This window comes from Ruegeria sp. CG3 (assembly GCF_056537205.1).
Genome location: NZ_JBQFRC010000004.1, coordinates 1 through 113,848 on the forward strand (window position 1 = coordinate 1; position 113,848 = coordinate 113,848).

110 protein-coding genes and 1 tRNA gene (1 of these 111 cut by a window edge) are annotated in these 113,848 nt (G+C 62.4%); 52 read left to right on the forward strand and 59 right to left on the reverse strand.

Annotated elements, in window-relative coordinates; all coding sequences use genetic code 11:
* From ACR0NB_RS15655 to nqrF, 3 genes are all read left to right on the forward strand, one after another.
* On the forward strand, positions 1-565 hold a 565-nt coding region (locus ACR0NB_RS15655; RefSeq protein ID WP_480776172.1), incomplete at its 5' end, for an NADH:ubiquinone reductase (Na(+)-transporting) subunit D.
* Complete coding sequence (gene nqrE / locus ACR0NB_RS15660) at positions 565-1,173, forward strand: NADH:ubiquinone reductase (Na(+)-transporting) subunit E (RefSeq protein ID WP_050603817.1); 609 nt, start codon at positions 565-567, stop codon at positions 1,171-1,173. The genes ACR0NB_RS15655 and nqrE, both read left to right, overlap by 1 nt.
* Before the next feature lie 12 nt (positions 1,174-1,185).
* Positions 1,186-2,406: an NADH:ubiquinone reductase (Na(+)-transporting) subunit F gene (nqrF, locus tag ACR0NB_RS15665; RefSeq protein WP_093963365.1), complete on the forward strand. Its 1,221-nt coding sequence runs from the start codon at positions 1,186-1,188 to the stop codon at positions 2,404-2,406.
* Between the two features lie 465 nt (positions 2,407-2,871).
* Here the strand turns inward: nqrF and tviB are convergent, their stop codons facing one another.
* The 4 genes from tviB to ACR0NB_RS15685 form a co-directional block, all read right to left on the reverse strand.
* Entirely contained in the window at positions 2,872-4,155 is a 1,284-nt protein-coding gene (tviB, locus tag ACR0NB_RS15670; RefSeq protein ID WP_480776173.1) for a Vi polysaccharide biosynthesis UDP-N-acetylglucosamine C-6 dehydrogenase TviB, read from the reverse strand.
* A 22-nt stretch (positions 4,156-4,177) separates the two neighbouring features.
* Entirely contained in the window at positions 4,178-5,191 is a 1,014-nt protein-coding gene (locus ACR0NB_RS15675; protein ID WP_170341487.1) for a GDP-mannose 4,6-dehydratase, read from the reverse strand.
* An 87-nt stretch (positions 5,192-5,278) separates the two neighbouring features.
* The gene (locus ACR0NB_RS15680; RefSeq protein WP_480776174.1) at positions 5,279-5,776 is read right to left on the reverse strand and encodes a hypothetical protein; all 498 of its coding nucleotides are present in this window, start codon (positions 5,774-5,776) and stop codon (positions 5,279-5,281) included.
* 217 nt (positions 5,777-5,993) lie between these two features.
* A complete protein-coding gene (locus ACR0NB_RS15685; RefSeq protein ID WP_480776175.1) occupies positions 5,994-6,413 on the reverse strand; it encodes a YjbF family lipoprotein in 420 nt (139 codons plus the stop codon).
* Between the two features lie 439 nt (positions 6,414-6,852).
* Between ACR0NB_RS15685 and ACR0NB_RS15690 the strand changes: the two genes are divergently transcribed.
* A complete protein-coding gene (locus tag ACR0NB_RS15690; protein ID WP_480776176.1) occupies positions 6,853-7,680 on the forward strand; it encodes a metallophosphoesterase family protein in 828 nt (275 codons plus the stop codon).
* Positions 7,681-8,873: 1,193 nt separating this feature from the next.
* Here ACR0NB_RS15690 and ACR0NB_RS15695 read toward each other — a convergent pair.
* Positions 8,874-9,143, reverse strand: coding sequence for a hypothetical protein (locus ACR0NB_RS15695; protein WP_480776177.1), 270 nt, complete (start codon positions 9,141-9,143; stop codon positions 8,874-8,876).
* Between the two features lie 105 nt (positions 9,144-9,248).
* Here ACR0NB_RS15695 and ACR0NB_RS15700 point away from each other — a divergent pair, with 105 nt between their 5' ends.
* Both ACR0NB_RS15700 and ACR0NB_RS15705 read left to right on the forward strand, forming a co-directional pair.
* On the forward strand, positions 9,249-9,986 hold the full coding sequence (locus tag ACR0NB_RS15700; RefSeq protein ID WP_480776178.1) for a GNVR domain-containing protein: 738 nt from the start codon (positions 9,249-9,251) through the stop codon (positions 9,984-9,986).
* Between the two features lie 13 nt (positions 9,987-9,999).
* Complete coding sequence (locus ACR0NB_RS15705) at positions 10,000-10,272, forward strand: hypothetical protein (RefSeq protein WP_480776179.1); 273 nt, start codon at positions 10,000-10,002, stop codon at positions 10,270-10,272.
* Positions 10,273-10,276: 4 nt separating this feature from the next.
* Here the strand turns inward: ACR0NB_RS15705 and ACR0NB_RS15710 are convergent, their stop codons facing one another.
* Positions 10,277-10,801: a CBS domain-containing protein gene (locus ACR0NB_RS15710; RefSeq protein WP_170439634.1), complete on the reverse strand. Its 525-nt coding sequence runs from the start codon at positions 10,799-10,801 to the stop codon at positions 10,277-10,279.
* A gap of 125 nt (positions 10,802-10,926) precedes the next feature.
* Between ACR0NB_RS15710 and ACR0NB_RS15715 the strand changes: the two genes are divergently transcribed.
* The 7 genes from ACR0NB_RS15715 (at position 10,927) to ACR0NB_RS15745 (ending at position 18,226) form a co-directional block, all read left to right on the forward strand.
* Positions 10,927-11,112 (forward strand): hypothetical protein, encoded by a 186-nt coding sequence (locus tag ACR0NB_RS15715; protein ID WP_170439636.1) that lies wholly within the window; start codon positions 10,927-10,929, stop codon positions 11,110-11,112.
* Positions 11,113-11,178: 66 nt separating this feature from the next.
* Positions 11,179-12,204, forward strand: coding sequence for an FAD:protein FMN transferase (locus ACR0NB_RS15720; RefSeq protein ID WP_480776180.1), 1,026 nt, complete (start codon positions 11,179-11,181; stop codon positions 12,202-12,204).
* Positions 12,205-12,219: 15 nt separating this feature from the next.
* Positions 12,220-12,465, forward strand: a complete 246-nt coding sequence (nqrM, locus tag ACR0NB_RS15725; RefSeq protein ID WP_222458353.1) for a (Na+)-NQR maturation NqrM — start codon at positions 12,220-12,222, stop codon at positions 12,463-12,465.
* The gene (locus tag ACR0NB_RS15730; protein WP_480776181.1) at positions 12,466-14,133 is read left to right on the forward strand and encodes a sulfatase-like hydrolase/transferase; all 1,668 of its coding nucleotides are present in this window, start codon (positions 12,466-12,468) and stop codon (positions 14,131-14,133) included. It abuts the gene before it with no gap.
* Positions 14,134-14,225: 92 nt separating this feature from the next.
* On the forward strand, positions 14,226-15,743 hold the full coding sequence (gene gpmI / locus ACR0NB_RS15735; RefSeq protein WP_480776182.1) for a 2,3-bisphosphoglycerate-independent phosphoglycerate mutase: 1,518 nt from the start codon (positions 14,226-14,228) through the stop codon (positions 15,741-15,743).
* Positions 15,740-16,873 carry a murein hydrolase activator EnvC family protein gene (locus ACR0NB_RS15740; protein ID WP_170435720.1) on the forward strand — a complete coding sequence of 378 codons (1,134 nt, stop codon included), beginning with the start codon at positions 15,740-15,742 and terminating at the stop codon, positions 16,871-16,873. Before gpmI ends, ACR0NB_RS15740 begins: the two co-directional genes overlap by 4 nt.
* Before the next feature lie 6 nt (positions 16,874-16,879).
* Positions 16,880-18,226 carry a S41 family peptidase gene (locus tag ACR0NB_RS15745; RefSeq protein WP_093963348.1) on the forward strand — a complete coding sequence of 449 codons (1,347 nt, stop codon included), beginning with the start codon at positions 16,880-16,882 and terminating at the stop codon, positions 18,224-18,226.
* A 54-nt stretch (positions 18,227-18,280) separates the two neighbouring features.
* On the opposite strand, the gene ACR0NB_RS15750 is transcribed toward ACR0NB_RS15745, so the two are convergent.
* The 3 genes from ACR0NB_RS15750 to ACR0NB_RS15760 all read right to left on the reverse strand — a co-directional run bounded on the left by ACR0NB_RS15750 (position 18,281) and on the right by ACR0NB_RS15760 (position 21,050).
* A complete protein-coding gene (locus tag ACR0NB_RS15750; RefSeq protein WP_480776183.1) occupies positions 18,281-19,807 on the reverse strand; it encodes an MFS transporter in 1,527 nt (508 codons plus the stop codon).
* Positions 19,808-19,917: 110 nt separating this feature from the next.
* On the reverse strand, positions 19,918-20,277 hold the full coding sequence (locus ACR0NB_RS15755; RefSeq protein WP_480776184.1) for a hypothetical protein: 360 nt from the start codon (positions 20,275-20,277) through the stop codon (positions 19,918-19,920).
* Positions 20,278-20,288: 11 nt separating this feature from the next.
* On the reverse strand, positions 20,289-21,050 hold the full coding sequence (locus ACR0NB_RS15760; RefSeq protein WP_480776185.1) for a DUF6478 family protein: 762 nt from the start codon (positions 21,048-21,050) through the stop codon (positions 20,289-20,291).
* Between the two features lie 245 nt (positions 21,051-21,295).
* Here ACR0NB_RS15760 and ACR0NB_RS15765 point away from each other — a divergent pair, with 245 nt between their 5' ends.
* From ACR0NB_RS15765 to ACR0NB_RS15780, 4 genes are read left to right on the forward strand one after another with little or no spacing between them, the layout of a single operon-like run.
* Positions 21,296-24,376, forward strand: coding sequence for an ABC transporter transmembrane domain-containing protein (locus tag ACR0NB_RS15765; RefSeq protein WP_480776186.1), 3,081 nt, complete (start codon positions 21,296-21,298; stop codon positions 24,374-24,376).
* A 2-nt stretch (positions 24,377-24,378) separates the two neighbouring features.
* Positions 24,379-25,278 (forward strand): CPBP family intramembrane glutamic endopeptidase, encoded by a 900-nt coding sequence (locus tag ACR0NB_RS15770; protein ID WP_480776187.1) that lies wholly within the window; start codon positions 24,379-24,381, stop codon positions 25,276-25,278.
* Between the two features lie 58 nt (positions 25,279-25,336).
* A complete protein-coding gene (gene accD / locus ACR0NB_RS15775; protein WP_480776188.1) occupies positions 25,337-26,281 on the forward strand; it encodes an acetyl-CoA carboxylase, carboxyltransferase subunit beta in 945 nt (314 codons plus the stop codon).
* Positions 26,278-27,552, forward strand: coding sequence for a bifunctional folylpolyglutamate synthase/dihydrofolate synthase (locus ACR0NB_RS15780; protein WP_480776189.1), 1,275 nt, complete (start codon positions 26,278-26,280; stop codon positions 27,550-27,552). The genes accD and ACR0NB_RS15780 overlap by 4 nt, the downstream gene beginning before the upstream one ends.
* A gap of 39 nt (positions 27,553-27,591) precedes the next feature.
* Here the strand turns inward: ACR0NB_RS15780 and zapE are convergent, their stop codons facing one another.
* On the reverse strand, positions 27,592-28,650 hold the full coding sequence (gene zapE, locus ACR0NB_RS15785; RefSeq protein WP_170589180.1) for a cell division protein ZapE: 1,059 nt from the start codon (positions 28,648-28,650) through the stop codon (positions 27,592-27,594).
* 145 nt (positions 28,651-28,795) lie between these two features.
* On the opposite strand from zapE, the gene ACR0NB_RS15790 reads away from it, so the two are divergent.
* A complete protein-coding gene (locus tag ACR0NB_RS15790; protein ID WP_170596260.1) occupies positions 28,796-30,037 on the forward strand; it encodes an MFS transporter in 1,242 nt (413 codons plus the stop codon).
* A 2-nt stretch (positions 30,038-30,039) separates the two neighbouring features.
* On the opposite strand, the gene ACR0NB_RS15795 is transcribed toward ACR0NB_RS15790, so the two are convergent.
* The 6 genes from ACR0NB_RS15795 to mbfA all read right to left on the reverse strand — a co-directional run bounded on the left by ACR0NB_RS15795 (position 30,040) and on the right by mbfA (position 35,542).
* A complete protein-coding gene (locus ACR0NB_RS15795; RefSeq protein ID WP_480776190.1) occupies positions 30,040-30,660 on the reverse strand; it encodes an HAD family hydrolase in 621 nt (206 codons plus the stop codon).
* Positions 30,661-30,733: 73 nt separating this feature from the next.
* Positions 30,734-31,189: a YaiI/YqxD family protein gene (locus ACR0NB_RS15800; RefSeq protein ID WP_480776191.1), complete on the reverse strand. Its 456-nt coding sequence runs from the start codon at positions 31,187-31,189 to the stop codon at positions 30,734-30,736.
* Positions 31,186-32,655, reverse strand: coding sequence for a Si-specific NAD(P)(+) transhydrogenase (gene sthA, locus ACR0NB_RS15805; protein WP_480776192.1), 1,470 nt, complete (start codon positions 32,653-32,655; stop codon positions 31,186-31,188). Before sthA ends, ACR0NB_RS15800 begins: the two co-directional genes overlap by 4 nt.
* Positions 32,656-32,658: 3 nt before the next feature.
* Complete coding sequence (gene fghA, locus ACR0NB_RS15810) at positions 32,659-33,492, reverse strand: S-formylglutathione hydrolase (RefSeq protein WP_170367281.1); 834 nt, start codon at positions 33,490-33,492, stop codon at positions 32,659-32,661.
* A gap of 101 nt (positions 33,493-33,593) precedes the next feature.
* A complete protein-coding gene (locus ACR0NB_RS15815; RefSeq protein ID WP_170359474.1) occupies positions 33,594-34,523 on the reverse strand; it encodes an AEC family transporter in 930 nt (309 codons plus the stop codon).
* 44 nt (positions 34,524-34,567) lie between these two features.
* Positions 34,568-35,542 carry an iron exporter MbfA gene (mbfA, locus tag ACR0NB_RS15820; protein ID WP_170359475.1) on the reverse strand — a complete coding sequence of 325 codons (975 nt, stop codon included), beginning with the start codon at positions 35,540-35,542 and terminating at the stop codon, positions 34,568-34,570.
* A 127-nt stretch (positions 35,543-35,669) separates the two neighbouring features.
* On the opposite strand from mbfA, the gene ACR0NB_RS15825 reads away from it, so the two are divergent.
* Positions 35,670-36,287 carry a TetR/AcrR family transcriptional regulator gene (locus ACR0NB_RS15825; RefSeq protein ID WP_480776193.1) on the forward strand — a complete coding sequence of 206 codons (618 nt, stop codon included), beginning with the start codon at positions 35,670-35,672 and terminating at the stop codon, positions 36,285-36,287.
* A gap of 9 nt (positions 36,288-36,296) precedes the next feature.
* On the opposite strand, the gene ACR0NB_RS15830 is transcribed toward ACR0NB_RS15825, so the two are convergent.
* From ACR0NB_RS15830 to ACR0NB_RS15885, 12 genes are all read right to left on the reverse strand, one after another.
* Positions 36,297-37,136 (reverse strand): EamA family transporter, encoded by an 840-nt coding sequence (locus tag ACR0NB_RS15830; RefSeq protein WP_170341536.1) that lies wholly within the window; start codon positions 37,134-37,136, stop codon positions 36,297-36,299.
* A gap of 175 nt (positions 37,137-37,311) precedes the next feature.
* Positions 37,312-37,947: an urease accessory protein UreG gene (gene ureG, locus ACR0NB_RS15835; RefSeq protein WP_170341539.1), complete on the reverse strand. Its 636-nt coding sequence runs from the start codon at positions 37,945-37,947 to the stop codon at positions 37,312-37,314.
* On the reverse strand, positions 37,944-38,597 hold the full coding sequence (locus ACR0NB_RS15840; protein WP_480776194.1) for an urease accessory protein UreF: 654 nt from the start codon (positions 38,595-38,597) through the stop codon (positions 37,944-37,946). Before ACR0NB_RS15840 ends, ureG begins: the two co-directional genes overlap by 4 nt.
* A complete protein-coding gene (locus ACR0NB_RS15845; RefSeq protein WP_170529890.1) occupies positions 38,581-39,027 on the reverse strand; it encodes an urease accessory protein UreE in 447 nt (148 codons plus the stop codon). Before ACR0NB_RS15845 ends, ACR0NB_RS15840 begins: the two co-directional genes overlap by 17 nt.
* Positions 39,028-39,042: 15 nt before the next feature.
* Positions 39,043-40,752, reverse strand: coding sequence for an urease subunit alpha (gene ureC, locus ACR0NB_RS15850; protein ID WP_480776195.1), 1,710 nt, complete (start codon positions 40,750-40,752; stop codon positions 39,043-39,045).
* Positions 40,752-41,057, reverse strand: a complete 306-nt coding sequence (locus tag ACR0NB_RS15855; protein WP_480776196.1) for an urease subunit beta — start codon at positions 41,055-41,057, stop codon at positions 40,752-40,754. Before ACR0NB_RS15855 ends, ureC begins: the two co-directional genes overlap by 1 nt.
* Positions 41,054-41,212 (reverse strand): hypothetical protein, encoded by a 159-nt coding sequence (locus ACR0NB_RS15860; protein ID WP_170407662.1) that lies wholly within the window; start codon positions 41,210-41,212, stop codon positions 41,054-41,056. The genes ACR0NB_RS15855 and ACR0NB_RS15860 overlap by 4 nt, the downstream gene beginning before the upstream one ends.
* 11 nt (positions 41,213-41,223) lie before the next feature.
* Positions 41,224-41,526: an urease subunit gamma gene (locus ACR0NB_RS15865; RefSeq protein WP_005976933.1), complete on the reverse strand. Its 303-nt coding sequence runs from the start codon at positions 41,524-41,526 to the stop codon at positions 41,224-41,226.
* A gap of 1 nt (position 41,527) precedes the next feature.
* The gene (locus ACR0NB_RS15870) at positions 41,528-42,289 is read right to left on the reverse strand and encodes an urease accessory protein UreD (RefSeq protein ID WP_480776197.1); all 762 of its coding nucleotides are present in this window, start codon (positions 42,287-42,289) and stop codon (positions 41,528-41,530) included.
* Between the two features lie 317 nt (positions 42,290-42,606).
* On the reverse strand, positions 42,607-44,586 hold the full coding sequence (locus ACR0NB_RS15875; protein WP_480776198.1) for a bifunctional 2',3'-cyclic-nucleotide 2'-phosphodiesterase/3'-nucleotidase: 1,980 nt from the start codon (positions 44,584-44,586) through the stop codon (positions 42,607-42,609).
* A 223-nt stretch (positions 44,587-44,809) separates the two neighbouring features.
* A complete protein-coding gene (locus tag ACR0NB_RS15880; protein ID WP_170435745.1) occupies positions 44,810-45,529 on the reverse strand; it encodes a glutathione S-transferase family protein in 720 nt (239 codons plus the stop codon).
* Complete coding sequence (locus ACR0NB_RS15885) at positions 45,516-46,124, reverse strand: NAD(P)H-dependent oxidoreductase (RefSeq protein WP_170435746.1); 609 nt, start codon at positions 46,122-46,124, stop codon at positions 45,516-45,518. The genes ACR0NB_RS15880 and ACR0NB_RS15885 overlap by 14 nt, the downstream gene beginning before the upstream one ends.
* A gap of 128 nt (positions 46,125-46,252) precedes the next feature.
* Between ACR0NB_RS15885 and ACR0NB_RS15890 the strand changes: the two genes are divergently transcribed.
* Complete coding sequence (locus ACR0NB_RS15890) at positions 46,253-46,618, forward strand: winged helix-turn-helix transcriptional regulator (RefSeq protein WP_480634225.1); 366 nt, start codon at positions 46,253-46,255, stop codon at positions 46,616-46,618.
* Between the two features lie 4 nt (positions 46,619-46,622).
* Here ACR0NB_RS15890 and ACR0NB_RS15895 read toward each other — a convergent pair whose 3' ends face one another.
* Positions 46,623-47,636 carry a LacI family DNA-binding transcriptional regulator gene (locus ACR0NB_RS15895; protein ID WP_480776199.1) on the reverse strand — a complete coding sequence of 338 codons (1,014 nt, stop codon included), beginning with the start codon at positions 47,634-47,636 and terminating at the stop codon, positions 46,623-46,625.
* Between the two features lie 246 nt (positions 47,637-47,882).
* Here ACR0NB_RS15895 and ACR0NB_RS15900 point away from each other — a divergent pair, with 246 nt between their 5' ends.
* The 6 genes from ACR0NB_RS15900 to ACR0NB_RS15925 all read left to right on the forward strand — a co-directional run bounded on the left by ACR0NB_RS15900 (position 47,883) and on the right by ACR0NB_RS15925 (position 53,752).
* The gene (locus tag ACR0NB_RS15900) at positions 47,883-49,151 is read left to right on the forward strand and encodes an extracellular solute-binding protein (protein ID WP_480776200.1); all 1,269 of its coding nucleotides are present in this window, start codon (positions 47,883-47,885) and stop codon (positions 49,149-49,151) included.
* A 102-nt stretch (positions 49,152-49,253) separates the two neighbouring features.
* Positions 49,254-50,099 carry a carbohydrate ABC transporter permease gene (locus tag ACR0NB_RS15905; protein WP_170341551.1) on the forward strand — a complete coding sequence of 282 codons (846 nt, stop codon included), beginning with the start codon at positions 49,254-49,256 and terminating at the stop codon, positions 50,097-50,099.
* Positions 50,096-50,935, forward strand: a complete 840-nt coding sequence (locus tag ACR0NB_RS15910) for a carbohydrate ABC transporter permease (RefSeq protein ID WP_480776201.1) — start codon at positions 50,096-50,098, stop codon at positions 50,933-50,935. The genes ACR0NB_RS15905 and ACR0NB_RS15910 overlap by 4 nt, the downstream gene beginning before the upstream one ends.
* A 21-nt stretch (positions 50,936-50,956) precedes the next feature.
* Positions 50,957-51,997: an ABC transporter ATP-binding protein gene (locus ACR0NB_RS15915; protein WP_480776202.1), complete on the forward strand. Its 1,041-nt coding sequence runs from the start codon at positions 50,957-50,959 to the stop codon at positions 51,995-51,997.
* 10 nt (positions 51,998-52,007) lie between these two features.
* Positions 52,008-53,285, forward strand: coding sequence for an MGH1-like glycoside hydrolase domain-containing protein (locus ACR0NB_RS15920; RefSeq protein ID WP_170359499.1), 1,278 nt, complete (start codon positions 52,008-52,010; stop codon positions 53,283-53,285).
* Between the two features lie 44 nt (positions 53,286-53,329).
* Positions 53,330-53,752, forward strand: coding sequence for a GNAT family N-acetyltransferase (locus tag ACR0NB_RS15925; RefSeq protein WP_170529897.1), 423 nt, complete (start codon positions 53,330-53,332; stop codon positions 53,750-53,752).
* A 17-nt stretch (positions 53,753-53,769) separates the two neighbouring features.
* On the opposite strand, the gene ACR0NB_RS15930 is transcribed toward ACR0NB_RS15925, so the two are convergent.
* From ACR0NB_RS15930 to ACR0NB_RS15945, 4 genes are read right to left on the reverse strand one after another with little or no spacing between them, the layout of a single operon-like run.
* Positions 53,770-54,753 carry a glycosyltransferase family 4 protein gene (locus ACR0NB_RS15930; RefSeq protein ID WP_480776203.1) on the reverse strand — a complete coding sequence of 328 codons (984 nt, stop codon included), beginning with the start codon at positions 54,751-54,753 and terminating at the stop codon, positions 53,770-53,772.
* Between the two features lie 14 nt (positions 54,754-54,767).
* Complete coding sequence (locus ACR0NB_RS15935; RefSeq protein ID WP_480776204.1) at positions 54,768-55,754, reverse strand: glycosyltransferase family 2 protein; 987 nt, start codon at positions 55,752-55,754, stop codon at positions 54,768-54,770.
* 20 nt (positions 55,755-55,774) lie between these two features.
* Positions 55,775-56,695, reverse strand: coding sequence for a glycosyltransferase family 2 protein (locus ACR0NB_RS15940; RefSeq protein ID WP_480776205.1), 921 nt, complete (start codon positions 56,693-56,695; stop codon positions 55,775-55,777).
* Positions 56,692-57,930, reverse strand: coding sequence for an oligosaccharide flippase family protein (locus ACR0NB_RS15945; protein WP_480776206.1), 1,239 nt, complete (start codon positions 57,928-57,930; stop codon positions 56,692-56,694). The genes ACR0NB_RS15940 and ACR0NB_RS15945 overlap by 4 nt, the downstream gene beginning before the upstream one ends.
* A gap of 195 nt (positions 57,931-58,125) precedes the next feature.
* Between ACR0NB_RS15945 and ACR0NB_RS15950 the strand changes: the two genes are divergently transcribed.
* Positions 58,126-59,355 carry a polysaccharide biosynthesis/export family protein gene (locus ACR0NB_RS15950; RefSeq protein ID WP_480776207.1) on the forward strand — a complete coding sequence of 410 codons (1,230 nt, stop codon included), beginning with the start codon at positions 58,126-58,128 and terminating at the stop codon, positions 59,353-59,355.
* On the opposite strand, the gene ACR0NB_RS15955 is transcribed toward ACR0NB_RS15950, so the two are convergent.
* The 4 genes from ACR0NB_RS15955 to ACR0NB_RS15970 all read right to left on the reverse strand — a co-directional run bounded on the left by ACR0NB_RS15955 (position 59,345) and on the right by ACR0NB_RS15970 (position 64,848).
* Complete coding sequence (locus ACR0NB_RS15955; RefSeq protein ID WP_480776208.1) at positions 59,345-61,903, reverse strand: hybrid sensor histidine kinase/response regulator; 2,559 nt, start codon at positions 61,901-61,903, stop codon at positions 59,345-59,347. The genes ACR0NB_RS15950 and ACR0NB_RS15955 overlap by 11 nt on opposite strands.
* A gap of 61 nt (positions 61,904-61,964) precedes the next feature.
* Positions 61,965-62,465 (reverse strand): putative pterin-binding protein, encoded by a 501-nt coding sequence (locus tag ACR0NB_RS15960; RefSeq protein ID WP_254429016.1) that lies wholly within the window; start codon positions 62,463-62,465, stop codon positions 61,965-61,967.
* Positions 62,466-62,565: 100 nt separating this feature from the next.
* The gene (locus tag ACR0NB_RS15965) at positions 62,566-63,453 is read right to left on the reverse strand and encodes a UTP--glucose-1-phosphate uridylyltransferase (RefSeq protein WP_480776209.1); all 888 of its coding nucleotides are present in this window, start codon (positions 63,451-63,453) and stop codon (positions 62,566-62,568) included.
* Between the two features lie 21 nt (positions 63,454-63,474).
* Positions 63,475-64,848 carry a WecB/TagA/CpsF family glycosyltransferase gene (locus tag ACR0NB_RS15970; protein ID WP_480776210.1) on the reverse strand — a complete coding sequence of 458 codons (1,374 nt, stop codon included), beginning with the start codon at positions 64,846-64,848 and terminating at the stop codon, positions 63,475-63,477.
* 253 nt (positions 64,849-65,101) lie between these two features.
* On the opposite strand from ACR0NB_RS15970, the gene ACR0NB_RS15975 reads away from it, so the two are divergent.
* The 3 genes from ACR0NB_RS15975 (at position 65,102) to ACR0NB_RS15985 (ending at position 68,593) form a co-directional block, all read left to right on the forward strand.
* Positions 65,102-65,716 carry a response regulator transcription factor gene (locus ACR0NB_RS15975; protein WP_170341595.1) on the forward strand — a complete coding sequence of 205 codons (615 nt, stop codon included), beginning with the start codon at positions 65,102-65,104 and terminating at the stop codon, positions 65,714-65,716.
* A 115-nt stretch (positions 65,717-65,831) separates the two neighbouring features.
* The gene (locus tag ACR0NB_RS15980; RefSeq protein ID WP_170371770.1) at positions 65,832-67,313 is read left to right on the forward strand and encodes a GumC family protein; all 1,482 of its coding nucleotides are present in this window, start codon (positions 65,832-65,834) and stop codon (positions 67,311-67,313) included.
* Positions 67,310-68,593: an O-antigen ligase domain-containing protein gene (locus ACR0NB_RS15985; RefSeq protein WP_480776211.1), complete on the forward strand. Its 1,284-nt coding sequence runs from the start codon at positions 67,310-67,312 to the stop codon at positions 68,591-68,593. The genes ACR0NB_RS15980 and ACR0NB_RS15985 overlap by 4 nt, the downstream gene beginning before the upstream one ends.
* Here ACR0NB_RS15985 and phoB read toward each other — a convergent pair.
* From phoB to ACR0NB_RS16015, 6 genes are all read right to left on the reverse strand, one after another.
* The gene (phoB, locus tag ACR0NB_RS15990) at positions 68,578-69,261 is read right to left on the reverse strand and encodes a phosphate regulon transcriptional regulator PhoB (protein ID WP_170341606.1); all 684 of its coding nucleotides are present in this window, start codon (positions 69,259-69,261) and stop codon (positions 68,578-68,580) included. The genes ACR0NB_RS15985 and phoB overlap by 16 nt on opposite strands.
* A complete protein-coding gene (phoU, locus tag ACR0NB_RS15995) occupies positions 69,261-69,989 on the reverse strand; it encodes a phosphate signaling complex protein PhoU (protein WP_244952437.1) in 729 nt (242 codons plus the stop codon). The genes phoB and phoU overlap by 1 nt, the downstream gene beginning before the upstream one ends.
* Positions 69,986-70,783, reverse strand: coding sequence for a phosphate ABC transporter ATP-binding protein PstB (pstB, locus tag ACR0NB_RS16000; protein ID WP_170365781.1), 798 nt, complete (start codon positions 70,781-70,783; stop codon positions 69,986-69,988). Before pstB ends, phoU begins: the two co-directional genes overlap by 4 nt.
* A 19-nt stretch (positions 70,784-70,802) precedes the next feature.
* Entirely contained in the window at positions 70,803-72,107 is a 1,305-nt protein-coding gene (gene pstA / locus ACR0NB_RS16005; RefSeq protein WP_093963306.1) for a phosphate ABC transporter permease PstA, read from the reverse strand.
* 11 nt (positions 72,108-72,118) lie between these two features.
* Positions 72,119-73,495 carry a phosphate ABC transporter permease subunit PstC gene (gene pstC / locus ACR0NB_RS16010; RefSeq protein WP_480776212.1) on the reverse strand — a complete coding sequence of 459 codons (1,377 nt, stop codon included), beginning with the start codon at positions 73,493-73,495 and terminating at the stop codon, positions 72,119-72,121.
* Between the two features lie 66 nt (positions 73,496-73,561).
* Positions 73,562-74,599, reverse strand: coding sequence for a substrate-binding domain-containing protein (locus tag ACR0NB_RS16015; RefSeq protein WP_170391531.1), 1,038 nt, complete (start codon positions 74,597-74,599; stop codon positions 73,562-73,564).
* Between the two features lie 303 nt (positions 74,600-74,902).
* Between ACR0NB_RS16015 and ACR0NB_RS16020 the strand changes: the two genes are divergently transcribed.
* Complete coding sequence (locus ACR0NB_RS16020) at positions 74,903-75,565, forward strand: L,D-transpeptidase (RefSeq protein WP_480776213.1); 663 nt, start codon at positions 74,903-74,905, stop codon at positions 75,563-75,565.
* A gap of 4 nt (positions 75,566-75,569) precedes the next feature.
* On the opposite strand, the gene ACR0NB_RS16025 is transcribed toward ACR0NB_RS16020, so the two are convergent.
* Positions 75,570-75,842, reverse strand: coding sequence for a hypothetical protein (locus ACR0NB_RS16025; RefSeq protein ID WP_170341585.1), 273 nt, complete (start codon positions 75,840-75,842; stop codon positions 75,570-75,572).
* Positions 75,843-76,090: 248 nt separating this feature from the next.
* Between ACR0NB_RS16025 and ACR0NB_RS16030 the strand changes: the two genes are divergently transcribed.
* From ACR0NB_RS16030 to ACR0NB_RS16110, 17 genes are all read left to right on the forward strand, one after another.
* Positions 76,091-78,601 carry a heavy metal translocating P-type ATPase gene (locus ACR0NB_RS16030; RefSeq protein ID WP_480776214.1) on the forward strand — a complete coding sequence of 837 codons (2,511 nt, stop codon included), beginning with the start codon at positions 76,091-76,093 and terminating at the stop codon, positions 78,599-78,601.
* 13 nt (positions 78,602-78,614) lie between these two features.
* Positions 78,615-79,001: a Cu(I)-responsive transcriptional regulator gene (cueR, locus tag ACR0NB_RS16035; protein WP_093963300.1), complete on the forward strand. Its 387-nt coding sequence runs from the start codon at positions 78,615-78,617 to the stop codon at positions 78,999-79,001.
* A gap of 177 nt (positions 79,002-79,178) precedes the next feature.
* Positions 79,179-79,844: a Crp/Fnr family transcriptional regulator gene (locus ACR0NB_RS16040; RefSeq protein WP_170341623.1), complete on the forward strand. Its 666-nt coding sequence runs from the start codon at positions 79,179-79,181 to the stop codon at positions 79,842-79,844.
* Positions 79,845-79,940: 96 nt separating this feature from the next.
* Complete coding sequence (locus tag ACR0NB_RS16045) at positions 79,941-80,156, forward strand: YgaP family membrane protein (protein WP_480776215.1); 216 nt, start codon at positions 79,941-79,943, stop codon at positions 80,154-80,156.
* 1 nt (position 80,157) lies between these two features.
* Positions 80,158-80,589: a YeeE/YedE family protein gene (locus ACR0NB_RS16050; RefSeq protein WP_480776216.1), complete on the forward strand. Its 432-nt coding sequence runs from the start codon at positions 80,158-80,160 to the stop codon at positions 80,587-80,589.
* Between the two features lie 4 nt (positions 80,590-80,593).
* Positions 80,594-81,031 (forward strand): DUF6691 family protein, encoded by a 438-nt coding sequence (locus ACR0NB_RS16055; RefSeq protein WP_093963297.1) that lies wholly within the window; start codon positions 80,594-80,596, stop codon positions 81,029-81,031.
* A gap of 85 nt (positions 81,032-81,116) precedes the next feature.
* Complete coding sequence (locus ACR0NB_RS16060; protein ID WP_170341794.1) at positions 81,117-82,001, forward strand: MBL fold metallo-hydrolase; 885 nt, start codon at positions 81,117-81,119, stop codon at positions 81,999-82,001.
* A 15-nt stretch (positions 82,002-82,016) separates the two neighbouring features.
* Positions 82,017-83,699, forward strand: a complete 1,683-nt coding sequence (locus tag ACR0NB_RS16065; RefSeq protein ID WP_480776217.1) for a bifunctional protein tyrosine phosphatase family protein/NAD(P)/FAD-dependent oxidoreductase — start codon at positions 82,017-82,019, stop codon at positions 83,697-83,699.
* 65 nt (positions 83,700-83,764) lie between these two features.
* The gene (locus tag ACR0NB_RS16070) at positions 83,765-85,501 is read left to right on the forward strand and encodes a SulP family inorganic anion transporter (RefSeq protein WP_480776218.1); all 1,737 of its coding nucleotides are present in this window, start codon (positions 83,765-83,767) and stop codon (positions 85,499-85,501) included.
* An 87-nt stretch (positions 85,502-85,588) separates the two neighbouring features.
* Positions 85,589-89,149, forward strand: a complete 3,561-nt coding sequence (locus ACR0NB_RS16075) for an adenylate/guanylate cyclase domain-containing protein (protein WP_480776219.1) — start codon at positions 85,589-85,591, stop codon at positions 89,147-89,149.
* A gap of 30 nt (positions 89,150-89,179) precedes the next feature.
* Complete coding sequence (locus tag ACR0NB_RS16080) at positions 89,180-89,437, forward strand: DUF4242 domain-containing protein (RefSeq protein WP_093963294.1); 258 nt, start codon at positions 89,180-89,182, stop codon at positions 89,435-89,437.
* Positions 89,438-89,542: 105 nt separating this feature from the next.
* Positions 89,543-90,958: an FAD-binding oxidoreductase gene (locus ACR0NB_RS16085; protein ID WP_480776220.1), complete on the forward strand. Its 1,416-nt coding sequence runs from the start codon at positions 89,543-89,545 to the stop codon at positions 90,956-90,958.
* A 105-nt stretch (positions 90,959-91,063) separates the two neighbouring features.
* Positions 91,064-91,879: an ABC transporter substrate-binding protein gene (locus ACR0NB_RS16090; protein WP_480776221.1), complete on the forward strand. Its 816-nt coding sequence runs from the start codon at positions 91,064-91,066 to the stop codon at positions 91,877-91,879.
* Position 91,880: 1 nt separating this feature from the next.
* A complete protein-coding gene (locus tag ACR0NB_RS16095; RefSeq protein ID WP_480776222.1) occupies positions 91,881-92,714 on the forward strand; it encodes an amino acid ABC transporter permease in 834 nt (277 codons plus the stop codon).
* Positions 92,714-93,445 (forward strand): amino acid ABC transporter ATP-binding protein, encoded by a 732-nt coding sequence (locus tag ACR0NB_RS16100; RefSeq protein ID WP_170439718.1) that lies wholly within the window; start codon positions 92,714-92,716, stop codon positions 93,443-93,445. Before ACR0NB_RS16095 ends, ACR0NB_RS16100 begins: the two co-directional genes overlap by 1 nt.
* A 96-nt stretch (positions 93,446-93,541) precedes the next feature.
* On the forward strand, positions 93,542-95,386 hold the full coding sequence (locus tag ACR0NB_RS16105; protein WP_480776223.1) for an amidohydrolase: 1,845 nt from the start codon (positions 93,542-93,544) through the stop codon (positions 95,384-95,386).
* Between the two features lie 41 nt (positions 95,387-95,427).
* The gene (locus ACR0NB_RS16110; RefSeq protein ID WP_480776224.1) at positions 95,428-96,246 is read left to right on the forward strand and encodes a M90 family metallopeptidase; all 819 of its coding nucleotides are present in this window, start codon (positions 95,428-95,430) and stop codon (positions 96,244-96,246) included.
* A 7-nt stretch (positions 96,247-96,253) separates the two neighbouring features.
* Here the strand turns inward: ACR0NB_RS16110 and nadC are convergent, their stop codons facing one another.
* The 8 genes from nadC to ACR0NB_RS16150 form a co-directional block, all read right to left on the reverse strand.
* Positions 96,254-97,102 carry a carboxylating nicotinate-nucleotide diphosphorylase gene (gene nadC, locus ACR0NB_RS16115; RefSeq protein ID WP_480776225.1) on the reverse strand — a complete coding sequence of 283 codons (849 nt, stop codon included), beginning with the start codon at positions 97,100-97,102 and terminating at the stop codon, positions 96,254-96,256.
* On the reverse strand, positions 97,075-98,667 hold the full coding sequence (locus tag ACR0NB_RS16120; RefSeq protein ID WP_480776226.1) for an L-aspartate oxidase: 1,593 nt from the start codon (positions 98,665-98,667) through the stop codon (positions 97,075-97,077). The genes nadC and ACR0NB_RS16120 overlap by 28 nt, the downstream gene beginning before the upstream one ends.
* Before the next feature lie 8 nt (positions 98,668-98,675).
* A complete protein-coding gene (gene nadA / locus ACR0NB_RS16125) occupies positions 98,676-99,728 on the reverse strand; it encodes a quinolinate synthase NadA (protein ID WP_480776227.1) in 1,053 nt (350 codons plus the stop codon).
* 142 nt (positions 99,729-99,870) lie between these two features.
* Positions 99,871-100,881 carry an endonuclease/exonuclease/phosphatase family protein gene (locus ACR0NB_RS16130; protein ID WP_480776375.1) on the reverse strand — a complete coding sequence of 337 codons (1,011 nt, stop codon included), beginning with the start codon at positions 100,879-100,881 and terminating at the stop codon, positions 99,871-99,873.
* On the reverse strand, positions 100,881-101,921 hold the full coding sequence (locus ACR0NB_RS16135) for an ABC transporter ATP-binding protein (protein WP_170359557.1): 1,041 nt from the start codon (positions 101,919-101,921) through the stop codon (positions 100,881-100,883). Before ACR0NB_RS16135 ends, ACR0NB_RS16130 begins: the two co-directional genes overlap by 1 nt.
* A gap of 10 nt (positions 101,922-101,931) precedes the next feature.
* Entirely contained in the window at positions 101,932-102,816 is an 885-nt protein-coding gene (locus tag ACR0NB_RS16140) for an ABC transporter permease subunit (RefSeq protein WP_170341801.1), read from the reverse strand.
* A gap of 36 nt (positions 102,817-102,852) precedes the next feature.
* Entirely contained in the window at positions 102,853-103,734 is an 882-nt protein-coding gene (locus tag ACR0NB_RS16145; protein WP_480776228.1) for an ABC transporter permease subunit, read from the reverse strand.
* 63 nt (positions 103,735-103,797) lie between these two features.
* A complete protein-coding gene (locus ACR0NB_RS16150; protein ID WP_437342531.1) occupies positions 103,798-105,105 on the reverse strand; it encodes an extracellular solute-binding protein in 1,308 nt (435 codons plus the stop codon).
* Between the two features lie 219 nt (positions 105,106-105,324).
* Here ACR0NB_RS16150 and ACR0NB_RS16155 point away from each other — a divergent pair, with 219 nt between their 5' ends.
* Positions 105,325-106,338, forward strand: a complete 1,014-nt coding sequence (locus ACR0NB_RS16155) for a LacI family DNA-binding transcriptional regulator (protein WP_480776229.1) — start codon at positions 105,325-105,327, stop codon at positions 106,336-106,338.
* A gap of 22 nt (positions 106,339-106,360) precedes the next feature.
* Here the strand turns inward: ACR0NB_RS16155 and ACR0NB_RS16160 are convergent, their stop codons facing one another.
* From ACR0NB_RS16160 to ACR0NB_RS16185, 6 genes are all read right to left on the reverse strand, one after another.
* Entirely contained in the window at positions 106,361-107,134 is a 774-nt protein-coding gene (locus ACR0NB_RS16160; RefSeq protein WP_480776230.1) for a LamB/YcsF family protein, read from the reverse strand.
* Positions 107,135-107,150: 16 nt separating this feature from the next.
* Complete coding sequence (locus tag ACR0NB_RS16165; protein WP_480776231.1) at positions 107,151-108,167, reverse strand: 5-oxoprolinase subunit C family protein; 1,017 nt, start codon at positions 108,165-108,167, stop codon at positions 107,151-107,153.
* Complete coding sequence (locus ACR0NB_RS16170) at positions 108,164-108,892, reverse strand: 5-oxoprolinase subunit B family protein (protein WP_480776232.1); 729 nt, start codon at positions 108,890-108,892, stop codon at positions 108,164-108,166. Before ACR0NB_RS16170 ends, ACR0NB_RS16165 begins: the two co-directional genes overlap by 4 nt.
* An 8-nt stretch (positions 108,893-108,900) precedes the next feature.
* A complete protein-coding gene (locus ACR0NB_RS16175; protein WP_480776233.1) occupies positions 108,901-110,196 on the reverse strand; it encodes a TRAP transporter large permease in 1,296 nt (431 codons plus the stop codon).
* Between the two features lie 9 nt (positions 110,197-110,205).
* Entirely contained in the window at positions 110,206-110,757 is a 552-nt protein-coding gene (locus ACR0NB_RS16180) for a TRAP transporter small permease (protein WP_480776234.1), read from the reverse strand.
* Between the two features lie 64 nt (positions 110,758-110,821).
* Positions 110,822-111,793 carry a TRAP transporter substrate-binding protein gene (locus ACR0NB_RS16185; RefSeq protein WP_170359565.1) on the reverse strand — a complete coding sequence of 324 codons (972 nt, stop codon included), beginning with the start codon at positions 111,791-111,793 and terminating at the stop codon, positions 110,822-110,824.
* A gap of 182 nt (positions 111,794-111,975) precedes the next feature.
* On the opposite strand from ACR0NB_RS16185, the gene ACR0NB_RS16190 reads away from it, so the two are divergent.
* Positions 111,976-112,497: a winged helix DNA-binding protein gene (locus tag ACR0NB_RS16190; protein WP_093963275.1), complete on the forward strand. Its 522-nt coding sequence runs from the start codon at positions 111,976-111,978 to the stop codon at positions 112,495-112,497.
* A 44-nt stretch (positions 112,498-112,541) separates the two neighbouring features.
* Here ACR0NB_RS16190 and ACR0NB_RS16195 read toward each other — a convergent pair.
* Positions 112,542-112,626 (reverse strand) — tRNA-Leu (locus ACR0NB_RS16195).
* 737 nt (positions 112,627-113,363) lie between these two features.
* Here ACR0NB_RS16195 and ACR0NB_RS16200 point away from each other — a divergent pair.
* The gene (locus ACR0NB_RS16200; RefSeq protein ID WP_475146252.1) at positions 113,364-113,792 is read left to right on the forward strand and encodes a hypothetical protein; all 429 of its coding nucleotides are present in this window, start codon (positions 113,364-113,366) and stop codon (positions 113,790-113,792) included.
* Positions 113,793-113,794: 2 nt separating this feature from the next.
* Positions 113,795-113,848, forward strand: partial view of a dynamin family protein gene (locus tag ACR0NB_RS16205; protein WP_480776235.1) — the start only. 1,959 nt of this gene lie beyond the right edge of the window; the window shows 54 of its 2,013 coding nt (coding positions 1-54); its start codon is at positions 113,795-113,797; its stop codon lies beyond the right edge, outside the window.

Here is a 113,848-nt window from a genome sequence, read left to right on the forward strand (position 1 = left end):
GGCGGTAACTTCGTCGCTGCAAGTGGCCTTCGTGATGTCGCTGGCGGTGATGTTCGTGACGGCGTTTTCGTCCTTTTTCATCTCATGCCTGCGCAACCAGATCCCCGGCTCGATCCGGATCATCGTGCAGATGGTCATCATCGCGTCGCTGGTGATCCTGGTCGACCAGATCCTCAAGGCCTATGCCTTCGAGATCTCAAAGACGCTGTCGGTCTTCGTGGGCCTCATCATCACCAACTGCATCGTGATGGGTCGAGCCGAGGCCTTTGCCATGAAGAACCCGCCCGTGGCGTCCTTCATCGACGGCTTGGGCAACGGCATGGGTTATGGCCTGATCCTGATGCTGGTCGGCGTCGTCCGCGAGCTGTTCGGCTCGGGCTCTCTGTTCGGGGTGACCATCCTGGAAACCGTGAACAATGGCGGCTGGTACGTGCCCAACGGCTTGCTGCTGCTGCCGCCGTCGGCCTTTTTCATCATCGGCCTGATCATCTGGGCCTTCCGCACGTGGAAGCCGAACCAGGTCGAGGAACGTGAATACAAGATCCAGCAGGTAGAGGCGCACTGATGGAAGGTCTCATCTCACTGGCCGTAAAGGCCATCTTCGTCGAAAACCTCGCGCTCAGCTTTTTCCTGGGCATGTGTACCTTCATCGCCGTGTCGAAAAAAATCTCGACGGCGCTGGGGCTCGGGATCTCGGTCATGGTCGTGCAGGCCATCACCGTTCCGGCCAACAACCTGTTGCTGAACTACCTGCTCAAGCCGGGTGCGCTGGCGTGGGCCGGGTTCCCGGATGTGGACCTGACCTTTCTCGGCCTGATTTCATATATCGGCGTGATCGCTGCGATGGTTCAGATCCTCGAGATGGTTTTGGACAAGTATTTCCCGCCGCTCTACAACGCACTGGGGATCTTCCTGCCGCTGATTACGGTGAATTGCGCAATCCTGGGCGGCTCGCTGTTCATGGTCGAGCGCGACTACAACTTTGCCGAGGCCGCGACCTATGGCCTGTCCTCGGGCTTTGGTTGGGCGCTGGCGATCACCGCCATGGCTGGCGTGCGCGAAAAACTGAAATATTCGGACATTCCGGACGGGCTGCAGGGCCTCGGCATCACCTTCATCACCGCAGGTCTGATGGCGATGGCCTTCATGTCCTTCTCGGGCGTCAAACTGTAAAGGGGCAGGGGCATGGAAACTTTCTCGCTCGGCGTTGTCCTTTTCACCCTGATCGTTCTGGCCCTGGTCGCGCTGATCATGGCGGCCCGGTCTCGGCTGGTTTCATCGGGCAACGTCAACATCACCATCAACGGTGAGAAAACCATCTCGGTTCCTGCCGGCGGCAAGTTGCTGCAGACGCTGGCAGCCGAAAAGCTGTTCGTTCCGTCGGCCTGCGGCGGCGGCGGTACCTGCGCGCAATGCCGGGTGCGTGTACTGGAGGGCGGCGGGTCGATCCTGCCAACCGAAGAAAGCCACATCACCAAGCGCGAGGCCACCTGCGGTGACCGCCTGTCGTGCCAGGTGGCCGTCAAGCAGGACATGAAGATCGAAGTTCCCGAAGAGGTCTTTGGCGTCAAGAAATGGGAATGCACCGTCCGGTCCAACGACAACGTGGCGACCTTCATCAAGGAACTGGTGCTGGAACTTCCCGAGGGCGAGGATGTGAATTTCCGCGCTGGCGGATACATCCAGATCGCCGCCCCGGCGCACAAGGTCGACTACAGCGATTTCGACGTCGCCGAGGAATACCGTGAGGATTGGGACAAGTTCAATCTGTGGCAGTACAAATCCACGGTTACCGAACCGATCGAGCGCGCCTATTCGATGGCCAACTACCCCAACGAAAAAGGCATCATCATGCTCAACGTGCGGATCGCCTCGCCCCCGCCGGGGTCCGAAGGCATTCCGCCCGGGCAGATGTCGTCCTACATCTTCAACCTGAAGCCGGGTGACAAAGTCACGATCTCGGGTCCGTTCGGGGAATTCTTCGCACGCGAGACCGACAAAGAGATGGTGTTCGTTGGTGGCGGCGCGGGCATGGCCCCGATGCGCAGCCACATCTTCGACCAGCTCAAGCGTCTGAACACCAAACGCAAAATCACTTTCTGGTACGGTGCCCGGTCACGCCGCGAGATGTTCTATGTTGAAGATTTCGACCAGCTGGCAGCCGAGAACGAAAACTTCGAGTGGCACGTTGCTTTGTCCGACCCGCAACCGGGCGACGATTGGGAAGGCTACACGGGGTTCATCCACAACGTGCTGTTCGAGGAATACCTCAAGAACCACCCGGCGCCCGAAGACTGCGAATTCTACATGTGCGGTCCGCCAATCATGAACCAGTCGGTCATCAACATGCTACTGGATCTGGGTGTTGATCGCGAAGACATCATGCTGGACGACTTTGGTGGCTAAGAAAAAACCGGCGCAATCTTGCGCCGGTTTCATTTTGTAACATCAAGACCCAGAACGCTGCGTATTGCCGTCGGTGGGTCAACGCGGTCGTCCCGCATGTAGCGTTCTACCAACGCCAACGTCCGGTTGACACGACGACGGTACCAAAGACCCCGCAGCCGGTGAAAACGCCGCCCTTGGCGGCTATCCAAAAAAACGAGCCAGATCACGTATCGCAACAGGAAATAGGCCCCGGCTCTGAGCCCACCCGACGAGAACGTGCTGCATTCCCCATCGCAATCAGCGCGGTGGTCGCTGCGCCATTCAGCGCGGACACAACAGCAAGGACGCACAACACAGCGGACCAAGCACCAGCCCGCCGGTCAGAAAGGGGAACTGGCCGGCGGCAACCCACAGGGCCTCGGACCTTGCGGACAGAGGTTTCACAGTCAGAGAATGTCTCTCATTTCAGTGTTCTGGCGCGGGTCAGAGCCGCAGATCACTGGCGCTGCGCGGCAGGCAGGATTTGACGTCGAACAGGACATTCCGGGCCTTTCCGAACGCTCGGATTTCGGCCGGATCCATCGCAAGATATGCGTCATGGGCAACCGCCACGACGATACCGTCATAGGTGCCGGGCTTGGGCTGCTCCAGCAGGTCGATCCCATATTCGTCACGTGCGGCTTGTGGGTCGGCATGGGGATCGTGAACGTCCACGGTCACGCCATAGCTTTGCAACTCGTGAACGATGTCGACGACCCGGGTGTTTCGCAGATCAGGGCAGTTTTCCTTGAAGGTCAGCCCCATGACCAAGACCCGGGCGTCCGTCATCTCGATCCGCTCGCGGATCATCCGCTTGACCAACTGGGACACTACATATGCGCCCATTCCATCGTTCAGGCGCCGCCCCGCCAGAATGACCTGAGGATGATGGCCAACGGCCTCGGCCTTGTGAGTCAGGTAGTAGGGGTCGACCCCGATGCAATGCCCACCGACAAGGCCAGGGCGGAAGGGCAGGAAATTCCATTTGGTGCCCGCCGCCCGCAGCACCGCATCAGTGTCGATGCCGAGGCGGCCGAAGATCATGGCAAGTTCGTTCACCAGGGCGATATTCAGATCGCGCTGTGTGTTCTCGATCACCTTTGCAGCCTCGGCCACGCGGATGCTTTCGGCCTTGTGCGTCCCCGCCGTGATGATCCGCGCATAAAGCGCGTCCACCAGATCGGCGGCCTTAGGCGTCGATCCCGACGTGACCTTGCAGATATCGGCGATGCGATGCGCCTTGTCGCCGGGATTGATCCTTTCAGGACTGTACCCGACAAAGAAACCCACGTTGAAACGCAAGCCGGACTCCCGCTCGAGGATCGGGACGCAGTCTTCCTCGGTCGCGCCGGGGTAGACGGTTGATTCATAGATAACCAGATCACCAGGCTTCAACACCCGTCCAACCGTTTCTGAGGCGCGCAGCAACGGTGCAAGGTCTGGCTGTTTTTGTGCTGTGATCGGTGTGGGCACCGTCACGATATACGTGTCACAGTCCGCCAGATCAGCGGGGTCAGTGGTAAACCTAAGACCCCCGGCGGCGGACAGCTCGTCTTCGCTGACCTCATGCGTGGCGTCATTGCCCTGGCGCAGCGCGTCGATGCGCGTGGGATTGATGTCAAAGCCCAGAACCGGTCCGATCTTGCCAAAGGCAGCGGCCAACGGCAGGCCGACATAGCCCAGACCGATCACGGCGATCCGACGGGAATTGGGGTTCGTTTCAAGCATACGTCAGGTCCGGGTCACTAGATCATTTGCCGTGGTATTCGCGGAACCATTCGACAAACTGAGCGATTCCATCCTTGAAATCGGTCTGCGGACGATACCCGGTCAGGCGTTGCAGCAGGTCGGTATTGGCCCATGTCGCCGGAACATCACCCATCTGCATGGGCATGTAATTCCGGATCGCCTTCTTGCCCACGGCTTCCTCGATTGCTTCGACGAAATCCATCAGACGCACCTTGTCACCATTTCCGATGTTGACCACACGATAGGGCGCGACCGGCGAAAGGCTGTCACCCTCCTCGATATCCTCGGGGCTGTCCGGACGGACGGGGACCGCATCGATCAACAACCGGATCCCGCGCACCAGGTCGTTCACATTGGTGAAGTCGCGATACATTTCGCCGTGATTGTAGATGTCGATCGGGCGCCCATCCAGAATTGCATCGACAAACTTGTACAGAGCCAGGTCTGGACGGCCCCAGGTGCCGTATACGGTGAAGAACCGGAACATGGTCGTGGGCAGATCCCAGAGATGGGCATAGGAATGTCCCATCGCTTCGTTCGCCTTCTTGGTGGCAGAATAGATCGTCAATTGGGTGTCGGCCTTTTCCACCTCGGTAAAGGGCATGTCTTCGTTTGCCCCATAAACCGAAGAGGTAGAGGCCATGAGCAGGTGCCCGACCTTGTGCTGACGGGCCACCTCCATCACGTTGAACGTACCCACAACGTTTGAATCGATATAGCTGCGCGGGTGTTCAAGGCTGTAACGCACACCAGCCTGGGCGGCGAGGTGAACGATCACCTCCGGCTGGAATTCGTCTGCAACCTGCATGAGGCGTTCGTGGTTTTCCAACAGATCCTCGGTTGCCGAGAAGCCGGGCGTCTGCAACAGCATCTGATGGCGACGCTGTTTGAGAGTGACGTCGTAGTAATCCGTCATCCCGTCATAGCCATGGACCTGAAATCCTTCGGACAACAGCAGCTTGGCCAGGTGGAACCCGATGAAGCCCGCAGTGCCCGTAATCAATACCCGTTGCATGAAACCCTCGAACGCAAATCAACAATCCCGACCATCAGGGACCCTTTCGACCCGCCAAGGTCAAGGGGATTATCGGTCGGTGGGGCCTCATATCCGATGCACGGCGGGGCGCGTCAACCATTTGCCGCGTCCAACCCCGCATTGACCAGCGAGGATAGAAATTGATCCAGCGCCCGACCCCAGGTCGTGATCGGATGTTCCTGGATGAAGACAATATCGTTGGGGCGCAGTTCCATACGGGTCGCGATCGACAATGCCGCGCTGTTCGGCACCCAGTTGGCTGCGAACCGTGAAATTTTCGCGTGACTCCGTCAGTTCGGCGCGGCGCAGACCGACCTCCTGTTCAAGTTCGGCCAAGACAGCCCCCTTAGCCTGACGGTTCAGGCTGATGACTTCGATCTGATCGCTATGAAACACAAGAGCCCGGTCCAGGTCATAGCTGGTATCGGAAAACACGGCGTCCCCGTTCAAAAGGACCAGTTGACGGAACTCCGGTCGGGCCAAATAGTCGCGCAAGGTGAAGGTATCCGGCTGAGCGCCTGAGCCAGCAAGTTCGGCAATCCCTGCGGGGCGTATGATCGCCACCACATCACCCGGTCCCAGGTGGAAAGGTGGAGCCTTCACACGCGGAGGCGCGCGCAACTCAAGTGCTCGGGGGTGAAATCCGGAACGGCCGGACCATCCGGCAGCGCAACCAATCGAGAGTGGGCCGGCCCGGTGCCTGCGGTTTCATAGGAGGACTGCGGCAGGCTGCGTGGCCGATAGGGTGTCGTCCCGTTTTCCATGAGCACCGTCTGAGCCGTCAAAGGTACTTCTCGCACGGCGACGCTGTCCAGTTGGTTGGAGATGCGCGAAAGCTGGGTTGGTATTCGCCGTCCAGATAGCTGTGCAGGCGCATATGGCGCGCCGAGCCGTCCCCGGCCAGCATGGCGCGTGTTCCACTCACATCCGCCGACATCACGTCCGCGCCCAATCCCCGGCTTGAGACCAAAACTCCATCCAGAAAGGAAAGCGAAACACCGTCCGCTAACTTCCAGGTTTGAACGTCACCGTTGCCACCAAACAGGGCCATCGTTGCGCTGACCGACAATTTGGGCAGCTCGGCCAGCATTGTGGGCTGGCCCTGACGATCCAGCATCGCGGGCATCAGAACCGAACGCGGGCCATCACCATCCGGAGTGCAGTCCGCCAGAACCAGCACAACGACGATGATCCTCACCATCGCCAAAATCGACCCCAATTGGCACGCAGATCGTGCCCGCGCAGCCCTCGGACCGTATCATCCAGACACTCGGCTGCTTTCATCTGCATCGCAAAAGACCGCCCCGGTTGAACCGTGTGACCCAAAGCATCTTCCAGTTCAGGGATGGCATCGTCAGCGGTGATTTCAAACCGGATCGATGCACCACCCACGTTGCTGAGAATAATACCCTGGTCCGCGGCCGCAAAGTGGCGGCTTTAGACAGACCGCTGCGCGGCCGGTTTGCAAGTCATCGCAAGCATGGAAAGCTCCTGTTGTTTTTCGGCGGCCACTCTGATGCCGAGGACCCTTGCGTTGCCCGCCCGCCTCAATAACCTGTTGTTCACAATTACGGCGGTGGCGTCAGCCGGGCCTGTCCACCATTGCTGCCGGGGCCACAGCGCGATAGGGAACAGGTCTGATGATAGGATCTTGGATCAGAAGACTCAGGCGGGGCACCGGCGAGCCTAAGCAGGAATCGCTGCTGGAGACCCTGGCACCCGATCAGCGGTTCTATGTCGTTGGTGACATACACGGACGGCTGGACCTGTTGCAGCAACTGCTGACCCGTCTCGATCCGGACATTCCTCTGGTATTTGTTGGGGACTATGTCGACCGTGGAGATTACAGTGCTCAGGTTTTGCATCACCTGCGGCATCTTTCGGAAAACGGCGAGCGTGAAGTGATTTGTCTGCTGGGCAATCATGAAGAGATGCTGCTTCGATTTATCGAGGAGCCGAAGCGGACCAGTCGCTTGTGGCTGGGAAACGGTGGGCTTCAGACACTCGCGTCGTTCGGCCTGACGGGAATAACCGAAGCGACACTGGGCGATGATGCTGTCCAAATCTCGCATCAGTTGCGGTCTGTGATCGGCGACCCGGTTCTAACTTGGCTCGAAAACCGACCACTGACCTGGTCAAGCGGGAATGTCTCGATCGTCCACGCAGCCCTGGATCCCGCCCTGCCAATCGATGACCAACCGCGCCATGTCTGTTTGTGGGGGCACCCCAATTTCCCGCCCACCGCTCGCTTGGATGGCCAATGGGTCGTGCACGGGCATACCATCGTCCCAGATCCAAAAGTCAGTGGGCGGGTGATTTCGATCGATACCGGCGCGTTTGCGACCGGTCGGCTCACGGCGGCAGACATCAGCCCGGGCATCGTCAATTTCGTATCAACCGGCCCCGGCAATGAAGCCTCGGACACCGCCGGTCGGGCATGTTGGCCATGGTCAAATGATGATCTCTAAATACTCTATTAACATTAGCTCGGTATTTACCATTCCGCAGCGAAACTCCCGCTGAGCCTACGAGACAACAGGCGCTCAGGAGGGGGATGGATGAGTATCGATATTGTTGGTTCCCAAGCAACTTTTCCGGTTTTGCCGCGCCGCGTGTAGGTCTGACATTCAGTATCACCAAACGCTTCATGGATGTTGCTGTTTCTCTGGCCCTGTTGCCACTCGTGGCGGTTTGCGAAGTCCTGTAGCTCGTCATGAACCCCATTCTAAACCGAGGGCCCCTGTGGTTCTGCCAGATCCGCATGGGCAGAGGAGGAAGAGCGTTTGTCGCCTACAAATTCCGTTCAATGAAGCTTGGTCACGGTAAGATCAGGGGGCCCCTATGGCCCGGTTACCGCGCCCGGCTCGGCGTCCGCCCCGGAATCAGCGGCTATGCCCAGACCGAAGTCGGTCACGCACAAAGTCTTGAAGATATTCGGAAAAATTTTGGACCGACCACTACTACATCAATAATCCGAGCCTTGCATTCGAATTTTGGATTATTTGGCGGACGCTGCAGGCGGTTGCAGAGTTCAAGGGTAATTGACGCCAAGAAACGGTGACAGAACACAAGCACTTGCAAAGGCCTAACACGACCGACGAAAAACCTCATGGCGCGAACAGGCGCGAGAAAACCGTGGACGGTTTGGTTCTGCTGGCCTTTGCCCGGCTGTGATGGCCGGACAGATACACAATCGCCAGCTGCGCGGGTCTCGGTCTTTTGCTGGGATTGGGGATCTCGCCCTTTACGATAGAACCCCGCTTCCGGTCCGAAACGACGTTGGTTCTGACACGCTCTGCGGGCTATTCCGACGTGCCGTCGCAAGCCATGACGGGCTAGGTGTCGACATCTCCGCCATCAATACCCAAGTCGAAATCCTTGGCTCTGCTCGTTTGATGCATAGCCCGGCGCTGGAGCTAAACCTCCAGGATGATCCATAGTTCAATCCAGCCATCCTCGCATCGCGTTGGACCGTATTTTGGCAAAATCCGGCGAACCGGTCGGATAGCGAAGCCCTGGGCATTGTCGCGGAAAACGTCACACAGGTGGTATCTATCGAAAACGTCCGGAATTCAGATGTCATCCGGATCGGCGCAACAACCAACCGCCCTCAGAAGTCGGCTGAGATTGCGGATACCTTGGCCCAGCTTTTTGTTCGGGATCAAATCAATGCAAAAGCCAAAGGACTAACCGAAACTGTTTCATGGTTGTCGGACCGGGTGGCCGGGCTGGAGCAGGAAATCGCCCGGCAGGAGGACGCCATCAAGGTCCTGCGGGCGCCAGCCCCGAAGCACTGGCCGCGCACCTTTTCGAAACCCGAACAAGGTTGGCCAATCTGCAAAGCCGTCTTCAAGAGCTTGACCAACTGGACCAGACACTTGTTGACTTGGACCCCGAACCCTTCAAAGGCGAGGTTCAGGAAGTCATTCATGGTCGCCTTCCCACCAGCCTTTCAAGGCAGGTTGCCACGAGGGACGCAGCAGCAAGGATAGCTCTCGCCGAACGTGTTTCAGAATTGATCGCCCAGAATGCCAGTGTGACAGCCGAACTGCGCCAGTTCGAGCGCGACGCCCGTGTAACCCGGTTGCTGCACGAAACCCTTATTTCCAGACTGGAGGAAGCCGCCGTCCAACAGGGCGCACAAACGCCAGACAGCCGCATAATCTCGGCGGCCACTCCGGGTAAACAAGTTGCACCGCGTTCTGGTCTGATCATGTTTCTTGGGGTGATCGCCGGGGCGGCTTTGGGGCTGGGCATCATTCTTGTCCAGCAAATCCGGCAATCCGCGGTTCCGGCTGGGGCCGATCTGGAGATGGCCACCAGCGTACCGGTTCTGGGGCATTTGCGATTGGCACCGATCCGCCAGCACAGTCGGTTGGTCGGGTACCTATCGACAAATTCGACGTCGCCGCTATCGGAAGCGGCCAGAAACCTGCGAACGTCTGTGCTGTCACCAAATTCGGACGCTCAACCACAGGTCATTCTGTGCACCTCGTCGGTACCGGATGAGGGTAAGATCACGATGTCGATTGCCCTCGCGCAAAGCCTGGCGGGGCTCGGTCGATCTGTTCTGCTGGTCGAAGCCGACATCCGGAGCCTGTCTTTCAGGGAGTATTTTCCAGACAACCCGAACGGTGGGCTGGTCACAGCGCTGACCGGAGGGACACCCTTGGGCAACCTTCTACGTACCGACACCCGGTTGTCGGTCAATGTTCTGATGGGCGAGCGCAGCACACGCAGCGCCGCGGATATTTTTTTCTTCGCGCTTTCATGACCTCACGCAGAGGTTGCGGGCAGACTACGACAATATTCTGATCGACAGCCCGCCGGTTTTGGCCGTTTCTGACGTCCGGGCAATCGGGCAGGCCTGTGACGCGATCCTTCTGTCGGTTGCACCGGCCACCACGTCCCGCGCCCAGTTGGGACAGGTGCTGCGCGAGTTTTCTAGCCTGAACGTGCAGGTCACCGGGCTGGTCATGTCGGACCTGGGGTCAGCCCGAAAGCAGACCAATGCAGGCGGGCAGCCTTGTGGGGCCTATGCCCGTTACTACGACGTGTGACGATCTAGCCGACGATCATCTGCTTCATGCGCAGGGCTTCGTATTCCAGCTCTTTCAGGCGGAAATGCACGACATCTCCGATGGTGATCATGCCGCAAAGCTTGCCGTCGCGAAGAACCGGCATGTGGCGGAACCGCCCCTCGGTCATCGTCTTCAGCACATCCATCAGCAGGTCGTCCGGTGTGCAGGTCCGCACATCGCGTGTCATCAACGCCTCGACCGACTGTGGCAGCGTCTGACCCGGAGTATCCGCCATGCGGCGAACGATATCCCGCTCGGACAGGATCCCCTGCAATGCTCCGTTCTGATCGGTGACGACAACCGCCCCGATGCGTTTCTCCTTTAGAATTTCGACCACCGAATGGATGGTGTCATTCGGCCGAACCGAAAACACCGCATCACCTTTTCCTTCCAGCAATTTGGCGACAGTGGTCTGAGTATGTGACAAATTCGACTCGGCGGACTGGCTGAAAGTGCTTGACCCGGCCTTGTCGCCACGTGTCGGGGGCTGGTAAGAGCTTGGGGCCATGGGCGGTCTCCTCCTTCAACGCTACAGGCTGTCCTCACCACCTTATCGCAGCAGAGAAACCTGTATAGGGTGCAAATTCAAAAACCGGCGCAACCGCGCCGGGTCGCAAGGAAAAACCGGACCCCGTGACCCAACTTCATCTGTCTCCTGCGGTTGCCGCCCTGATCTTCCTTCTGGTCGTGATCTGCGGACATAATTTTCGCAAACTGTGGAAAGAACAGCCCCCGGGTTGGCAGAAACGCGCGTGGCTGTTTGGAGTGCCCGCTGCGGTCGGGCTGCTGGTCCTGGGCTTCCTGCCGCTGGCGCCCTGACGCAGGTTTGACTCTGGGTGGGGCCGCTGGCATATGCCGGGCAACACATTTCCAGGAGATCGCCCCATGCGCCGACTGCTTGCTCTGGCCCTGCCGCTTGTTGTTTCTGGCTGTCTGTTCGACGAGGAGCCCGAGATCGTCCGTCTGTCCGGCGAAACCATGGGCACGACCTATCACATCACCGCAATCGGCGAGGATCTGGACGAGGCGGCCCTGTCCACCTCCGTGGAGGAAACGCTGGCGCAGGTGAATGCCAAGATGTCCAACTGGGACCCGAATTCCGAAGTCTCGGTCTTTTCCGCCTCGGCCAGCACCGACCCGATGTCGGTGTCGAAAGAGTTCGCCTACGTGATCGCGGCGGCCAACCAGGTGCACGAGCAAAGCGGCGGCGTGTTCGACGTGACCCTTGGCCCGTTGATCGAGCTGTGGGGCTTTGGCCCGCGCAAGCCCGAAGACCCGGTGCCGTCGGATGCCGAGATCGCGGCGGCGCTGGAACAGGTGGGGCAGGCCCGCCTGCTGACGCTGGATGCGCAGGCCGGGGCGCTGGCCAAGGCGCAGCCGGGCGTGGGGATCAACCTGTCGGCCATCGCCAAGGGCTACGGGATCGACGCCGTGGCCGAGACGCTGCAAGAAGCCGGCATCGAGAACTACATGGTCGAGATCGGCGGCGACCTGGTGGCCCGTGGTCAGAACGACAAGGGCGAGGCCTGGCGCATCGGCATCGAAAAGCCCGAAACCGGGTCGCAGGCCATCCAGTTCATCGTACCGCTGGACAACCGCGGCATGGCGACCTCGGGCGATTACAAGAACTTCTTCGAACAGGACGGGGTGCGGTATTCGCATATCATCGACCCGACCACCGGACGCCCGATCACGCATCGGACGACCTCGGTCACGGTTCTGGCCGAAAACGCGATGATGGCCGATGCCTGGGCCACCGCGATGCTGGCGCTGGGGCAGGAGAGGGGGCTGAAACTGGCCGATCAGCTGGGTTTGGCGGTGTTTTTCATCTCGCGGGATGTGACAGGCGGCGAAGATGCCTATATCACGGTACAAAGCAGCGCGTTCAAGGATGCGCTGGGATCGAACTGAAGGGCGGGCCGGCCGATGAGCACCTTTATCCTCGCGTTTGTTCTGCTGCTGATCATCATGGTCGGCATGTCGCTGGGCGTGATGCTGATGGGCAAGACCATCAAGGGCAGTTGCGGCGGGCTGAACGCGATCTCGGGCGCCGACAAATGCGTGGTGTGCCAAAAAGACGTGGACCCCAACAGCCCCCTGCGTGACAAGCTGCAATGCAAGCGCGCCCGCCGGATGGTGGAACAGATGGAAAGCAAGGGCGCGCAGCACTGAATGGCCAAGGCCCGCAACATCCTGTTCATCATGTTCGACCAGCTGCGCTGGGATTACATGAGCTGTTACGGCCATCCACATCTGCACACGCCCAATATCGACCGGCTGGCCGCGCGCGGCATGCGGTTCACCCGGGCCTATATCCAGTCGCCGATCTGCGGCAGCTCGCGCATGTCCACCTATACCGGGCGCTATGTGCAGTCGCATGGCGCCTCGTGGAACGGCATCCCGCTGAAGGTGGGTGAGCTGACCATGGGCGACCATCTGCGCAAGGCGGGGATGGACTGCTGGCTGGTCGGCAAAACCCATATGCGCGCCGACGCCGAGGGCATGGCGCGGCTGGGCCTGGAACCCGACAGCCTGATCGGCGCGCGGGTGGCCGAATGCGGTTTTGACGTGTACGAGCGCGACGACGGGATGCGCCCCGAAGGCCCCGACGGGTTCTATGACCCCGACGGGGCCAAGGCCTATAACGCGTGGCTGGCCGACAAGGGTTATGACGGCGACAACCCCTGGCACGACTTTGCCAATTCCGGTCTGGACGCGGACGGAAACGTGCTGTCCGGCTGGTTCCTAAAAAACGCGCAGCAGGCCGCGAACATTGCCGAAGATGATAGCGAGACCCCCTATCTGACCACGCGCGGCATCGAATTCATGGAAACCCATGACGGCCCGTGGTGCTGCCACCTGAGCTACATCAAACCGCACTGGCCCTATATCGTCCCCGAGCCCTATGCCTCGATGTACGGGCCCGGGCATGTTCTGCCCCCCAATCGCTCCGATGCCGAGCGGGCCGAGGCGCACCCCGTGCTGAGCGCCTTCATGCACACCAAGATCGGTCAGACCTTCTGGCGGCAGGATGTGCGCGAGGCCGTGATCCCCTCCTATATGGGCCTGATCAAGCAGGCCGATGACCAGATCGGGCGGTTGCTTGACTGGATGGACCAGACCGGCCGCATGGACGACACGATGATCGTGCTGACCTCGGACCATGGCGATTTTCTGGGCGATCACTGGATGGGCGAAAAGACGTTCTTCCACGACGCTTCGACCAAGGTGCCGCTGATCATCTACGACCCGTCCGAACAGGCCGATGCCACGCGCGGCACCGCCTGCGACGCGCTGGTCGAGTCGATCGACCTGGCCCCCACTTTCGTCGAGGTCGCGGGCGGTGTGGTGCCCGACCATATTCTGGAAGGCCACTCGCTGCTGCCCATCCTGCACGGGCAGGCGGCCGAGACCCCGCGCAAATTCGTGATTTGCGAATACGACTATTCGGCCTCGCCCATCGCGGAAACGCTGGGCGTGTCGGTGCGCGACGCGGCGATGTTCATGGTGGCCACGAAAAAGTGGAAGCTGATCCATTGCGAAGGCGGGTTCCGCCCGATCCTGTTCGATCTGGAAAACGACCCCGACGAGCTGACCGATCTGGGCGACAGCGCGGCCCATGCGGATGTGATCGCGCAGATGTACAACCACCTGTTCGCCTGGGCCCGTCGCCCGTCGCAGCGCACCACGCGCTCGGCGGCCAAGCTGGTCGAGATGCGCACCAAAAGTCGCGGCAAGGGCGTTATCTTGGGCGCCTATGACGAAAGCGACGCCCCGCCCGAGCTGACGGTCAAGTATCGCGGTCGCAAGGCGCGGCCCTGGCAGCAGATCAGGAAATAGGCCCGCGCGGGGCGGATCGCCGCAAAAGGCGGTTCACGATGCGGCGGGCAGGGGATAGAAGAACGGACAAGAGCAGTTACCGGAGACCCGACATGAGCGCACCCAAACCCGTCGTCCTGTGTATCCTTGATGGTTGGGGTCTGTCCGACGACACGCAGGCCAATGCGCCCTATCTGGCCCACACGCCCACCTTCGACGCGATCATGACCAAGGGCCCGCACGCGCGGCTGATCACCCATGGCCCTGATGTGGGCCTGCCCAGCGGCCAGATGGGTAATTCCGAGGTCGGCCATACCAATATCGGGGCCGGGCGGGTCGTGGCGATGGATCTGGGCCAGATCGATCTTGCGATCGAAGACGGCTCGTTCTTCGAAAATGCCGCACTGCAGGACTTCATCGCCAAGGTGAAGGCGGCGGGCGGAATCGCGCATCTGATGGGGCTGGTCTCGGATGGCGGGGTGCATGGGCACCTGAACCATATCGTCGCCGCCGCGACAACGATCACCGAGGCGGGCGTGCCGGTGGCGCTGCACGCCATCACCGACGGACGCGACGTGGCCCCGAAATCGGCGCTGGACTTCCTGGCCGAGCTGGAGCGCCGCCTGCCTGCGAACGCGCGCGTCGTCACCGTCTCGGGGCGGTATTATGCCATGGACCGCGACAACCGGTGGGAACGGGTCGGACGCGCCTATGAAGCGATCATTAAAGGGCAGGGTGGGCCGGCCGATACCGCAAGCGCTGCGATTCAGGCCGCCTACGACCGGGGCGAAACGGACGAGTTCATCGCGCCCACGGTTCTGCCCGGCTACGACGGCGTCCGCGACGGTGACGGGTTCTTCTGCCTCAACTTCCGCGCCGACCGCGCCCGCGAGATCCTGCGCGCCATTGCCGAACCTGATTTCGCCGAATTCGACACCGGCCCGCGCCCGCACCTGTCGGCGCTGCTGGGCATGGTGGAATATTCCGACGGCCACAATGCCTACATGACGACCGTTTTCCCCAAGCGCGAGATCGTGAACACGTTGGGCGAATGGGTTGCCAAGCAGGGCCTGCGCCAGTTCCGCCTGGCCGAAACCGAGAAATACCCCCATGTCACGTTCTTCCTGAACGGCGGCAAGGAAACCCCCGAGCCCGGCGAGGATCGCTATATGGCCCCGTCGCCCAAGGTGGCGACCTATGATCTGCAGCCCGAGATGTCGGCCGGAGAGGTGACGGACAATTTCGTCGAGGCGATCGAGGGCGGCTATGACCTGATCGTCACCAACTATGCCAACCCCGACATGGTGGGCCATACCGGTGACCTGCAGGCCGCGATCAAGGCCTGCGAGGCCGTTGACCAAGGCCTGTCCCGCGTGGTCGCCGCGCTTGAAAAGGCAGGCGGTGCCATGATCGTGACGGCCGATCACGGCAACTGCGAAACCATGATCGACCCCGAAACAGGCGGGCCGCATACCGCTCACACCCTGAACCCGGTACCCGTGGCGCTGGTTGGCGGACCCGAGGGCGGAACCCTGCGCGAAGGTCGCCTGTCCGATCTGGCGCCTACGGTGCTGGACCTGATGGGCCTGCCCAAGCCGCCGGAAATGACGGGTCAGAGCCTGCTGTCATGAGGCTGCGCGCGCTTCTTCTGGCGGCCCTGATGGCGGGGCAGGCGGTCCGGGCCGCGCCGGACCCCGCGCAGGCGGCACTGGAGGCAGCGCAGATGCTGGAACAGGCCTCGATCGCGCTGACCGAGGCCGAAACCGCCCGCGACCGCGTGCGTGCCCTGACCGAGACGATCCAGGCCTACGAGGCCGGGCTGGCCGCCATGCGCGACGGGCTGCGCCGAGCGGCTTTGCGCGAAAGCCAGCTGACCGCCGAGTTGAACGCGCGCGAACGCGAAATCCGCCAGTTGCTGGGCGTGCTGCAAACCATCGAAACCACGGCGCCACCGGTTCTGATGCTGCACCCGGCCGGGCCGCTGGGGGCGGCGCGCACCGGGATGATGCTGTCCGAAGTCACCCCTGGCCTGAACACCAGAGCCCAGGCGCTGGCCCGGGATCTGGACGAGGTGCAGACCCTGCGCCGCTTGCAACAAAGCGCTGCGGACACGCTGACCGAAGGGTTGGAAGGCGTGCAGAACGCCAGGACGAAGCTGAGCGAGGCCATAGCGGACCGTACCGACCTGCCGCGCCGCTTCATTGAAGACCCGGTACGGACAGCCATCCTGATCTCATCAACGGAGACTCTGGATGGTTTCGCCAGCGGTCTATCTGAGATATCGGATGGAGAAATCATAGCCTCGAACGCGGATGTGTCCCAACTGAAAGGACAGATTCCGCTGCCGACCCAAGGCGTCATACTCCATCGTTCCGGCGAAACGGACGCCGCAGGGGTCACGCGTCCGGGGCTTGTACTGGGAACCAGACCACGTGCATTGGTGCTGTCGCCCACAGCGGCCACGATCCGATACCGAGGGCCGCTTCTGGACCTTGGAAACCTTGTGATCCTGGAACCGCAGCCCGGTTTGCTTTTTGTCTTCTCCGGCCTTCAGGAGGTGTATGGGGACCCCGGTCAGGTGATCCCCGAAGGAACACCAGTGGGCCTGATGCCCGGTCAAACACCAGAAATCGGCGCGATTTTGTCAACAAGCGGTGATGGCACTGGAACTGATCGTCCAGAAACGCTCTATATAGAGGTAAGAGAGAACAATAGCCCCGTGGATCCGGAATCATGGTTCCGGCCTGACAAGGATGGATAGACGAGTATGAAGAGATTTGTGATGGCCGGTCTGGCCGGCACCGTGGCAGGGATTATTGCGACTACCCAGATCGCCGGGCCACTGCTGGCGCAAGAGGCCGAAAACAAGGCCGGAGTGTATGAACAACTTGACCTGTTCGGAGATATCTTCGAACGGATCCGCGCCCAGTATGTTGAGGAAGTCGCCCCCGAAGAACTGATCGAGGCTGCGATCGACGGCATGTTGACGTCGCTGGATCCGCATTCAAGCTATCTTTCCCCGGACGACGCCGAGCAGATGCGCGTGCAGACGCGCGGTGAATTCGGTGGGCTGGGCATCGAGGTCACCCAAGAGGACGGCTTCGTCAAAGTCGTATCGCCAATTGACGGGACGCCTGCGGACGAAGCGGGCATCGAGGCCGGCGATTTCATTACTCATGTGGACGGCGAAAGCATCCTGGGCCTGACGCTGGACAAGGCAGTCGACCTGATGCGCGGCCCGGTCGGTTCGGAAATCGTCATCACCGTCGTGCGGGAAGGCGAACCCGACCCATTCGATGTGACCATCATCCGCGACACGATCAAACTGACCGCCGTTCGCGCCCGCACCGAAGGCGCCAGCGTGGTGCTTCGTGTGACCACCTTCAACGATCAGACCTTCCCGAACCTGAAAGAGGGGATGGAAAAGCAGATCGCCGAAGCTGGCGGCATCGACAAGGTGAACGGCTTTGTTCTGGACCTGCGCAACAACCCCGGCGGGCTGTTGACCCAAGCCATCAAGGTATCGGACGCATTCCTGAACGAAGGCGAGATCGTCTCGACCCGTGGGCGCAATCCCGAAGATGGTGAACGCTTCAACGCAACCCCGGGTGATCTTGCCCAAGGCAAGCCGATCGTAGTGCTGATCAACGGCGGATCGGCGTCGGCTTCCGAAATTGTTGCAGGTGCATTGAAGGATCACCACCGCGCGATCGTCGTCGGCACTAAAAGCTTCGGCAAAGGATCGGTTCAAACCGTGATGCCGCTGCGTGGCGACGGGGCGATGCGTCTGACCACCTCGCGCTACTACACCCCGTCGGGTCGGTCGATCCAGGCTTTGGGTGTCAGCCCCGACATCATCGTGGAACAGCCCCGCGTCCGTCCCGAGGCTGAGGAAGAGGAAGAAAGCAACGCCCGCACCCGGTCCGAGGCCGACCTGCGGGGCAGCCTGAACAATGACAGTTTGACCGAGGATGAAATCCGCCAGATCGAGGAAGACCGCACCAAAGCGGAAGAAACCGCCGAACTGCGCAACGAAGACTACCAGTTGGCCTATGCGATCGACATTCTCAAAGGCCTGTCCGCCTTCAATCCGACAGAGCGGGCATCGCAGTAAGCTGCGCAAACAATGACCGAAGGGCCGCGGTTTTCCGCGGCCTTTTCTTTTGGCTCAGCTCTCGATTTTGTGCAGTTTCTTTTCGTCCAGCATCAGCGCCAAAACCAGGCCGATCGACACCGACAGCGTTGAAAAGACAAAAGCCATGTCCATCCCGCTGTCAAAGGCCGTCGACAACGCGGATTTGATCTTTTCGGCCTCGGGCGCGCTGAAATTCTTCATGACAGCCTGCGCGGTCTTGGTCGTCAATGTACCACCATTGATGGCTTTTTGATCGGCCAGGGACATGTCGATGCCGGCCTTGGCAAGGTGCTCGCGGAAGCTGGACAGACTGACCATGTACATGATGGCCGTCGCGCAGGCGACCGAAATGGCGCCATAGACCAAGTGCACCATGAAGCTCAGACCGCCAACCAGGCCGGCGCGTTCGGGCTTGACGGCGCAAACGGCGGCGGTGCCCGACGGGCCAACCGTCAGTGTCGCTCCCAATCCGATCAGAGCCATCCCCGGAAGAATTTGGAAATACCCCAGCCCGGCCGGCATCACGACGACACTGGCCGCGCCTATCGTAGCGCAGAGATACCCCCAGAACAGCAGGCGCTTGGGCCCAAAATCATTGTACAAGGTGCCAGACACGATCGACCCGACAGCCAAAAGAACGGTCAGCGGCGCGAGGCCCAGAGCGGATTCAAATACCGACCAGCCAAGAACCTTTTGCATGTATTGCGGAAAATACAGCAATCCCACAAAGACTGCCGAGACGTTGAACATGTTCAGACCCAAGGTGATGCGAAATTGCGGATTTTGCATCATCTGCGGCAGCAATAGCGGTTCTTTCACGCGTTTCTCCACGCGTGGGAACAACAGAAACAGCGACGCGCTGAGGAAAAACAGAAACATCAGCGGTACCGACAGCCAGCCCCAGTCCGATCCGACATCAAGCGCGTACAGCAGCAGCAGGACGGCAAAAGAAAGGACACCCATTCCGGCAAAGTCGATTTGCTCACCCGTCTTGTGGGTCTTGTCACGCTGCATCAGCAGGACTGCCGTGGTCATCGAGATGCACGAGAAGACGACATTCGCCAGAAAGAACAGGCGCCAATCCCCAAGATTGACGACAAACCCGCTGATCATCGGACCAAATACGTTGCCCGTCGTGACACCGGCAAGGATCAAACCCATGACCATCGCACGGTGTTCCTCACGGGATACCCTCGTGGCCCCGAAGGCCAGCGTGCACGGCCACACGCATCCCGCGCCGATACCTTGAAGCGCGCGTGCGCCGATCAGGAAATCAAGGCTGGGAGATACGAAACACATGACCGAGGCGAATAGAAACAGCGACAATCCGATGATCATGATCTTGCGATGACCGTACATGTCACCCAGCCGGCCGCCTGCGACCATGGTCATGGCGAAGAACAGCGCGTAGATGTTCAACACCCACTGGGTACTCGTGATATCGGCATCAAACGAGTTTTCGATCGCCGGAACCAGCATCAGCGCACCGGTGAAGTCTATGCCGATGCCAAACGCCGTTACCATCAGCGCTATGACCTTGATAATGCTGTCACGTTCCATTCGGCCCCCTGAGTTTCCTTGGTGGCTCAATCATGCATGAATTCAGCAAAAAAGATAGGAATGCGTCCAAGCAGGTTTCGGCTACGTAGATCCTGCAGGCTTTTGGCCGATCAACCCTGATCAGCGCTCAACCGACGCACCACGCGCTTCAGAAGGTCAAGTTCGGCGCGCAGCAGGTCCATCTCGGCGCGGATATCGCCTACGGCCGGCGCACCCGCGATCACGGTGATGTCACCCACTTTTTCCTGTGAAGCGCTGTCGAGGATAGTCACACTATGCACACCCTCGGACAACAGGGCCGTTGGTACGGGAACCCGAACATGCCAGCCACCTTCGGCCTCGGAAACCTCGATACCCTGCAGGATCTGATCCCGGTACCGGGCTTCAAGTTGGGGTGCGGTACTTCCTGAGTAGTGGCCTTCCCATACGCCGTCTTCGAACCGGATCGGGACGAGTTTTGTTTCCACCATGGCCTTTCCCTTCACAAGTCAGCGCGATGATGGCGGCACAGGGTCAAATCCCGCAGCACCACACGGTTCATACCAGGATCCTGGATGATAAGGTCCAGCCACATCGTCTCGATGCGACGTTCGTTCAAGGACAGATGTGCAAGATCAAAATCGATGTCGGATGTCGCATGTTGCGGTTCCAGCTTTCGCAACACCTGCTCGGTATTTGGTCCATTCTGGATGTTCAGTCTGGCAAAGACCTCGGCCGGGCGTTCACTGTCGACCGTCACATGGGTCCGGACGAGGTGTTGCCGCGTCAGACCCTCGGCGGCGCTGCCCGGAAGCTCGACAGACACGGAGAGGAACGAGCCTTGAAAGGTGAATACGTCGATCGCCAGGCTGAAAGGCGCCAGGTCCTTTTCCCCGCTGTTGCGGATTTGCCGGATTGCAATCTCGGCCAGCGGACAGTCATGGAAAAGCGCCACACTGTCATCAAGCTGCGCCTTGCGAGACAATGATACCAGGCCCGTAACGGGCAGGGGGCTGCCCCACAAATCCGGGCGCCATGCCCAATCCGTGCCAAGCGGTCTGGGGAAATTCTGGGTGCCGATATGCGGGCGGGTCAGGCGCCCGTCCGCAATCTGGATCAGCCGATCAAGTTGGGCGCGAAGAACCCGCGCCTGATCACGCTGCTGGCGAAGCAGGGGCAGGTCTTCGTGCGGCGCGTTCTGCGCCGTCCGTTTCCAATGCCCAACTGCCTTGCGGCTGAAATACCGATCCAGAAGTCTGCTCATGTGCCCAGTGCCTGAAACTGCACCTCTTTAGTCGGATTCCGCGGGCGGAATAAACCCGCCTTCGACAGATAGCACTGCAAAATTCCCGAATTGTGAACGACGCCGGTCGTGCCGGCCGGATTTTTGCAAGATCACGCCAGGGCACGTTCTTGAAATAGCACGGGGCAAAGCTTACCGTCAGTCACCCGGTCGCCGTGGATCCTCCGCAACGGGCCGCAGTCCAAAAAACAAGACGAGGCCGGGGCATGGAACCCACCCTATTCGCGTTCATCTGGAAGCACTCCAAGAAACAGCAGTTCATTCTGCTGCTGTTGACCGTACTTTCGTTTCCGTTTCTCTATGCCTCGCTTGAACTGCCCAAGCAGATCATCAACGACGCCATCGGCGCGACCGGCAACACGGTAACGCTGTTCGGCACGAAGGTGACCCAGGTCCAATACCTGCTGATCCTGTGTTTTGCCTTCTTGGGAACCGTGCTGGCTGGCGGCCTCATGAAGATGCGCATCAACACCATGAAGGGGATCCTGGCCGAACGCATGTTGCGGCGGCTCAGATTCACCCTCATCAGCCGGATGCTGCGCTTCCCCAAACCGTATTTCTCGACCACAAGCCAGGGCGAGCTGGTGTCGATGATATCGTCCGAAGCGGAACCGATGGGCGGGCTGATGGGCGACGCGATCGCCCAGCCGGTTTTTCAGTTCGGTCAGATGATGACGATTGTCACTTTCCTGTTCATGCAGAGCGTCTGGTTCGGGCTGGCCTCGATCGCGCTGATCCCGCTGCAAGCCTGGCTGATCCCGCGCCTGCAGCGTCAGATCAACCTTTTGAACAAGGACCGTATTCAGGAGATCCGTCACCTGAGCACCGAGATCGGCGAAACCGCCGCCGGTATCAGCGACCTGCGCGCGAACGGTGGTTGGCGCTATCGGCTGGCGCAGTTCAGTCATCGTCTGGGAACCTTGTTCGATATCCGGGTCCGGATCTACAACAAAAAATTCTTCATGAAGTTCCTCAACAACCTGATCACGCAGATGACGCCGTTCCTGTTCTATTCGGTCGGTGGCTATCTCGCGATCACGGGCGAAGTGACAGTCGGTGCGCTGGTTGCGGCGCTGGGGGCGTACAAGGACCTCAGCGGCCCTTGGCGCGATCTGCTGACCTATTACAATCAGGTTCAGGACATGTCGTTGCGCTGGCAGGTCGTCACCGAACGGTTTGCACCCGAGAACATGATCCCCGAAGAACTGTTCTATGGCGAACCGGAGAGCATCCCGCACCTGCAGGGCGACATCGAATTGCGCAATGTCACGGTGCGCGACGAGGACGGCAAGCTGATCCTTGAAGACATCGACCTGACGATCCCAAAGGGCGCTCGGGTCGCCATCAAGGCCTCGCACGACTCGGAAAGACAGGCGCTGGCCCAGTTGCTGATCCGCGAGATTCTGCCGGTTCAGGGCGAGGTCCATCTGTCTGGGCACAACCTTCGCGAACTCCATCAGGCGGTGATCGCCGCCCGTGTCGGCTATGCCCACTCGCGACCCTACTTGTTCAACGGCACGCTTGGGGACAACCTGCTGATGCCTTTGCGTCCCCATCCCCAGCACGAGACCGAAGCTCTGAAGGCTCCATCACGTTATCAGGTCGAAGCCGTGCGCGCCGGCAACTCCCCGGACCTGCTGGAGGACGAATGGGTCGACCCACGCCTTGCCGGGCTGCAGAGCATCGACGAGATCCGGGATTGGTGGTTCGAACTGGTCGAGGCGATGGGCATCGACGAATTCATGTTCCGGCGGACGTTGCGGTCGCAATTCGATCCCGAACTGCACCCCCATCTGGCCAAGGCGATCGTGGATGCGCGCGACAAGGTTGCAGCGCGTCTCAAGGAAAAGGGCTTGGACAAATACGTTTACCGGTTCGATCCGGACCGGTTCAACCCGGCCGTACCTTTGGGGGGCAACCTTCTGTTTGCCTCACCGTCGCGCAACATTTCACCGGACATCCTAGCCGGGGACGCTCGTTTTCTTGCCATGCTGCGGGCCCATGATCTGGACAAGGACGCCCTGAGCATCGCGACGGCTGTCCTTAGCACGCTGCGCAAAACATTCGGCCGCGAAGGGACGGATCACCCGCTGTTCCTGCGCTTGGGCATGTCCAAGGACATGTACCACCGACTGCTCGACATCGACGAACGCCGCATGTCGAAAGGTGAGGCAACCCTGTCCGAACGTGAAATGGCATTGTTGCTGACGGTGCCGTTCATGCTGACCGCCGAACAGATCGGCCCCAGTTTCCCCGAGGAGTACAAGGAAAAGATCCTGTCGATCCGGCGCACGCAGGCCCAAAACCTGCACGCATCTTTCGACGGGCTGTTCATTCCCGTGGCACCCGAAACCTATGTTCCGCGCCTGACCGTCATGGAAAATGCCCTGTATGGCCGCGTGTCGCTGATGGCCGGGGCACATGCCGAAGAGATCGAGGATGCCGTAGCCGAAGTCCTGATCGAGGCGGGCCTCACCCGTCGCCTAGCGGCCATCATCTACGATCTGCCGACCGGTCTTGGCGGGGCCAACCTGCCCACGGTTTTCCAGGAACGTGCCGCGTTTTCACGGGCAGCCATCAAGCGGCCCGACATCCTGATCCTGGACAAGGTTCTTGCCAGCCACGATTCGGAAAGCCGTCTGCGTACGCGTCTTAAGCTGCGTGAGTTGCTTCCCGACTCGGTCATGATCTTCATGGAAGATCATTTTGGCCATCCCGAAGCCTATGACATGTACGTGGAAATCAAGGACGGCCGAATCGACGGTGTATCGCGTTCCAAGGTCGAGGCGGATGACGAACAACCCGAAGACTTCAGCCGAAAACTCAAGATCATTTCGGCAACCGAACTGTTTTCGAGGCTTGACGGAAAACATCAGCGTCTGCTGGCCTTTTCGGCACAATGGTACGACGCGGCGGCGGGGCAGACCATATTCTCGCGCGGGCAAACGCCTGACGCGGCCTATCTGTGCATCTCAGGTCAGGCGAGCCTCGAATGGACGATGCCGGACGGCGAAAAGCGCAACATCTCCGTCGTCGAGCCAGGCCGCCTGATCGGCGACCTGTCGATCATCACCGGCGCGCCTCGGCAACTGGACCTCGTCGCGATGACCGACTGTTCGTTCCTGCGGATCGGCGCGGAAGAGCTGCGCGCCGTGGTAGAGGGTGACGCGGCTGTTTCGATGCGCCTTCTCGAAACGGTGGCCGGGTATCTGACAACCGTCTCGGAACGACTGTTGCTGTCGAACACCCTGTTGACACCCGAAGCCGAGACCGGGGCGGGCGGTTAGGAATGCGTGACCCGCAGCCACACCCGGCCTATGCCCCGCACGAAATCCTGGTGGCGCCGGCCAGGGCTTATCCCGAACTCTGGCGGCTGCTGTTGGGCTTCGCGATCTTCACGGTCGTCGTGCTGGCACTGAATCTGGTTCTCCTGGCCGCTGTAACCTCGTTTGGTTCGGCCGAATTGGTGTCCGGTTTCGAAGACGGGTCCTCGGCCCTGGCGCTGCTGGTCATCCTTTCCAGTTTCGCCTTCGCCACGCTGGGCGTCGGATTGGCCGTGCGACAGGTGCAGCATCGGAAACTGATCTCGGTGGTCGGGCCACCGATTCTGACTGCTCGGCAATTCTGGCGGGTTCTGCGGGCGCTGGTCGTGCTGGGCGCTCTGCTTTTTGTTCTGCCCCCATACGATATGGGACCGCCCTTGGAGCCAAACCTGCCGGTTTTCAGGTGGCTGCTGCTGTTGCCGCTGGCGCTGGTTGCAGTCCTTATTCAGGTCAGCGCCGAAGAGATTCTATTCCGCGGGTTCCTGCAACAATCGCTGGCCGCGCGGTTCAGGGCCCCGTGGATTTGGATGGGTGTACCCTCTCTTATTTTTGCTGCCGGGCACTACGCACCTCTTGCCGCCGGTGACAATGCGATCCTGATCGCAGTTTGGGCCTTTGTCTTTGGCCTTCTTAGTGCAGACATCACCGCCAGAGCAGGGACGCTGGGACCCGCAATCGCCATGCATTTTGCCAACAATGTAACGGCTCTGCTGATTGTGTCGTTGCCTGACGGCCTGGGTGGGCTAGCCCTCTATCATCTTCCGTTCGAAACATCGGACACCGGTATCCTGCGCCAGTGGCTTTTCGTGGATTTCGGCGTGATGATCGTCAGCTGGCTGGTTGCACGACTTGCGCTCAGGCGCTGATTGCATTTCCTTCCGTAGCGTCTTATTTGACTGCAACCCGCATCAGCAAGGTTCCGACATGAACTGGATCACAAACTACGTCCGCCCCCGGATCAACTCGATCTTCTCCCGCCGTGAGGTGCCCGAGAATCTCTGGCACAAATGCGACGAGTGCGGAACGATGCTGTTCCACCGTGAACTGGCGGACAACCAGAACGTTTGTACCCAGTGCGGACACCACATGCTGATCACCCCGCGCGAGCGGTTCGAGCACCTGTTCGACGGCGGTATTTTCACCGAAGTCGCAGTGCCTGCGCCCAAGGAAGATCCGCTGCAGTTCCGCGATCAGAAGAAATACCCCGACCGGATGAAGGCGGCCCAGAAAAAAACCGGCGAGAAAGAGGCGATGCTGGTCGCCACCGGCGAGATCGGCCGCACCCCCATCGTGGCCGCGGCGCAGGACTTCTCGTTCATGGGCGGGTCGATGGGCATGTATGTCGGCAACGCCATCATCGCCGCCGCGCAAGAGGCGGTGAAACTCAAGCGCCCGCTGATCCTGTTTTCCGCCGCCGGCGGCGCCCGGATGCAGGAAGGCATCCTCAGCCTGATGCAGATGCCGCGCACCACGGTCGCGGTGGAGATGCTGAAAGAGGCCGGCCTGCCTTACATCGTCGTTCTGACCCATCCCACCACCGGCGGCGTCACCGCCTCCTACGCGATGCTCGGCGACGTGCATATTGCCGAGCCGAACGCCCTGATATGTTTCGCTGGCCCCCGCGTGATCGAGCAGACGATCCGTGAGAAACTGCCCGAAGGCTTCCAACGCGCCGAATACCTTCTGGATCACGGCATGCTGGACCGCGTCACCAAACGGACCGAGTTGCGGGACGAGCTGATCACCATCACCCGGATGCTGATGGGTTTGCCCCCGGCGGTCAAAGGCGATCTGCCCGCCCCGAACGAGGGCGCGGCCGAACTACCCGACGCGCAGACCAAGCCTGCCGAAGACCAGCCCAAGAAATGACCGCGCCCACATCTGACGTCATCCTCGACCGGATGATGGCGCTGCACCCCAAGATCATCGACCTGACCTTGGACCGTGTCTGGCGTCTGCTGGAGGCTTTGGGCAACCCGCAGGACAAGCTGCCCCCGGTGATCCACATCGCCGGCACCAACGGCAAGGGCTCGACCCAGGCGATGATCCGCGCCGGGCTGGAAGGGGCCGGGCTGACGGCCCATGCCTACACCTCGCCGCATCTGGCACGCTTTCACGAGCGTATCCGCCTGGCGGGGGAGCTGATCTCGGAACCCGACCTGACCGCCGTTCTGGATGAGTGCTACACCGCCAATGGCGGCGAGAACATCACCTATTTCGAGATCACCACATGCGCGGCCTTGCTGGCTTTCTCCCGTGTACCTGCCGACTACACATTGCTCGAAGTCGGACTTGGCGGGCGGCTCGACGCCACCAATGTGATCGCAAAGCCCGCGGTCACGGTCATCACTCCGGTCTCGATCGACCATGAACAGTTCCTGGGCAACACGTTGGCCAAGATCGCTGCCGAAAAGGCCGGCATCATCAAGCGCGGCGTGCCCTGCATCGTCGGCCCGCAACCGGACGAGGCGATGGAGGTCATCGAGGCCACCGCCGCCCGCCTCGGCGCACCGCTGCTGGCTTACGGACAGCACTGGCACGTCCACGAGGAGCATGGCCGCCTGATCTATCAGGACGAAACCGGGCTGCGCGACCTGCCGCTGCCAAACCTGCTGGGCGCCCACCAGATCCAGAACTCCGGCGCCGCACTGGCGGTCTTGCGCCACCTCGACCTGGGCGACGAGGCCTACGAGGCCGCAGTCACCCGTGCCGAATGGTCCGCCCGGATGCAGCGCCTGAAGACCGGCCCGCTCGTCGAACAGGCGCCTCAGGCCGAACTCTGGCTGGACGGCGGCCACAACGCCGCTGCCGGCGTCGCGCTGGCGGACGTCTTGGCCAAGCTGCCCCCGCGACCCACACACCTGATCTGCGGCATGCTCAACACCAAGGACGTGACCGGCTACCTCTCCCCGCTGGCCCAGCAAGCTGCCAGCCTGACCGCCGTTTCCATCCCGGGCGAGACCAACACGCTGAGCGCCGAAGAAACCGCCGCCGCCGCCAAATCAGTGAAGCTGCCCGCGACGACCGCCAGCAGCGTGTCCCAAGCCCTCGACACCATCATCAAAGCCGACCCTCAGGTGCGCGTGCTGATCTGCGGCTCGCTCTACCTTGCTGGCAACATCCTGCGCGAAAACGGCTGACGATTCATTGTGCCACAGCTAAGGCAGAGGCAACGCTCGCTATTGTCCCCAGTCCTGCGCCTGCATCTCCCGCAGGCGCGAGGCTGTGCGCTCGAACTCAAAAACACCTTCCCCCTCGACATACAGCATCTCGGGCTCGGCGGCCGCTGAACAGATCAACCTCACTTTTGCCTCATACAGCGCATCGATCAACGTGACGAACCGCTTCGCCTCGTTGAAATTGTTGCGCGACAGGCGCGGTATGTCCTCGAGCACCAGCACTTTTACCGCATCAGCAATGGCAAGATAGTCCCCTGGCCCCAACATCCGGCCGCACAGATCATAGAACGAGGCCCGTGCCACACCATTGCGAAACGCGGGCAACACCACCTCGCGCCCCTTGACGTGCAGGGTCAGGGGTTCGGCCGGCCCACCTGACAGGTCGGCCCAAACGGCCCGGATCTTCTCTCGCGCCTCGGGTCCGATGGGTGTGAAATAGACCGGCGAGCCCTCGAGCCGGTTCTGCCGGTAATCCGTGGGCGACGTCAGTTCCCACACTTCGAGCTGCTGCTTGATGTGGTGGATGAAGGGCAGGAACAGCTGCCGGTTCAGGCCATCCTTGTACAGATCGTCGGGATGCCGGTTCGAGGTGGTCACAACGACGACGCCCCCCGCATGCAGCATGTCGAACAGCCGCCCGACGATCATCGCGTCGGTGATGTCGGTGATCTGCATCTCGTCAAAGGCCAGCAGGCGCACGGATTTCACGACCGAGGCCGCCACCGGCGCCAGTGCATCCTGCACCCCGGTTTCGCGCGCCTCATGCATGCCCGCGTGGATTTCCTGCATGAAGGCATGGAAATGGACGCGCCGGGCCGGAATCTCGCCCAGTGTTTCGACGAACATGTCCATCAACATGGACTTGCCGCGCCCCACGCCGCCCCACAGGTACAAGCCTTTGGGCGGCGGCGGTGCCTTGCGGAACAGCCCGCGTTTCACCGGCGCGGCCAGAGCCGCCCGGATACGCTCGAATTGGGGCAGAACGGCCTCTTGCGCGTCGTCGCGGTTCAGGGTGCCATCGGCAACGCGGGCCTCGTACAACGAGATCATGTCGGTCATGGCCCGAGCCATAGCGCCCACCCGCGCCATTGAAAAGAAGGCATCCTCCGACATGCATCAATTTTGGTTAATCGTGACCGCAAAACTCCTGAATTGACGAGCGAGCCCAAGTGGATACTGTCGGCGGGCTGAAACCGGAGGCCCCATGACCCCAACCGCCCGTCTGCTCAACCCGGTGCTGATCGTCGGATGCGTGATCATCACGGTCAGCTTCGCCGTGCGCGCCTCGTTCGGCGTGTTTCAGATTCCGATCGCCGAGGAGTTCGGCTGGCTGCGCACCGATTTCTCGCTGGCCATCGCGATTCAGAACCTGGCCTGGGGCATCGGCCAGCCGATCTTTGCCGCCATCGCCGAAAAGATGGGCGATCGGCGGGCGATCATTCTGGGCGCGTTGACCTATGCGGCAGGGATGGTTCTGTCGGCTTGGTCCGTCACGCCCTTCGGGCATCAACTCTATGCCTGGCTGGTGGGCTTCGGTATCGCGGGCACGGGCTTCGGCGTGGTACTGGCGGTAGTCGGGCGGGCCTCGACGGATCAGAACCGCTCGATGTCGCTGGCGATCGTGACCGCGGCGGGCAGCTTTGGGCAGGTGATCGGTGCGCCGACGGCTGAATGGATGCTGGCCTTCCTGCCGTGGCAGCAGGTGTTCATCATCTTCGCCATTGCCATTCTGGCCCTTGTGCTGACACTGCCTTTCATGCGCGCACCCGCGCAGGTCAGCAAGGCCGAATTGGAAGAAAGCATGGGCCAGATCCTGGGCCGCGCCTTCCGCGACCCGTCCTATGCGCTGATATTCCTGGGTTTTTTCAGCTGCGGCTATCAACTGGGCTTCATCACTGCGCACTTCCCGGCCTTCGTGACCGAGATGTGCGGCCCGATCCAACCTGGCGGTGTCCTGCATGCGATGGGCATCACCACAACGTCTGCTTTGGGTGCGCTGGCGATCTCGCTGATCGGGCTCGCCAATATCGGAGGCACCCTGCTGGCCGGGTGGGCGGGCAATCACTTCCCGAAGAAATACCTTCTGGCGGCGGTTTATACCGGGCGCACGATCGCGGCCGCAGCGTTCATCCTGTTTCCCATCACGCCTCTGACCGTGATCCTGTTCTCGCTGGTCATGGGGTCACTATGGCTGGCGACGATCCCGTTGACCTCGGGCCTCGTCGCGCATCTTTACGGCTTGCGCTACATGGGCACGCTGTATGGCATCATATTCTTCAGCCATCAGGTCGGCAGTTTCCTGGGCATCTGGCTGGGCGGCCGCATGTATGACCTTTATGGCGACTATACCGTGGTCTGGTGGATCGGCGTGGCCATCGGCGCCTTCAGCGCGATCGTGCACCTGCCGATCCGCGAAAACCGCCCGGCGCAGCCCGCTGCCGCCTAGGATCAGGCGGCCTCGTCCAAGGAGAGCAGACCTTCGGCCACCAGCCTTTCGGCCCAGCCCTGCGGGCCGTCGAAATGGTGGGTCTGCCATCCACGCGCACGGGCGGTTTCAATGTTGTCGATCCGGTCGTCAGTGAACAGCAGCGTCTCGGGTGGCAGGCCGCAATCCTGTTCGACCAGCTGGTAGATCGGCGCATGCGGTTTCACCATCTTCATGCGTCCGGAGACATAGTGCCGGTCGAACTCGTTCAGGAACGGATAGACGGTGATGGCATAGTCGAAATTCTGCACCCCGAAATTGGTCAGCGCAAAGACCGGCACGCCCTTGGCCCGAAGCGCGCGCTGCAGCCGGACCGAATGCGGAATCTCGGGCGCGGCCAGTTCGATCCAGTTGTCGTGCCACATGCGGATCTCATTGCGCCATTCGGGGTATTTCTCGGCCCAGGCATAGATCGTGTCGGTGAAATGATGCCCCTGATCGACCAGGTCGTTCATGCCGTGCAAGTCGACGGCCGAGAACATTTCACGCCGCCGGTCCTCGCCGATCACGCGGTCATAATACCGCTCGGGCTGCCATTCGATCAGAACGTTGCCGATGTCAAAAACGACCGCTTCTACGGGCATGGGATTTCCTGTTCGCTTGTGTTGCGTTCGGGGCCGACTGAACCAACCCGCCGGGCGGGATGCAAGGCCAATCTCAGGCCCGCAGGGCGGCGCGCATCTCGCGCTCGAGCGCGTCCAGAAACCGCGACCGGTCGGCCTTGGAAAACGGTTTGCCACCGCCCCCGGTGCCCAGCGGATTGGCGGCGCGCAGGTCCGCCATCAGATCGCGCATCGCCAGTTGCTGGCCGATATTGGCGGCGGTGAAGGCCTCGCCATTGGGGCGCAGCACCCGCGCGCCGGCCTCGACGCATTTGGCGGCCAACGGGATGTCCGAGGTGATGACGATGTCGCCCGCGCCGCACCGCTCGGCGATCCACTTGTCGGCCTCGTCCGCGCCTTGCGCAACGGTCACGATCTGAACCAGCGGGTTGGCCGAGGGGCGCAGCCCGCCATTTGCGACCACGACCATCGGCACTTTGTGCCGCGTGGCGACGCGTTCGGCCTCGGCCTTCACCGGGCAGGCGTCGCCATCGACATACAGGGTCGTCACGCCTGCTTGGCCTTCTTGGGCGCCAACTTTGCTGGTTCGGGCGTGTCCGGTTTGCGCACCTTGAACTCGTCCGGGATCGGCATCCGGTTGAAGGCGTCGAGCCCGGCGATCTTGTAGGCCTCGGCCAAGGTCGGATAGTTGAAGGTGTTCTGCACGAAATAGTCCACCGTGCCCTTCAGGTTCAGCACCGCCTGGGCGATGTGGATCAGCTCGGTCGCGCCTTCGCCGACGATCTGCACGCCCAGCACCCGGCGGGTTTTCAGCGAGAACAGCATCTTAAGCATCCCATGCTCGAGCCCCATGATATGCCCGCGCGACGTCTCGCGGAACCGGGCCACGCCCACCTCGTAGGGAATGCCACGTTCCTGCAGCTCTTCCTCGGACATGCCGCAGGTCGAGATTTCGGGCACCGAGTAGATGCCATAAGGGAACCAAGGGCTTTCGGGCAGAGTAGGCGTCTCAAGCGCGTGGCAGGCGGCCACGCGGCCCTGCTGCATCGAGGTCGAGGCCAGCGATGGGTGCCCGATCACGTCGCCGGTGGCATAGATATGCGGTACCGAGGTCTGATAGGTCTTGCGGTCCACCGAAATGCGGTTGCGGTGGTCGGTTTCGATCCCAACCGCTTCGAGGTTCAGCGCCGAGGTGTTGCCCATGCGGCCCGCCGCGAACAGCAGCATCTCGGCCCGGACATGGCGGCCGTTTGACATGGTGATCTCGACATGTTTGCCGGCGTCCTCGATCTTTTCCACGGCCGAGCCCAGGCGCAGGTCCACCCCGTTTTCGCGGATCTGGTGGGTGAATTCCTGGATCAGGGTCTTGTCGATGAAATCCAGAAAGGTCTCGCGCGGCTCGATCAGCGTCACGCGCACATCCAGCGCCGAGAACATCGTGGCATACTCGACCCCGATCACACCCGCGCCGATCACGCAGAGCGAGCGCGGGATCTCGGCCATTTCCAGGAACTCGTCGCCGTCGACGATGGTCTTGCCGTTGAAGGGCACGTAATCGGGGCGATAGGTTTTGGTCCCGGTCGAGATCAGGAATTTCGCGGCCGTCAGGCGGGTGGTGTCGCCTGCATCGGCGGTGACCTCGATCTCGTGCGGGCCCACGAAACGGGCTACGCCGTCCATGGTTTCAACGTGGTTGCGGTTGAACTGATGTTCCAGCACGTCAACCTCATAGTCCAGCGTCATGTGCAGCCGGGCCTTGAGGTCCTCGGCGCGTATCTGGTCCTTGACCCGGTACGAGCGGCCGTAAAAACTGCGCTCGCGCCAGCCAGACAGGTTCAGTACCGTTTCGCGCAGGGTCTTCGACGGGATCGTACCCGTGTGCACCGATACGCCGCCCAACCGGTCACGGCGGTCAACCACCAGAACCTTGCGTTTCAGCTTGCCCGCCTGAATCGCCGCCGCGCGGCCCGATGGGCCCGAGCCGATGATGATCAGGTCATAGTCGTATTTGCTCATCCCTCAGTCTCCGTACAGGGCTTCGGCGTGGAAGGTGACGTGGTCCTCCATGAAGGTGGACACGAAAAAGTAGGAATGGTCATAGCCGGGCTGCAGCCGGACCGTTGCCTGCTGGCGGCGTTCGGAGATGGCCTGGGCCAGAGCCTCGGGGCGCAGCAGGTCGATGAACTGGTCGTTGGTGCCGGTGTCGATCAGGATCGGGCCGTCAAAGCCCTTTTCCTGCATCATCAGCGTCGCGTCATGTTTGGCCCAGGCGGCCGGGTCATCGCCCAGATAGGCGCTCAGCTGCTTGCGGCCCCAGTCGCTGGCCGTGGGGTTCGCGATCGGCGCAAAGGCCGAGACCGAGCGGAACCGGCCGGGCAGGTTCATCGCCAGCGTCAGCGCGCCGTGGCCGCCCATCGAATGGCCGGTGATGGCTTGCCGGTCGCCGTCGATGGCGAAGTTTTCGACCAGCAGCGCCGGCAGTTCCTCGGCCACATAGTTCCACATGTTGAAATGCGGCGCCCACGGCGATTGCGTGGCGTTGACGTAGAACCCGGCGCCTTGGCCCAGGTCGTAATCCTCGTGATCGGCGACCCCTTCGCCACGCGGCGAGGTGTCGGGGAAGACCAGCGCGATGCCTTGTTCGGCGGCCCAGCCCTGCGCGCCGGCCTTGACCATCGCGTTTTCATGGGTGCAGGTCAGGCCCGACAGATACCACAGGACCGGAACCGGACCGTCCTTGGCCTCGGCCGGCAGGAACAGGCCAAAGGTCATGTCGCACTGGCACGCCGCCGAGGCGTGGCGGTAAACGCCCTGCACGCCACCGAAACAGGCGTTTTCGGAAAGGGTTTCCATCTGGCATCATCCTTACGTTGGGTTCGTGCCATGGCTAACGGGCGAAGGCCCCGGCGTAAAGTCCGGGCACCAATGTTCGCACGCATTTTGAAGTCGCCGCGTCAGAATGCGGCAACCCACGCGATGACCACCGGCACGGTCAGAATGCTGACAATGGTCGACAGCAGAATGGCGGCAGATGCCCGGTGCGGCGCCACCCCATAGTGGGCCGCCAGCATATAGACATTGCCGGCCACTGGCAGAGCGGCGGCGGAGATCGCCACCGCCGCGGCAAAAGGATCAGTCGGCAGCAGCCACAGCAGCACCACGGCCACACAGGCAGGATGCACGGCCAGTTTGCAAAAACTGAGCCACAGCGCGATCTGAACCCGCTCGGCTGATTTGCTGGCCAGCGAGGCGCCGATCGCGAACAGCGCCCCCGGCGTGGCGGCGCCGCCTAGAATGGTCAGAAAATCGTTCAACGGGTCAGGCACCGGCATCTGCAGGGCCGACCAGATCAACCCGGCCGAGATCGAGACGATCATGGGGTTTTTCAGCAGCCCGACTCCGATGAGCCGCAGCGTCCCAACCGTCAGCTTTCCATCCCGCCCGCCGTTGATCAGGATCACGATCAGCGAGGAAAACACCACCAGATCGACCGTCAGAACCAGCATGACCGGCCCGATTGCGGCTTCGGAAAACAGCAGGGCCAACATTGGCAGACCCAGAAAGCCCACATTTCCGATGGCGGCGCATTGCGCCTCGACCGCCGCGGTGGGGATGTCGAGCCCGCGCAGATAGGCGACCAACGTGGCCAGCGCGTATACGCCCGCCGTGCCGATCAGATAGCCCAGCATCAGCCGCGCGTTGAAGATCTCGGCAAAGGGCAGCGTGGCGGCAAAGCGGAACAGCATCGCCGACAACGCGAAATAGAACACGAACTTGGTCAGATAGGCCGTGGCGTCTTCGGTGAAAAACCGGCTGCGCCCGGCCCAGTATCCCAGGCCGATGATCGCAAAGAAGGGCAGTGTGCGCAGAAAGATATCGACCATGCGCCGATTGGTAACATAGAATTACCACATCGCAAGTAAGGTCATCACCCGCTGCCGATCAATATCCCGGCTGCCAGCACCAACGCTCCGCCCAAAACGACCTGAAAAGCGGCACGAAAGAACGGAGTTTCCATATAGCGGTTCTGAATCCACGCGATCGCCCACAATTCGAAAAACACCACGATGAAGGCAATGATCGTGGCCGTCCAGAATTCCGGGATCAGATAGGGTAGGGCGTGGCCCAATCCGCCGACCGTTGTCATCACGCCGGACGCCAAACCCCGCTTGACCGGTGATCCACGGCCCGACAGCTCGCCATCGTCCGATGCCGCTTCGGTGAAGCCCATGGAAATGCCCGCGCCCACTGACGCTGCAAGGCCCACAAGAAAGGTCGTCCAAGGGTCGTGCGTGGCAAAGGCCGTCGCGAAGATCGGCGCCAAGGTCGACACGGACCCATCCATCAGCCCGGCCAATCCCGGCTGGACCCAGGTCAGGATGAATTGCCGGTGCGAAATCACCTTTTCGGCTTCTTTTTCATCGTGATCCAGGTGAGCTTCTTCCAATTCGGCGGCCGCAGCTTGATGTCCCGCTTCGGCCGCAGCCAGGTCGCCCAAGAGTTTGCGTGTTGCTGCATCGGTCGTACGACCGGCAGCCGCCAGATAGAAGCGCTCCGCATCGCGCTCCATCATCTCGGCTTCTTCGCGGATTCGCTCGATTCCGAGATTCTCGACCAGCCAGATCGGACGGCGGGCGTAGTAACCGGCGACGTGCTCGCGCCGGATCAGAGGGATCACCGCGCCGAACCGATCCTCATGCAGAGCGATCAGGCGACGGCGGTGCTCGTCTTCCTCGGCAGCCATGCCATCGAAGATTTTGGCCGTCGCCGGATAGTCGGGGCGCAGCATCTCGGCATATGACCTATAGATCCGTGCGTCGTCTTCCTCGGACGAAATCGCAAGCGCGATGACTTCCTGCTCGGTCAGATCCCTGAAGTGTTTGCGCTGAGTGAAAAACCGCATAGCCACCCTCGTTTTAGAATTATTCTAATCTACGCTGCGTAACGGAACTTTCAAGCCGAATTGAAAACCGTTGAAACTGAACTGACTGGTTTATAGATTTGACGCAGCACCCAGCCAAGGAGACACCATGACCCAAGCCGCCACCATCGTGCGTACCGGACGGAAATTCGACCAGGTTCTGAACGGCGCCCGAGAGGTTTTCATGGCGGATGGTTTCGAAGGCGCCAGCGTCGATGACATCGCGCGCGCGGCGGGTGTGTCGAAGGCGACGCTCTACAGCTATTTCCCGGACAAACGACTTCTGTTTTCCGAGGTGGCGCAGACCGAGTGTTGCCGCATGGCGGAAAACGTGCTGGCCATGATCGACGAAACCAAGCCAGTGCGCGAGGCGTTGATGATCACCGCCACGCATCTGACCCGGTTTCTGGTTTCGGATTTCGCGCAGCAGGTGTTCCGCATCTGCGTGGCCGAGCGTGACAGGTTCCCGGAACTGGGCAAAGCGTTCTACGAAGCCGGCCCCGCCAACGGTCAGCGCCAGATGGCCGAGTATCTGGAAAAAGCCGTGGCCAAAGGTGAGCTGGCGATTGACGACGTGCATTTTGCCGCCGAACAGTTCTCGGAATTGTGCAAGGTGCGCCTGTGGACGCTGGCGGCTTTGGGGATCCAAACCCGGTTCTCGGACGAGGAAATCGACGAAGTGGCCACCAACGCCGTTGACATGTTCATGGCGCGTTATAGCACTTGACGGACCGGCTCAGCCCGAAAGTCCAACCAGCGCCACGCCCCCCGCCATCAGGATGGCGGCCCCCAGCCTGCGCACCCAATAGCCTTCGTGCAGGAAGACGAACCCGATCAGGGCCGCAAAAATCACTGAGGTTTCCCGCAACGCCGAGACCGCCCCCAGCGGCGCGAAATTCTTGGCATAGAGCACCAGCCCATAAGCCAGCATCGACACGAAACCGCCCAGGATGCCGATCGCCCAGGTGCGCGCCGGAAGCTGTGTTAGAACCTGCCGCCGTCGCAGGCCCACGAATCCAGCAATGAACAGGTGCAGAAACGCCCCCCAAGCCCAGTAGCTTAGCGTGTTTCCAGACAGCCGCACCCCGATGCCGTCTACAACCGAATAGACCGAGATGCAAAGTCCGGTTCCCACCGCAAACCCCAGCGCCGCGCCGCCGACGCCTTGCCGGAGCGAGCTCCAACTGCTGAGTTGGATGCCGAACGCGATAAGGCCGATGCCGATCCAGGCTTGCAGGGGCAGAACCTCATCCAGCAACAGATAGGCCCAAAGCGCCACCAACGCCGGAACGATGCCTCGGGCGATCGGGTAGACCACGCTGAGGTCTCCATGCTGATAGGCTTTGCCCAGCATGAAGTAATATCCGAAATGCACCACGGTGGACAAAAGAATGTAGACAAAACTTTCACCCCCCGGAAAGGGCAGGACAAGGATCATGACGCTGGCCGGGATCACATGCCCGAAGGCCACAAGGCCCAGCGTGGTCGTCCGGTCGCCCGCGGTTTTGACGATGGCGTTCCAGACGGCGTGCAGGATGGCAGCCGACAGAATGATCGCGACGACGAATGGGCTCACCGGCGGTCCTCAGGTGATGGGGCGGCCCCAAGAAGGATCGGCCCGGCTGCAACTTTCTCGCACCGGGCTATCGCAAGGACAGCGTCGGTGGTCGAATCCGGTTACATCGGATTGCCTTGCAGGCGCAAGGTTCCAAATTCTGGAACCGGAAACGCCCAAAGTCGGGTTGTGGGTCTTACGCCGTTGCACGTCGTCCGGCGTCGATGCCGGCAATCTTGTCCAACAGGTCGATGATTTCGCTCGTTCCGCTGCCGCTCCGCAGGTTGGCGAATACGAATGGCCGATCACCGCGCATTCGGGCCGCATCGCGCTGCATCACCGACAGGTCCGCTCCGACATGCGGAGCAAGGTCGATCTTGTTGATGATCAGGATGTCTGACCGAGTGATCGCGGGGCCACCCTTGCGGGGGATCTCTTCGCCCGCGGCCACGTCGATCACATAGATCGTCACATCCGCCAGTTCCGGGCTGAAGGTAGCCGACAGGTTGTCACCGCCGGATTCGATCAGAACGATCTCGACCTCGGGATGACGGCGCACCATCTCGGCCACGGCGGCCAGATTGATCGAGGCATCCTCTCGGATCGCCGTATGCGGGCAACCTCCGGTTTCCACGCCGATCACCCGGTCCTGCGGCAGGATCTGCATGCGCATCAGCGCCTCGGCGTCTTCCTGCGTGTAGATGTCATTGGTGATCACCCCGATCGAGTGGGTATCGCGCAGCGCGCGGGCGAGGGCGGCGGTCAGGCTGGTCTTGCCCGCACCGACCGGGCCGCCGATGCCCACCCGCAGAGGGCCGTTCATGCTGCTCATGTGCGGAATATCCTTGGTTGTTGAGTTTCATGTTGCATGGCCGCGATCTCGGCCAGAAAGGCGGTGCCGGACAGGGCGGACAGATCGGCCTCCACCGCCGCGTGCGCCTGATGTGCGCACAAGGGCGCCATGTCTCGGACCACCCCTTGCGCAGCGGTCTGGCCCAGGGGCATCAGCCGCTGCGCGGCCGAAACAAGACTGCTGATGAACGCATGCAGATACAGCCGCGCAGTCGGTTCCACCGGCAAACCGGCCTGGCGTGCGGCGCAGCCAACGGCGATGGGGTAGGTCAGTTCCGTCAGTTCGATGCCCCAGACAGCAGCCGTCACACCGCAGAAGGCCGCGCCTTGTTGCGCGGTCTCGAATCTGCGCTCGAATGGACCGGCGAAGGCGCGGGCCATATCGTCAAGTTCGGTCACGGCCAGCTCGGATTTGGCGCGCCAAGCGGCGGTCAGAAACAGGGCATCCGACCATCCCGCACCGTGTTCCAGCACGTCGTTCAGCCAATCTCGCAGGCTGGCCGCATCGTGCACCGCACCCGATTGGACCAAGCGTTCCAGCCCATGCGAATAGGCAAACGCCCCGACCGGGTAGGCGGGTGACAGCCATTGCGTCAGCGTCAGCAGATCAAGGTCAGTGGCTGTGGCCATGCGTCCGTCCGTGCCCATAGGCGCCACCTTCGGGGCTGAAGGGCGCGCGGATGTCCTGGACCGTCGCGCCAAGCTTCAACAGCATGTCGCGGATCACATGGTCGCGGCGGATCATCAGCCGGTCGGGCTCGATCTGGCAAGGGGTGTGGCGGTTGCCGATATGCCAGGCCAGCCGGGTCAGATCGGGGCCGGTGACGGCGAACAGGTCCTCTTCGGCGGCAACCACCTCGATCAGGCGGCCATCGGCCAGTTCGAACGCATCCCCCCCGTCCAGCGAGGTCGTCTGCGACAGATCCACCAGGAACTCTTCATTCTGTGCGGTGCGCAGCATCCGGCGGCGCAGAAAGCGGTCTTCGTAGTTCAGCGTCACGGTGCCATGGGTTTCGTCCCACTGACCGTTGCGGCGGATTTTCTGTGATGTGGCAAGCATCGGAGGTATCCCTTTTCAAAACAGGAAATAGCGTTGCGCCATGGGCAGGGTTTCGGCGGGCTGGCAGGTCAGCAATTCGCCGTCGGCGCGCACCTCGTAGGTTTCGGGGTTCACCTCGATCTCGGGCAGGGCATCGTTCAGCCGCAGGTCGCGCTTGCCGATCGCGCGTGTGTTGCGCACGGCTACGGTCTGCTTGGCCAGGCCAAGACGCGCGGCGATGCCGTCCTCCTGCGCGGCTTCCGATACGAAGGTCGCCGCGCTCTGTTCGACCGAGCGGCCATAGGCCCCCCACATCGGCCGGGAATAGACCGGCTGCGGCGTGGGGATCGAGGCGTTCGGGTCGCCCATCTGCGCACAGGCGATGGTGCCGCCCAACAGCACCATCTCGGGCTTCACGCCGAAAAAAGCGGGGCTCCACAGCACCAGATCGGCGCGTTTGCCCTCCTCGATGCTGCCGATATGGGTGCCAAGCCCGTGCGCAATGGCCGGGTTGATCGTGTATTTCGCGATATAACGGCGCACGCGGAAATTGTCGTTTTCGCCTGTTTCCTCCGGCAGGCGCCCGCGTTGTTTCTTCATCTTGTCGGCGGTCTGCCAGGTGCGGATCAGCACTTCTCCCACGCGGCCCATCGCCTGGCTGTCGGAGGCGATGATGCTGAAGGCGCCCATGTCGTGCAGAATGTCCTCGGCCGCGATTGTCTCGCGCCGGATGCGGCTTTCGGCAAAGGCCACGTCCTCGGGGATGGATTTGTCGAGGTGATGGCAGACCATCAGCATGTCCAGATGCTCTTCGACCGTGTTCACGGTAAAAGGCCGGGTCGGGTTGGTCGACGATGGCAGCACATGCGCCTCGCCGCAGATCTTGATGATATCGGGAGCGTGGCCGCCGCCCGCGCCCTCGGTATGGAAGGCGTGGATCGTGCGGCCTTTCATGGCGGCCACGGTGTTTTCGACGAAGCCGCTTTCGTTCAGCGTGTCGGTGTGGATCATCACCTGCACGTCCATCTCGTCGGCCACCGACAGGCAGCAATCGATGGCTGCCGGGGTGGTGCCCCAGTCCTCGTGCAGTTTCAGGGCGCAGGCCCCGGCCAGGACCTGTTCGCGCAGGGCCGCCGGTTGCGAGGCGTTGCCCTTGCCCGCAAAGGCCAGGTTCATCGGAAAGGCATCGGCCGCCTGCAGCATGCGTCCGATATGCCAGGGGCCGGGCGTGCACGTGGTGGCCAGCGTGCCATGCGCCGGGCCGGTGCCGCCGCCCAGCATGGTGGTCAGGCCGGAATGCAGCGCATCCTCGATCTGTTGCGGGCAGATGAAATGGATGTGGCTGTCGAACCCGCCGGCGGTCAGGATGCGGCCCTCGCCCGCGATGGCCTCGGTGCCGGGGCCGACGATGATATCCACGCCGGGCTGCGTGTCGGGGTTGCCCGCCTTGCCGATCCGTGCGATGCGCCCATCCTTGAGGCCCACATCCGCCTTGTAGATGCCCGTCCAGTCAACGATCAGCGCATTGGTGATGACGGTGTCCACCGCCCCTTCGGCGCGGGTAGCCTGAGACTGACCCATGCCGTCGCGGATCACCTTGCCGCCGCCGAACTTGACCTCTTCGCCATAGGTGGTCAGGTCGCGCTCGACCTCGACGATCAGGTCGGTATCAGCCAGCCGCACCTTGTCGCCCGTGGTAGGGCCGTACATGGCGGCATAGTCGGAACGTTTGATCCGGGCTGGCATCAGAGGTCTCCCATGACTGCGCCGTTGAACCCGAAGACACGCCGCGCACCGGCGATCGGGATCAGCTGCACCTCGCGCCGCTGACCGGGTTCGAACCGCACGGCGGTTCCGGCGGCGATGTCCAGCCGCATGCCGCGGGCGGCGGCCCGGTCGAAGTCCAACGCCGGGTTGGTTTCGGCGAAATGATAGTGCGAGCCCACCTGCACGGGCCGGTCACCGGTATTGGCCACCATCAGGGTGATTGGCGCCGCGCCCGCGTTCAGCTCGATCTCGCCGGGGGCGGTGATGACCTCTCCGGGGATCATTTGCGCGCCTTCAGCCAGATCGCAACGCCGCCGATCGCCAGCAGCAGGACCAGCGCCAGCCAGGTGCCAGCTTCATGCGGGTGCAGGTGCGGCCCGTCATGCGCCAGCGCGGGGGCGGCCATCAGGGCGAAGGGCAGGGAAGCCAGGTGTTTCATCGTCATCTCCTTCAGCGGATGGGGTTGTGGACGGTGACCAGCTTGGTGCCGTCGGGGAACGTCGCCTCGACCTGCACCTCGTGGATCATCTCGGGGATGCCGTCCATGCACTGATCGCGGGTGATGACCTGCGCGCCTGCCTCCATCATGTCGGCGACCGAGCGGCCGTCGCGGGCGCCCTCGACCACGGCATCGGTGATCAGCGCGATGGCCTCGGGGTAGTTCAGGCGCACGCCCCGGGCCAGGCGCTTGCGCGCCACCTCGGCGGCCATGGCGATCAGCAGTTTGTCTTTTTCGCGCGGCGAGAGTTGCATGTCAGATCATCCAGGGTCTTGGTAGGGAATTGCGGGTCAGCCGGTTCAGGATCGGCACAAGGGTCTGGCGCAGCGCGAAACTGTCGGGCGCCAGCAGGCGCATCAACAGCATGTCGTCACCTACAAGGCTGACGCCGCCGGTGTCAGGCAAGGCCGCGCGGATCGGATCCAGATGCGCGGCGGCATCCGGGCGGATCAGTATCAGGCTGCTGAGTGCGACGGCGCCGTCGCCAACGCCCGGCCGGGCCATTTCCGCCGCCAAATCACCGGTCAGACGCAGCGCGTCCAGATGAGCCAACCGGCCCGCGCGCCAGATTTCGATGCGGTCTTGTAAGTGGGCCGATGTGACCTGCTCGCCCATTGCGGCACGTCCGAAGATCAGCGATTCCACCAGCAGCAGGCCGGCATCACGGGCCAGATCGGCACGCAGGCAGCGGTCGATCGAGCAACCATCAAAAAGGATCGTCTCCTGCGGCAGCCAGTTCAACTGGCCGCCTGCCGCCACGGTCAGATGCGTCCGAATCCGGCCCGGAACTGCTCCGGACGCGCGATAAGCGCGCTCGGCGGCCTGCGTGGTCAGGGTCAGATGTGCATCTGCCTGAACGCTGGCTGAAAGGTCAAAACTGTCTCCGCCGGTGACGCCGCCGGCGGTGTTGATCAACACCGCCTGCATGTCCGCGCCATCACGCCGAGGAAACAGCAGCTTCAGCGACCCCTGCTGGCGCAGGTCCTGCAACTCCGTCCGGCCAGCGCGGCCAACCACGGACACAACACCCCGCCCAACAGCACGGGGAGGCGCGGCGATCGCTTGCGCGGGAGTTATTGCGGACAAAGAGGTTATCGGAAGCTCCGGGCAAAAGGACTGTCGGATGCGAAAGCACCACAGCCTTTTCCTGGTGTCAGTGCAGCACGGCAGAGGCAGTTGGTTGAGAAAACTCGTTCGCCCTATTTCTGAGCATTTTTTCCCCTATCGCCTGAAAAATAAGCATCCCGCCAATGCGTGTGATAATCCGGCCTTCAGCCACAAACCAAGAGAAAAGGGCGGCCAGATTGGCCGCCCGATCCGGTGTCTGTCGCCGGTCAGAGCGTGATGCGGAAGGCCGCGAAACCGTCGGCCCCGTCGCCTGCGTCTTCCAGCGCCAAACCTTTGACGTCGCTGATGTAATCGCGCGCCTTGGGACCGGTTTCGAACAGAACCGTGGTGTCGCCCAGCGGTGCGAAGGACCAGTTGCCGTCGGCCTTGGGGTCGATCGTGCCTTGCTCGACGATATAGCGCACGATCACGTCGCGGTTGGTGTCGGGGGCCTCGAACACGATGGTGTCGCCCATCGCGCCCGGGAACGATCCGCCGCCCGAAGCGCGGTAGTTGTTGGTGGCGATGATGAACTCCATGTCGTCGGTCACCGGGGCACCGTTGAACTGCAGGTTCACGATGCGCGCCGCATCAGGGTTGACCTCTTCGCCCTTCGGGCCAAAGCGCGAGGGCTGAGACAGGTCGATCTGATAGGTCACACCGTCGATCACGTCGAAATTGTAGGACGGGAATTCGGGGTTCAGCAGCAGCGCATCCTTGGCGCCCGGCTCGATCTGGTTGAACATCCCGGCCGAACGCTCCAGCCAGCCGCGCAGTTGCGCGCCGTTCACCCGCACCGCGCGCACGGTGTTGGGATAGAGATACAGGTCGGCCACGTTCTTGATCGCCACATCGCCCACCGGCACGTCGGTATAGTATTCCGGGCCACCCCGGCCACCGGCCTTGAACGGCGCCGCGGCCGACAGGATCGGCAGACCCTCGTGCTCGGTGCCTTTCAGCATCTCCTCAACATACCATTTCTGCGCGATCGACACGATCTGGACCGAGGGATCATCGGCCACCAGCGCGAAATAGCTGTGCAGCGGGGCCGAGGTCTTGCCCACCGCGCGGCGCACATAGGCCAGCGTTTCCTCGTGGTCCCGCGCGACCGAGGCCAGCACCTTTGGGTCGTCATCGACCAGCGCGGTGATCGAGCGGTCTTCGTTGCGCTTCGAGATCGGCCGCGCCTCGGAGGTGGTGGTAACCACGCGCCATTCGTTGCCGTCGCGTTCCAGCAGCAGGTCGAGCACGCCCAGATGCGACCCCCAGAACCCGCCCATGACGGCCGGCTTGCCCATCAGCGTGCCCTTGTCCACGTCAACTCCGGCACGGTCGGCGAAGGTGGGCGAGGGGAAGACCAGGTGGTTGTGCCCGGTCACAAGCGCGTCGATGCCATCGACCCCGGCCAGCGGGACCGAGGCGTTCTCCATCCCGTCCGCGTGATCGGCCGCGCCGATGCCCGAATGCGACAGGGCCAGGATCAGATCGCAGCCTTGCTCTTTCATCTCGGGCACATAGGCTTTGGCGGTCTCGACGATGTCGCGGGCCTGCACGTTGCCTTCCAGGTGGCGGCGGTCCCAGTTCATGATCTGCGGCGGGGTAAAGCCGATGACGCCGATGCGGATCGGCTGCTTGCTGCCATCGCCCAGCTCGATCTCGCGGTCGAGGATGACATAGGGCTGTACCAGCGTCTTGTCCGCGCGCGGATTTGCACCCTGTTCCTTGGCGATATTGGCCAGCACGATCGGGAACTGCGCCCCGGCCAGCGATTTTTCCAGAAAGCTCAGGCCATAGTTGAACTCGTGGTTGCCCAGCGTCGCGGCATCATAGCCCAACGTGTTGAACGCGTTGATGATCGGGTGGGTGTCGCCGTCGTTCATGCCACGCTCGTAGGCGATGTAGTCGCCCATCGGGTTGCCCTGAAGAAAGTCGCCATTGTCGACCAGCATCGAGTTTGTGGCCTCGGCCCGGATCTGGTTTATGATCGAGGCCGCGCGTGACAGGCCCACCGTATCGCGCGGCTTGTCGGCGTAGTAGTCATAGGGAAAGACGTGAACGTGAATGTCGGTCGTTTCCATGATCCGCAGATGCGCCTGGTTGCTTGCGGCGGCGGCGGAGAACGGGTGCAGGGAAACCATGGCGACGCCGGCCGTGGTGGTGGCCAGAAATTGACGCCGCGACATCGCGAATTTGCTGGATAGGGTCATGAGGCACCTCTCGAAATAAATTGGTCGACGCATCATCTGAACGTTTATGACGACAATGATGTGACAGCGCGGCCCGAGGGGATCACCCGGCGCGCCGATGGTTCAGACTGACCGCTTTTGACACCCGAGTAAAGCGTCCTCCCGGCCATCGACCTGCGCGCGGGCGGTGCGGCGCCCAAGGTGCTGTGGTGCGGGCCCGGGCTAGGGAGCCCGGGCCGCGGCCTCAGTCCTTTTTCACGTCACCGGCAAACCGCGCGGCGTTCTCCCGCGCAAAGGCGCTGGCATCAGCCGAGGCATCCCAGAACTGGGGATTGGCCTTGGGAATGGTCAGCGCCTTCTGCACTGCGGGGCGGGCATCGATGCGGTCGAACCATGCGTTCAGATGCGGAAGGTCATCGACCTGAACCCGCGCCCAGACATAGGCCCGCGCCCAAGGGAACAGCATCATATCCGCGATCGTGTATTGCCCCGCCGCGATCCAGTCGCGCCCATTCAGACGATCATTCATCACCTCCATCAGGCGGCGGCTTTCGTCCACGTAGCGGCGGATCGAGAATGGTTCGGTATGACCATTGGGGGCAGCAATGTGCTGGAAATACATGGCCTGGCCCATCATCGGACCCACATGCCCGACCTGGAACAGCATCCACTGCATCACCTCGGACTGCTGCATCGGATCTGAGGGCAGGAACTGACCGTATTTCTGCGCGAGGTGCCACAGGATTGCGCCGCTTTCGAAAATCGCGCGACCTTCGGCCCGGTCCTCGATCACCGGGATCTTGCCATTGGGGTTCAGCGACAAGAACGCGGGCGACTTTTGTTCCTGTTTGGAAAAGTCGATGGGCGTCAGGTCGTAGGGTACGCCTGCCTCTTCCAGGAAGATCACCGGTTTGTAGCCATTCATCGTGGCCGCGGTGTAGAGGTGAATGTCAGGCTGCGACATGCGCGATCTCCTCGAAATGCTCTTTCAGATGCGCGTCGAACCGCTGGAAATCCTGTTCGATCCGGGGGTTCTTCATCACGTCGAAGGCCGCGAAGGTGGGCAGGGGCTGCATCGCCAGAAACTTGGCGTTCAGGTGCATTGGCCACAGCAGGTCATCGACGCTGGCCCCGGCAAAGAACGGCTCGGCCGGGTTGTCGAACGCCTCGCGCGGGGCGTTGAAGGTGACCGACAGCATGTATTTCGTCCCGTGCAGCAGGCCACCGGTGCCGTAATTGGCCTTGGGCGCCTCGGCGGTCCGGCCGTCGCCGGCCAGCAGCCGGCCGTCCATGCCCGCGGTGTAGACCTCGTCGAGGTACTTTTTGAACACCCACGGTACACCCATCCAATTCACCGGAAACTGCATGATGACCACATCCGCCCAGACATGGGCGTCGATCTCGGCATTGATGTCGTATCCTTCGGCAACCGTGGTCACGCGCACCTCGTGGCCCATCCCGGTCAGTGCGTCCTGCGCCCGTTGCACCAGCGACGCGTTCAGGCGGCCAGGTGCGAATTCATAAGGCTGCGTACCGTTCACGATCAGGATCTTGCTCATGTCCATATCCTTGGTTTTGAAACTGCTTGCCCCTTGACTTCGGTCGGGGTGAAACCGAACTTGAGAACAGTAGTGATGAATTGCAACCAGTTTACTTTTTGTAACCTGCGACTGGACTGGAGAAGGTGATGCGTGCCCGTATCGAACAGGACGACCAAGGCAAGCGGCAAGCAGTGGATGCGTGCAGCGAACCATGCCCCATCGAACGCGGCATGCGGATCATTGGCGGCAAGTGGACCGGGTCGATCCTATGGCACCTCAAAGACGAGCCAGTGCGATTCAATGACTTGGCGCGGATGATCGGCGGCGCCAGCAAAAAGATGATCGCCGAACGCCTGCGCCAATTGGAGCAACAGGGCCTGGTACTCCGCCAAGTGCTCGAAACCTCACCGGTTTCAGTGCAGTACTCCGTGACCGACCGTGGACGCACCGCGCTGGGTTTTCTGGACGAGCTGCGGAAGTGGAGCGAGACCTTGCCGGATACGCGCGCCTGATCCGTCAGCGGTCCTTCTGCAGCGGCCCCGTGGTTTCCCGTGCGATGAACCGAGCCGAAACTTCGGACACGATTACCGGCATGTCAGGGTCTTTTATCCTGTCCAGCAGAGTACGTGCGAGCTTGCGGCCCAACCGCTTTGGCGAAACCGCCATGGTACTGAGCGCGGGAATTGCGACCGAGGCATCCTCGGTATCGTCAAATCCAACAATCGAAACATCCCGCCCCGGCTGCAACCCAGCCCGCATCAGACCGAAACACGCCCCCAAAGCGACCATGTCGCCATTGCAGACCACCGCCGTGACCTCCGGATGGGCGTCGTGCAATTTCAGCATCTCCTGCATACCGGCACGCTTGGTGTCAGGTGAGGGCCAGATGATCGGCGGCCCCAAAGACAAGTCCTGCAGCGTACGCTGGTACCCGGCTATGCGCTGCTTTCGAACGGGGTTCATGCCGATGCCGCCGAAGAATGCGATGTGCCTGTGTCCCAGTTCCGCCAGGTGATTGGTCGCGGTCGCGGTCGCTTCGGAATTTCTGATGCCCACATGATCAAAATCGGGGCTGACATGGCGCAGAAAGGTAACCGTGGGCAAACCATGCGTGCGCAGCAGTTGAAGGGTTTCCGCCGTGGTCTCCAGCGCGGGGACCCACAGCAGGCCGCCGCGCCCGTTGCGGATGAAATCCCGCAATTGCTTGCCCTGCCGGTCCGCGTCATCGCGCGTGTCCAAGATCGAAACCAGATACCCCTCGGCCTCCAGCAACTCGACCGCGCCGCTGACCACTTCGGCGTTGAACGGGTTTGCGAACTGGTTCAGAACGAACCCGATTTCCCGGTTCTCGCCCGATCGCATCGACGCCGCGCGCGAGTCAGTGACATAGTGCAGGTCCTCGGCCGCCTGCAGCACTTTCTTGCGGGTCTGCTCGGAAATCCGCCCGGTGCCGCGCATCACCTGACTGACCGTCGGGATCGAGACTCCGGCGGCTTTGGCGACACTGGCGAGGGTGGGTTTGGCGGGCATTTCTCGGACTTCTGATATATCGTTGCATCATCAAAATGCCCAACCCGCAGGGGTATTGCAACGAGCAATTCCTACTATTTTCTGAAGTTCAGACCAACCGATTGGAAAATATTCGTTGACGCGAGATATATCGTTATACCATGCTAATGACATCGCCTGGGGTGAGTCGCCGCACGACACGCACAGCAAACCGACCCCACCGGGCAGAACGGGCAAAAGGCCCAATCGAAACTCTGGGAGGAGTCCATGTCAATTCAATCCAAGCTGGTCGGTGCCGCATCCGGCCTTGTTCTGGCCCTGGCCACAAACGTGGCGCAGGCCGAGGTTCTGTTCTGGTCGACACAGGCCAAGCCGGTCGAAGAGGCGCAGGCCATGCGCGAACAGGTCCTTTCAGGCTTCGAGGGTGGCGTGGACTACCAGCCCAATGACGGCGGCCCCTGGCTGACGCGTCTGCAGGCCGAATTGCAGGCCGGCTCGGGCACGATCGGTGTGCTGGGCGCGCTGCATGGTGATTTCTCGGCCATGAACCCCGATGACCTGGTCGACCTGGATGATCTGGGCATCGCCTCGGCCTCGGACACGTTCAACGAACTGGCGACGCTGGGAGCAGGCAGCCTGCAATACATCCCCTGGATGCAGGCCAGCTATATCATGGCGGCCAACAAAGAGGCGTTGCAGTACCTGCCCGAAGGCGCAGACATCAATGCATTGACCTATGACCAGCTGATCGAATGGGCCGCCAACGCGCATGAGGCTGCGGGAGAGCCGAAATTCGGCTTCCCGGCCGGGCCCAAGGGCCTGAAGCACCGCTTCTTCCAAGGCTATCTGTACCCGTCCTACACGAACGGCGTGGTGCGGACCTTTGCGAGCGACGATGCCGTGACCGCGTGGGAAAAATTCCGCGCGCTGTGGACGCATACCAACCCGGCCTCGACCAACTTCTCGTTCATGCAGGAACAGTTGTTGTCGGGCGACGCCTGGATCGTGTTCGACCACACCTCGCGTCTGGCGCAGGCCTTCAACGAGCGGCCTGATGACTTCGTGGCCTTCCCGGCCCCGGCGGGCCCGACCGGGCGCGGCTTCATGCCGGTTCTGGCTGGGGTTGCGATCCCCAAAACCGCACCGGACATGGAAGCGTCCAAAGCTCTGGTTGCCTACATGATGAAGCCGGAAACCCAGATCGCCACGCTGCGCGCGACGAACTTCTTCCCGGTCGTCGCGGTTGACCTGCCCGACGACCTGCCGCCAGCCGTAAAAGCCGCAGGCGACGCGGTCGCCAAGATGAGTGGCTCGGCCGATGCCAACCCCGGGCTGCTGCCCGCGGGACTGGGCGACAAGGGCGGTGACTTCAACCGTGTCTATACCGATGCGTTCGAGCGGATCGTACTGGGCGGTCAGGACATCCGTACCGTGCTGGACGATCAGAAAGGCGCATTGGAGGCGATCATGCAGGAAACCGGCGCGCCCTGCTGGGCTCCGGATGCACCTTCGGACGGTCCGTGCCCGGTCGAATAAGGGTCTGACCCGATCCTGACACCGGGCTTGACGCAGGCCCGGTGTCCCCCCGAACTCTCTGCCCGAAACCACCGGAACTTCCGCAAGGAAAGGAGCGATCTGATGAACGCTCGTGTGTTGCCCTATGTGCTGATCCTGCCCGTGACGGCGTTTCTGTGCCTGTTCTTTCTGTATCCTTTCGTCCTGGTCGCCAAGCAAGCTTTCAACACCGGCGACGGATTCACGCTGGACAATTTCCGGCAGGTGGTCGGGTACTGGAAATTCCCGATCTCGCTGCAGAATACGCTGCTGCTGGCGGCGGCGGTGGTTCCGGTGCAACTGGCGCTGGCGCTGCTGATGGCCACGATGGTCAACAAGATGCAGCGCGGACGCGACCTGGTGCTGTATGTCTGGACCATCCCGCTGGGTATCTCGGATCTGGCCGCAGGCATCATCTGGCTGGCGATCTTCGAACAGTCGGGTTTCCTGAACTCCATGCTTTCTGGGCTGGGCGTGGTGGACCGGCCGGTGAATTTCCTCAGCTATCAGCACCCCGGCGTGGTGTTCCTGGCCATCGCCCTGGCCGAGATCTGGCGCGCCACCGCGATCATGCTGGTGATCCTGGTGGCCGGGATCGGCCTGATCCCCAAGGAATATTACGAGGCGGCCGAGGTCTTTGGCGCCTCGCCCTGGAAACGCTTCACCCGCATCACGCTTCCGCTGCTGCGCCCGTCGCTGCAGACCGCACTGGTGCTGCGCGTGATCCTGGCCTTCGAGGTCTTCGCCGTGGTGCTAGCCCTGGGTGGCACCCTATTCCCCGTCCTCATGAGCGAAACCTACGCCTATCAGTTCGACCTGCTTGACAGCGGCGCGGCGGCGGCGATGGCGCTGATCATCCTCGCCATCTCGATCGGGTTCACCCTGATCATCCTGCGCGCCCTGCGTGTCCCGAAAGGAGCCACGATATGACGACCGTCACGACCGATGTCGCCGCGCCCGATACGCGCCGGGCCGGACGCTATGTCTACTTCGCGGCGGTGGTGCTGCTGTGCGCCTGGGTGCTGGTGCCGCTGTATTTCCTGCTGATCAACACCCTGTCCTCGCCGGAAACGGTGAACAGCTTTCCCAAGCCCTTCATCCCCGAATTTGATCTGGGCAGCCTGGGGTTCTTTGCAGGCTTCGCGGGCATCCTGACCGCGCTCAAAAACTCGATCCTGGTGGCCGGGCTGACGATGATCATGTCGATCCTGATCGGCGCGCCGGCAGGCTATGCCCTGTCGCGGTTCGACTTTCGCGGGAAAGAGGCGTTCCGCCTGCTGATCCTGCTGACCCGCGCCTTTCCGCTGCCGCTGCTGGCACTGCCCTTGGCGGTGATGTTCATCCAGACCGGGCTGGATGACACGGTATTCGGCCTGTCGCTGGTGCACACCACGTTGGCCATCCCGTTTGCGGTGCTGATCACGTTCTCGCTGTTTTCCGGCATCCCGCTGGAACTGGAAGAGGCCGCCTGGACGCTGGGCTGCACCCGGCTGACCGCCTTCACCAAGGTGGTGCTGCCACTGATCCTGCCGGGGATCACGGCCTCGGCCATCTTCGCCTTCGTGATCTCGTGGAACGAGGTGTTCGCCGCCGCCGTCCTGACGATCGAGAACCGGACCCTGACGGCCTTTTTGCTGCAGAACCTCGACACCTCGCCGCTGCATCTGAAATTCGCGGGCGGTTTCATCCTTGTCGTTCCGGCACTGATCTTCATCTTCGCCGTGCGCAAATACCTGTTCGCCATGTGGGGCATCGCCAACCGCTGACAGCCCCAAGGAGTTGGAATAATGGCAGAAATTCAAATCAAGAATGTCGCGAAACGCTTTGGCAGCTACCAGGCGCTGCACGACATCAACCTGACCATCCAGGACCAGGAATTCATGGTTCTGCTGGGGGCCTCGGGCTGCGGCAAGACCACGCTGCTGCGGATCATCGCCGGGCTGGAGACCGCGACCGAGGGCGAGGTCTGGATCGGCGGGCGCCGGGTGGATCACCTGCCGCCCAAGGATCGGGGCATCGCCATGGTGTTCCAGAACTATGCCGTATTCCCGCATCTGACCGTGTTCGAAAACATCGGGTTCGGCCTGCGGATGCAGAAACTGCCCAATGACGAGGTCAAGCGCCGGGTCGAGCGCACGGCGGGTCTGATGCATATCGACCAGCTGCTGGGGCGCTATTCGGGCGAGCTGTCCGGCGGTCAGCGCCAGCGCGTCGCCGTGGCCCGCGCCCTGGCGATGGAGCCCGACGTGATCCTGATGGACGAGCCCCTGTCGAACCTGGACGCGCTGCTGCGGATGGAGATGCGGGCCGAGCTCAAGGGCGTTCTGGCCGAAAGTAACACCACCGCCATCTACGTCACCCACGACCAGGTCGAAGCCATGAGCATGGCCGACCGGATCAGCGTGATGCATCAGGGCAAGATCGTTCAGGCAGCCTCGCCGATCGAAGTCTACCGCAACCCGGCGGCCGAGTTCGTGGCCGGATTCATCGGCAATCCGCCGATGAACTTCCTGCCCGCCACCCCGTCCGGAGACGGCAAATGGACCGTCGCGGGCCAGATCCTCGACGGGCCGCCCCGAACCACGCCGTTGCATTTCGCCATCCGCCCCGAGGATCTGCGCCCGGCCGACACGGGCCTGGCCGCCACGGTCAAGGTGGTTGAACCCCTGGGCGCGCATCTGCTTGTCACATGCAGCGTGGACGGCGCTCTGTTCCGCGCGGTTCTGGACAGCGATCTGAACGTCCGCCGCGGCGACACCCTGACCCTGGCCCCGCAGCCCGACCGGGTGCGCTGGTTCGACCCCGAAACAACCCTGGCCGTGGCCTGAGGAGCGCGCAATGAAACAGGATCTGATCGAACAGGCCCGCGCCGTTCTGGCCCGAAACGACCGGGGCGACTACACGGTGCCCACCCACGGCCTCTATCCGTTCCAGTGGAACTGGGACAGCGCGCTCAGCGCCCTTGGGTTCTCGCATTTCGACGAGGCCCGCGCCTGGCGCGAGATCGAGACCTTGTTCCGGCATCAGTGGGATGACGGCATGGTGCCGCATATCATCTTCCACGAGATGAACGACGGCTATTTCCCGGGGCCGGATGTCTGGGCCACCGGCCGCGCGGTTCCCACCTCGGGCATCACGCAGCCGGCGGTGGCCGGGTTCGCCGTGCGGCGGATCCATGCGCGGGCGAAGAACCGGGGGCTGGCCGATGCGCAGGCCCGCGCCCTGCTGCCCAAGATCCACGCCTGGCATCAATGGTTCTTCACGAACCGCGACCCGCAGGGTACCGGTCTGGTCGCCATCATTCACCCGTGGGAATCGGGGCGCGACAACTCGGTCGATTGGGATGCGGCGCTGGCCCGGGTCCCGACCGAGGGCGTGGCTCCGTTCCAGCGTCGCGACGTAGCCCATGCCAACCCGGCGCACAGGCCGACCGACGAAGAATACCGCCGCTATATCTGGCTGGTGCAACATTTCCGCGACCTTGGCTGGGACAATTCCAGGCTGCATGATGCCTCGCCGTTCCGGGTCGTGGACCCGGGATTCAACGCGATCCTGATCCGCTCGTGCCTTGACCTTGCTGCGCTGGCCGACGACTTGGGCGAGGCCGAGATCGCCAGCGCTTCGCGCGCCTTTGCCCAGGCGGGCATCGCGGCGATGGACGCCCTGTGGAGCGAGACCCGTGGGCAATATCTGTGCTTTGATCGGGTCACCGGGGAGTTGATCGACAGCCCCTCGATCGGCGGGTTGCTGGCGGCGTTCTGTCCCATCCCCGAGCACCGCGCGCAAGCCATTACCCAGCGGTTGGAAGCCATCGGTGCCACGGTCCCGTATCTGGTGCCCAGCCACGACCCGGCGGCCCCCGAATTCGACGGGCTAAGGTACTGGCGCGGGCCGGTCTGGCTGATCGTGAACTACATGATCGCAGATGGTCTGCAACGCGCCGGGCAAACCCGGATCGTGCAGCGGATCGTCGACGACAGCCTGCGCCTGATCGAGCAAAGCGGCTTTGCCGAATATTACGACCCGGTCACCGCCGAACCCTGCGGCGGCAGCAGCTTCACCTGGACGGCCGCGATGGTGATCGAGATCCTGAACGCGGAAACCACTCCGGCATGAACGGCGCTGCACCGGTCCCCGCCCAATGGATACCGGACTGACCGATGGCGGGACCGTCCATTGTTTCCGCCCCCGGGCAAGCGGACTGGGTCGAGCAAGCCCTTCTTGCGGAATTGCGGGCCACTGCGCCCCAAGGGGTCAATGACAGCATCACGCTGATTGCGCAGGACGGCGAGGGCCGGGTTGGCGGCCTGCATGGCGCCACCTCCTATGGGTGGCTGCTGATCAAGACCTTATGGATCGACCCGGCCCATCGACGCCGCGGTTTGGGTCGGCAGTTGCTGGACCACGCCTTTGACGAGGCGCGCCGACGCGGGTGTCATTCTGCGTGGCTGGACACATCCAACCCGGCCGCCACACGGTTCTATCAGGCTTCGGGCTTCGAGCCCTTTGGTCGCCTGGCCAACACGCACACGCAAAACCCGCCCGGACATTGCCGCTGGTTCTTGTGGCGCCCCTTGCCGTAGCCATGGCCACGCCGCCCTCACAACCGTTTGGCCGGGTCGAACACCTGCTGCCACCGCTGTGCATAGCGGGATCTATCAGCCTTGGGCGCCAGGACGGGAACCACCGGAGGCGTACTCGCCAGAACCGCCTCGATCGACTTGCGCCACGCCTTGGGATCGGACCCGCACGGGATCACGCCGCTTGCCCCGATCCGGTCACGCAGACCGTCGACCATGCTGACGATGACCGGACGCCGCGCCGCGCGCGCCTCATCCGCCACCAGCCCGTAGGCCTCCCATCGCGAGGGCATCGCCACCACGTCCACGACCCGATAGGCTTCGGCCGGGTCGTCGGCGTGGCCCCGAAACTCGATCCGCCGGTCACCTGCGGCCAAGGCTGCAAGGCGGTCGCGCTGGCTGCCTTCACCAAAGATCACAAGCCGTGCATCGGGGTTGGGGCACATGCGAAATCCTTCGATCAGCAGATCGAAGCCTTTCTGCGGCTCGAGCCGTCCGATCGCACCGATGACCCGGGCCGCCTCGACCGGCCCGGCTGCGCGCGCAACTGCGCTCAGGTCAACCTGCGGCGAGATCACGCTCAGCTTGGATGCGGGCGCCAACCGACGTTCCGCCATCCAACCGGCCTGCGCCTTGCTGACGGCGATGACCTGATCGAACAACGAATAGGTCACGCGCAGCATCGCAAAGAACCGCCGCTTGTGCGGCACGTTCAAGGCTGTGAAAGACCGGGTATAGCTGTGTTCGACATGAACCAGCCGCGTGGTGGGATGCATCGCCCGCAGGGCCGAGAAGGCCGGCAGGCAACGCCAGCCGGGGGCGATGTGGCATACGATGACATCGGCGTCGAAACTGCCCCAGCTGAAGGCGGTCCGTTTGACCGGGCGAACTTCTTGGTGGACTTCGTCGGCCAGTTCGGGCAGCTGCGCAAGATGGTCGAGCATTCGCATGACCCCACCGGCCGTGGTGTCATCAACAAGGTGAAGAACGGTGATCTTGGACATTTGGAAACCTCGGTTCAGATGGAAGTCTGGCGGCGCATGAGGCGACCGGCTTGAACAACAGACGCCGGCCCGACCGCGCGCAGTGCTGCGGCCGCGATGATGGTGGTCAACGTTTTGGCGGGTTCTTCGATCAGGGGCCGGGCGCTGGTTGAAGCCGACCGCTGCGCAAGCTCCCAAGCCTTTTGCGCATCCAGATTGCTGACCGCGCGGCGCGCAAGATAGCGCAGCTGATAGGCGCGCGCCGCCGCCTCGTGCCGGGCAAAGAATTCGGGGTTCAGCGGACGCAGCTTGTCGGCCATCCTCTCCCACGCCTGCAACTGCCGGTCCAAGGCCGCCGACAGGCCGGTCGCATGGATCCGGTAGCGGGTCAGCAACCCCGGCACGCCTGCGATTTGCCAATCCGTCGTCAACATCAGCCGCAGCCAGGATTCGATGTCCTCGGACTGGCGAAAGGTCTCGTCAAAGACCCAGTCGCGTTTGGTCTCGAACGCGGGGCGGTAGGCCAGATCGAGCAAGGCCGATTTGCGCATTACCGCTGCTGATCCATTGCCGATCGGGTTACGTTTCAGGACATGCGCCGCCGTCACGTCCTGCAGGCGCGGCGACTGGCGGACGCGCATCAACCGACCACCCTCGTCGATCATGGCGCTGCCGGAATAGCTGATCGCAACGTCGGGTTCGGCCTGCAGGTGGCGCACATGGGTGGCCAGCTTTTCGGGCAGCCACAAATCGTCGGCGTCGCAGAAGCCGACGAACTCTCCCCGCGCGGCCGCGATGCCGGTATTGCGCGCCCCGGCGAGGCCGCGGTTTTCCTGCCGGATCACCCGCACTCGTGGGTCGGTCGCATGAGCGCGGGCAATGGCGGGGGTTTCGTCCTGCGAGCCGTCATCCACGATGATGATTTCGAAATCATCATGGGTCTGCGACAGAAGCGAGGCCAGAGTCTCGGCCAGGGTCGCGGCGGTGTTGTAGGCGGGAACGATGATGGATGCCTGGGGCATTTTGGGTCTCCTGGTTGGGATCAGCGGGCAAACAGCGCCTGACGGATCGGGCGGGGCAGGGCGGGGGCCAGTGCCGCGCCAAGTGCAGTGGGCACACCGCGCCGAATGGGGTTGAGAAAGCTGCGCGCGCTCAGCGCCAGACCGGCGCGGGCATAGGCGCGGGCCATCGACGGTTCTGCCCCCAGACGCAGCGCGCGCCGGGCCAGATACCGCATGTAGATCGCCTCGGACGCGGGCGACGGCGCGACGCCGTAGCGGGCCGCCGTTGCAACCGCCCGTGCGCGCCCGGCCCGCATCGCCTCGAGGTTCGAAGACAGACCGCTGCCGCTGGTCCGGTACCAGACCTGCAGGCGATCAACCCCGATGATCGCGTGGCCTTCGCCCGCCAAGCGGATCAGCAGCTCGAGATCTTCGTTGTGGACCGCAGCCGGGTTCAACCCGCCGACAGCAGCGAACACCTGGCGGCGCACTGCAAGGTTCGACATCGTGCACACCGCATTTTCCGCCAGCAGGTCAGGAATAGTCAGGGGATTAGTGGGAACCGTCGAGCGCGTCGGACAATCGCCGGGGGTTTCGGAAAAGAACCCGATCCGGCCAAAGGCCGCATCAATGCTGGTATCTACAAACAACCGGTCCAGTTGGGCCAGCTTGTCGGTGACCCACAGGTCATCCGCGTCGCAGAACGTCAGGATGTCGCCGGTGGCCACTGCCGCACCATGGTTGCGCGCAGAGCTGGGGCCGCTATTGGGATTGGCCTCAACCCGCACCCGGGCGTCCCTCGCGCAGAATTGCCGGACAACTTCGGTCGTCTGGCGCGAGGGTTTGTCGCCCACGCATATGAGCTCGAAATCCTCAAAGCTCTGCCCCAGCAGGCTGTTCAGGGTGTCGGCAATGGTTGCCGCATCATTGTGGAAGGGAACGATGATGGAAAACCGGGTCATTGGGCGCGTGCCTCCTGAGTGATTGCAGAACCCCGCGGCAGCAGCGCCCAAGATGCGGTCAGCATGATGGCGCTGCAGGTGCAGACATACCCGACGGCGACGGGCATCAAGCCCAGCGGCGCCATCAGGGCCGTGTTGGCGATCAGGCCCACGGCCAGAACCGTGCTGACCCGCAATTCCGTGACGGGGCGGTTTTCCGACCGCAGCCATCCGGCGACCGCCGACCAGATCACCGTCGGCAGGGCCGCAAGGCACAGAACCGATACCACCGGGGCGATCTCGGCCCAGCCCTGTCCCAGCAGCAGCGGCACATAGACCGGGGCCAGCGCCGCCTGCAGCAGAACCAGCGGCGTCAGGATCAGCAGCGACAGGCCCAGCCCGTGGCGCAGCGCCCCATGCTTGTCCTCGGCCGCGCACAGATGCGGGAACAGAACGACCGAGAAGGCTTGCGTGAACGAAGTGGCCAGCCCAAGCCCCGCATTGAAAGCCATGAAATAGATGCCAAGCGCCTCTGCGCCCATCATCGCGCCCACCACCAGCTTGTCTGCCTGCAGGCGCAGAACCTTGACCAGTTCGACGCCCAGAACGGCCCAGCCGTAGACCACGAAAGGTTTCAAGGCTGCAAACCCGGCCTGACGATCAGGCGACCACCGACGCAGGCGGCGCATCAGCACCAGCCAGACAGGTGCAGTCAGCAGGCGCGGAAGGACCAGCGCCAGGGGCGAAGCCCAGACCACCGCCAGCAGCGCCGTCAGGGCATTGGCCCCCACGACTTGCCCGCCGGCGATCGCGGCCGTCTGCTGCAGCTTACCCTCGCGCATTGCCAGTGCGGCCTGAACCAGGCCCGCCGGCATGAACAGGTATTCCCCGGCCAGCACCGCCAGCAGCATCGCCAGCATTGCGTGGCCCATGACGAACAGTGCCGCTGCGACCGCCAGTTGCAGCAGGCACAGCCCCGAGCACCAGACCCAGAAAATGCGGTGCGCCGTGTTGCACCGCTGCGCCAGTTCCTCGGACGGGGCCTGAATGATACGCTGGTTCACCCCGTTCTCGGTCAGCGCCTTGAGGATGTCGCCCGCCGCCAGAGCCGCAGCGGCCAGACCGATCGCTTCGGGGCTGAGGGTACGGGCAACGGCCACCACGACGACCAGGCGCGACGCCTTGGCCGCCACTTCGGAGGCGGTGTAGGCCAACAGGTGCCGCAGAAAACCGGATTGTGCAAAGCTGTGCGTCATGACGCCGTGATCCCGAAAAACAGTTGTTGGTTCTGTTGTACGGGTGACCAAGGCCTGTGTCCCGGACGCGGTCGTACGGGGCAGGGGACCGTTCGGAGAGGGACCTATCCGAATGGGACAAGCCGCCATACCGATGCCGGGCTGACGCAGGCCGCGCGGCAGGGTTTATCTTCTGTGACAGATCAGGAGATGAAAATGACCATGAATTTCAAGACCTTCCTTATTACGGCCGTCAGCGCCTCGACCCTGCTGGGGTGCAGCAGCATGCAGACCCCGCGCAACATCGAAGCCGTATCACGCGGCGAAAGCTATCAGGCGCAATACCGCGAACCCGGACGTCGGCGGGGCGACACGCCGTTGCTGCAGGCCGCCGCGATGAACGGCCAGACTTGCATGCCGCAGGCCGGCGATCAGGGCGCAAATGCATATGCGAAATGGGCGCAACCCGCGCTCAGCCCCTTGCTGGGCGAGAAACTGTCGCGCAACGACATGGTCCAGATCACCATCGAAGGGGACGACCTGCTGAGCGACGCTTATGTCGTTTCGCGTGACGGAGACCTCAAGCTGCCCTACCTGCCGCCCGTGCGCGCCCAGGGCCGCACCACCGAGCAGGTCGAACAAGAGGTGGCCCGCGTTCTGGTTGCGGCCCAGTTCTATGACGCCGAACCCCGCGTGACCGTGCGGGTCAGCGATTTCGCCTCGGTGACAGTGGGTGTGCGCGGCGCAGTGTTCGAGCCGCACTCGGTCGAGATCGGCGGTGTTCCGGGCGATTCCCTCGACCGTCGGCGCCAGGGCGCGCTGGGGGCCTCGACCGAGGGGCGCAACCTGTCGGTGGCGCTGCGGGCCGCAGGCGGGGTGCGGCCGGATGCCGATCTGTCAGCGGTCGAGCTGCACCGCCAGGGGCGCATCTATCGCATGGATCTGCGTGGTGTGTTCGAAGGATCGGACCCGACCGATATCATGCTGCTGACCGGCGACCAGATCGTGGTCAACAGCCGCGGGTGCTTCCAGGACGCGCTGATGCGCCCCAGCCCGATCAGCCCGCCCGGCGTGACGCTATACATGTCGAACCTGACCCAACCGGCCGCGGGCAATGCAGAATCCGCCATCGGACGCGACGTGCGTGAAGTGCCCTATGGCACCCGTTTCCTGCAGGCCGTGGTTGACAGCAACTGCGTCGGCGGGTCGAAAACCACGAACGCCAACCGCAGTGCTGTACTGTTCACGCGCAACCCCGTAACCGGGTCCTCGGTCGTCATCGAGCGCAATATCGAAAAGCTGCTGCGGCGCGGAGACCGCGACGACTTCGATCCCTATGTTCTGCCGGGTGATGCCGTGGCCTGTTACGACAGCAAGGTCACCGGAGTGACCGAAATCGCCCGGTCGCTGGGCATCGTCGGGGCCGCCGCGCTGCTCATCCCTTGATCGCACCGGGGGCAGGCAGGGCAGCCTTTGCCCGCTCCCAAACCTCGGGCAGACCGTTCAACAGGTCGGCGACCTGCTGACGGTCTGCGGATTTTGCAGACATCTCGATCGCAATCAGCGCATCGCGGAACCCCATCGCGCCGAAGGTCGCCGCGCTTCCCGCCAGCCTGTGACACTCCTGCGCGACCTGGTCCAGATCGGCTTCACCGCCGTCCAACTGGGCAAGCTGCGCGACGACGGCATCCCCTTCGGACAAGTATTTGGCAAGCAACCGGTCAAAGACGTCGGCGCCGAGGCTGGCGCGCAGATCTCCGATATGATCCGTTTCGTCCTCGGACCGGGTCGAAGCTCCGGGGCCGGTGACAACCGACAAGGCCTTGCGCAAGGCATCCAGGGCAATCGGCTTGCCGACAAAGGCTGTCATACCGGCGGCGCGGAACGCGTCGACCGCATCAGGCAGCACGTTGGCCGAAACGGCAATGATCGGTATCTCCGCCGAAGGCCCACCCCCGCTGCGGATGTGGCGCGTGGCCGTCGGGCCGTCCATGACCGGCATGCTGATATCCATCAGGATCACGTCGAACCGATGCGCAGCCGCCGCGTCCACGCCCAGTTGGCCGTTCTCGGCAACCGTCACCCGGTGACCGTCCAGTTTCAGCATGTTGCAGATCACCTCGCGGTTGATCTCGTTGTCTTCGACCACCAGCACGTCCAACGGCTGTGCGTGCTGAACCTCTGGCTGGTCGCTGTCAACGTTGGCGTCCAATTCCGCGTCCTGCAGCGGCAGACGAACCCAGAATACACTGCCCTCGCCGGGTGTGCTTTCAACGCCGATCTCGCCGCCCATGGCCCGAGCAAACCGACGTGCGATGCCCAGGCCCAGACCGGTGCCGCCGGCGGCCCGACCGATGCTTGGATCGCTGGTGTGAAAATCGTCAAAGATGACGTCGACCTCATCAGGGCCGATACCGATACCCGTGTCGATGATGCGGAATTCAAAGATGTTGACGCCGGCCGTTGGGCCAGGCTCGGTTACTTCGACCTCGATCGAGATCCGGCCGTTTTCGGTGAACTTGATGGCATTGCCCACAAGGTTCAGAAGAATCTGCCGCAACCTTTGGGCATCGGCGGCAACACAGGGGCGCGCCTCGCCCACCCATTGCCACGAGATGGAGTTCCCACGCGAGGCAGCGTTGCCGCTTTGACCGTCCACAATCTCTTGCAGGATGTCGTTCAGGTTCGAGGGCTGCAACGCCACCGACAGTTTCCCGGCCTCGAACCGGGCGATGTCCAGAACGGTGTCGACGTGGTTAAGGAGGATCTGGCCCGAGATTTCCATGTTCTCGACAAACCGTGCCTGTTCCCGCGACGTGCGGGTGTTTTTCAACAGCGTGAGGTTGCCCAGCAGCCCGTTCAGCGGCGTGCGGATCTCGTGGCTCATCACGGTCAGGAAATCGGCCTTGGCCTTTTCGCCGGCAAGGGCCTGGTCGCGGGCATGGATCAGTTCCTGCTGCGCCGCCACCTGCTGCGAGATGTCGCGGACAAAGCCGATGACGATTTCCTGATCGCCCGCCCGGGCCGACTGCAGCGCCAGTTCGACCGGGAACTGCTCGCCATCCGCGCGCATCGCTTCCAACTGGACACGGCCTTTGCCGACGACATGGCGTTCCCCGCCAGACTGCATGCGCACCATGCCGGCGCGATGTGCCTCACGCAGATGCGGCGGCACGATCAGGTCACCGATCGAGCGCCCCCGGGCCTGATCCGCCGTATAGCCGAATATTGCCTCGGCGGCTGGGTTGAACTCGATCACGTCGCCCTTGGCATCGACCACGATCACCCCGTCCAACGAGGTGGAGAGGATCGTGTTCATCCGTTCATTCGCCTGCCGCAGGGCCCGGCCGCGCCGCGTGGCGCGCCGGTTGACCACCAGAAGATAGGCGCTGACAGCACCCAGGGTCAGAAGCAACGCCCCCGACAGAATCGCCAACCGCAGCAGGTTTGCCGCCGTCTGGGTGCGCTGCTGGTCTGACTCGGTGGCAAAATACGAGATGCCCGAAACGGCCAACGTGCGGACATGCGGACCGATCTCAAGGGCGGCGCGTTTCAGATCGTCCAGTTGTTCGGACAGCTCGGCATCCGGCGCGTCGATCAACGGGATTGCGGCGTTCAGGTGCCGGGTCACCCGCTCCAACGGCAGGCGGAACCGGTCATCCTGGCGCAACGGCTGGAATACGCGTGATTGGGCCAGCGTATCGACACGGCTGTAAAACAGATCGAACCGCCGGCGCACCAGATCCAACGTGCCATTTTGCGCGTCCTGCGCCGCCGACGCGGTTTCCAGAGCGTTCAGGTATGACAGATAGTCGACCTCGACCTGCGACAGCGTCCATTGGACATTGTCCGAAGGCGCCGCTCGCCGGTCGTTGAAATCGGTAAACACCTGCGCCGACAACCACGCCACCGTGACCAGACCCAACAAAACGCCGAAGCCGATGAGCCCGAAGACCCATCGGCGGCGCAAAACCTGCGTATCGGTATCGCTCAATCCGAGCCTCATCGATTGTTCACTGCGCTTTACTCATTACTGCACTCATTCCGGTTGCAAGCTATTTAACGACCTCAAGACGATCGAGTTGCCAGATGCTGCGCGAATAGGTCACCTCGGTCTGGTATTTCGGGTCGCTGTCATAGGGGTAGACGATCCACAGCGGGCCCTTCTGCCGGCGCGACATCTCGGCGCCGTCCATCTCATAGGCCACAATCGGGTCGCTTTCGGTGACCGAGTCCATGGGGATTTCGACCGCATAGTCGTTGATCGCCGTGGCGCGGATCATGCTTCCATCGGCACCGACTGCTTGTAACACCACCGACAACGGTACGCCGACAAAGGTGTTCTCACCTTCAGTCCAGATCGTCGAGGTCGCAAAAGTCCGCGCGGGCAAGGATTTCAACATGTCCATGTCGAACCGCGCACCATCCTCGGCTCCGGACTGGGTCAGGTTGCCGGTGATCGTCAGAACCACGTCTCCGGTGGGTTCGGCCAGATCCTGGGCCTGTGCCTGGCCCAAGGTCAGAATCATTGCCAGGGCTGCAAGTAAAATCCGCATTTCATTCTCCTAGTGTCCAACTGCACAAGATCAGAAAGCGTGACCGGGCAACAGTCGGGCATCGGGATAAGCACCTATCCAAACGGATAGGTGCCCGCCGTTACGCAGCCGGGCGCAGGTGGCCCATGCGCTGTGCCATGATCCGCTCAAACCCTTCGCGCAGCTCTGACCGCTGCAGGGCAAAGACCGCGGTGGCCTCAAGATATCCGGCGACCGACCCGCAGTCGAAGCGTTCACCCGCAAAGGCGTAGCCCGAGCAGCCAGCGGTTTGGATATCCGCAGCGATGGCGTCGGTCAGCTGGATTTCATTTCCCGCACCCGGTGCCTGGCCGGCCAGTCGATCAAAGATCGACGGCTGCAGGATATACCGCCCGACGATGCCGTAGTTCGACGGCGCCTGCTCGGGGCTGGGCTTTTCGACCAGGCCGCGCAGCTTTTGCACACGCCCGGCCTGCAGGGCGATATCGACGACGCCGTAGGACCCGATCCTGTCGGACGGCACGGATTGGGTCGCAACCATGTGGCCGCTCTGGTCACAATAGCTTTGGACCATCTGTGACAGGGTCGGGCGTCGGGCGCTGATGACGTCATCGGGCAGGATCACCGCAAACGGCTCATTGCCCACACACTCGCGCGCCAGCGACACCGCATGGCCCAATCCACGGGGCGCGTCCTGCCGGACAAAGCAGTATTTGCCATCCTCCAGATCGGCGCAGCGCAGGTTGTTCAAAAGCTCGGTCTTGCCACCATCCTTCAACTTGCGTTCAAGCGCCGTATTCCGCCCGAAATAGGCCTCGAGCGCGGTTTTCTCGGGTGACGTGATGAAGATGAATTCTTCAATCCCGGCCGCGCGCGCCTCGTCGACCGCATATTGGATCAGCGGGCGGTCGATCAGGGGCAGCATTTCCTTGGCCACGGTCTTGGTCGCGGGCAGAAACCTTGTGCCCAGTCCGGCGACAGGAAAGACGGCTTTGCGAATCTTGGTCATATCAATTCTCCTTTGGTTTTCTCAGTAGGCGCCGCGGCCGGACACGACGGCCCGCACGGTCATGGCAATCAGCATCAGATCCAGAAGGGCCGAGCGGGACCGCACATAGGCCGTGTCCAGATCGATCATCCGGTCAAAGTCGATGGCGGCCCGGCCCGACACCTGCCACAGCCCGGTGATCCCGGGGCGGACGGCCAGGCGTTCAAGCGCGCGGGGCGGGTATTTGGCGACCTCCTCGGGCAGGGCAGGGCGCGGTCCGACGATCGACATGTCGCCCTTCAACACGTTGAGGATCTGCGGCAACTCATCCAGCGAAAAGCGGCGCAGAACCTTGCCCACCCGTGTGACACGCGGATCGTGACGGGCCTTGAAGCACACGCCTGCGCGGTCGGACTGCGCCAGCAGGCTGGCCCTTTGCGCTTCGGCGTCTGTGGTCATCGAGCGGAACTTGTAGACGGTGAAAGGCACCCCGTTCCTGCCAACCCGCGTCTGCCGGAACAGGGCCGGGCCGCGGCTGTCCAGCCGGACAAGGGCGGCAATGGCCAGCATCGGCAAGGCCAGAACCGTCATGGCCGCCAGCGCAACGGTCAGGTCAAGAATACGGTTGGGCGTCAGCCCGCCAAGAGCCTGGGCGACGCACCGGCCCAGAAATTCGAAATTTCCGATCAGATAGCGGCGGGCCATGCGGCGTGGCTCCATCGCCAACCGCCACGCCCATTCCATCCGAACCCGCCGTACGATCCCGGGCGCCCGCCGGACGTTGCCCGCCAGAAAGTCGAACAACGCGCCGACACCCAGCACCAGGTTCGGGTTCAGCCGTGCGCGGTGCTGCGTAATCCACAGTTCTTGCAGCGGAACGCCCATGGCCACCAGCAGGATATCTGCGCCGGACTGGTTGATTTCGTCCAAGGCTTCGTCCGTCCGTTCGATGCCACTATACCCGTCGCGGAAACCGGCAATCCTCAGGCCGGGCGCCATGTCTTGCAGGCGCGCTGCCGCGGCCTGTGCGGTGCCGGGCGTTCCGCCCAGCAGATAGACCGTCTGGCCCAGCTTGGCCGCGCGCCGGACCAGGCGCGGGACAAAGTCGGTTCCGTTCAAGTTCTCGGCCAGGTGTTCGCCCTGCATCGCGGCGGCAAGCTCGACCCCGATCCCGTCGGGAAGGACGAGGTCGGCTTGCGTCAGGGCTGCTCGATATTGGTCATTCTTTGCCCGGACATTTGCGCAATGGGCGTTCAGGAAAAAGACGGTCCGGCGGTGACCATCCAAAAGCGTGGTGATGACCGGCCCGGATTCTGCATTCACCACCGGCTGCCCGAGGATTTCGGTGATCGGCAGCGCGGTGCCGAGCGTGGTGTGTGCGCCGTCGAAAAGGGCGTGAGCGGCTTGAAAGTGCATGGAACTCTCCGAACATGAACTGAACTGTTGCTCTGAACCTGCCCGTTGTGCCGGCACCGCAACAGACGAGCATCGGGAGAGCGCGCGGAGAAATCGGCTGACTGACACGGCCCCGATGCGGCTCCGCGCGGACATCCGGCCAGTTGCTCCTATCCGATCGGGTATCTGCCTGTCCGTTCGGCAGGCTTCACCGCCAATCATCAATGGTTTATTAACCTTTTCAGGTCTGGGTGGAGGCACATGGAGTTCATTGATGAAAGTTCTTATCGCCGACGATCACGAACTGGTTCTGGACACGCTCGTCGCCTTCATCGAGGCCGCGGGCGGGATCGAACCCACCACCGCGCCGGATTTTGCGACGGCAAAAGCCAAGATCGAATCCGAAGGTCCGTTTGATCTGGTGCTGCTGGATCTGAACATGCCGGGCATGAACGGGCTGAGCGGGTTGGAAACCTGCATTGGCATGGATCGCGCGCGGCATGTGGCTCTGTTCACCGGCGATGCCTCGCGCGATCTGGCTGAACGTGCGCTCGAGCTGGGGGCAGCCGGGTTTGTGCCCAAGACCCTGCCGGCCAAATCACTGGTAAACGCCATCCGTTTCATGGCCATGGGTGAGCAATATCTGCCCGTCGGTTTCATGAGCGCCGAGCAGCCGAACGACACCCACCCGATGGCCAAAAAACTGACCGAGCGCGAACGCCAGGTCCTCAAAGGCCTGACCGAGGGCAAGTCGAACAAGGAGATCGCCCGCGATCTGGACCTGTCCGAGCCCACGATCAAGCTGCATGTGAAAACGCTGTACCGCAAAGTGGGTGTCAGCAACCGCACCCAGGCCGCGATGGCCGCGCGCGAGGCGGGCCTGTTCTGACCCGCGCCCATCCTTTCGGATAGGGGGCCTGTCCCAACCCGCCCCGGCCTAACCCCTTGCGCAGCGGACAGCCCAAGCCGCATCCGTATATCAATCCTGTAAGAGAGGATTTGATATGCCGAACCAGATTTCCGACAACCGTCAAACGCTTGCGACAAACCGCCCCTGGGACTGGGCGCGCATCAGCCGCACTGACATCCGGTCGCTGGGCTGGCGGCGCGTTCTCAAAGGCGGGCGGCTGACCGATGCGGGACGGCTGCCGCGATACGTTGCGTTGTTTCTTCTGGGATCCAGCTGCATTTGGGCCCCGATCAGCGGGTATCTGGCAACCGCGCCGGTCAAATACGCATCCCACGCCTCGTTGATCCTGCCGGGGTCGGGTGCGTCGGCCTCGGTTAATCTGGCCAATATCGGGCAGGCCTCGTCTTACGCCAATTCGGCCTTTGCCAACGGTTCGATCAGCCCCACCGAAACCTACAAGCGGCTGTTGTCGGCCGATCGCATTCTGGATGCGGCGGCACGCGCCGTCGGGGCCGAGCGCGATGCGTTCGGCAAGCCGCGCATCCGCCTGGTGGATCAGACCAGCCTGATCCACATCGAAATGGAGGCCGCCAGCCCGGGGGACGCGCAACGCCACGGCGATGCCCTTGTTGCTGCGTTCTTCGCCGAGATCGACGCCTTGCGCGCGGACGAGATCGCCACGCGCGAAGCAAGCAACAGTGGCGCAATCGACGACTATCAGCGCTCCGTTCGTGAAACCCGCGCTGCGATCGAGCAGTTGCAGCGGCAGAGCGGGCTGCTCTCGGCCGCCCAATACCGTGAGCAGGTGGCCGCCAATGACCGCGCGCGCCAGACGCTGCGGGCCGAGGAAAGCACGCTGGCCCGCCAGGCCGAGCGGGTCGCGGCGCTTGAGACTGCGCTGGATTTGCCGCCGGATGCCGCCGCGGTCACGCTGAAGCTGTACGCCGACGCGCAATACATGTCATTGCTCAAGGATGTTTCGGCCGGCGCGGCCAAGCTGGCGCAGGCCGATGCCAATTACGGGCCGCGCCATCCGGTCTATCGCGCAGCGCGGGACGAATATGAAGGCGCACGGAAGGTTGCCGTCCTACGCGCGGCCGAGGTGACCGGCCTGTCGGTCGAGCAGCTCTCGGGTCTGGACCGCGCCCCCGAGGGAGAGCGTGCGCAGTTGCTGAGCGAGCTTGTCCGCGAAAACGCCCTGCGCGCGGGGCAGGAAAAGCACGTAAAAACCCTCGCCGCACAGGTCGCGGCCGAAACTGCGCGCCTGTCCGCGCTGGCGTCGATGGCGGCTGAACTTGAAGACCGCCAAAGGGATTTTGCCGTGGCCGAAGCCGTCTTTGCCTCGGCCATCGCCCGGTCGGAATCGAAAAAGACCGATGTCTACGCCTCGTACCCGCTGATCCAGGTGCTGGAAAATCCGTCGCTGCCGGAACGGCCGTCTTCACCCAACAAGAAGCTGTCGATCGCGGCCGGGATTGCCGCCACGTTGATGCTTCTGATCGGGCTGACGCTGGCATGGGTCCGCAACCCGCTGATCTCGCGGCTGTTGAAAGACGCAGGCGAGAACAAGGCATGAGCCAGGCCGCGCCGCAGAACCCGGCCGAGCGGCTTGTCTTGCGCGCGCTGGTCTGGACATGGCCGTTCTATGCCATCGGCGCGCTCTATGTCGTCGGGCCGGTACTGGGATGGTCCCTGGCGGGGTTGGCGGGGTTGGCTTTGTATCTGGGGCCGGCGATTCGTCCGGATCTGCGGGCCACGGGGCCGGTTCCGGCGCTGGCTTGGCTGTGGATGGCCGGCATGTTGTTGATGCTGTTTGCACTGTGGGCCGGCCATCTGGATTGGGGGCTGGGGCTGGGCAAGACCATCAAGTCCTCGATCGGCTGGGCCAAGGGCTGGGCGCTTATTCCATTGTTCATCCTGGCCGGGGCCGTGCTGCCGATCCGGCGCGAGGTTCTGGTGCGAGGCCAGTGCAAGCTGGGGCTGTGGACCCTGTGCCTTGCGCCCCCGCTGTTGGCTGCACCTTATCTGGGCCTGCCAAGCCAGATCTTCACCTCACCGCTCAAGGCGGTCGGGGGGCCGGGGCCCGAGTACTTCTCCGTCTATCTCTACACGATCGACCCGGCCAGTTGGACGCCCCGGTGGCAGTTCTTCGCGCCCTGGTCACCATTTGCCGCCCTGCTGGGGGTATGCATGGTCCTGTTCGCGCTCGAAGATCGGCACCGGGGATGGATGGCCGTCGGGCTGAGCGCGGGTATTCTCATGATCCTGGCGTCAAAATCCCGCATGGGGCTGGTCGGGCTGGTGGCCTGCACGCTGGGGCCGCGCCTTTTGCCGCTGGTGGCGCGCAGCGTCGGATGGTTTCTGGTGTCGGCCGTGGCGACGGCGTCTGCGGCGTGGGGTGCCGCCGCGATCGATCTCGGCAATCAGGCGCTGCAGAATTTCAAATCGGCGCGCGCCGACAGCACCCGCGTGCGCGAAACCCTGCAACGCATCGCCTATGAACGCTGGCAGTCCGACGCGGTGCTCTTTGGTCACGGAACGGTTCAGCCCGGTGCGCATTTGGTCGAATACATGCCCATCGGAAGCCACCACACTTGGTACGGCCTTCTGTTCGTCAAGGGCATCACCGGCTTCGTGGCGTTTCTTGTCCCCTTCGCCGTGCATTTCGGCGTGGTGATCACCGACGCCGTCCGGTCGGCGCGCGGGCGCCTGCCGCTGGGCCTGCTGATGACCCTGCTGCTGCTGACCTTCGGCGAAAACATCGAGATCGAGGCCTATCTGCTCTGGCCGGCGCTGCTGATGCTGGGGTGCCACCTGCGCGAAATGGCAGGGACCGGTGCTCAGCCGAGCGCGTAACCAGCCCCGCGTACGGTGCGGATCGGATCATCCCCCCCACGCACGGTCAGAGCTTTACGCAAACGCCCGATATGCACGTCGACGGTCCGGGTATCCACGTAGATATCGCGCCCCCAGACCCGGTCGAGCAATTGTTCGCGACTCCAGACCCGGCCCGGCTTTTCCATGAAGGTCGACAGCAGCCGGAACTCTGTCGGGCCCAGCTTGATGTCCTCGTCCGCGCGGGTCACGCGGTGCGTCTCGGCATCAAGGACGATGTCATCGTATTCCAACCGCTCGCCCACGGCTGCGGGGCGGGTCCGCCGGAACTGGGATTTGACTCGGGCCATCAGCTCGATCACCGAATAGGGCTTGGTGACATAGTCGTCGGCACCTGTCTCCAGCCCGCGCACCTTGTCGACCTCTTCGGATTTTGCCGAGAGCATGATCACCGGAATTGCACGGGTCGCGGCCGTCATCTTCAGTTGGCGGCAAATTTCGATCCCGGAAACGCCGGGCAGCATCCAGTCCAACAGGATCAGATCGGGCGGCACTTCCTTGATCTGCAACAACGCCTCGTCACCGGTTTCAGCCTGGCGCACGTCAAAGCCTTCGGCCTCGAGGTTGTAGCAGATGATCTCGCGCTGCGCGGGCTCGTCTTCGACGACAAGGATCGATGGCGTTGGCATCACAGGACCTCGGTGGTTTCCGTTGGTGTCTTGTCGAGGCGCGGGCGGTCATCATCAGGCAACTGCCCACTGACAAGGTAGATGGTCTGCTCCGCGATCCCGGTAGCATGATCACCGATCCGCTCGAGGTTTTTGGCCACGAAATGCAGATGCATGCCCGGGGTGATATTGCCCGGGTTCTCCATCATATGGGTCAGCAGAGCGCGAAACACGTTATTGTACATCGCATCCACATCAGCGTCACGTTCACGGATGGCCTGGGCCTTGTCCGCGTCCCGCTGGATGAAGCAATCCAGGGCATCCGCAATCATGCTCTGCACCAGCTGGGCCTGACGCGCTATGGCCGATTTGACTTCGTCCAAACTCGCCGAGTCCGCCAGGGTCACGGCACGCTTGGCGATGTTTTTTGCATGGTCCCCACTGCGCTCAAGCTGGTTGGCGATGGTGAAGGTCGCCAGGACCACGCGCAGGTCGATGGCCGTAGGCGCGCGCCGCGCGATGATGTTAGCGCTGTCGTTCTTGACCATCTCTTCCAACTCGTCGATGGCGCGATCAGCCTTGACGGTGCGCGCGGCGAGTTCGACATCCTTGTCGCACAGTGCCCGGATCGCGTCCGACAGGCAGCTCTCGACCAACCCACCCATGCGCATCAGGTGCGCCTGAACGGACTCGAGTTCCTGATCAAAAGATCGGACGATGTGCTTGTCCTTCATGGCGTCCTGGGTCATCCGATTCTCCCGGTGATGTAGGATTCCGTGCGCGGGTCTTCGGGATTGGTGAAGATGTGCCCCGTGTCCCCGTATTCCACCAAGCTGCCGAGGTGGAAGAACGCCGTTTTCTGGCTGACCCGAGCCGCCTGCTGCATCGAGTGCGTGACAATCACCACCGAGAAGTTCAGCTTCAACTCGTCAATCAGTTCCTCGACCTGGGCGGTCGCGATTGGATCCAAAGCCGAGCACGGCTCGTCCATCAACAGGACCTCGGGTTCAGTGGCAACCGCGCGCGCGATGCAAAGGCGCTGCTGCTGACCGCCGGACAAGCCGGTGCCGGGCTCGTGCAGGCGATCCTTCACCTCATCCCAGATGGCCCCCCGGCGCAAGGATTTCTCAACGATGTCATCCAGATCGGCTTTTGTTCTGGCCAGCCCGTGGATCCGGGGACCATAGGCTACGTTGTCGTAGATCGACTTGGGGAACGGGTTCGGCTTTTGGAACACCATACCCACCTTGGCACGCAGCTGCACCGGGTCGATCCGTTTGTCGTAGATGTCTTCGTTGTCGATCCGGATGTCACCTTCGACCCGGCAGACGTCAATCGTGTCGTTCATCCGGTTCAGGCAGCGCAGGAACGTGGACTTGCCGCATCCGGACGGGCCGATGAAAGCGGTTACCGTCTTGTCGAGAATGTCGACCGATACGTCCTTGATTGCCTGGTTGTCGCCGTAAAAGACCTGGACGCCCTTCGCCTGAATTTTGATGGCGTCGACGGCGGCACTCGGCTCGATCTTGCTCATGTCGTTCATCATGATGACCCCTTTGCGCTTACCAGCTGCGCTCGAATTTGTTGCGAAGATAGATCGCGATTGCATTCATCGTGACCAGGAACCCCAGCAGCACCAGGATCGCGGCCGAGGTCCGGCTGACGAAGCCGCGCTCGGGGCTGTCAGCCCAGATGAAGATCTGCGTGGGTAGGGCGGTGGCACTGTCGAACGGGCCAGCCGGGGCCGAGGTGATGAACGCGTTCATCCCGATCAGCAGCAACGGAGCAGTTTCCCCCAAGGCCTGCGCCAGCCCGATGATCGTACCGGTCAGGATGCCGGGCATCGCCAGCGGCAGCACATGACCGAACACCACCTGGTGCTTGGACGCACCGATGCCCAGGGCCGCCTCGCGGATCGACGGCGGCACGGCCTTCAGCGCCGCGCGGGTGGCGATGATGATCGTCGGCATGGTCATCAGCGCCAGCGTCATGCCACCCACGAATGGGGCCGAGCGCGGTAGCCCGAACCAGCCGATGAACACCGCCAGCGCCAACAGGCCGAAAACGACCGACGGCACCGCGGCCAGGTTGTTGATGTTGACCTCGATGAAGTCACTGACCTTGTTCTTGGGCGCGAATTCCTCAAGGTAGATCGCCGCGCCGATGCCCAGCGGGAAGGAAATCACGAAACACACGAACAGCGCCCAGAACGACCCGATCAGCGCGCCCTTCAGGCCCGCCAATTCGGGGAACCGGCTGTCGGCATTGGTGACCAGGCCGGTGTTCAGCGGCTTGCTGATCACGCCTTCGGCCTTGAGCTGATCGAACCACGCAATCTCGGCATCGTTCAAGCGGCGGTTCTGTTCGGGCGTGTCGCGGTCGATGGTGCCCTTGTTCAGCTGGTCATACGGGTCAGATACCGGCACGGTCATCGTGATGGTCTGACCAATCAGCGCAGGGTCGGCCACCACCCGGTCGCGCAGATCAAACTGCGCTCCGTTGGACAGGATGCCTGACAGGGCCTTGCGGGTAGCCCGATCGCTGGTGTCCACCTCGGGCAGCAACTCGGACAGTGAGGCTTGCAGCACGTCCTTGAAACCTCCCCGCGGCAGCTTTTCGGGCTTGATCTCCTCGGGGTCGACATAGACCTCAAGCGTGATCTTGGTCTGGGTGAACGCCTGGTATCCGGATGACACCAGCGAGGCCACCAGGATGAACAGCATCAGAAATGCAAACCCGATGGCGCCCAGGCCAAGGCCCTGTAGTATCTTCTGTTTACGATTGCGGCGGGCCAGGCTGGCGCGCACGGCGTCGGCGGTGTCTCCGCCTTTGGGCGAATTGTTTTGTCCTGCGGTCAGGTCAGCCATGATTCTTGGCCTCAGTCATAGGCTTCGCGGTACTTGCGCACGATGCGCAGCGCGAAGACGTTGATGATCAGGGTGACGACGAACAGCATCATGCCCAAGGCAAAGGCTGCCAGCGTCTTGGGGTTGTCGAACGAGGTGTCGCCGATCAGAAGCGTGACGATCTGCACGGTCACCGTGGTCACGCTGTCCAGCGGGTTGATGGTCAGCGAGGCGATCAGACCGGCCGCCATCACCACGATCATGGTTTCCCCGATCGCGCGGCTGACGGCCAACAGGATGCCACCGACGATGCCGGGAATGGCGGCGGGGAACAGCACGTTCAGAACCGTCTCGGCCCGTGTCGCCCCCAAGGCCAGCGCTCCGTCGCGCAGAGATTTCGGCACGGCTGACAGGGCGTCGTCGGTAAAGGACGAGATGAACGGGATCAGCATGATGCCCATCACGCTGCCTGCGGCCAGCGCCGTGTTGGGCGAAACCGGAATGCCCAGTGAGGCTCCGAAACTGCGCATGACCGGGGCCACGACCAGGATCGCGAAGAAGCCATAGACCACGGTCGGTACGCCGGCCAGGATCTCCAGCACTGGCTTGGCCACCGCCCGCAAGCGGTCGGGCGCGAATTCGTTCAGATAGATGGCCGACAACAGGCCCACCGGCACCGCCAGGAACAACGCGACCACGGTAATTGCGATCGTGCCGAGGATGACCGGAAGCCAGCCAAAGGCACCTTCGGCCGCAATCTGGTCCTCGCGCAGAGGAATCTGCGGTTCCCAGTTCAGGCCGAAGAAGAACTCGGTGATCGGCACCATCTCGAAAAAGCGGATGGATTCGAACAGGAGCGCGGCAATGATGCCGACGGTCGTAAAGATGGCGACGGTCGAACAGAAGATCATCAGGCCGGAAACGATGCGTTCCACACTGTGACGGGCGCGGAATTCGACACCGACACGCGACCGGGCAAATGCCACGATGGCTAGTGACAGAATGACAACGATCGAAAGCAGGACCCATCCCGACATCTGATGCAGTTCAAGATACCGCTGGGCCGCGTCCAGTTTCCATTGTTCCGGCTCGCCGAAAATCTGCCCGCGCGAGATCGACTTGATCTCGGCCAGCACCAATTGACGCCCGCCAGTGTCCAATCCGTCAAGGCTGCCGGCAGGCAGACCCGACATGACCACATGGTCGATCACCGGCCCCTGCAGGATCAGCCAAAGTACGATCAGCACAAAGACCGGAACCAGCGTGGACAGAAAAGAAAACAGCCCGTGATAGCCGGGCAGGGAGTGCAGGGACGTCCCATCTGCGCGCAGACCGGCCGCAGCCCGTCTGTTCAGCAAATATCCAAGGATACTGACGCCCAACAGCGCCGCAAACACGAAAGTAGTCATCTGCCCCCCAGGCACAAAAATGGGCTGCCCGGTTTCGCGGCCGGACAGCCCTGTGAATTGCAAGTCTTACGACTTGGGTTCCATGTTCTGGCCGTCCAGGATTGCATCCTGCAGCTCTTCACGGCGCTCGTCGGACAGGGCAACCAGACCACGTTCGGCCAGGTAGCCGTCGGACGCCAAAGCATCATCCGACATGTATTCTTCCAGGAACTCGTCCAGGTTCGGGATCACGCCGCGATGCGCGTTCTTCACATAGAAGTACAGCGGGCGGGACACCGGATAGGATTTGTCGGCGATGGTGTCGGCATTCGGCTCGACGCCTTCGATCGTGACCGGCTTCAGCTTGTCCAGGTTCTCGTACAGGAACGAGTAGCCGAAGATGCCAACGGCGTTCGGGTCCGCCTCAAGGCGCTGAACGATCAGGTTGTCATTCTCGCCCGCTTCGACGAAGGGTCCGTCGGTACGCATGCGCGAGCAGTTTTCCTTGACCCATTTCTTGTCGAAGTCACCGCTCTTGACGAAGTCCAGCTCTTTGCAGCCTTCATGCATGGCCAGCTCGACGAACGCGTCGCGGGTGCCCGAGGTCGGCGGCGGTCCATAAGCCAGGATTTCCACGGCCGGCAGGTCGGGGTTGATTTCGTTCCAGGTCTTGTACGGGTTGTCCTTCCACTCGCCATCAACCGGCACCTGGGCGCCGAGAGCCATGTAGATGTCGGCCAGCGACAGGTCCCAATCCTGTTCATTGCTGCGCGAGATGGCGATCGACAGGCCGTCGAAACCGATCAGAGCTTCAGAGATGTCGGTCACGCCGTTCTTTTGGCACAGCTCGTATTCCGAGGCCTTCATGGCACGCGATGCGCCGGTGATGTCGGCAGTGTTTTCGCCGATGCCTTCGCAGAAGATTTTCATGCCGCCGCCGGTACCGGTCGATTCGACGATGGGCGAAGCAGCGCCCGTGTTGTTGGCGAACTGTTCGGCCACGGCTTGGGTGTACGGGAATACGGTCGACGATCCGACGATACGGATGGCGTCGCGCGCCGAGGCAGCGGACGCGGCGATCGCGGTGATTGCCAGAACCGAAGCGGTCAGTTTGATGGTGGTCATGGTCACTCCTGAGAATCAGCTTTGGCCGCCCCCTGCGGCCTTGTTGAGTGCAGTAGTCCGGGCGTGCGAAGCTTATGTAACGCTTTCGTAACAGTTTTATGACAACCCACCCGCGGCGGTTCAAAAACTCGTCTGATCCAGATGCGCGGCTTTCGGCAGCCGTTTGTGCACGACCTCAAAACACCAGTTGCGACAAGGTTTTGCGTCAAACGAACAAGTGAATGGACTCGGGGTCTGTTTCAGGGAATCGTTTAGTCCGATCTTTTTTCTTGCTGCCACGGCAAGGCGACTGGAGGTGCAGACATGCTGACCAGAAGACATTTTGTTGCGACTTCGCTTGCTGTTTTCTCGCAACCGATTCTTGGCGCGACATCGGCCGAAGCGTCGACCGGATCTCAATGGGCGGCTTGGGACAGGCAGGTGACGCCGGCCAACTATGACCCGGCCACCTCGAACCCTTGGGGGTTGAATCCCCGGTTTCTGCCGCAACGGGTCGAAACCAATCGGTCGCTGGTGCCCGGTGACATTCACGTGGATGCGGTCGCGCGCTACCTGTATTTCATCGAAGAGGGCGGAACCGCGATGCGATACGGCGTGGCGATCGCCCGTGGCAATCTCTACGAACCCGGGACCTATACCATCCGGCGCAAGGCCAAATGGCCGCGTTGGACCCCAACCGCGGACATGATCAAACGTGATCCGCAAGACTATGCGCAGTTTGCCGACGGAATGCCCGGCGGACCCAACAACCCCTTGGGCGCACGCGCTTTCTACCTGTTTCAGGGCAATCGCGACACATATCTGCGCATCCACGGAACACCCTATTCCCGGTCTATCGGCGGGCGGGCAAGCTCAGGGTGTGTGCGCATGGTCATGGCCCATATCATAGGCCTGTATGACCGGGTGCAGCCGGGTGCGACGGCTCATCTATACCCACCCGAAAGATTTGCGACTGCCAGCAGCTGATCCGTCACGCCCGGGCACAGATCGGGCGGCCATCGGCGGTTCTCAGCGGTAGGTATGTCGTTTCGACCGGACCCACGTAACGGTACCAGTAACAACCGTCTTCGGGCATGATCCGAACGGCGGTCAGGTCCTGCCCCGGAGCGGCGATTTCGACCACGCCCTCGGGCACTTTGGCAAGATCACCGGGGGCTTTGTCGCCGGACATCGACGTGGTCTCGGTGCAGGCGGCAATCAGGGACAGCGCGCATAGCCCAATCAATGCTTTCCTCGTTGTCATGCCGCACCTTTCCGATTCCCAAGTGATTCTCTTTGCGTGATACCCTCGCATCCAAGCGATTCCGCTTCAATTCACCAAGGATCCGTCGCCATCCATCGTTGCCCTGTTGCCGACGGAGCACAGCCGCAACTGCTCTTGCCCTGACGGGATGGTTTGCTTGGTGTGCAGGGATATTCCGCAGAGGGCCTTGACCTTCCACTTGCTGGAACCCTTATGTACAGGGTCGACCGGATAATCGTGGTGACGACATGGCCAATATTTCACATGCCAAATTTCAGGTTCAGGGGATGAGTTGCGCGTCTTGCGTGGCCCGGGTTGAGCGTGCGCTCAGCGCGGTTCCGGGTGTCGACTCGGCTGCCGTAAACCTGACGAATGAGAGCGTCCAGGTGGATTTCCATGCTCCGGCTGATGTCAAATCCATCGCACAGGCGATGGAGGCGGCGGGCTATCCAGCCGTGACCGAGACCGTCACGCTCAACATCCAGGGCATGAGCTGTGCTTCATGCGTCGGCCGGGTCGAGAAGGCTTTGCTTGCCGGGCAGGGGGTGCTGACGGCGTCGGTCAACCTCGCCTCGGAAAGCGCGACCGTCCAGTTTGCAACGGGCGCCACGACACCCGAAGCGATTGCTGCACTGGCCAACGCGGCCGGGTACCCGGCGACGCCACGCAACTCGGCTCAGACAGCGGCGCAGGATCGCAAAGCTGACGAAATCCGCAAACTGGCACTGCGAACGGGGTTTGCGGCAATCCTCGCCTTGCCGGTTTTCATCCTTGAGATGGGCGCGCATGTCATTCCCGGCATGCATCACCTGATTGCAAGCACCATCGGCCTGCAAGCCAGCCACTACATTCAGTTCGTCTTGACGACATTGGTCCTGTTCGGGCCCGGTCTTCAATTCTACACCAAGGGCTTTCCAGCACTTGCCAAAGGCGCGCCAGACATGAATTCGCTGGTCGCTTTGGGCACGTCGGCGGCATACGGGTTCTCGCTGATCTCGACCTTTGCGCCCGAAATCCTTCCGGCCGGCACCGCCAATGTCTATTACGAGGCGGCCGCGGTCATCGTGGTTCTGATCTTGCTGGGCCGCTTCCTTGAGGCACGCGCCAAAGGCCGCACCGGCGAGGCGATCCGCAAGCTGGTCGGCCTGCAGGCCAAAACCGCGCGGGTCGAACGGGAGAACTGCATTGTCGAACTGCCCATTGATCAGATCGCAGTGGGCGATCTGGTTCATGTGCGTCCCGGTGAAAAGATCCCGGTCGATGGCTCAGTTCTGAGCGGCACTTCGTATGTCGACGAAAGCATGATCACGGGTGAGCCGGTTCCGGTCGAGAAATCCTCTGACGCAACTGTCGTAGGTGGCACCGTGAACGGTACCGGAGCGTTGACCGTCCGCGCCGAAAAGATCGGAGCGGATACGATGCTGGCGCAGATCATTCAGATGGTCGAACAGGCTCAGGGCGCGAAGCTGCCCATTCAGGGCTTGGTTGACCGTATCACCCTTTGGTTTGTTCCCGCGGTGATCGCGGTGGCGGTCGTGACAGTCCTTGTTTGGTTGCTGTTCGGACCGGACCCGGCACTCAGCATGGCTCTGGTTGCCGGGGTCGCGGTGCTTATCATTGCCTGCCCCTGCGCAATGGGTCTGGCTACGCCGACATCGATCATGGTGGGCACGGGGCGCGCTGCGGAAATGGGCGTTCTGTTCCGCAAGGGCGACGCGCTGCAGATGTTGCAGGAAACCACTGTTGTAGCGGTGGACAAGACCGGCACCCTGACGGAAGGCCGCCCGGAACTGACTGATCTTGTGGTTGCCCAAGGGCTGGATGAGGACACCGTCCTGCGCCTGGTCGCAGCCGTCGAGGCCACTTCGGAACATCCGATCGCCACCGCCATCGTGCGCGCGGCCGAGACACGCGGCCTGAATCTGCCGAAGCCCGAGGATTTCAAGTCGATCACCGGCTATGGGGTTCAAGCGGTCATCGAAGGGCACAGCATCCTCATCGGTGCCGATCGTCTGATGGAGCGCGAAGGCATCGACATCAGTGCGCTGTCAGATCACGGCGCGTCGCTGGCCGCCAAAGGCAGAACACCGCTCTACGCCGCAATCGACGGAACCGCTGCCGCCGCAATCGCGGTGGCCGACCCGATCAAGCCCAGCACACCGGAGGCCATCGAAGCCTTGCACGCGCTGGGGCTCAAAGTGGCGATGATCACGGGCGACAACAGGGCGACGGCCGATGCCATCGCAGCACAGCTTGGGATCGACACAGTCGTCGCCGAAGTCCTGCCCGAAGGCAAAGTCGCTGCACTGGAAAACCTGCGCGTGAACGGCGGCAAGTTGGCTTTTGTCGGTGATGGGATCAACGACGCTCCGGCGCTGGCGGCCGCGGATGTCGGCATTGCCATCGGCACCGGGACCGACGTTGCGATCGAGGCCGCAGACGTGGTGCTGATGTCGGGCGATCTGATCGGCGTGGTCAACGCCTTCGATATCAGCCAGCGCACCATGCGCAATATCCGGCAGAACCTGTTCTGGGCCTTTGGCTACAACACGCTGCTGATCCCGGTGGCCGCGGGAGTTCTCTATCCCTTTGGCGGACCCTTGCTGTCCCCGGTTTTGGCGGCTGGCGCCATGGCGCTGTCCAGCGTGTTCGTCTTGTCAAACGCATTGCGGCTGCGTTGGGTCAAGGCGGCCCGGCCGCCGAGCGGATCCGACCGCAAACCGCAGACCATTGCACACGCACCCACACCCGCCGAATAGGAAAGGAGCCGCCATGAACATCGGGGACGTCGCCGAACGCTCGGGTTTGCCGGCCAAGACCATCCGGTATTATGAGGATATCGGTTTCATCAAACCCAGACGCTCGACCAATGGATACCGCCATTTCGACGAGAAAGAACTGCACAAGCTGGCGTTCATCGGGCGCGCGCGGTCGCTGGGGTTCACCATCGAAGACTGCCGCTCGCTTCTGGCGCTGTACGAGGACAAGCACCGCGCCAGCGCGGACGTCAAGCGGATCGCCAAACAGAACCTCGAAGAGATCGATGCCAAGATCGAAGGTTTGAAAGCCATGCGCGAAACACTGTCGCACCTGATCCAGGAATGCGCCGGAGATGACCGCCCGGATTGTCCGATCCTCAAGGATCTGGGTCGCGACTGACAGGATAGACCCGAGGCACCTTCGGGCGCTTTCCCTTGATCGCGACCACGGTTCTGTCCTAGGCCATGCGGCAGGTGCACAGGACGCGTTGTTACGAACGTATCGTCTAGGCCGGGCGAAAGACGGCAGAACCGTAATGATCTAAGAGGGCTTTGGGCCACCCATGCAAGCAGCCACATGACAATCACTGACTGGACCCAGCGGTTCCACGGAACCAGCCACCTGCCCGATGCGGTACGCGCCCGGTTGCGCGCGGCCGCGCGGATCGTGAAGTTCCCGAACGGGGCCCAGGTGTTCGGGCCCGACAATGTGCCGGACAGCCTCATGTTTCTGTACGAAGGCCGGATCCGCGTTTCACAAAGCTCGGATACGGGGCGCGAAATCGTCTTGTATCGGGTCGAAGCCGGCGAAAGCTGCGTGCTGACCACGGCATGCATGCTGGCCGAAGAGGCCTATAACGCCGAAGGCATTGCTGAAACAGATGTCACCGCGATCGTCCTGCCCAAGCCTGCCTTCGACCGCCTTGCCGCGGAAGAGGACGCGTTTCGCGATTTCGTGTTCCAGGCCTATTCCCGCCGATTGATCGACCTTCTGCGCGTGGTCGATGACGTCGCCTTCGGCCGGATCGATGTCCGGCTGGCGGAACGTCTGCTTGCATTGGCCGATTCCGCGAACGAGGTGCAAGCGACACACCAACAACTGGCCAGCGAACTGGGAACCGCGCGTGAGGTTGTCTCGCGGGTGCTGCACGACTTCCAGAAACGCGAGTTGGTTTCGCAATCTCGGGGCAAGATTACGCTCACCGACACAACGGCTTTGCAGGCTTTGGCCCACAGCACCTGATTTTTCGGGAATCTTTTCGGCATTCGTGACATTGTCACTGAAGAGACGCTCCTGGCGTCATATATGCCATTCAGAAACCTGAATATGGAGGGCGATATGACCAACAACGTCGGAACGATCGACCGCACGCTGCGCGCAGCTCTTGGGTTGGTACTGCTGTACCTGGCAATCTTCAGCGGGCTGGCCCTGTTCGCCGCACCCCTTTTCAGATATGGCGCTGTGATCGTCGGCATCATCATGCTGTTGACCGCGACCATGAAATTCTGCCCGGTGTACACGCTTTTGGGCATCAAAACCTGCAGGACCAGATAATATGGAAACCGTATTCACGCCTTTTGCATCCTTTGGCGGCGGCCTGCTGATAGGCTTGGGCGCAGTGTTGTTGATGTTGGGCCTCGGCCGCATCATGGGTGCCACCGGGATCATGTCCGGTCTGGTCTTTCCTGACAGCGGGTCCGAGTTTTCCTGGCGGCTGGCGCTTGTTGCCGGAATGATCGTTGCGCCGGGTCTGATCTACGTGCTGACCGGCTCCATGCCGGCCATCGAGGTGCCGATCAGCCCGCTGATGATCGTGGTCGGCGGCGTCATCGTCGGTCTGGGCGCCAGCCTCGGCTCGGGGTGCACCTCGGGTCACGGAGTATGCGGCATGTCGCGGTTGTCGACCCGGTCCCTGGTCGCCGTTCCGACCTTCATGGCAACTGCCGCCATCACGGTTTTCGTGATCCGCCACGTATTCGGAGGGTGAGGCAATGAAACTGTTCCATACGTTCCTGACCGGCCTTGTCTTCGGAACAGGCATCGCGATCTCGGGCATGATGAACCCGGCCAAGGTGTTGAACTTCTTCGATCTGGCCGGAACCTGGGACCCCAGCCTTGCCTTCGTAATGGGCGGTGCGCTGGTGGTGACATTCATCGGCTATCGCCTGGTATGGCGACGCGCCGCGCCGCTTTATGCGGACCGGTTCCAGATTCCGGGCGCAAAGCACATCGACATGAAGCTTGTCGGCGGCTCAGCCTTGTTTGGCGTGGGCTGGGGCATCGCAGGATTCTGCCCGGGCGCGGCAATTCCGGCCCTGGGCACCGGACGGTGGGAGGTTCTGCTGTTTCTGGGCGCGGTCGCCGCCGGGCTGGCCCTGGCGCGCATTCTGCAAGGGCAACCATTGATTACACGTTCGGCCAAGGCCTGAGCGTCAGAGAGGAGGCACGATCATGACCGACCAAAAGGCAATCGACACCCACAACCAGAAAATGGCTGACGCAATCGCGACACCAATTTCCGCATATCCGGTTGATCTGAGCGTCAAACCCAAGGTTCAGGGCTTCTACGACGAGGCCACGGCGACGATCAGCTACATCGTTTCGGACCCGACATCCAACGCCTGCGCGATCATCGACAGCGTGATGGACATCGACTATGCCGCTGGCCGGATCACATTCGAACATGCCGACCTGCTGATCGCCGAGATCGAAAAGCAGGGCCTGAAACTGGAGTGGATCATCGAGACCCACGCCCATGCCGATCACCTTTCGGCGGCGCCCTACATCCAGCAGAAGCTGGGCGGCAAGATCGGCATTGGCGAGAACATCAAGATCGTGCAGGAGGTCTTCGGCAAGATCTTCAACGAAGGCACCGAGTTCCAGCGTGACGGCAGCCAGTTCGATGCACTGTTCACCGATGGCATGACCTACAAGATCGGCAACATGACCGCCTTCACCATGCACACGCCGGGCCATACACCGGCCTGCATGGTGCATGTGATGGGCGATGCGGCCTTTGTGGGTGACACGCTGTTCATGCCCGATGGTGGTTCGGCCCGAGCCGACTTTCCGGGCGGAGATGCGGGAACGCTTTATGACTCGATCCAGAAAGTTCTGAGCCTGCCGGACGAAACCCGCCTGTTCATGTGCCACGATTACGGCCCCAACGGCCGCGACATCCGCTGGGAAACCACGGTGGCCGAGGAAAAGGCGCACAACATTCATGTGGGCGGCGGAAAGTCGCGGGACGAGTTCATCAAGATGCGCACCGAGCGTGACGCGACGCTGGCGATGCCGACCCTGATCATCCCGTCGATCCAGGTCAATATTCGGGCGGGTGACATCCCGACCGACAAGGACGGCAACCAGATGCTCAAGGTTCCGGTCAACAAGATCTGACCGCAGGAGACAACAATGGAAATCCGAAAGATTTCGGGCGCACTCTCGGTGTCGCCACAGGTAACGCTTGCCGATATCCCGGCGATCAAGGCCGCGGGCTTCCGCGCCATCATCTGCAATCGCCCCGACGGTGAAGGGTCCGACCAACCGACATTCGAGGAAATCGAGGCCGCTGCAGAAAAGCTTGGCATCGAAGCCCGGTACGTTCCCGTCCAGACCGGCCTGGTCCGGGATGAGGACGCGCAGGCCTTCGGTCACGCCCTGACCGAACTGCCAGGTCCGATCCTGGCCTATTGCCGGACGGGCACGCGCTCGGCGACGCTGTGGTCGCTGCACGAGGCCGCGCAGGGCCGAGCCTTGCCTGACATCCTGACCGCGACCAAGGCTGCCGGATATGACATGAGCGGCGTGGCCCGCCGCATTGCCAATGGCGGCAAGACGCCCACCGACACCGGCGACGCGTCCTTTGACGTGGTGATCGTGGGCGGCGGGGCAGGGGGCATCGCCACCGCCGCCAGCCTGCATGCGCGTAAATCCGACCTGTCGATTGCCATCATCGACCCGTCCGACGTGCACTATTATCAACCCGGCTGGACCCTGGTGGGCGGCGGCGTGTTCACGCCGGAAAAGACGGCCAAGACCATGGGCGCGCTGATCCCGCGCGGGGTCAAATGGATCAAGGCCGCCGTGGCCGCGTTCGAGCCGCAAAACAACGCCGTCATTCTGGATGGCTGCCGGGTGGTCAAATACGACCGGCTGGTGGTGACCCCGGGGCTCAAGCTGGACTGGGGTGCGGTCGAGGGGCTGGAGGAAACGCTGGGCCGCAACGGCGTGACCTCGAACTATCGCTATGACCTGGCGCCTTATACTTGGCAGCTGGTCGAGGCGCTGAAGTCGGGTCGGGCGCTGTTCACCCAACCGCCGATGCCGATCAAATGTGCGGGCGCGCCGCAGAAGGCGATGTATCTGTCGGGCGATGCGTGGGTTCGGCGCGGGGTTTTGAAGGACATCGACATCCAGTTCATGAACGCGGGCGGGGTGCTGTTCGGGGTCAAGGACTATGTCCCGGCGCTGATGGAGTACGTCAGGAAATACGACGCCACGCTGAACTTCTTCCACAATCTGGTGGCGGTGGACGGGGCGGCGAAAACCGCCACGTTCAAGGTCGCCAAGCCCGACGAGCAGCCCGAGCAGGTGACGGTCGAGTTCGACATGATGCATGTCTGCCCGCCGCAGGTGGCGCCGGACTTCATCCGGGTGTCGCCGCTGGCGGATGCGGCGGGTTGGGTCGATGTGGATCAGTCCACGCTGCGCCACAAGAGCTTTGACAACATCTGGTCGCTGGGCGACGTGATGAACGCGCCGAACGCGAAAACCGCGGCCGCCGCGCGCAAGCAGGCGCCGGTGGTGGCCGACAACATCGTGGCCGACATCGAGGGCCATGGCCCGGTGGCGGCCTATGACGGTTACGGCTCTTGCCCGCTGACGGTGGAACGCGGCAAGATCGTGCTGGCCGAGTTCGGCTATGGCGGTGTTCTGAAACCCAGCTTCCCAAAGTTCCTGATCGACGGCACCAAACCCAGCCGCGCGGCCTGGGTCCTCAAGGAAAAGCTGCTGCCGCCGGTCTATTGGTCGGCGATGCTGAAGGGCAAGGAATGGATGGCCAAGCCCGAGTCGCTGAACGTGGCGGCCGAATAGGTCGCTAGGGCTTCTTGCCCTGCGCCATCCAACACCCGCCCTGTGCCCTCTTGAACGTGGAACCGATGCACAACCTGTTGCGATACTTGCCAATTCTGGATTGGGGCCGCCGGTATGACCGGGCGGCGCTGTCCAATGACCTGATCGCCGCGGTGATCGTGACGATCATGCTGATCCCACAATCGCTGGCCTATGCGCTGCTGGCGGGGCTGCCGCCCGAGGCGGGTATCTATGCCTCGATCGTGCCGATCATCCTCTATGCGATCTTCGGCACCAGCCGGGCGCTGGCGGTGGGTCCGGCGGCGGTGGTGTCGCTGCTGACCGCATCGGCCGTGGGGCAGGTGGCCGAGCAGGGCACCGCAGGCTATGCGGTGGCGGCGCTGACGCTGGCCTTTCTGTCGAGCGGGTTCCTTGTGCTGCTGGGCGTGTTGCGGCTGGGCTTTCTGGCCAACTTCCTGTCTCATCCGGTGATCGCAGGCTTCATCACCGCCTCGGGCATCTTGATCGCCACCAGCCAGCTGAAACATATCCTAGGGGTCAGCGCGCATGGGCATACTTTGCCCGAGATGCTGGGCTCGATCCTTGCGCATCTGGACCAGACCAGCGGGATTACCGTGGTGATCGGCGCACTGGCCACGGCGTTCCTTTTCTGGGTGCGCAAGAACCTCAAACCCGCGCTGCGGCGCATGGGCGTACCGCCGCTGCTTGCGGATGTGCTGACCAAGGCCGGGCCGGTGGCGGCGGTGGTGGTCACGACCGTGTTGGTCTGGGCCTTCGGGCTGGACGCGCGCGGCGTCCAGATCGTGGGCGAGGTGCCCCAAAGCCTGCCGCCTCTGACCCTGCCGGGGCTGTCCTCGGACCTGATCGGTGCGCTGCTGGTACCCGCCATCCTGATCTCGATCATCGGCTTTGTCGAAAGCATCTCGGTCGCGCAGACGCTGGCGGCCAAAAAACGCCAGCGCGTCGACCCCAACCAGGAACTGATCGGCCTGGGCGCGGCCAATCTGGGCGCTGCGTTCACCGGAGGCTTTCCGGTCACCGGCGGCTTCTCGCGCTCGGTGGTGAACTTCGACGCGGGCGCCGAGACCCCGGCGGCCGGTGCCTTCACCGCCATAGGGCTGGCGATTGCCGCGCTTTTCCTGACCCCGCTGGTCTATTTCTTGCCCAAGGCGACGCTGGCCGCGACGATCATCGTGGCGGTGCTTAGCCTGGTGGATTTTTCAATCCTCAAAAAGACCTGGGGCTATTCACGGGCCGATTTCACCGCTGTCGCCGCCACAATCGTCCTGACCCTGATGGCCGGTGTCGAAGCGGGTGTTGCCAGCGGCGTGGCAATCTCGATCCTTCTGCATCTTTACAAGACTTCACGTCCACATGTGGCCGAACTGGGGCTGGTGCCGGGCACTCAGCACTTCCGCAACATCCTGCGCCACAAGGTCCAGACCGACCCCACACTGGTCACGCTGCGGGTGGATGAAAGCCTATACTTCGTGAATGCCCGCTTCCTTGAGGATCTGATCCAGTCGCGCGTGACCGAGGGCTGCGAGATCCGCAACGTGGTTCTGATGTTCTCGGCGGTGAACGAGGTCGACTTCTCGGCGCTCGAAAGCCTTGAGGCGATCAACCACCGCCTGCGCGACATGGGTGCCGGGCTGCACCTGAGCGAGGTCAAAGGCCCGGTCATGGACCGCCTGAAGCAGTCGCATTTCCTCGATGAATTGAATGGGCAGGTGTTCCTGTCGCAATATGACGCTTGGCAAAGACTGACCGCGCCTGACCGGATCACCTACGCAGCAGAATGAGTTCTGATTTTTACCCGCGTAATCATGATTATGTTAAGTTTTCTCCTGACGCTTGATTGACGAATTGCAACCACGCATGATCCGTCAATGGGGTTCACGGTCAAAACATGGCTGAACGATCTGGGTCTGGGCCAATACGCAGAGACATTTGCGGAGAATGACGTTGATGCACGCGTATTGCCTCTGCTGACGAATGACGATCTCCGAGAGCTTGGGATCAGCCTCGGGCACCGCAAGGTCATTCTGGCTGCCGCCCGCGTCCTGTCTGATGAACAAACGCCCGAGCAGCCAACATCTGACATCGCAGCAGCCGCAGCCGAAATACGGCCCGACACGGATGGGCAACCGTCGCGAGCTCCGGCCGAGCGGCGCCATCTGACGGTCTTTTTTGCCGACCTCGTCGGCTCGACCGAATTGACCAACCGGATCGACCCCGAAGACATGCGGATCCTGTTGCAGCGATACCAGGATTCCGTTGCAGGTGCTGTCAGCCGGTATGGAGGATATGTCGCAAAATACCTTGGCGACGGGCTGTTGGTCTTTTTCGGGTGGCCCCGCGCCTATGAGGATCACGCCATTCGGGCCGTCAAAGCTGGTCTCGAAGCCGTTCGAAGGGTCCGGCAGATGACGACGCCCAACGGAACCCCGCTCGCCGTGCGCATCGGCATCGCCAGCGGCGACGTGGTTGTCGGTGACGCGATCGGTGAAAACTCGTTCGAAGAAGGCGCCATGACCGGACCGGTGTTGAACTTGGCCGCCAGGTTGCAGGAAAAAGCCCCGGCAAACGCCGTCGTCATGCCCCGTACAGACCTGACAGGGTCGTTGGATGGCGTGTTCGAGGTTTCATCCTTGGGCAGTGTGCCCCTGAAAGGCTTCGATGCCGCGCACGACCTGGTTCAGGTCTTGGCTGAGCGCAGCGCCGAAAGCCGGTTTCACGCGGTTCGCGGGGACGGTGCCCACGGGTTCCTGATCGGCCGCAGTTTTGAAAAGGGCATCCTTCTGCAATCCTGGAAACACGCGCAGGACGGCAAAGGCGAAGTGGTCCTGCTGTCAGGCGAAGCGGGAATCGGCAAGTCGCGCCTGATCGAGGAGTTTCTGCAGGACGAAAGTGTGGTCCAAAAGGCCGACATCATCAGACTGAACTGCTCACCCTATCTGACCAGCAGCCCGTTTCACCCGGTTGCCGAACGGATTTCTCAGGATGCGGGCGTCGACCCGGATTTTGACGACGACAGGGTGCAGGAGAGTGTTCACGACATGCTGGCCCAGCGGCAAGGACTGGATCTGGACCTTGTTCTTCCTGCCTTCGCCGCTTTGGTCGCCCCACGCAGCACCTTGGCCCAGCAGGTCCTGCAACTGTCGCCCCAGGAACAGCGAGACCTGACGATCCAAGCGCTGATCACCACGGTAAAGGCCCGGGCCGTCCAACGTCCGGTCATCCTGTTTGTCGAGGATGCCCATTGGATCGACGCCTCGACCCACGTGTTGCTGGATCGTTTCAAAGCGTTGTGCGTCGACCTTCCCCTTCTGATCGTGATCACGCATCGCCCCGGCTGGGAAATGCAGAAGACCGAAGGGGACAGCCATGTGCAAACCCTGCATCTGGGGCGGCTTGATGCCGAGCAGGTCGCCCATCTGGTGCAACGTGTCTCGGGACGCGATCCGGATCCGGAATTGGTCGACCTGATTGTCGACAAAACCGACGGCGTGCCGCTTTTTGTCGAGGAACTGACCCGCGCCATACACGAAACCGGCGGGGTCGGTGTGAACGTGCCCTCGTCCCTGAGCGGAGCGTTGATGGCCCGGTTGGACGCCGTATCGCCCGACGCCAAACAAACGGCTCTTGCCGCGTCGGTTATCGGGCGCGAGTTCGAACCGGCTCTGCTTGCCGCGTCGATGCCGGAAGCCCCGGCAGAGCTCGGCACTTGTCTGGCTGAGCTGTGTCGCGCTGGACTGGTCTTTGAAAGCGGGCACCACAAAGGGCACTATGTATTCCGCCATGCATTGATCAGGGACACCGCCTATCAGTCCATGCTCAGCAGCACGCGCAAGGCCCAACACGCCAATGTCGCCCGCGCGCTGATGGAGTTGCGGTCGGCCGAGATTGAACGACGCCCCGAGTTGGCCGCCCGGCACCTGACCGAGGCCGAAGACTGGGCTGCCGCCTATGACCGGTGGCGCGCGGCGACAGAAATGGCCCTGTCACGGTCGGCCAGCCAGGAAGCCCTGGCCAATGCGACGGAAACCCTGAAGGCCGCGCAAAAACTCGGCGACGGAAAAAGCCCTCAGACGATCGTTGGAAACCTGCTGCTTGGGCGAAGCTACGACAGCGCAGGCAGGTTGCCGGAAGGAATCGCCAAACTGAAGGAAGCCTCGGACGCCGCCCGGCACTCAGGCCGGACGGACCTTGCTGCCGACGCGGCGCATCACTTCGCCGATTCATGCATGATGGCCGGTCAACGGCACGGCCAGGCGATCAGCCTGTGCTTCGAGGCATTGGACAGTCTGCCGCCGACAGATGAGGTTCGGCGGTGTCGTCTGATGGCCCAGATCGCCCGCGCCTACATGTTCATCGGCGACTTTGCCGAGGGCACTAAATATGGCCAGCAATGCATGGAACTGGCCGCCCGGCTGGGCGATCACAAATCCCGGTTCGCCGTCATGATGACCCGCTTCGGCGCTCCCTTCGTGGCGCGCCAGGGCGAAGATCGGCTGAACTGGCGCAAGAACCTCGAATCCATGCACGAAGTGGCGGAAAAGCTTGGAAACATCGATCAGGGTCGCGACCGTACCCTGAGCCTGTTTGTCGGTGCCGAAATGGCGGACCGCCAGTTGGTCGACACCTCGTTGAAACTGCTGACCGAGATCTCGGACAAGGACAACCACCGACAGCTGTACTGGGTCCAGATCCATGCCCGTGCAATGGTGGCCATCCTGGATGGCGATTTTGAACGCGCCGAGACCTATGCGAGCGAAGCCGTCAAAATCGGGCGGCAGACACACGGCGCCCATGTCGAGGGTGTCTACGGCGTTCAGATGTTCACCATCCGGCGCGAGCAGGCCCGGTTGCATGAAGTGGCCCCTGTGATCAAGCGGCTCATGTCCGACAGCCCCGGCGAAACCAGCTGGAAACCCGGATTCGGCCTGATAGCCGCCGAACTGGGGTTTCGCGAGCCCGCCGAGCGTATTCTCAATGAGATCGCGGACACCGGTTTTGACCTGCCTCAGGACGCGATGTACTCGACCACGCTGTCCTATCTGGCGGATATCTGCGTCGCGGTCGAGAACACGCACCATGCCCAAACGCTGATCGACAAGCTGCTGCCCTACCGGGACCTGACGATCACGGCCGGCGCGACAACCGTCTGCACCGGATCCGCGGCCCGGCGGCTGGGAGCGCTGGCCGCCGCGTTGGGTGATTGGGACACCGCCGACGAGCTGTTCGAAACCGCGATCCAATTGGACACAGCGATGGCCGCGCCGCCGTGGATCGCCCACAGCAAAGCCGCGCGCGCCTGGGCTCTTCGCCGTCGCGGTCGCGCTCAGGATCTGCGCTCGGCCCTTTCGCTTGAGGCCGAAGCGTTGGCAACTGCCCGGGAATTGGGTATGGTTTCCCTTAGGTCAAAACTTGAAGGATCCGCGTCTTAGACTCCGAGCACATGCGCAGGGGGGTGCATAATGCCAAGGTACATCATCGAACGGAACTTCGCCGAACAGCTTGAGCTTGGCGACGATGACAAGGTAAAGATCAAGGAAATCAACGACGAAGAAGGAATCGAGTGGATTTTCTCGTTCCTGAGCGCGGACAAGCGAAAAACCTATTGTCTATACGAGGCGCCGGACGCGGAAAGCCTGCGCAAGGCGGCCAAGCGTCTGAACATTCCGGCTGATGTCATCACGCCAGTTGATCGGATTGATCCCGGTATCTTCGCCTGAAACGACCCAATTTGCATTGCGCGCCCTTCGCTCGAATGGGGCGCGCAACCCTTTGCCCGAGGCAGCACCGCAGGAAACCTGTCCACCTGATCTGGAGGACTGATCATGTTTGACCTGATAACGCTGAACGGCAGCACCAAATCCGTGGACCAAGACGCGCTGGACGCTTTGGACGCGTCGCTGCGTGGATCCGTCTTTCTTCCCGGCAGCCCCGAATACGATAGTGCCCGCACCACCTGGAACAGCATCGTCGATCGCAAACCCGGCTTTGTGATCCGGGCGCTCGGGGCCAGCGATGTGCAAAGGGCCGTGAATTTCGTGCGCGAGGCAGGGCTGATCATGTCCGTCCGCTCGGGCGGGCACCAGATCGCCGGACATGCCGTGGCCGATGATGCGGTGATGCTGGACCTGTCGCAGATGAAATCGGTGCATGTCGACCCGAAAGCGCGCACCGCGCGTGTGGCGCCGGGCGCGGTGTTGGGTGACGTGGACCGAGAGACGCAGGCGCACGGGTTGGTGGTTCCGACGGGCATCAACTCGACCACCGGGATCGCGGGGTTGACCCTGGGCGGCGGCTTTGGCTGGACCACGCGCAAGTTCGGCATGACCATCGACAACCTGATCTCGGCCGAGGTGGTGCTGGCCGATGGCTCGATCGTGACCGCATCGGAAAACAGCCACCCGGACCTGTTCTGGGCCATTCGCGGCGGTGGCGGCAATTTCGGCGTGGTCACCTCGTTCGAGTTCCGCCTGCACCCGCTGGGGCCGCAGGTGTTGTCCGGCCTTGTGGTGCATCCGATCGAGCAGGGCCCCGCTCTGCTGCCCGAATACGCGCGGATCGCTGACACTGCGCCTGACGAGTTGACGGTCTGGACGGTGATGCGCAAGGCCCCTCCCCTGCCCTTCCTTCCCGAAGACTGGCACGGGCGCGAGGTGCTGATCTTTGCCGCCTGCTATGCAGGTCCCATCGAAAACGGCGAAGCCGCGATGGAGCCGCTGCGCGCCCTCGGGGACCCGATCATGGACGTAATCTCGCCGCACGCCTTCGTCGACTGGCAGGCCGCTTTTGACCCCCTGCTGACCCCCGGCGCGCGAAACTATTGGAAAAGTCACGATTTTGATGCCTTGCCCGCGGATGCAATCGCAGGGCTTCTGGACAGTATCTCGACCCTTCCGGATCCGTCCTGCGAGGTATTCATTGCCCATGTCGGCGGTGCGATGGCCCGGGTCGAGGCTGCGGCGACAGCCTATCCGCAACGCTCGGCCCATTTCATCATGAACGTGCACACCCGTTGGGAAGATCCGGCCAAGGATGACACCTGCATCGCCTGGGCACGCGCGCTCTATGACCGCATGACGCCGCATGCAACCGGCAGTGCCTATGTCAATTTCATGCCAGCGGACGAGGCCGATCATCTGTCCGGCGCCTACGGGGCCAATGCCACGCAGCTGTCGCGCATCAAAGGGCGGTACGATCCCGGCAACCTGTTCCGGGTGAACCACAACATTCCACCCGCGTGACGGCTTGAACTTCATGCGGTGTCTGGCATAGACCGCGACCAACTGGACAGGGTCGGCGGGCAACACTACCGTGGGCCCGACATTCCCAACAGGAGACCCAGACTCATGTCCAAGATGCTTTCGATCGCGGCCGCAACCCTTGCGTTCACCGCAACTTCGGCCCTCGCGGACGGGCATTGCGCCGCGGGCAAGACCCTGACCGAGGGCAAGTTCACCGCGGCCACCGGAAACCCGGCCTATTACCCGTGGGTGATGGACGACGCGCCCGAGTCCGGCCAGGGCTTTGAAGCCGCCGTCGCATATGCCGTAGCCGAAGAGATGGGCTTTGCCGCGGATGACGTGGTCTGGGTCCGGTCGTCCTTTGACGAGGCGATCCAGCCCGGCGCCAAGAATTTCGACGTGAACATCCAGCAATACTCGATCACGCCCGAACGCGATCAGGTCGTTGATTTCTCGGCCCCCTACTACACCGCACCGATGGCGGTTCTGGTCAGCGCAAACGCCGTTGATACCCCGCCCACGCTCGAGGCGCTGAAGGGCCTGCAATGGGGCGCGGTCGGGTCGACCACCGCCGTGCCGAAACTGGCCAGCGTGATCCAGCCGGATGCCGACCCGCTGCTCTATGGCGACAATGCCGATGTGAACGCGGCCATGACCGCCAACCAGATCGACGCCGCGCTGTTCGACCTGCCTACCGCCCTGTTCCTGAGCGCGGTGATGATCGAAGGGTCCAAGGTCATCGGCCAGTTCCCGGCCGATCAAGGCGACAACCCCGACCAGTTCGGCATGTTGATGGAGGAAGGCAACCCGCTGAAATCCTGCTTGGATGCAGCCATCGCCGCGCTGACCGAAAGCGGCAAGCTGGCCGAGATCGAGGCCAAATGGCTGCAGGACACGACGGGCGTTCCGCTGATCAAGTGACATGATACGAAACAGAACGGCGGGCCCGACCCGCCGCGAACTTTTTGAGGCGCAGCAGCGGCGGCGGTCGATCCGGATCGCCGCGACCAGCACCGCTCTGGTCGTCGTGGCGCTGATCGTGCTGGTGCCGCTGGCGCCGGGCTGGGCAAAGGTCCAGCAGAGCTTTTTCAACGGCGAGGTTTTGGTCAAGACCTTCCCGAAGCTGCTCGAAGCCTTCAAGATCAACGTGATGATCTTTGCCTGGTCGGCGCCCGCGATCGCGGTGCTGGGGCTGCTGATCGCGCTGGCCCGCGACACCAAATCGCCCGCGCTGTTCCCGTTGCGCATCTTCGGCGCTGCCTTCACCGACATCTTCCGCGGCGTGCCTGTGATCTTGACCGTCTATCTGATCGGCTTCGGCATTCCCGGGCTGGGCCTGACCCGACCGTGGAACTCACCCTATATCTGGGGGTCGCTGGCGTTGATCCTGACCTATTCGGCCTATGTGGCCGAGATTTTCCGCTCGGGCATCGACAGCGTGCATCACAGCCAACGCGCCGCCGCCCTGTCGCTGGGCCTGACCGAAGGCCAGGTGATGCGCGACGTGGTACTGCCGCAGGCCGTCCGCAACGTCGTGCCGTCGCAGATGAACATGCTGATCGCGCTGCAAAAGGACGTGTCGCTGCTCAGTTTCATCGGCCCGGTCGAGATCTTCCGCCAGGCGGGCGTGTTCAAATCGCTGCTGGCGAATTTCACGCCTTACGTGGGCGCGGCGATCATCTTCCTGATCGTGACCATCCCGGCGACGCGCTACGCCGACCACCTTATGGCCAAGCAGATGCGGGAGCGGCGTTGATGTCGAAACTGAACCTGCGCAACGTCGTCAAACGCTTTGGCGACCGCACCGTCTGCGACGGCATCGACCTGACCGTGGACCAGGGGCAGATGGTCTGCCTGATCGGCGCCTCCGGGGCGGGCAAATCCACCGTTCTGCGCTGCATCAACCTGCTCGAGCCGATCGAGGATGGTGAGATCCTGCTGGACGGGGTCGACATTTCGGTGCCGGGTCTGGATCCGCAATCGGTGCGCGCGCGCATCGGCATCGTGTTCCAGAGCTTCAACCTGTTCCCGCACATGACGGCGCTGGACAACGTGATGCTGGCGCCGCGCCGCGTGCGCGGCCGCACGCGCGCCGAGCTGCTGCCCCAGATCGAAGAGATGTTCGAACGCTTCGGGCTTGCCGACCGGATGCACAACTATCCCGACCAACTATCTGGTGGACAGCAGCAGCGCGTCGCCATCGTGCGCGCCCTGGCCATGCAGCCCGAGGTGATGTTGTTCGATGAGATTACCTCGGCTCTGGACCCGCAATTGGTGGGCGAGGTTCTGGACGTGCTGCTGATGCTCAAACAGCAGGGCATGACGATGGTGATGGCCACGCACGAGATGGGCTTTGCCCGGCAGGCCGCAGACAAGGTGTGTTTCCTGCAGAACGGCCGCATCGTCGAGGAAGGCCCGCCCGAGCAGCTGTTCGACCACCCGCAGCAGGACGCCACACGGCAATTCCTGGCGCGCGCGCTCAAGTAAACGCCGACGTCGGATCAGCAATTCAACATTGCACGGGCCGGACGCCAACTTCGTGCTAGACTCCAGCGCATTGCCATATGCTGCTGGAGGTTCGGAATGCGTCTTTTGTCCCAGTCTGCCGTGAGCGTTGCTGCCGGTCTGACCCTCGGCAACATGGCTTTGGCCCAACAGATCGCGGACACGATCTATACCGGTGGTCCGATACAGACGATCGATGACGCCAGGCCCACGGTACAGGCGGTCGCAGTCAAGGATGGGCGGATCATCGCGGTAGGTGAACTGGCCAAGATGCGCAGCCACCAGGGCGACGACACGACGATCTTTGATCTGGACGGGCGCGCAATGCTGCCCGGTTTTGTCGACAGCCACGGCCACGTGGTCATGGGCGGTTTGCAAGCCTTGTCGGCGAACCTGCTGGCCCCACCGGATGGCAAGGTCACCGACATTGCCAGCCTGCAGGCGGCGTTGTCCGCGTGGGCCGAGGCCAATGGTGACACGGTCGAAGCGATGGGGATGATCATCGGCTTTGGCTATGACAATGCACAACTGGCCGAACTGCGCCACCCTACCCGTTCCGAACTGGACGCGGTATCGCGCGACGTTCCGATCATGATCATCCACCAATCGGGCCATCTGGGGGTGGGCAATTCCAAGGCGCTTGAATTGGCCGGGATCACCGCAGAAACCGAGAACCCGCCCGGAGGCGTGATCCGAAGAGACGAGGCCGGTGAGCCGAACGGCGTGCTGGAGGAGTACGCATTCTTCGGCGCCCTGGTGCCCCTGCTCGGCAGTGTCGGGGAAGACGGGCTGCAGACTTTCGCGCGCGCCGGCAGCCGGATGTGGGCGCGCTTTGGCTACACCACCGCGCAAGAAGGGCGCACCTCGGGCGCGGCGGTTCAGGCCCTGCGCCGGGTGGCCGCGGACGGCGACCTTCCCATCGACGTCGTGGCCTTTCCCGACGTTCTGGAATCGCGCGACTTCATCGCGTCGGACGCCTCGCGCACCTATGCCGACCGGGTGCGAGTCGGCGGGTGCAAGCTGACAATCGACGGTTCGCCGCAAGGATTTACCGCACTGCGGGATCGGCCCTACTACGATCCGGTCGGGGATTACCCGCCCGGCTATGCCGGATACGCCGCCATCACGCGCGAACAGTTGCAGGATGCGGTGAACTGGTGTTTCGAGAACGGCCACCAGATCCTGACCCACTCCAATGGCGAGGGGGCCACGGACATGCTGATCGCTGCCATCGACGAGGCGCAGCTGACCTACGGCGATCCGGGCAACCGGCCGGTTCTGGTGCACGGTCAGTTCCTGCGCGAGGATCAGGTGGCCAGCCTCAAACGATTGGGCGTGTTCCCCTCGCTGTTTCCGATGCACACCTTCTACTGGGGCGATTGGCACCGCGACCACACGGTCGGGCCGGTCAATGCCGACAACATCTCGCCCACCGGCTGGGTGACAGAACGCGGCATGATGTTCGGTACGCATCACGACGCGCCCGTGGCGTTTCCCGACAGCATGCGGGTTCTGGCCGCGACGGTCACCCGGCGCACCCGATCTGGCGACATCCTGGGCCCGCATCAACGGGTCGATGTGATGACGGCGCTCAAGGCGATGACGATCTGGCCGGCATGGCAGCATTTCGAGGAAGACCAGAAGGGATCGATCGAGGTGGGCAAACTGGCCGATTTCGTTATCCTTTCGGATGACCCGACCGCGGTCGACCCCGAAACGCTTGCCCAGCTTCGTGTGGTGACCACCATCAAAGAGGATGCGGTGATCTTCGACGCCGATACGGCGGTCAAGGAGGGGCGACTGGACCGACGCCCCCTTGCCCCCGACCCGGTGACGGCACATCTGCTGCTGCATGCGCTGTATCAGGGCATGGATGTCGAACGGCCTTGGCTGGTGGACTTCACGCAGCCCTCGACCGAATGAATAGGCTTTCCGAGGTGGGGCAATAGAGATACCGTCGCCACATGGTGCTTTTTCTGAGCCTTGTTGCGACAATCGCCGGTCTGTTGGCCTGGTATTTCTGGTCGAAGTCCAGGGCCAGGGCCGAGCTGTTGCAAACACCGCTGAGCGATGAGGAGCGGCGGACCATCCACGCGACGGTGCCGATCCTCGAGCGGCTGCCTGCCAAGCTGCGCGCCACTTTGGAAGGCAAGATCAACCTGTTCCTGAATCAGGTCGATTTCATCGGCTGCGACGGGCTGGAGGTCACGGACGAGATGCGTCTGTCGATCGCAGCACAAGCCTGCCTTCTGGTCGTCAACTCGGACCAATGGTACGACAACCTGACGACGGTCCTGATCTATCCAAACGCCTTCAAGTCCCGCCAACAGCGGCACAGTGGCTATGTCGTGACCGAACAAGAGATCATCCGAACCGGCGAAAGCTGGGATCGGGGGCCGGTGATCCTGTCCTGGGCGCACAGCCGGCAGGGCGCGGCAAACGATCATGACGGACACAACGTCGTGTTCCACGAATTCGCGCATCAGCTGGATGATCTGTCCGGCGGCACCAACGGTGTGCCAGTTCTGGCCAAGGGTCAAAGCTATGCCGAGTGGGAGTGTGTTTTTCTGGCCGCGTACGACGCGCATCTGCACGCCGTTGAAACTGGCCGGCGCACGGTGATCGACCCCTATGGCGCCACCGGACACGAGGAGTTCTTTGCCGTCACTGTCGAGCTGTTCTTCGAACGTCCCGAGGCCCTCAGGGATACTGCGCCCGAATTCTATGGGCAGCTGTCCAAATACTTCCGGCTGGATCCAATCGAATGGCCGAAACCTTCGTGATCCGTGATCAGAAATCCAGACCCAGATCGGCTGTCCGATAGGAATGGGTCAGCGCCCCGGACGAGATGTAATCGACCCCGATGGCCGCGATCTCGGCCACCGTATCCACGGTGACATTGCCCGACGCCTCGGTCACCAGACGCCCATCCACCATCGCCACGGCCTCGGCCAGCATGTCAGGCGTCATGTTGTCCAGCAGCACCACATCGGCGCCGCCGGTTTCCAGAACCTCGGCCAACTGGTCCAGCCGGTCCACTTCGATCTCGACCTTCATCATGTGCGACGCACGCGCCTTGACCGCCTCGAGCACCGCGCGCACCCCGCCGGCGGCGGCGATGTGGTTGTCCTTGATCAGAATCGCATCCGACAGCGAATGACGGTGATTGAACCCGCCGCCATGCAGCACGGCCAGTTTCTCGACGATGCGCAGGCCCGGTGTGGTCTTGCGGGTGCAGGTGATGCGCGCCTTGGTCCCGGCGGTCTGCGCCACCAGCTTGGCCGTCAGGGTCGCCACCCCGGTCAGACGACCGGCAAAGTTCAGCGCCACGCGTTCCCCCGACAGGATCGAGGCTGCGCTGCCGGCGATCTCCATGAGGGTCTGGCCCTTGGTGCAACGGTCCCCGTCCGCCACAAGCGGCGTGATCTTCAACGTCGGGTCCACCAGCCGGAACGCCAGGGCCGCCACCTGCATGCCCGACACAACCGCATCCTCGCGCGCGTTCAGCCGCGCGGCGTAGGTCACGTCCGCTGGGATCACGGTACGGGTGGTGATGTCGCCGCAGGTGCCCAGATCCTCGGACAGCGCAGCGCGGACCATCGGTTCGAGGATCAGGTCGGGGACAGTGGCATGATGCATGTTGCGGTTTCCTTTGAAATTTTCGACCGCAGCGCCACGGCCTCGTCCAATGTCAGATCAGACCGCCGCCCCGGCCCTTCGGCCGCATCCGGACAGTCCGACCGATAGTGCGCGCCGCGGCTTTCGGTGCGCATCAGCGCTGCTGCCGCGATCAGCGTGGCGGTTGCGGTCATGCTTCGGAACAGGTGCGACTGCCCGTGCAGCGACTCCAACACGGCGATCCGGCCCAAGGCGCGGTGCAGCCCGTCCGCGTCGCGGACCACCCCAACGCCATCGGTCATGACCTGGCGCAGTTCGGCTACGGCTTGGGGGTCGGGTTCGGTGCCGCCCGACGGCAGGCCCAGCCGCACCTCGGGCGCGTCGGCCACCGTCAGGGTGCCCGCAATGTCACGGGCGCAGGCGCGGGCAAAGACCAGCGCCTCGAGCAGACCGTTCGACGCCAGCCGGTTCGCCCCGTGCAACCCGGTCGAGGCCGCCTCGCCACATGCCCAGAGCCCGGTCAGAGAGCTGCGGCCGTTCAGGTCGGTTGCCACGCCGCCCATGTGGTAATGCGCCGCCGCCGCCACTGGGATCGGTTGGGTCACGGGGTCGACACCGTTGCGCAGGCAGGCCTCGGTCACCGCCGGAAACTGACTGCGGATCGCCGCGCCGATCGCCGCGCGGGTATCCAGCGCGGGCCGGTTGCCGGCTTTGGTTTCCAGATAGACGGCGCGCGCCACGACATCACGTGGGGCCAGCTCGGCATCGGGGTGGATGCCTTGCATGAACCGTTCGCCGTGGCGGTTGATCAGTATTGCGCCCTCGCCACGCAAAGCCTCGGTAGCCAGAGGCATCGGGTCCTCGCCCACGTCGATCGCGGTGGGGTGAAACTGGATGAACTCGGCATCGGCGATCCGGGCCCCGGCCCGTGCGGCCATGCCGATCCCCTGCCCACGGATACGCGCCGGGTTGGTGGTGCGAGCATAGAGCCCCGCCGACCCGCCCGTGGCCAGTACATGCGCCGCCCCGCGCAGTAGCACCGGTTCGGCCCCCGGCGCATCGGTCGGCGCCAGGTACACGCCCGAGACCTTGGCCCCGTCGCTTTCCAGCCCCACCGCCAGCGCCCCTTCGATCACCTGGACCGAAGCACGCCGCCTTAGCTCGGCGATCAGGGCGCGCATGATCTCGGCACCGGCCTGGTCGCCCTTGACGCGCACCACACGGGCCACCGAATGGGCCGCTTCCTGCGATTGGATGAACCCGCCATCGGCGTCCCGGTCGAACCCGGTGCCCAGATCAGACAGGTCCAGAATGTGATCCCGCGCCGCGCGGGTAACGAACTCGGCCACCTCCTGCAGGACGGACCCTGCACCGGCGCGCATCGTGTCGCGGGCATGGGCTTCTGGGCTGTCGGACGGGTCCATTGCCGCCGCCACCCCTCCCTGCGCCCAAGCCGAACTGGCACCCGAGCCCAGCGGCTCGGGCGAGATCACCACCACCGGGTGCGGATCGAGCTTGAGCGCTGTATAGACCGCGGCCAGCCCGCCGCCGATGATGACCACCCGAGGGGTCGAGACCGTCTGCATCGCCCCGATCAAATTCCCAGCTTGCGCGACAGGTCAATCATCCGCTGCACGGAAAGGCGCGCTTTTTCCGCCACGTCGGGGTCAACCTCGACCTGCCCGGTCATGGTGTCCAGCGCGTACAACACCTTTTCCAGCGTGATCTTTTTCATGTAGGGGCACATGTTGCAGGGGCCGACGAAATCGACCTGCGGCAGCGCATCCGCGATGTTCGACGCCATCGAACACTCGGTGATCAGCATCGCCTTTTCGGGCTGTTCGTCGGTGACATATTTGATGATGCCGCTGGTCGAACCCGAGAAATCGGCCTCGGCCACAACATCGGGCGGGCATTCGGGATGCGCAATCAGGCGGGTGCCCGGGTTCCATTCGCGGAACTCACGCAGGTCCTGCGCCGTGTATTGCTCGTGCACGATGCACGAGCCTTCCCACCAGACCACGTTCTTCTGCGGCACGTCGCGGGCCACGTTCTGCGCCAGGTACTGGTCGGGGGTCATGATGACCGTGTCGCTGTCCATCGCCGCCACGATCTGCGCCGCGTTGGACGACGTGCAGCAGATGTCGGATGCCGCCTTCACCTCGGCCGTGGTGTTCACATAGGACACGACCGGCGCGCCGGGATAACGGTGGCGCATCTCGGCGATGCCTTCGGCGGTGATCGACTCGGCCAGCGAACAGCCGGCCTCCATGTCGGGCATCAGAACCGTCTTTTCGGGGCTGAGGATCTTTGAGGTCTCGGCCATGAAATGCACGCCGCATTGCACGATCACCTCGGCCTCGACCTCGGTCGCCTTGATGGCCAGCTGCAGGCTGTCGCCGACGAAGTCCGAAATGCCGTGATAGATCTCGGGCGTCATGTAGTTGTGGCCCAGGATCACCGCGTTGCGTTCGGCTTTCAGATCGTTGATCGCCTTGACATAGGGCGCGTAGATCGCCCAGTCCGCTGGCGTGACGACACGCGACATGCGGTCGTAGATATCGCTCATGCTGGCGGCCAGCTCGGGCGACGGGGTCAGGTCGAATTTCTCGGAAAGATGCGCGCGCTGCGCGGGGAGGTCAAACACTGGACTGGTTTTCCGCCTGTTGAATAGGTGGCCTCGTTCTTATGGGGTTTCCAAACCGTTTTCCACAGTCGAACCGCGAAAAAACGCCCAGAAATTCATCGGGACGTTGGCCACGTGACCAAATATCGCGGACAGGCCGGAGTCACCCGGCGTCAGGCACTTCAACCGCGCACCAGACACAGTCATGATCCGAGAGCGGCTTGGCGTCAGCGGTCAGCGACGACAGCAGACCCCGGTCGCGGCAGATCAGCCCCTTGCCGGCGAACCAGTCCAGCTTCATCACCCGGTCCGGGTGCGGCGTGATCAGGCTGGGTCGGGTGGTGTGGCCTTCGGTCGTGAACTCCCAGGAAAAGCCGCGCTGCTCCGCCAAAGCAAACAGGGTTTCCCGGCGCCAGTCGAAATCCGGTGGCAGGTGGTTGCCGGTATTCAGATCGCCACCGATCAACACCGGCATCCCGGGCGCAAACTCATCGAGCGTATCCAGCAGAAGCTGAAACTGCGCATGGCGATGCGCGGCCGCGGCGTTGCTTTCCAGATGGGTGGAGACCACGCATACAGGCCCGTTCTCGGTCGCGACTTCTGCAGCAATCGCCATTCGGCCACCCAGCCGCGGTTGTTGCGGATCCGACGCCCCGGACTCGGCCGCAAACCAGTGGCCATGGTCGTCAAGACGGATCATGGCCACGCGTTTGAACGGAACCGAGGACAGAATCGCGTTCCCATGCCACCCGAGGGTGTTGAAATCATCCTTGCAAAAGGCGCGCTCGGTCGGACCGCCCAGATCCAGTTCGTGAAACTCGACTCCAAAGGCGTAGGCCATACCCAGCTTGCCGGCCATTTCTGCCGTCGTGTGACGTTGACCGGTACGGGACATACCGTGGTCCACCTCGGACAGCAGAACGATGTCCGGGGTCACAGCCGCCAGGTGGGCTGCGCTTTCTTCGGGGAACAGGCAACGTTCCACATTCCAAGCCGCAGCCGAGAAACGTGCACCCAGAACGTCCCGGGTTGCGTTTCCGCCCAGTTGCACCGCGTTCATCGCCGGTGTCTGCGCCATCAGGGCGCGGTGCGCCTCGGCCGTTCGCGGCGCTGCCAATATGCGGTCTCGGACATCATCCGAGACCGGCGGCAAAGACGACACGATGTTCGTGATCACAGGGCTTTTCCGGTTTCCGGGTGGAACAGGCTGATCGCGTCGGGCTTGAGTGAGATCCGCGTTTCTCCGGGCGCGGCTTCGACATCCTTGCCCACGTGGATCGTGAACTCCTGATCCGCCAGACGCCCGTGCAACAGGCGGTGCGCGCCAAGCTCTTCGATAATGTCGACGTGAAAAGCGATCGAGCCCTCCGCCCCGATCAGTACATCTTCGGGTCGCACACCTACAGTCACCGCGCCAGACCCTTCGGCCGTGGCAAGCACCGTGTCGCCGTTGATCATCACGCGGCCGCCCTCCAGACGTGCGCCGATCAGGTTCATCGGCGGAGCGCCCATGAAGCTGGCCACGAAGGTCGAGGCCGGACGGTGATAGATCTCGGCCGGGGTGCCGATCTGTTCGATCCGGCCCGCGTTCATCACGATGATGCGGTCGGCCATGGTCATCGCCTCGACCTGGTCATGGGTGACATAGATCGAGGTCACCCCCAGACGCCGCTGCAGCGCCTTGATCTCGATCCGCATCTGGTTGCGCAGCTTGGCATCGAGGTTCGACAGCGGTTCGTCGAACAGGAAGAGCGCCGGATCACGCACGATGGCCCGCCCCATGGCAACCCGTTGGCGTTGACCGCCCGACAGTTGCGAGGGCTTTCGATCCAGAAACTCGTTCAGGTTCAGCATCGAAGCGGCTTCGGCCACCTTGCGGTCGATTTCGTCCTTGGGCGTCTTTCGATTTTTCAGACCATAGGCGATGTTCTTGCGCACGGTCATGTGCGGGTACAGCGCATAGTTCTGGAACACCATGGCGATGTCGCGATCGGCCGGGTCAACGTCATTCATGACGCGGCCATTGATCGTCAGTTCGCCTTCGGTGATTTCTTCCAGGCCGGCCACCATGCGCAGCAGAGTGGACTTGCCGCAGCCCGACGGGCCGACAAGAACCACGAATTCGCCATCACCGATGTCGAAACTGGACGGGGTCAGCGCCTCGGCGCCGTTGGGATAGATTTTTCGGATGTTCTTCAGGGATACCTGAGCCATTGATTCTGCCTTACTTGTCGGATTCCGTCAGGCCCTTGACGAACCAGCTTTGGAAAAAGATGACGACCATGACCGGGGGGATGATGGCGATTATCGCCAGCAGGTTGGCCCGGCCGTATTCGGGAATGCGGTTGCCCTCCAGCACCTGCGTGATCTGCTTGATCCCGCGCACCAGGGTGAACATGTCCTCTTCGGTGGTGATCATCGTGGGCCACAAATACTGGTTCCACCCGAACACGAACATGATGATGAACATCGCCGCAATCATCGTACGCGACAGAGGCACCAGGATGTCGATGAAGAATTTCACCGGGCCGGCGCCGTCGATCCGCGCGGCCTCGACCAACTCTTCTGGAACCGAGCGGAAGAACTGCCTGAAGAAGAACGTGGCCGTGGCCGAGGCGATCAGCGGGATGATGAGGCCCTGATAGGTGTTCAGCATCCCCAGTTTCTGCACCACTTCGTACGAGGGCAGAATGCGCACTTCGAGCGGCAGCAACAACGTGGTGAAGATCACCCAGAAGGCCAGCGTGGCGAAGCGCAGACGGAAATAGACGATCGCATAGGCCGCCATCATGCCGATGATGATCTTGCCGAGGGCAAAACCGATGCCCAGGATGAACGAGTTCTTGAGCATGTTCATGCCCGTGTTCTGGCCGGAAAAGCCCGAGGCCTCGAACATTGCCTTCTGGAAGTTGGGGCCAAGTTCGTCCCCGATCGTCAGGCTGGGTCCGGTTTTGATCACCTCGACATCCGGAACAGTCGTCATCTGGAAGATCATCAGCAGCGGCAGCATCATGAACAACGATCCGACGATCAGGATCGTGTGATCAAGGATCGTGGACAGTCGGATGCCGCGCTTTCGCGTTTGGGTGGGTGAAGTGGCGGACGCCATCGCAGGGGTATGTGCTTCGGTCATTGTCTGCCCTCCTTACGTGTAGTGGATGCGGCGCTCGACCAGCCGGAACTGGAACACCGTCAGGGCCAGAACCAGAACCATCAGAACGACCGACTGCGCCGAGCTGCCACCCAGGTCGTTGCCGCGGAAGCCGTCCACATAGACCTTGTAGACCAACGTCATCGGGTTGTTGCCCGGCTCACCCTTCACCATCGTGTCGATCACACCGAAAGTATCAAACAATGCGTAGGTGATATTGATGATCAGCAGGAAAAACCCGGTCGGCGCCAGCAGGGGGAAAGTCACGTCCCAGAACCGACCCGTGGATGAGCGGTTGTCGATCAAAGCCGCCTCACGCACCGATCGCGGGATCGATTGCAGGCCAGACAGAAAGAAGATGAAGTTCACCGGAACCTGTTTCCAGACCGAAACGATAACCATCGCGGTGGCGGTGTCATTGAAATTCACGCCCAGTTTGAAATCCCACCCGATCGAGCGCGCCAGTTCGGTCAATGGCCCCCAGCTCTGGTTGAACAGGATCAGGCCGATGAAACCCGCCACCGGCGGCGCCACGGCGTAAACCCACATCAGCAGCGTGCGATAGGTCTTGGCGCCGCGCAGCACATTGTCGGCCTTCGCGGCCAGCAACAACGCGATCGACAGCGAAAAGAACGTGACCAAAACGGTGAAGATCACCGTAAACCAGGCAATGCTGAGATACTCGGAATTCCCGGCAAGGTCGCTGTAGTTGTCCAGCCCGACGAAGGTCGACCCAAACCCGAACGGATCCTGCAGGAAGAACGAAGACTGCACCGCGTGAGCGGCAGGCCAGTAGAAAAAGACCGCGATGATCAACAGCTGCGGCAACAGCAGAAGAACCGGCAGCCAGCGAGTGGAAAAACCAGCGCGTTTCATGAAAACTCCGAAAAAGGGAGGACGGTCGCACTTCTGCGACCGCCCGTTTCTTGGCGAGTGGGATCAGCTCTGGGTCTTTGCGAAACGCTCGAGCAGACCGTTGGCTTCGTCCTCGATTGCCTTGAAGGCGTCCTCGACCGAGGTTTCACCCGTCAGGATGCGGCCATATTCGCGGTTCATCACGTCGCGAATCTGGACGTAGAAGCCCATGCGATAGCCCTTGGTGTTTTCACCAGCAGGCAGCGACAGCTGCTTGATGCCGACTTCGGCGGCCGGAGCACGGTCATAGTGACCATCGCCCTTTGCCATTTCATAGGCGGCGGTGGTGATCGGAACATAGCCGGTCTCGCGGTGCCACATGTACTGGGTTTCGGGCTTGGTCAGGAACTCGAAGAATGCCGCGGTGGCCTTGTTTTCCTCGTCGCTCTTGCCGGCCATCGCGAACAGGGCCGCGCCACCGATGAAGGTCTGCTTGGGTTCCTTGGTCACAGCTTCCCAATAGGGCAGGAAGGTGGCCGAAAACTCGAACGGCAGGTCCTTCTTGGACAGGCCGCCGAACGAACCGGACGAGCCCAGCCAGATGGCAACCTTGCCTTCTTCGAACGGGGTCTGGTTGTCGCTCCAGCCGGTGCCATACCATTCGAAGAACCCGTTGTCCTTCCAGTCTTTGACGGCGGTGAAGTGTGCCTTGATCGCGTCGTTGTTGACAAGAATCTTGGTGCCGTCAGCGCCTTCATAGCCGTTGTCGTTGGTGGCAAACGGCAGGTCGTGGCGCGAATGGAAGTTCTCGGTGAAGATCCAGGGCAGATGCGACTGCGACAGGCCGATATAGCCAGCCTCTTTAAGCGCGGGCGCCGTCACGGTCTGGAACTCTTCCCAGGTTTTCGGCGGCGTCACACCCGCTTTTTCCAGCGCATCGACGTTGTAATACATGATGGGCGAGGACGAGTTGAACGGCATCCCGATCATCTTGCCGTCGCTGTCGGCATAGAAGTAGCGAACGCCCGAGATATAGTCCTCGATGTCGAACGCAACGCCGTTCTGCTCCAGCAGGTCCTGAACCGGAACGGTCGCGCCCTTAGCGCCAATCACGGTGGCGGCGCCGGCGTCGAATACCTGCAGGACGTTGGGCTGTTCACCCGCACGGAATGCGGCGATGCCGGCGGTCAGGGTCTCTTCATATGTGCCCTTGAAAACCGGCGTGATCTTGTAGTCGTCCTGGGACGCGTTGAAATCCTCGGCAATCTGGTTGACGGTGTCACCCAGGGCTCCTCCCATGGCGTGCCACCACGTAATCTCGACTTCGGCCGAGACCGTATTCGCTATCATCGCGAACGCGGCAGCAGCAGCACCTGTTTTGACGTTTATCATGTAGTTCCTCCGATTCATGTTGCGCCCCTACGGGCGGGCCAAAGCCCTGGAAACTATGGGGTATTTTCCCCGATGACATATTTCACATCCAGAAAAAGGCTGACACCTTTCGCAAAATGTGCACACGTGTTCACTAGCTTCCAACCGTGACAGTTTGATGAAAGATTCGATTCATTGCAAGAATGTTGAAACCCTCTGAACAGGCGAAACGCAAACCGCATGTGTAGCGAGAGAAACAAGGACGCAAAACGCCCCCGGCGCGCAACGGCCCAGACCGTTGCGGACCTTGCGGGCGTCTCGCGTTCAGCTGTTTCGCGCGCTTTCACGCCCGGTGCCTATGTCGATTCCGAGAAGCGTAGACGGATCCTCAAGATCGCAGCCGATACCGGGTATCAACCGAATGCCCTGGCCGCTGGCCTCAAGGCCGGGCAATCAAATTTGGTCGCCGTCTTCGTCGGCAACATGCGCAGCCCCTACGACTCGGCCTTTGTCGGTGAACTGGCCCAGGCCCTGAGCGGGTTGAAGAAATGGCCCATTCTGATCGATCGAACCGGCGCCAACACGGATCAGGCGCTGCGAGAGCTGCTGCGCTATCCGTTGGACGCATTGATTCTGCGCGGCGGCAGCATGTCCGAAGAGATCGTGGACAGATGTGCGCGGTTCGGCATCCCAATGATCTCGTCAGGCCGTCCCGTTCAAGGGCCCCGTGTCGACAATGTCTGCTGCCGCAATACCGATGGTATGACCATGATCACCGACTTGCTGATCAGCCGGGGGCGGCGGCGGTTCGGGTTTCTCAGCGGACCCGAGGAGTTCTACTCGTCTTCGCGGCGCCGCGCCGGGGTCCTCCAGGCGCTGGATCGGGCGGGGCTTGACCTCGTGGCCGAACACCCGACTGATTACTCGGTCGACAGCGGATACGGTTCCGCGCGCAGTCTGTTGTCCCGCGCCTCTCTGGATGCGCTTGTCTGCGCCAATGACGCCACGGCGATCGGGGCGCTATCGGCTGCGCGCGATCTGTCTCTGAACGTACCCGGCGATTTGGCGATTGTTGGTTTCGACGACATCGCCATGGCGAAATGGCCGACATTCCGCCTGACGACAGTCCGGAACCCCATCGACGCCGCCGTTGACGCGATCATCGCGTTGCTGGAGCGTAGGCTCGTCGATCCCGGACGTCCCGAAGAGAGTATCTTTTTGGACCCCAGCGTCATCGAACGCGAGACGCATTGAACAGCCGCGTCGATCGAGAAGCCTAGGCAGGGCCACCGGCGAACTGCTTGAGCTCAACCCCGCTCTTCTGCAGGGCATGGCGGACACCGGCCGCAATCGACACCGCCGTGGGCGTGTCTCCATGCAGGCAGATCGTGTCGATGCGGGTCGGGATATGCTTGCCGCTTTCGGTGATGATCGCCCCGGCCTTGACCATCTCGACCATGCGCGCGGCGGCACGGTCGGGGTCGTGGATCACCGCGCCGGGCAGACTGCGGTCGACCAGAGTGGCGTCATCGTTGTAGGCGCGATCGGCAAAGATCTCGCAGGCCACCGGACAGCCCAGGTCGCGCGCGGCGCGTTGCTGGGCGGTTCCGGCCAGAACCATGATGATCAGATCCGGAGCCACCGACAGCGCCGCCTCGTAGCAGGCCCGTGCCATCGCCTGATCCTCGGACGCCATGTTGGCCAGCGCGCCGTGCAATTTCAGATGACGCACCTGCCCGCCGGCCGTCCGTGCCATCGCCTGCGCCGCGCCGACCTGATAGCGGATCAGGTTCTGCAGCGACGGCAGGGGATAGTGCATCCGCTGACGCCCAAAGCCGTGCAGATCGGCAAAGCCGGGATGCGCGCCGATGCCCACGCCGTTTTCGACCGCCTGCGCCATCGTCGTGGCCATCACGTCCCAGTCGCCCGCATGAAACCCGCAGGCCACGTTGGCCGACGTCACGATCTTCAGCAGCGCCGCGTCATCGCCAATTTTCCAGGGGCCAAAGCTTTCGCCCATATCGGCGTTCAGGTCGACTTGATGTGCCATTGCACAGGCTCCTTTTCTACAAAACGTCCTCTTCGCGGGCGATGGCGCCGCTGATCAGTTGATAGGATAGCAGGTCGGACATGCTGCGCGGATCGCGGATCAGCGGGCGCAGCGCCCGGGGCAGCGCGACCCGGGCCTGGGCGGCGGCGCGCTCGGCCGCCACCGCTTCGTCCAGCGACACGAAGCGGAACCGCAGATCGGCCCCGGCCGGGGCCTGCGCCACCTTGGGCAGGTCGCAGGGCAGAACGGTGCCGATGCGGGGATAGCCGCCGGTAGTCTGGCACTCGGCCAACAGCACGAAGGGCGTGCCGTCGCCGGTGACCTGGATGTCACCCGGCACGATGGTTTCCGACAGCACGCTGCGCCCGCCCGAGACATGAAAGCCCGGCCCGTCGCTTTCCAGCCGCACACCCATGCGGTTGGCGCGCACGTCCCGGCGAAACGCGGTGGTTTGCAGCCGCTCCAGAACGTCGGCGGCGAACAGGTCGGTCTGGAAGCTGGCCACGATGCGGATTTCCCCGCCGGAGAACCGGTCCTCGGGGTCGAAGGTCATGCCGGTTGCACCGCCCGCGTCCGAGCCGATCGCCAGGCGGTCCCCCGCCTTCAGCACGGCTCCGATCCCCGCCGTCAAATGCGCCGAACAGGCGCCCAATACCGGGTCACCCTGCACCCCGCCGCCGACGCTGAGATACCCATAGCTGCCGGCCACGGCCGGCCCGATGCTGAGCCGGGCGCCCGCAGGCAGCAGGTGCGAGGCGTTCCAGACCGCGGTCGCGCCGTCAATCTGCGCCCGCATCCGCGCGCCAGTCAGGGCGATGCGCAAGTCCTGATCGGCCTGGAATTCGCCGCCCATGCCAGCCATTTCCACGGCGGCAAGAGTGTCGGGCTGTCCCAGCAACGCCGCGCCTTCGGCCAATGCAAGCCGGTCCACCGCACCACCGCGCGACAGGCCCATGTCCAGATACCCGGGTCGCCCCATGTCCTGCACCGTCAGGCCGGGCCCGGCGCGCAATATGGTCAGATGCGCGCTCATGCCAACGGCTCGCAACTGGCGCCGCCGCGCGGATCGCTGCGCATCCGCGCCAGCGTTTCCGGGTCGGTGGGGGTGAACTGCACCTCATCCCCGGGGCGCAAAAGGAAGGGTTCGGGAACATCCGGCTGGAACAGGCGGATGGCGGTTTGGCCCACATGTTGCCATCCGGTCGGCGTGGTGACCGAGAACAGCACAAGCTGCCGCAGCGCCACCACCAGCGCACCTTCGGGCACGCGCGGGGTCAATTCCTTTTGCCTTGGGATGTCCCAGGCGGGCGGCAATTCACCCAGATAAGGCTGGCCGGGGGCAAAGCCGATGGTCTGCACCCGCACCCGCGCTTCGGACAGCGACCGGATCGCCTCGGCCTCGGACAGGCCCGCCGCCTGCACCGCCTGCCCCAGCTGCGGCGCCAGATCCGTGCCGAAGACGGTGGGCACCCGCCAGAACCTGCGCCCGCCCGGCAGGTCGGCCGCGTACCAGTCTCGCTGGTCCAGCAGCGCCTGCACCTGCTGTCGCAGCGCGGCATGCGTCAGGCGCAGCGGATCGAACCGGACGAAGGCCGACACCAGCGAGGACGAGGTTTCCTCGACCCCTGCCCAGCCCTCCGCCTCGAGCGCGGCGCGAAAGGCCAGCGCAGCGCGGTTGGCCGGTTCGCTGAGAGCGGCGGCAAAGCTGATCAACAGCCCGTCCACCCCGGCGGTTCGTATGATCGGAAAATCCTGCATCGCCCCTGTCACATCTGGTTCGGCAGAAAGGTCACGATGCCGGGGAACACCACGATGATCGCCAGCGCCACGATCATCAGGAAGAAAAACGGCAGCGCCGCATGGGCCACCCGCAGGATGTCGCGCCCGGTCAGCGATTGCAGCACGAACAGGTTGAAGCCGACCGGCGGGGTGATCTGCGACATCTCGACCACGATCACCAGGAAGATGCCGAACCACAGCGGGTCGATCCCCGCCTGCATCACCATCGGCATGATGACCGAAGCCGTCAGCACCACGACCGAGATCCCGTCCAGAAAGCATCCCATGATCACGAAGAACACGGTCAGCGCCGCCAGCAGCGTGAAGGTGGACAGGCCCAGCGACCCGATCCATTCCGCCAGAACACGCGGAATGCCGGTGAAGCCCATCGCCACGGTCAGGAACGAGGCCCCCGCCAAAATGAAGGCGATCATGCAAGAGGTCACCGTGGCCCCCATCAGCCCGTCGACGAAACTGGCCCGGGTCAACGTGCCCTCGCGCCAGGACAGCAGCAGCGCCAGCACCACGCCCACGGCGGCCGCATCGGTGGGCGAGGCGATCCCGGCATAGATCGAGCCAATCACACCGACGATCAGCAGGATCACCGGCACCAGTCGGCGCGAGCGACGCAGTTTTTCCGCGAAACTCGCGCGGATGTCCTCGGTGGGCAGGTTCGCGCGGTTGATCAGCGCCCAGATTGCGACATAGCCCACGAAAAGCCCCACCAACAGCAGGCCCGGCAGAACCCCTGCGACGAACAGGCGGGCGATGGATTGCTCGGTCGCCACGCCATAGACGATCAGGATGATCGACGGCGGGATCAGCAGGCCCAGCGTGGCCGAGCCGGCCAGCGTGCCGATGATCATCTTCTCGGGATAGCCGCGGCGCGAGAGTTCCGGGATCGACAGCTTGCCGATCGTGGCCGCGGTGGCCGCCGACGACCCGGACACAGCCGCAAAGATCCCGCAGGCAAAGACGTTCACATGCAGCAACTGCCCCGGCAGCCGGTTCATCCAAGGCGACAAGCCGGTGAACATGTCCTCGGACAGGCGCGAGCGGAACAGAATCTCGCCCATCCAGATGAACAGCGGAAGCGCTGCCAGCGCCCAGGAATTGCTGTGCCCCCACAAGGTGGTCGCCATGACCAGCCCCAGCGGCGCATCGGAGAACAGCGCCATCGCCGCGATCCCGATCCCCAGCAGCGAAAACGCCACCCACAGGCCCGACCCCAGAAAGGCGAACAACAGAACAAGAAGAATGATGGAAAGCGTGGCAATCGACATCTGCTGGCCCTATTCGCTCAGAAGGTTTTCGCCCTTGCCGTCCCAGCTGGGCGCGTGGCCCGCCAGCAGACCGACAAGTTCGTCGACAAGGGCAAGAGTCAGGATGGCCAGTCCCAGCAGGACCGGCATCTGCACGATCCACAACGGCACCGAGACCATGCCCGGGCTGCGGTCGCAATATTCCAGAGATTCCAGCACCAGCAAGCCCAGATACCAGGTGGCATAGGCGCTCATGGCCAGGGCAATTGTCACCACGCAGATCTCGGTCAGGCGGCGCGGCCCCTTGGGCATCCGCCCGATCAGCAGCGTCACCCGGATATGCCCACCGGCGCGCAGCGTATAGGCCAGCGCCAGAAAGCTGGATGCGGCCAGAAAGAATCCGGTGAAATCGGCATAGGACGGGATGGTCAGACCCATGCCCCGCCCGGTCAGCGCGGCCCAGAACTTGTCGGCCAGGTTCAGCCCGACCTGCGCAAAGACCAGCACGACGATGGCCAGAATGAACAGCGCCGCCAATCCGCCGGCCGCACGATAGATGAAATCAAGACTGCGCCGCAGCATCGCCATCCCCTCCCCTTGTTGTCGAACCCGGCCGGGCGTTTGGCGCCCGGCCGGTTCGGGTCGTTTACTGCTGATAGGCCTGCAGCAACGCGGCACCGTCCTCGCCGGCGTTGGCCTTCCAGTTTTCGAGCATCTGCGCGCCGATTTCACGCAGGCCAGCCATCAACTCTTCGGATGGCTGTACCACGGTGATGCCGTTTTCCTGCAGAACTGCGGTCTGCTTGGCGGTCTCGGCCTGGCTCATTTCCCAGCCGCGGGCTTCGGCGGCGGCGGCAGCCTCGAGAACGGCGGCCTGGGTCGCGTCATCCAGACGGCGGAAGGCGCGCTTGTTCACCACGACCACGTTTTTGGGAATCCAGGCCTGGATGTCGGTGTAGTGGGTCAGAAAGTCCCACGCCTTCGAATTCACCCCGGTCGAGGGCGAGGTGATCATCGCCTCGACCCGGCCGGTGCTGAAGGCCTGCGGAATATCCGGAACCTCGACCTGCGTGGGCGCGGCGCCCGCCAGGTTGGCGAATTCTTCCAGCGTGGCGTTGTAGGTGCGGAACTTCAGGCCCGCCAGGTCATCCACGCTGTTGATTTCCTTGGTGGTGTACAGGCCCTGCGGCGGCCACGGCACCGCGTACAGCACCATCATGCCTTGCTCGTCCAGCAGACCGTTGATCACGTCTTTCTGTGCCGCCCACAGCTTTTGGGCGTCGTCATAGTTGGTGGCCAGGAACGGCAGCGAGTCTGCGCCGAAGGCCGGGTTGTCATTGGCCAGCAACGACAGAAAAAACTCCCCGACGGGCACCTGGCCGCTGCGGACTGCCTTGCTGATCTCGGGGTGCTTGAACAGCGAACCTGCGGAATGGACCTTGATTTCAAGGGCGCCGTCTGTGGCCGCGGTCACGTCCTTGGCGAAGTCGTGGATGTTCACGGTATGGAAGGTGGCGTCCGGATAGGGCGTCGGCATGTCCCAGGTCTCGGCCTGCACCTGCATGGCCAACCCGGCCAGCGCGGCAACCGCGCCACCGGCAATCTTCATCAGTTTCATTTTGGCTCTCCCTGCTTGAGTACTGGCGCAGAAGCTGACTCAACGTTTGCGATTTGTCAACGTTTTGTTATCGTTTTGACCAAAACACTGCAGAGTCCAAAGGTCAGCACGTTGAAAACACACGCCCTTCATGCCAAAACACTGATAATTTCTCAGCGTTTTGCAGATCAAAAGGCCGCAATATGACCGATTCTTCCCCCGACACACGCCGCATCGTTTCCTCTCGCCACTTGGCCGAGGGCGAAGGCTGGGAACTTTCCGAACTCGAATTCGGTCTGATCATTGTCTATAATGCGTTCTCCCGCTGGATGACCCGTTGCATGGCGGCGGCCGGGCAGGCCGATCTGGGACCGCTCGACATCCTGATCCTGCACAACGTCAACCACCGCGGACGCGACAAGCGCCTGACCGACATCTGCTTTCTTCTGAACATCGAGGACAGCCACACCGTGAACTACGCCCTGCGGAAACTGCTGAAGGCTGGGCTTCTGACGTCGGAAAAGCGTGGGAAAGAGGTGTTCTACCGCACCTCGCCCGAGGGAGTGGAGTTATGCGACGCCTACCGGAAAGTTCGCCAGCAATGCCTGCTGGAAGGGCTGTCAGCCACCGACCTGTCGGGCCCGGATCTGAGGGACCTGGCCCGCGACCTGCGGGCCCTGTCCGGCCACTATGACCAAGCCAGCCGCGCGGCGGCATCTTTGTAGCGCCTCAGCATCCGCCCACGCAGCATGATCGGTAAGAAAGAAAATGGTGCGGGTGGAGGGACTTGAACCCCCACGCCTTGCGGCGCCAGAACCTAAATCTGGTGCGTCTACCAATTTCGCCACACCCGCAACACGGCGCCGACGCGCCGAATGGAAGGGCTGATAACAAACCTTTTGGACAAGCGCGAGAGGGAATCTTGCCGTCTGCGGCGGAATATTGACCCCCGTTGGAAACAATGGAAATGACCTAGGCGAGGGGGAGATCGACCCGCGCAACGGCGCCAGAATGTGTGGCATCCGGCTTCCCGGTTTATTTTTATCGCCAAATGGAATTCTTAACGCAGAAACCCGTCGTTTTCGGAACGAAACAAAACGCCATAATTGTTCTGTTTTTGGACACATTCCCAATTATTCAAAAAAAACAAAATTCTCGCTGACGTTGTGGATCGCATTGGGGCGCCTAGACCACCGTTATCAACCCCACCCTGCACCCAAAGCAATGCGGTCCCCTCGCCTTCTCCCGAGACACACGCTCAACCTCCAGTCCCGCTTCCTTATTTCCGTTTACTTTACAGACCTCTACCTATCATTCGAGGACATCACAAAAAACCAAATCGCACGCGTTAACTTGTCCCGAATTCAGACCCCGCGGCCTTACCCATTTTGACTATTACATCCTGAAGTTGCGGCATTGTCATGCAACGGTCACCATAATTGCGCCACATTTCAAACGCCAAAATATCTCAATCACGTCAAATTAACACCGTGATGAAGGTAATTCTGTCTACCAAGGAGTTAATGAGTCTTTTTCGCCTTTTCGGCACCGTACGAGTTTTTTGCTCAACTCCAGTACAAGGGTCTCAGTCGTGACCGAACAGATCAACTCCGCTGCCACCGAGCAAGACGTCGTCTTTCTTGCAAGAGAAAGCTTTGTCGGCGAGCTCAAAAACCTCAACCAGCAATTCCCGAACACGGGTTTCGGCATTGCCCTGAAGACGCATGAGGGCAACGAATACCTGTTGGCTAATGCGCGAATGCCCCTTCCATCGGCCAAATCCAATGGGTTTCCAACCGGACGTCGGGTCGCGCGCCTGGACAATGGAACCCGATTCAGTTCGATCGAAGTGCTGGCCGATTCGCGTGCCTTCGATGCCATCTCGCCCGGAACCGAGGCCGAGATGCTGGGCAACGCTCTCGAACTGATCGCCCGGATCGACAGCTTTTCAGGCATGGCGCCTGCCAGTTTGACGGAATCCGGGCATACCCAAATCGCTGCAACCGGAACCGGAGGCTGAACATGGCCCGCAACGACCACCTTTTGTCCGTAGGAAACGAGGCATTGGCGCCGATG

Coding starts and splice junctions, on each gene's coding strand:
- ACR0NB_RS16040 (WP_170341623.1), top strand. CDS start 79,179: ATGACAATCACTGACTGGACCCAGCGGTTCCACGGAACCAGCCACCTG.
- accD (WP_480776188.1), top strand. CDS start 25,337: ATGAACTGGATCACAAACTACGTCCGCCCCCGGATCAACTCGATCTTC.
- ACR0NB_RS15900 (WP_480776200.1), top strand. CDS start 47,883: ATGTCAATTCAATCCAAGCTGGTCGGTGCCGCATCCGGCCTTGTTCTG.
- ACR0NB_RS15760 (WP_480776185.1), bottom strand. CDS start 21,050: ATGAGCAGACTTCTGGATCGGTATTTCAGCCGCAAGGCAGTTGGGCAT.
- ACR0NB_RS16105 (WP_480776223.1), top strand. CDS start 93,542: ATGCGTCTTTTGTCCCAGTCTGCCGTGAGCGTTGCTGCCGGTCTGACC.
- ACR0NB_RS15825 (WP_480776193.1), top strand. CDS start 35,670: ATGACCCAAGCCGCCACCATCGTGCGTACCGGACGGAAATTCGACCAG.
- ACR0NB_RS15765 (WP_480776186.1), top strand. CDS start 21,296: ATGGAACCCACCCTATTCGCGTTCATCTGGAAGCACTCCAAGAAACAG.
- ACR0NB_RS15935 (WP_480776204.1), bottom strand. CDS start 55,754: ATGCCCCAGGCATCCATCATCGTTCCCGCCTACAACACCGCCGCGACC.
- ACR0NB_RS15945 (WP_480776206.1), bottom strand. CDS start 57,930: ATGACGCACAGCTTTGCACAATCCGGTTTTCTGCGGCACCTGTTGGCC.
- ACR0NB_RS16185 (WP_170359565.1), bottom strand. CDS start 111,793: ATGAAACTGATGAAGATTGCCGGTGGCGCGGTTGCCGCGCTGGCCGGG.
- ureG (WP_170341539.1), bottom strand. CDS start 37,947: ATGAGCAGCATGAACGGCCCTCTGCGGGTGGGCATCGGCGGCCCGGTC.
- ACR0NB_RS15675 (WP_170341487.1), bottom strand. CDS start 5,191: ATGCAACGGGTATTGATTACGGGCACTGCGGGCTTCATCGGGTTCCAC.
- tviB (WP_480776173.1), bottom strand. CDS start 4,155: ATGCTTGAAACGAACCCCAATTCCCGTCGGATCGCCGTGATCGGTCTG.
- ureC (WP_480776195.1), bottom strand. CDS start 40,752: ATGCCAGCCCGGATCAAACGTTCCGACTATGCCGCCATGTACGGCCCT.
- ACR0NB_RS15730 (WP_480776181.1), top strand. CDS start 12,466: ATGGCCAAGGCCCGCAACATCCTGTTCATCATGTTCGACCAGCTGCGC.
- ACR0NB_RS15860 (WP_170407662.1), bottom strand. CDS start 41,212: ATGAAACACCTGGCTTCCCTGCCCTTCGCCCTGATGGCCGCCCCCGCG.
- ACR0NB_RS16165 (WP_480776231.1), bottom strand. CDS start 108,167: ATGAGCGCGCATCTGACCATATTGCGCGCCGGGCCCGGCCTGACGGTG.
- ACR0NB_RS16025 (WP_170341585.1), bottom strand. CDS start 75,842: ATGACAACGAGGAAAGCATTGATTGGGCTATGCGCGCTGTCCCTGATT.
- ACR0NB_RS15980 (WP_170371770.1), top strand. CDS start 65,832: ATGCCGAACCAGATTTCCGACAACCGTCAAACGCTTGCGACAAACCGC.
- ACR0NB_RS15695 (WP_480776177.1), bottom strand. CDS start 9,143: ATGAATGACTTCCTGAACCTCGCCTTTGAAGGGTTCGGGGTCCAAGTC.
- ACR0NB_RS16085 (WP_480776220.1), top strand. CDS start 89,543: ATGTTTGACCTGATAACGCTGAACGGCAGCACCAAATCCGTGGACCAA.
- ACR0NB_RS16045 (WP_480776215.1), top strand. CDS start 79,941: ATGACCAACAACGTCGGAACGATCGACCGCACGCTGCGCGCAGCTCTT.
- ACR0NB_RS16155 (WP_480776229.1), top strand. CDS start 105,325: ATGTGTAGCGAGAGAAACAAGGACGCAAAACGCCCCCGGCGCGCAACG.
- ACR0NB_RS16075 (WP_480776219.1), top strand. CDS start 85,589: ATGGGGTTCACGGTCAAAACATGGCTGAACGATCTGGGTCTGGGCCAA.
- ACR0NB_RS16065 (WP_480776217.1), top strand. CDS start 82,017: ATGGAAATCCGAAAGATTTCGGGCGCACTCTCGGTGTCGCCACAGGTA.
- sthA (WP_480776192.1), bottom strand. CDS start 32,655: ATGAGCAAATACGACTATGACCTGATCATCATCGGCTCGGGCCCATCG.
- nqrM (WP_222458353.1), top strand. CDS start 12,220: ATGAGCACCTTTATCCTCGCGTTTGTTCTGCTGCTGATCATCATGGTC.
- ACR0NB_RS15865 (WP_005976933.1), bottom strand. CDS start 41,526: ATGCAACTCTCGCCGCGCGAAAAAGACAAACTGCTGATCGCCATGGCC.
- ACR0NB_RS16090 (WP_480776221.1), top strand. CDS start 91,064: ATGTCCAAGATGCTTTCGATCGCGGCCGCAACCCTTGCGTTCACCGCA.
- ACR0NB_RS16110 (WP_480776224.1), top strand. CDS start 95,428: ATGGTGCTTTTTCTGAGCCTTGTTGCGACAATCGCCGGTCTGTTGGCC.
- ACR0NB_RS16180 (WP_480776234.1), bottom strand. CDS start 110,757: ATGCTGCGGCGCAGTCTTGATTTCATCTATCGTGCGGCCGGCGGATTG.
- ACR0NB_RS16050 (WP_480776216.1), top strand. CDS start 80,158: ATGGAAACCGTATTCACGCCTTTTGCATCCTTTGGCGGCGGCCTGCTG.
- ACR0NB_RS15960 (WP_254429016.1), bottom strand. CDS start 62,465: ATGCGGATTTTACTTGCAGCCCTGGCAATGATTCTGACCTTGGGCCAG.
- ACR0NB_RS15930 (WP_480776203.1), bottom strand. CDS start 54,753: ATGTCCAAGATCACCGTTCTTCACCTTGTTGATGACACCACGGCCGGT.
- phoB (WP_170341606.1), bottom strand. CDS start 69,261: ATGCCAACGCCATCGATCCTTGTCGTCGAAGACGAGCCCGCGCAGCGC.
- ACR0NB_RS15905 (WP_170341551.1), top strand. CDS start 49,254: ATGAACGCTCGTGTGTTGCCCTATGTGCTGATCCTGCCCGTGACGGCG.
- ACR0NB_RS15975 (WP_170341595.1), top strand. CDS start 65,102: ATGAAAGTTCTTATCGCCGACGATCACGAACTGGTTCTGGACACGCTC.
- cueR (WP_093963300.1), top strand. CDS start 78,615: ATGAACATCGGGGACGTCGCCGAACGCTCGGGTTTGCCGGCCAAGACC.
- ACR0NB_RS16080 (WP_093963294.1), top strand. CDS start 89,180: ATGCCAAGGTACATCATCGAACGGAACTTCGCCGAACAGCTTGAGCTT.
- ACR0NB_RS15965 (WP_480776209.1), bottom strand. CDS start 63,453: ATGACCAAGATTCGCAAAGCCGTCTTTCCTGTCGCCGGACTGGGCACA.
- ACR0NB_RS16150 (WP_437342531.1), bottom strand. CDS start 105,105: ATGATAAACGTCAAAACAGGTGCTGCTGCTGCCGCGTTCGCGATGATA.
- phoU (WP_244952437.1), bottom strand. CDS start 69,989: ATGACCCAGGACGCCATGAAGGACAAGCACATCGTCCGATCTTTTGAT.
- nqrF (WP_093963365.1), top strand. CDS start 1,186: ATGGAAACTTTCTCGCTCGGCGTTGTCCTTTTCACCCTGATCGTTCTG.
- ACR0NB_RS15740 (WP_170435720.1), top strand. CDS start 15,740: ATGAGGCTGCGCGCGCTTCTTCTGGCGGCCCTGATGGCGGGGCAGGCG.
- ACR0NB_RS16030 (WP_480776214.1), top strand. CDS start 76,091: ATGGCCAATATTTCACATGCCAAATTTCAGGTTCAGGGGATGAGTTGC.
- ACR0NB_RS15940 (WP_480776205.1), bottom strand. CDS start 56,695: ATGACCCGGTTTTCCATCATCGTTCCCTTCCACAATGATGCGGCAACC.
- ACR0NB_RS16145 (WP_480776228.1), bottom strand. CDS start 103,734: ATGAAACGCGCTGGTTTTTCCACTCGCTGGCTGCCGGTTCTTCTGCTG.
- ACR0NB_RS15985 (WP_480776211.1), top strand. CDS start 67,310: ATGAGCCAGGCCGCGCCGCAGAACCCGGCCGAGCGGCTTGTCTTGCGC.
- ACR0NB_RS16160 (WP_480776230.1), bottom strand. CDS start 107,134: ATGGCACATCAAGTCGACCTGAACGCCGATATGGGCGAAAGCTTTGGC.
- ACR0NB_RS15970 (WP_480776210.1), bottom strand. CDS start 64,848: ATGCACTTTCAAGCCGCTCACGCCCTTTTCGACGGCGCACACACCACG.
- ACR0NB_RS16100 (WP_170439718.1), top strand. CDS start 92,714: ATGTCGAAACTGAACCTGCGCAACGTCGTCAAACGCTTTGGCGACCGC.
- mbfA (WP_170359475.1), bottom strand. CDS start 35,542: ATGCGGTTTTTCACTCAGCGCAAACACTTCAGGGATCTGACCGAGCAG.
- ACR0NB_RS15685 (WP_480776175.1), bottom strand. CDS start 6,413: ATGGTGAGGATCATCGTCGTTGTGCTGGTTCTGGCGGACTGCACTCCG.
- ACR0NB_RS15755 (WP_480776184.1), bottom strand. CDS start 20,277: ATGGTGGAAACAAAACTCGTCCCGATCCGGTTCGAAGACGGCGTATGG.
- ACR0NB_RS15815 (WP_170359474.1), bottom strand. CDS start 34,523: ATGGTCGATATCTTTCTGCGCACACTGCCCTTCTTTGCGATCATCGGC.
- ACR0NB_RS15890 (WP_480634225.1), top strand. CDS start 46,253: ATGCGTGCCCGTATCGAACAGGACGACCAAGGCAAGCGGCAAGCAGTG.
- ACR0NB_RS16190 (WP_093963275.1), top strand. CDS start 111,976: ATGACCGATTCTTCCCCCGACACACGCCGCATCGTTTCCTCTCGCCAC.
- ACR0NB_RS15845 (WP_170529890.1), bottom strand. CDS start 39,027: ATGCTTGCCACATCACAGAAAATCCGCCGCAACGGTCAGTGGGACGAA.
- ACR0NB_RS15915 (WP_480776202.1), top strand. CDS start 50,957: ATGGCAGAAATTCAAATCAAGAATGTCGCGAAACGCTTTGGCAGCTAC.
- ACR0NB_RS15790 (WP_170596260.1), top strand. CDS start 28,796: ATGACCCCAACCGCCCGTCTGCTCAACCCGGTGCTGATCGTCGGATGC.
- ACR0NB_RS15875 (WP_480776198.1), bottom strand. CDS start 44,586: ATGACCCTATCCAGCAAATTCGCGATGTCGCGGCGTCAATTTCTGGCC.
- ACR0NB_RS15750 (WP_480776183.1), bottom strand. CDS start 19,807: ATGGAACGTGACAGCATTATCAAGGTCATAGCGCTGATGGTAACGGCG.
- pstC (WP_480776212.1), bottom strand. CDS start 73,495: ATGACTACTTTCGTGTTTGCGGCGCTGTTGGGCGTCAGTATCCTTGGA.
- zapE (WP_170589180.1), bottom strand. CDS start 28,650: ATGACCGACATGATCTCGTTGTACGAGGCCCGCGTTGCCGATGGCACC.
- ACR0NB_RS15895 (WP_480776199.1), bottom strand. CDS start 47,636: ATGCCCGCCAAACCCACCCTCGCCAGTGTCGCCAAAGCCGCCGGAGTC.
- ACR0NB_RS15745 (WP_093963348.1), top strand. CDS start 16,880: ATGAAGAGATTTGTGATGGCCGGTCTGGCCGGCACCGTGGCAGGGATT.
- ACR0NB_RS16095 (WP_480776222.1), top strand. CDS start 91,881: ATGATACGAAACAGAACGGCGGGCCCGACCCGCCGCGAACTTTTTGAG.
- ACR0NB_RS15710 (WP_170439634.1), bottom strand. CDS start 10,801: ATGGCCCCAAGCTCTTACCAGCCCCCGACACGTGGCGACAAGGCCGGG.
- ACR0NB_RS15690 (WP_480776176.1), top strand. CDS start 6,853: ATGATAGGATCTTGGATCAGAAGACTCAGGCGGGGCACCGGCGAGCCT.
- pstA (WP_093963306.1), bottom strand. CDS start 72,107: ATGGCTGACCTGACCGCAGGACAAAACAATTCGCCCAAAGGCGGAGAC.
- ACR0NB_RS15840 (WP_480776194.1), bottom strand. CDS start 38,597: ATGGCCACAGCCACTGACCTTGATCTGCTGACGCTGACGCAATGGCTG.
- ACR0NB_RS15780 (WP_480776189.1), top strand. CDS start 26,278: ATGACCGCGCCCACATCTGACGTCATCCTCGACCGGATGATGGCGCTG.
- ACR0NB_RS15950 (WP_480776207.1), top strand. CDS start 58,126: ATGACCATGAATTTCAAGACCTTCCTTATTACGGCCGTCAGCGCCTCG.
- ACR0NB_RS16055 (WP_093963297.1), top strand. CDS start 80,594: ATGAAACTGTTCCATACGTTCCTGACCGGCCTTGTCTTCGGAACAGGC.
- gpmI (WP_480776182.1), top strand. CDS start 14,226: ATGAGCGCACCCAAACCCGTCGTCCTGTGTATCCTTGATGGTTGGGGT.
- ACR0NB_RS16170 (WP_480776232.1), bottom strand. CDS start 108,892: ATGCAGGATTTTCCGATCATACGAACCGCCGGGGTGGACGGGCTGTTG.
- ACR0NB_RS16120 (WP_480776226.1), bottom strand. CDS start 98,667: ATGCAGACGGTCTCGACCCCTCGGGTGGTCATCATCGGCGGCGGGCTG.
- ACR0NB_RS16135 (WP_170359557.1), bottom strand. CDS start 101,921: ATGGCTCAGGTATCCCTGAAGAACATCCGAAAAATCTATCCCAACGGC.
- ACR0NB_RS15855 (WP_480776196.1), bottom strand. CDS start 41,057: ATGATCCCCGGAGAGGTCATCACCGCCCCCGGCGAGATCGAGCTGAAC.
- ACR0NB_RS16175 (WP_480776233.1), bottom strand. CDS start 110,196: ATGTCGATTGCCACGCTTTCCATCATTCTTCTTGTTCTGTTGTTCGCC.
- ACR0NB_RS16070 (WP_480776218.1), top strand. CDS start 83,765: ATGCACAACCTGTTGCGATACTTGCCAATTCTGGATTGGGGCCGCCGG.
- ACR0NB_RS15920 (WP_170359499.1), top strand. CDS start 52,008: ATGAAACAGGATCTGATCGAACAGGCCCGCGCCGTTCTGGCCCGAAAC.
- ACR0NB_RS15720 (WP_480776180.1), top strand. CDS start 11,179: ATGCGCCGACTGCTTGCTCTGGCCCTGCCGCTTGTTGTTTCTGGCTGT.
- ACR0NB_RS16140 (WP_170341801.1), bottom strand. CDS start 102,816: ATGGCGTCCGCCACTTCACCCACCCAAACGCGAAAGCGCGGCATCCGA.
- nqrE (WP_050603817.1), top strand. CDS start 565: ATGGAAGGTCTCATCTCACTGGCCGTAAAGGCCATCTTCGTCGAAAAC.
- ACR0NB_RS16020 (WP_480776213.1), top strand. CDS start 74,903: ATGCTGACCAGAAGACATTTTGTTGCGACTTCGCTTGCTGTTTTCTCG.
- nadC (WP_480776225.1), bottom strand. CDS start 97,102: ATGCATCATGCCACTGTCCCCGACCTGATCCTCGAACCGATGGTCCGC.
- ACR0NB_RS15880 (WP_170435745.1), bottom strand. CDS start 45,529: ATGTCGCAGCCTGACATTCACCTCTACACCGCGGCCACGATGAATGGC.
- ACR0NB_RS15925 (WP_170529897.1), top strand. CDS start 53,330: ATGGCGGGACCGTCCATTGTTTCCGCCCCCGGGCAAGCGGACTGGGTC.
- pstB (WP_170365781.1), bottom strand. CDS start 70,783: ATGAACGACATGAGCAAGATCGAGCCGAGTGCCGCCGTCGACGCCATC.
- ACR0NB_RS15795 (WP_480776190.1), bottom strand. CDS start 30,660: ATGCCCGTAGAAGCGGTCGTTTTTGACATCGGCAACGTTCTGATCGAA.
- ACR0NB_RS15885 (WP_170435746.1), bottom strand. CDS start 46,124: ATGAGCAAGATCCTGATCGTGAACGGTACGCAGCCTTATGAATTCGCA.
- ACR0NB_RS15770 (WP_480776187.1), top strand. CDS start 24,379: ATGCGTGACCCGCAGCCACACCCGGCCTATGCCCCGCACGAAATCCTG.
- fghA (WP_170367281.1), bottom strand. CDS start 33,492: ATGGAAACCCTTTCCGAAAACGCCTGTTTCGGTGGCGTGCAGGGCGTT.
- ACR0NB_RS15910 (WP_480776201.1), top strand. CDS start 50,096: ATGACGACCGTCACGACCGATGTCGCCGCGCCCGATACGCGCCGGGCC.
- ACR0NB_RS16015 (WP_170391531.1), bottom strand. CDS start 74,599: ATGACCACCATCAAACTGACCGCTTCGGTTCTGGCAATCACCGCGATC.